This is a genomic window from Georgenia sp. EYE_87, from assembly GCF_023148685.1.
Taxonomy (GTDB): Bacteria; Actinomycetota; Actinomycetes; order Actinomycetales; family Actinomycetaceae; genus Georgenia.
Window position 1 is genome coordinate 57,672 of the sequence record NZ_JAHXNL010000009.1, and the last position, 113,851, is coordinate 171,522.

97 protein-coding genes, 2 pseudogenes and 1 riboswitch (2 of these 100 only partly in view) are annotated in these 113,851 nt (G+C 73.6%); of the genes and pseudogenes, 41 read left to right on the forward strand and 58 right to left on the reverse strand.

What is annotated here, in order from left to right; genetic code table 11:
* On the reverse strand, positions 1-1,261 hold the 5' portion of the coding sequence (locus KZX45_RS13650) for an alpha/beta hydrolase (RefSeq protein WP_248258301.1). 800 nt of this gene lie to the left of the window's left edge; the window shows 1,261 of its 2,061 coding nt (coding positions 1-1,261); its start codon is at positions 1,259-1,261; its stop codon lies beyond the left edge, outside the window.
* A 100-nt stretch (positions 1,262-1,361) separates the two neighbouring features.
* On the opposite strand from KZX45_RS13650, the gene KZX45_RS13655 reads away from it, so the two are divergent.
* A complete protein-coding gene (locus KZX45_RS13655; protein ID WP_248258302.1) occupies positions 1,362-2,447 on the forward strand; it encodes a medium chain dehydrogenase/reductase family protein in 1,086 nt (361 codons plus the stop codon).
* Here the strand turns inward: KZX45_RS13655 and KZX45_RS13660 are convergent.
* The 4 genes from KZX45_RS13660 to KZX45_RS13675 are packed head-to-tail and all read right to left on the reverse strand — an operon-like array spanning position 2,431 to position 7,611.
* Positions 2,431-3,669 carry a M28 family metallopeptidase gene (locus KZX45_RS13660; RefSeq protein ID WP_248258303.1) on the reverse strand — a complete coding sequence of 413 codons (1,239 nt, stop codon included), beginning with the start codon at positions 3,667-3,669 and terminating at the stop codon, positions 2,431-2,433. The two genes, KZX45_RS13655 and KZX45_RS13660, sit on opposite strands and share 17 nt — an antisense overlap.
* Positions 3,666-3,962, reverse strand: coding sequence for a hypothetical protein (locus KZX45_RS13665; RefSeq protein ID WP_248258304.1), 297 nt, complete (start codon positions 3,960-3,962; stop codon positions 3,666-3,668). Before KZX45_RS13665 ends, KZX45_RS13660 begins: the two co-directional genes overlap by 4 nt.
* Positions 3,959-5,218, reverse strand: a complete 1,260-nt coding sequence (locus KZX45_RS13670) for a zinc metalloprotease (protein WP_248258305.1) — start codon at positions 5,216-5,218, stop codon at positions 3,959-3,961. The genes KZX45_RS13665 and KZX45_RS13670 overlap by 4 nt, the downstream gene beginning before the upstream one ends.
* A 17-nt stretch (positions 5,219-5,235) precedes the next feature.
* Entirely contained in the window at positions 5,236-7,611 is a 2,376-nt protein-coding gene (locus tag KZX45_RS13675; RefSeq protein WP_248258306.1) for a DNA/RNA non-specific endonuclease, read from the reverse strand.
* 469 nt (positions 7,612-8,080) lie between these two features.
* Between KZX45_RS13675 and KZX45_RS13680 the strand changes: the two genes are divergently transcribed.
* The gene (locus KZX45_RS13680) at positions 8,081-8,716 is read left to right on the forward strand and encodes a hypothetical protein (RefSeq protein ID WP_248258307.1); all 636 of its coding nucleotides are present in this window, start codon (positions 8,081-8,083) and stop codon (positions 8,714-8,716) included.
* A gap of 25 nt (positions 8,717-8,741) precedes the next feature.
* Positions 8,742-11,390 carry a LuxR family transcriptional regulator gene (locus tag KZX45_RS20330; RefSeq protein WP_248258308.1) on the forward strand — a complete coding sequence of 883 codons (2,649 nt, stop codon included), beginning with the start codon at positions 8,742-8,744 and terminating at the stop codon, positions 11,388-11,390.
* A gap of 13 nt (positions 11,391-11,403) precedes the next feature.
* On the opposite strand, the gene KZX45_RS13690 is transcribed toward KZX45_RS20330, so the two are convergent.
* The 3 genes from KZX45_RS13690 to KZX45_RS13700 form a co-directional block, all read right to left on the reverse strand.
* Positions 11,404-12,189: a methyltransferase domain-containing protein gene (locus KZX45_RS13690; protein ID WP_248258309.1), complete on the reverse strand. Its 786-nt coding sequence runs from the start codon at positions 12,187-12,189 to the stop codon at positions 11,404-11,406.
* Positions 12,186-12,770 (reverse strand): OsmC family protein, encoded by a 585-nt coding sequence (locus tag KZX45_RS13695; protein WP_248258310.1) that lies wholly within the window; start codon positions 12,768-12,770, stop codon positions 12,186-12,188. Before KZX45_RS13695 ends, KZX45_RS13690 begins: the two co-directional genes overlap by 4 nt.
* A gap of 297 nt (positions 12,771-13,067) precedes the next feature.
* Positions 13,068-13,553, reverse strand: coding sequence for a TIGR03668 family PPOX class F420-dependent oxidoreductase (locus KZX45_RS13700; protein ID WP_248258311.1), 486 nt, complete (start codon positions 13,551-13,553; stop codon positions 13,068-13,070).
* Between the two features lie 169 nt (positions 13,554-13,722).
* Between KZX45_RS13700 and KZX45_RS13705 the strand changes: the two genes are divergently transcribed.
* The 5 genes from KZX45_RS13705 to KZX45_RS13725 all read left to right on the forward strand — a co-directional run bounded on the left by KZX45_RS13705 (position 13,723) and on the right by KZX45_RS13725 (position 18,171).
* Positions 13,723-15,213: an aromatic amino acid ammonia-lyase gene (locus KZX45_RS13705; protein WP_248258312.1), complete on the forward strand. Its 1,491-nt coding sequence runs from the start codon at positions 13,723-13,725 to the stop codon at positions 15,211-15,213.
* Between the two features lie 165 nt (positions 15,214-15,378).
* Complete coding sequence (locus tag KZX45_RS13710; RefSeq protein ID WP_248258313.1) at positions 15,379-16,257, forward strand: hypothetical protein; 879 nt, start codon at positions 15,379-15,381, stop codon at positions 16,255-16,257.
* A gap of 146 nt (positions 16,258-16,403) precedes the next feature.
* Positions 16,404-16,805 carry a DoxX family protein gene (locus tag KZX45_RS13715; RefSeq protein WP_248258314.1) on the forward strand — a complete coding sequence of 134 codons (402 nt, stop codon included), beginning with the start codon at positions 16,404-16,406 and terminating at the stop codon, positions 16,803-16,805.
* Between the two features lie 51 nt (positions 16,806-16,856).
* The gene (locus KZX45_RS13720) at positions 16,857-17,561 is read left to right on the forward strand and encodes a hypothetical protein (protein ID WP_248258315.1); all 705 of its coding nucleotides are present in this window, start codon (positions 16,857-16,859) and stop codon (positions 17,559-17,561) included.
* Positions 17,551-18,171 carry a maleylpyruvate isomerase family mycothiol-dependent enzyme gene (locus tag KZX45_RS13725; RefSeq protein WP_248258316.1) on the forward strand — a complete coding sequence of 207 codons (621 nt, stop codon included), beginning with the start codon at positions 17,551-17,553 and terminating at the stop codon, positions 18,169-18,171. Before KZX45_RS13720 ends, KZX45_RS13725 begins: the two co-directional genes overlap by 11 nt.
* A gap of 102 nt (positions 18,172-18,273) precedes the next feature.
* On the opposite strand, the gene KZX45_RS13730 is transcribed toward KZX45_RS13725, so the two are convergent.
* The 5 genes from KZX45_RS13730 to KZX45_RS13750 all read right to left on the reverse strand — a co-directional run bounded on the left by KZX45_RS13730 (position 18,274) and on the right by KZX45_RS13750 (position 24,592).
* A complete protein-coding gene (locus KZX45_RS13730) occupies positions 18,274-18,732 on the reverse strand; it encodes a nuclear transport factor 2 family protein (protein WP_248258317.1) in 459 nt (152 codons plus the stop codon).
* A gap of 43 nt (positions 18,733-18,775) precedes the next feature.
* On the reverse strand, positions 18,776-20,470 hold the full coding sequence (locus KZX45_RS13735; RefSeq protein ID WP_248258318.1) for an FAD-dependent oxidoreductase: 1,695 nt from the start codon (positions 20,468-20,470) through the stop codon (positions 18,776-18,778).
* A gap of 89 nt (positions 20,471-20,559) precedes the next feature.
* Positions 20,560-22,443, reverse strand: a complete 1,884-nt coding sequence (locus KZX45_RS13740; RefSeq protein WP_248258319.1) for an FAD-dependent monooxygenase — start codon at positions 22,441-22,443, stop codon at positions 20,560-20,562.
* 2 nt (positions 22,444-22,445) lie between these two features.
* Positions 22,446-23,372 carry a dioxygenase gene (locus KZX45_RS13745; protein WP_248258320.1) on the reverse strand — a complete coding sequence of 309 codons (927 nt, stop codon included), beginning with the start codon at positions 23,370-23,372 and terminating at the stop codon, positions 22,446-22,448.
* A 116-nt stretch (positions 23,373-23,488) separates the two neighbouring features.
* Positions 23,489-24,592, reverse strand: a complete 1,104-nt coding sequence (locus KZX45_RS13750) for a maleylacetate reductase (protein WP_248258321.1) — start codon at positions 24,590-24,592, stop codon at positions 23,489-23,491.
* Between the two features lie 121 nt (positions 24,593-24,713).
* Between KZX45_RS13750 and KZX45_RS13755 the strand changes: the two genes are divergently transcribed.
* Positions 24,714-25,706 carry a LysR family transcriptional regulator gene (locus KZX45_RS13755; protein ID WP_248258322.1) on the forward strand — a complete coding sequence of 331 codons (993 nt, stop codon included), beginning with the start codon at positions 24,714-24,716 and terminating at the stop codon, positions 25,704-25,706.
* A gap of 54 nt (positions 25,707-25,760) precedes the next feature.
* Here the strand turns inward: KZX45_RS13755 and KZX45_RS13760 are convergent, their stop codons facing one another.
* A complete protein-coding gene (locus tag KZX45_RS13760) occupies positions 25,761-26,561 on the reverse strand; it encodes a helix-turn-helix domain-containing protein (RefSeq protein WP_248258323.1) in 801 nt (266 codons plus the stop codon).
* 123 nt (positions 26,562-26,684) lie between these two features.
* Positions 26,685-28,016: an MFS transporter gene (locus KZX45_RS13765; RefSeq protein ID WP_248258324.1), complete on the reverse strand. Its 1,332-nt coding sequence runs from the start codon at positions 28,014-28,016 to the stop codon at positions 26,685-26,687.
* 292 nt (positions 28,017-28,308) lie between these two features.
* Here KZX45_RS13765 and KZX45_RS13770 point away from each other — a divergent pair, with 292 nt between their 5' ends.
* Positions 28,309-29,718 carry an FAD-dependent oxidoreductase gene (locus tag KZX45_RS13770; protein WP_248258325.1) on the forward strand — a complete coding sequence of 470 codons (1,410 nt, stop codon included), beginning with the start codon at positions 28,309-28,311 and terminating at the stop codon, positions 29,716-29,718.
* Complete coding sequence (locus KZX45_RS13775; RefSeq protein WP_248258326.1) at positions 29,712-30,314, forward strand: EthD family reductase; 603 nt, start codon at positions 29,712-29,714, stop codon at positions 30,312-30,314. Before KZX45_RS13770 ends, KZX45_RS13775 begins: the two co-directional genes overlap by 7 nt.
* Before the next feature lie 58 nt (positions 30,315-30,372).
* Here KZX45_RS13775 and KZX45_RS13780 read toward each other — a convergent pair whose 3' ends face one another.
* The 4 genes and pseudogenes from KZX45_RS13780 to KZX45_RS13795 all read right to left on the reverse strand — a co-directional run bounded on the left by KZX45_RS13780 (position 30,373) and on the right by KZX45_RS13795 (position 33,180).
* Entirely contained in the window at positions 30,373-31,548 is a 1,176-nt protein-coding gene (locus tag KZX45_RS13780) for an RtcB family protein (RefSeq protein ID WP_248258327.1), read from the reverse strand.
* Positions 31,549-31,924: 376 nt separating this feature from the next.
* On the reverse strand, positions 31,925-32,212 hold the full coding sequence (locus KZX45_RS13785) for a sigma factor (protein ID WP_248258431.1): 288 nt from the start codon (positions 32,210-32,212) through the stop codon (positions 31,925-31,927).
* A 139-nt stretch (positions 32,213-32,351) separates the two neighbouring features.
* Positions 32,352-32,639, reverse strand: a pseudogene (locus tag KZX45_RS13790) (DoxX family protein); the annotation flags it as partial.
* 10 nt (positions 32,640-32,649) lie between these two features.
* On the reverse strand, positions 32,650-33,180 hold the full coding sequence (locus KZX45_RS13795; RefSeq protein WP_308221746.1) for an rRNA adenine N-6-methyltransferase family protein: 531 nt from the start codon (positions 33,178-33,180) through the stop codon (positions 32,650-32,652).
* Positions 33,181-33,392: 212 nt separating this feature from the next.
* On the opposite strand from KZX45_RS13795, the gene KZX45_RS13800 reads away from it, so the two are divergent.
* Positions 33,393-34,778 carry an FAD/NAD(P)-binding protein gene (locus KZX45_RS13800; protein ID WP_248258329.1) on the forward strand — a complete coding sequence of 462 codons (1,386 nt, stop codon included), beginning with the start codon at positions 33,393-33,395 and terminating at the stop codon, positions 34,776-34,778.
* A 43-nt stretch (positions 34,779-34,821) separates the two neighbouring features.
* On the opposite strand, the gene KZX45_RS13805 is transcribed toward KZX45_RS13800, so the two are convergent.
* From KZX45_RS13805 to KZX45_RS13815, 3 genes are read right to left on the reverse strand one after another with little or no spacing between them, the layout of a single operon-like run.
* Positions 34,822-35,715: a GNAT family N-acetyltransferase gene (locus KZX45_RS13805; RefSeq protein WP_248258330.1), complete on the reverse strand. Its 894-nt coding sequence runs from the start codon at positions 35,713-35,715 to the stop codon at positions 34,822-34,824.
* Positions 35,716-35,727: 12 nt separating this feature from the next.
* A complete protein-coding gene (locus tag KZX45_RS13810; RefSeq protein ID WP_248258331.1) occupies positions 35,728-37,398 on the reverse strand; it encodes a CocE/NonD family hydrolase in 1,671 nt (556 codons plus the stop codon).
* A gap of 31 nt (positions 37,399-37,429) precedes the next feature.
* Complete coding sequence (locus tag KZX45_RS13815; protein ID WP_248258332.1) at positions 37,430-38,413, reverse strand: ThuA domain-containing protein; 984 nt, start codon at positions 38,411-38,413, stop codon at positions 37,430-37,432.
* A 319-nt stretch (positions 38,414-38,732) separates the two neighbouring features.
* Between KZX45_RS13815 and KZX45_RS13820 the strand changes: the two genes are divergently transcribed.
* The 4 genes from KZX45_RS13820 to KZX45_RS13835 are packed head-to-tail and all read left to right on the forward strand — an operon-like array spanning position 38,733 to position 41,755.
* Entirely contained in the window at positions 38,733-40,298 is a 1,566-nt protein-coding gene (locus KZX45_RS13820) for a PTS ascorbate transporter subunit IIC (protein ID WP_248258333.1), read from the forward strand.
* Positions 40,295-40,597, forward strand: a complete 303-nt coding sequence (locus tag KZX45_RS13825) for a PTS sugar transporter subunit IIB (RefSeq protein WP_248258334.1) — start codon at positions 40,295-40,297, stop codon at positions 40,595-40,597. The genes KZX45_RS13820 and KZX45_RS13825 overlap by 4 nt, the downstream gene beginning before the upstream one ends.
* Complete coding sequence (locus tag KZX45_RS13830; protein ID WP_248258335.1) at positions 40,594-41,043, forward strand: PTS sugar transporter subunit IIA; 450 nt, start codon at positions 40,594-40,596, stop codon at positions 41,041-41,043. The genes KZX45_RS13825 and KZX45_RS13830 overlap by 4 nt, the downstream gene beginning before the upstream one ends.
* Positions 41,036-41,755 (forward strand): sugar isomerase domain-containing protein, encoded by a 720-nt coding sequence (locus KZX45_RS13835; protein WP_248258336.1) that lies wholly within the window; start codon positions 41,036-41,038, stop codon positions 41,753-41,755. Before KZX45_RS13830 ends, KZX45_RS13835 begins: the two co-directional genes overlap by 8 nt.
* On the opposite strand, the gene KZX45_RS13840 is transcribed toward KZX45_RS13835, so the two are convergent.
* The 5 genes from KZX45_RS13840 to KZX45_RS13860 form a co-directional block, all read right to left on the reverse strand.
* A complete protein-coding gene (locus tag KZX45_RS13840) occupies positions 41,752-42,498 on the reverse strand; it encodes a GntR family transcriptional regulator (RefSeq protein ID WP_248258337.1) in 747 nt (248 codons plus the stop codon). The two genes, KZX45_RS13835 and KZX45_RS13840, sit on opposite strands and share 4 nt — an antisense overlap.
* Positions 42,499-42,576: 78 nt before the next feature.
* Positions 42,577-44,088, reverse strand: coding sequence for an aldehyde dehydrogenase family protein (locus KZX45_RS13845; RefSeq protein ID WP_248258338.1), 1,512 nt, complete (start codon positions 44,086-44,088; stop codon positions 42,577-42,579).
* Positions 44,085-45,011: an NAD(P)-dependent oxidoreductase gene (locus tag KZX45_RS13850; RefSeq protein ID WP_248258339.1), complete on the reverse strand. Its 927-nt coding sequence runs from the start codon at positions 45,009-45,011 to the stop codon at positions 44,085-44,087. The genes KZX45_RS13845 and KZX45_RS13850 overlap by 4 nt, the downstream gene beginning before the upstream one ends.
* Positions 45,011-45,505 (reverse strand): hypothetical protein, encoded by a 495-nt coding sequence (locus KZX45_RS13855; RefSeq protein ID WP_248258340.1) that lies wholly within the window; start codon positions 45,503-45,505, stop codon positions 45,011-45,013. Before KZX45_RS13855 ends, KZX45_RS13850 begins: the two co-directional genes overlap by 1 nt.
* On the reverse strand, positions 45,502-46,329 hold the full coding sequence (locus KZX45_RS13860) for a DUF3100 domain-containing protein (RefSeq protein WP_248258341.1): 828 nt from the start codon (positions 46,327-46,329) through the stop codon (positions 45,502-45,504). The genes KZX45_RS13855 and KZX45_RS13860 overlap by 4 nt, the downstream gene beginning before the upstream one ends.
* 154 nt (positions 46,330-46,483) lie before the next feature.
* Here KZX45_RS13860 and KZX45_RS13865 point away from each other — a divergent pair, with 154 nt between their 5' ends.
* Positions 46,484-47,695, forward strand: a complete 1,212-nt coding sequence (locus tag KZX45_RS13865) for an amidohydrolase (protein ID WP_248258342.1) — start codon at positions 46,484-46,486, stop codon at positions 47,693-47,695.
* A gap of 17 nt (positions 47,696-47,712) precedes the next feature.
* On the opposite strand, the gene KZX45_RS13870 is transcribed toward KZX45_RS13865, so the two are convergent.
* The 3 genes from KZX45_RS13870 to KZX45_RS13880 all read right to left on the reverse strand — a co-directional run bounded on the left by KZX45_RS13870 (position 47,713) and on the right by KZX45_RS13880 (position 50,347).
* Positions 47,713-48,555, reverse strand: coding sequence for a type II CAAX endopeptidase family protein (locus KZX45_RS13870; protein WP_248258343.1), 843 nt, complete (start codon positions 48,553-48,555; stop codon positions 47,713-47,715).
* A 136-nt stretch (positions 48,556-48,691) separates the two neighbouring features.
* Positions 48,692-49,465: a DUF6544 family protein gene (locus KZX45_RS13875; RefSeq protein WP_248258344.1), complete on the reverse strand. Its 774-nt coding sequence runs from the start codon at positions 49,463-49,465 to the stop codon at positions 48,692-48,694.
* Between the two features lie 195 nt (positions 49,466-49,660).
* Positions 49,661-50,347 (reverse strand): helix-turn-helix domain-containing protein, encoded by a 687-nt coding sequence (locus tag KZX45_RS13880; protein WP_248258345.1) that lies wholly within the window; start codon positions 50,345-50,347, stop codon positions 49,661-49,663.
* Between the two features lie 71 nt (positions 50,348-50,418).
* Here KZX45_RS13880 and KZX45_RS13885 point away from each other — a divergent pair, with 71 nt between their 5' ends.
* On the forward strand, positions 50,419-51,357 hold the full coding sequence (locus KZX45_RS13885) for an alpha/beta fold hydrolase (protein WP_248258346.1): 939 nt from the start codon (positions 50,419-50,421) through the stop codon (positions 51,355-51,357).
* Between the two features lie 41 nt (positions 51,358-51,398).
* Here KZX45_RS13885 and KZX45_RS20020 read toward each other — a convergent pair.
* Positions 51,399-51,716 (reverse strand): annotated as a pseudogene (locus tag KZX45_RS20020) (hypothetical protein); the annotation flags it as partial.
* Between the two features lie 170 nt (positions 51,717-51,886).
* On the opposite strand from KZX45_RS20020, the gene KZX45_RS13895 reads away from it, so the two are divergent.
* Complete coding sequence (locus KZX45_RS13895; RefSeq protein ID WP_248258347.1) at positions 51,887-54,205, forward strand: tectonin domain-containing protein; 2,319 nt, start codon at positions 51,887-51,889, stop codon at positions 54,203-54,205.
* Between the two features lie 264 nt (positions 54,206-54,469).
* Positions 54,470-54,742 carry a hypothetical protein gene (locus tag KZX45_RS13900; RefSeq protein WP_248258348.1) on the forward strand — a complete coding sequence of 91 codons (273 nt, stop codon included), beginning with the start codon at positions 54,470-54,472 and terminating at the stop codon, positions 54,740-54,742.
* A gap of 294 nt (positions 54,743-55,036) precedes the next feature.
* Here KZX45_RS13900 and KZX45_RS13905 read toward each other — a convergent pair whose 3' ends face one another.
* The gene (locus KZX45_RS13905; protein WP_248258349.1) at positions 55,037-55,930 is read right to left on the reverse strand and encodes an SDR family oxidoreductase; all 894 of its coding nucleotides are present in this window, start codon (positions 55,928-55,930) and stop codon (positions 55,037-55,039) included.
* A 4-nt stretch (positions 55,931-55,934) separates the two neighbouring features.
* Complete coding sequence (locus tag KZX45_RS13910) at positions 55,935-56,300, reverse strand: hypothetical protein (RefSeq protein ID WP_248258350.1); 366 nt, start codon at positions 56,298-56,300, stop codon at positions 55,935-55,937.
* 361 nt (positions 56,301-56,661) lie between these two features.
* Here KZX45_RS13910 and KZX45_RS13915 point away from each other — a divergent pair, with 361 nt between their 5' ends.
* From KZX45_RS13915 to KZX45_RS13925, 3 genes are all read left to right on the forward strand, one after another.
* Positions 56,662-56,973 (forward strand): DUF1905 domain-containing protein, encoded by a 312-nt coding sequence (locus KZX45_RS13915; protein ID WP_248258351.1) that lies wholly within the window; start codon positions 56,662-56,664, stop codon positions 56,971-56,973.
* Between the two features lie 12 nt (positions 56,974-56,985).
* Positions 56,986-58,035 (forward strand): LLM class flavin-dependent oxidoreductase, encoded by a 1,050-nt coding sequence (locus KZX45_RS13920; RefSeq protein WP_248258352.1) that lies wholly within the window; start codon positions 56,986-56,988, stop codon positions 58,033-58,035.
* A 123-nt stretch (positions 58,036-58,158) separates the two neighbouring features.
* Positions 58,159-58,248: riboswitch (glycine riboswitch) on the forward strand.
* 143 nt (positions 58,249-58,391) lie between these two features.
* Entirely contained in the window at positions 58,392-59,441 is a 1,050-nt protein-coding gene (locus tag KZX45_RS13925; RefSeq protein ID WP_248258353.1) for a DMT family transporter, read from the forward strand.
* Here KZX45_RS13925 and KZX45_RS13930 read toward each other — a convergent pair.
* Positions 59,380-60,042 carry a GNAT family N-acetyltransferase gene (locus KZX45_RS13930; protein ID WP_248258354.1) on the reverse strand — a complete coding sequence of 221 codons (663 nt, stop codon included), beginning with the start codon at positions 60,040-60,042 and terminating at the stop codon, positions 59,380-59,382. The two genes, KZX45_RS13925 and KZX45_RS13930, sit on opposite strands and share 62 nt — an antisense overlap.
* A gap of 326 nt (positions 60,043-60,368) precedes the next feature.
* Here KZX45_RS13930 and KZX45_RS13935 point away from each other — a divergent pair, with 326 nt between their 5' ends.
* Positions 60,369-63,887: a phosphodiester glycosidase family protein gene (locus KZX45_RS13935; RefSeq protein WP_248258355.1), complete on the forward strand. Its 3,519-nt coding sequence runs from the start codon at positions 60,369-60,371 to the stop codon at positions 63,885-63,887.
* Between the two features lie 140 nt (positions 63,888-64,027).
* On the opposite strand, the gene KZX45_RS13940 is transcribed toward KZX45_RS13935, so the two are convergent.
* From KZX45_RS13940 to KZX45_RS13965, 6 genes are all read right to left on the reverse strand, one after another.
* On the reverse strand, positions 64,028-64,888 hold the full coding sequence (locus KZX45_RS13940) for a dihydrodipicolinate synthase family protein (RefSeq protein WP_248258356.1): 861 nt from the start codon (positions 64,886-64,888) through the stop codon (positions 64,028-64,030).
* 10 nt (positions 64,889-64,898) lie between these two features.
* Positions 64,899-65,975 (reverse strand): exo-alpha-sialidase, encoded by a 1,077-nt coding sequence (locus KZX45_RS13945; RefSeq protein ID WP_248258357.1) that lies wholly within the window; start codon positions 65,973-65,975, stop codon positions 64,899-64,901.
* Positions 65,972-67,489 (reverse strand): tripartite tricarboxylate transporter permease, encoded by a 1,518-nt coding sequence (locus KZX45_RS13950; RefSeq protein ID WP_248258358.1) that lies wholly within the window; start codon positions 67,487-67,489, stop codon positions 65,972-65,974. Before KZX45_RS13950 ends, KZX45_RS13945 begins: the two co-directional genes overlap by 4 nt.
* Positions 67,486-68,103, reverse strand: a complete 618-nt coding sequence (locus KZX45_RS13955) for a tripartite tricarboxylate transporter TctB family protein (RefSeq protein WP_248258359.1) — start codon at positions 68,101-68,103, stop codon at positions 67,486-67,488. The genes KZX45_RS13950 and KZX45_RS13955 overlap by 4 nt, the downstream gene beginning before the upstream one ends.
* Positions 68,103-69,104: a tripartite tricarboxylate transporter substrate binding protein gene (locus tag KZX45_RS13960; RefSeq protein WP_248258360.1), complete on the reverse strand. Its 1,002-nt coding sequence runs from the start codon at positions 69,102-69,104 to the stop codon at positions 68,103-68,105. Before KZX45_RS13960 ends, KZX45_RS13955 begins: the two co-directional genes overlap by 1 nt.
* 68 nt (positions 69,105-69,172) lie before the next feature.
* Complete coding sequence (locus tag KZX45_RS13965; RefSeq protein WP_248258361.1) at positions 69,173-69,859, reverse strand: GntR family transcriptional regulator; 687 nt, start codon at positions 69,857-69,859, stop codon at positions 69,173-69,175.
* 166 nt (positions 69,860-70,025) lie between these two features.
* Between KZX45_RS13965 and KZX45_RS13970 the strand changes: the two genes are divergently transcribed.
* The 10 genes from KZX45_RS13970 (at position 70,026) to KZX45_RS14015 (ending at position 82,556) form a co-directional block, all read left to right on the forward strand.
* Complete coding sequence (locus tag KZX45_RS13970; protein ID WP_248258362.1) at positions 70,026-70,982, forward strand: LacI family DNA-binding transcriptional regulator; 957 nt, start codon at positions 70,026-70,028, stop codon at positions 70,980-70,982.
* A 239-nt stretch (positions 70,983-71,221) separates the two neighbouring features.
* Positions 71,222-72,700 (forward strand): FGGY-family carbohydrate kinase, encoded by a 1,479-nt coding sequence (locus KZX45_RS13975; RefSeq protein ID WP_248258363.1) that lies wholly within the window; start codon positions 71,222-71,224, stop codon positions 72,698-72,700.
* Entirely contained in the window at positions 72,697-74,334 is a 1,638-nt protein-coding gene (locus KZX45_RS13980; RefSeq protein WP_248258364.1) for a fucose isomerase, read from the forward strand. Before KZX45_RS13975 ends, KZX45_RS13980 begins: the two co-directional genes overlap by 4 nt.
* On the forward strand, positions 74,331-75,110 hold the full coding sequence (locus KZX45_RS13985; RefSeq protein WP_248258365.1) for an HpcH/HpaI aldolase/citrate lyase family protein: 780 nt from the start codon (positions 74,331-74,333) through the stop codon (positions 75,108-75,110). The genes KZX45_RS13980 and KZX45_RS13985 overlap by 4 nt, the downstream gene beginning before the upstream one ends.
* 38 nt (positions 75,111-75,148) lie before the next feature.
* On the forward strand, positions 75,149-76,897 hold the full coding sequence (locus KZX45_RS13990; protein ID WP_248258366.1) for a dihydroxyacetone kinase family protein: 1,749 nt from the start codon (positions 75,149-75,151) through the stop codon (positions 76,895-76,897).
* A 43-nt stretch (positions 76,898-76,940) separates the two neighbouring features.
* Complete coding sequence (locus KZX45_RS13995) at positions 76,941-78,011, forward strand: autoinducer 2 ABC transporter substrate-binding protein (RefSeq protein WP_248258367.1); 1,071 nt, start codon at positions 76,941-76,943, stop codon at positions 78,009-78,011.
* Positions 78,001-79,533, forward strand: coding sequence for a sugar ABC transporter ATP-binding protein (locus tag KZX45_RS14000; protein ID WP_248258368.1), 1,533 nt, complete (start codon positions 78,001-78,003; stop codon positions 79,531-79,533). The genes KZX45_RS13995 and KZX45_RS14000 overlap by 11 nt, the downstream gene beginning before the upstream one ends.
* Positions 79,530-80,531: an ABC transporter permease gene (locus tag KZX45_RS14005; protein ID WP_248258369.1), complete on the forward strand. Its 1,002-nt coding sequence runs from the start codon at positions 79,530-79,532 to the stop codon at positions 80,529-80,531. The genes KZX45_RS14000 and KZX45_RS14005 overlap by 4 nt, the downstream gene beginning before the upstream one ends.
* On the forward strand, positions 80,531-81,601 hold the full coding sequence (locus tag KZX45_RS14010) for an ABC transporter permease (RefSeq protein WP_248258370.1): 1,071 nt from the start codon (positions 80,531-80,533) through the stop codon (positions 81,599-81,601). Before KZX45_RS14005 ends, KZX45_RS14010 begins: the two co-directional genes overlap by 1 nt.
* A 67-nt stretch (positions 81,602-81,668) precedes the next feature.
* Positions 81,669-82,556: an NAD(P)-dependent oxidoreductase gene (locus tag KZX45_RS14015; RefSeq protein WP_248258371.1), complete on the forward strand. Its 888-nt coding sequence runs from the start codon at positions 81,669-81,671 to the stop codon at positions 82,554-82,556.
* A 58-nt stretch (positions 82,557-82,614) separates the two neighbouring features.
* Here KZX45_RS14015 and KZX45_RS14020 read toward each other — a convergent pair whose 3' ends face one another.
* Genes KZX45_RS14020 through KZX45_RS14045 form a run of 6 tightly spaced genes read right to left on the reverse strand, consistent with a single transcriptional unit; the run spans position 82,615 to position 89,228 of the window.
* Positions 82,615-83,436 (reverse strand): HpcH/HpaI aldolase/citrate lyase family protein, encoded by an 822-nt coding sequence (locus KZX45_RS14020; RefSeq protein ID WP_248258372.1) that lies wholly within the window; start codon positions 83,434-83,436, stop codon positions 82,615-82,617.
* Entirely contained in the window at positions 83,421-84,206 is a 786-nt protein-coding gene (gene hpaH, locus KZX45_RS14025; RefSeq protein WP_248258373.1) for a 2-oxo-hept-4-ene-1,7-dioate hydratase, read from the reverse strand. Before hpaH ends, KZX45_RS14020 begins: the two co-directional genes overlap by 16 nt.
* A 48-nt stretch (positions 84,207-84,254) precedes the next feature.
* A complete protein-coding gene (gene hpaD, locus KZX45_RS14030; RefSeq protein ID WP_248258374.1) occupies positions 84,255-85,421 on the reverse strand; it encodes a 3,4-dihydroxyphenylacetate 2,3-dioxygenase in 1,167 nt (388 codons plus the stop codon).
* 30 nt (positions 85,422-85,451) lie between these two features.
* Entirely contained in the window at positions 85,452-87,014 is a 1,563-nt protein-coding gene (hpaE, locus tag KZX45_RS14035) for a 5-carboxymethyl-2-hydroxymuconate semialdehyde dehydrogenase (RefSeq protein ID WP_248258375.1), read from the reverse strand.
* A gap of 13 nt (positions 87,015-87,027) precedes the next feature.
* On the reverse strand, positions 87,028-87,744 hold the full coding sequence (locus KZX45_RS14040; protein WP_248258376.1) for a GntR family transcriptional regulator: 717 nt from the start codon (positions 87,742-87,744) through the stop codon (positions 87,028-87,030).
* Positions 87,726-89,228, reverse strand: a complete 1,503-nt coding sequence (locus tag KZX45_RS14045) for a fumarylacetoacetate hydrolase family protein (RefSeq protein ID WP_248258377.1) — start codon at positions 89,226-89,228, stop codon at positions 87,726-87,728. Before KZX45_RS14045 ends, KZX45_RS14040 begins: the two co-directional genes overlap by 19 nt.
* A 126-nt stretch (positions 89,229-89,354) precedes the next feature.
* Here KZX45_RS14045 and KZX45_RS14050 point away from each other — a divergent pair, with 126 nt between their 5' ends.
* Positions 89,355-90,728, forward strand: coding sequence for an MFS transporter (locus tag KZX45_RS14050; protein WP_374112594.1), 1,374 nt, complete (start codon positions 89,355-89,357; stop codon positions 90,726-90,728).
* Positions 90,729-90,808: 80 nt separating this feature from the next.
* Here KZX45_RS14050 and KZX45_RS14055 read toward each other — a convergent pair whose 3' ends face one another.
* Both KZX45_RS14055 and KZX45_RS14060 read right to left on the reverse strand, forming a co-directional pair.
* A complete protein-coding gene (locus KZX45_RS14055; RefSeq protein ID WP_248258379.1) occupies positions 90,809-92,455 on the reverse strand; it encodes a thiamine pyrophosphate-binding protein in 1,647 nt (548 codons plus the stop codon).
* A 179-nt stretch (positions 92,456-92,634) separates the two neighbouring features.
* A complete protein-coding gene (locus KZX45_RS14060; RefSeq protein ID WP_248258380.1) occupies positions 92,635-93,378 on the reverse strand; it encodes an IclR family transcriptional regulator in 744 nt (247 codons plus the stop codon).
* Positions 93,379-93,490: 112 nt separating this feature from the next.
* On the opposite strand from KZX45_RS14060, the gene KZX45_RS14065 reads away from it, so the two are divergent.
* The gene (locus KZX45_RS14065; RefSeq protein ID WP_248258432.1) at positions 93,491-95,398 is read left to right on the forward strand and encodes an FAD-binding monooxygenase; all 1,908 of its coding nucleotides are present in this window, start codon (positions 93,491-93,493) and stop codon (positions 95,396-95,398) included.
* A gap of 47 nt (positions 95,399-95,445) precedes the next feature.
* Entirely contained in the window at positions 95,446-96,915 is a 1,470-nt protein-coding gene (locus KZX45_RS14070) for an NAD-dependent succinate-semialdehyde dehydrogenase (RefSeq protein WP_248258381.1), read from the forward strand.
* 80 nt (positions 96,916-96,995) lie between these two features.
* Here the strand turns inward: KZX45_RS14070 and KZX45_RS14075 are convergent, their stop codons facing one another.
* Complete coding sequence (locus KZX45_RS14075; RefSeq protein WP_248258382.1) at positions 96,996-98,276, reverse strand: glycosyltransferase; 1,281 nt, start codon at positions 98,274-98,276, stop codon at positions 96,996-96,998.
* A gap of 389 nt (positions 98,277-98,665) precedes the next feature.
* On the opposite strand from KZX45_RS14075, the gene KZX45_RS14080 reads away from it, so the two are divergent.
* Positions 98,666-99,280 (forward strand): CGNR zinc finger domain-containing protein, encoded by a 615-nt coding sequence (locus KZX45_RS14080; protein ID WP_248258383.1) that lies wholly within the window; start codon positions 98,666-98,668, stop codon positions 99,278-99,280.
* A 13-nt stretch (positions 99,281-99,293) separates the two neighbouring features.
* On the forward strand, positions 99,294-99,716 hold the full coding sequence (locus tag KZX45_RS14085) for a hotdog fold thioesterase (RefSeq protein WP_248258384.1): 423 nt from the start codon (positions 99,294-99,296) through the stop codon (positions 99,714-99,716).
* Here the strand turns inward: KZX45_RS14085 and KZX45_RS14090 are convergent.
* The 6 genes from KZX45_RS14090 to KZX45_RS14120 form a co-directional block, all read right to left on the reverse strand.
* Positions 99,713-100,570: a type II CAAX endopeptidase family protein gene (locus KZX45_RS14090; protein ID WP_248258385.1), complete on the reverse strand. Its 858-nt coding sequence runs from the start codon at positions 100,568-100,570 to the stop codon at positions 99,713-99,715. The genes KZX45_RS14085 and KZX45_RS14090 overlap by 4 nt on opposite strands.
* Positions 100,571-100,691: 121 nt before the next feature.
* A complete protein-coding gene (locus KZX45_RS20025) occupies positions 100,692-101,330 on the reverse strand; it encodes a gamma carbonic anhydrase family protein (RefSeq protein WP_282453685.1) in 639 nt (212 codons plus the stop codon).
* A 26-nt stretch (positions 101,331-101,356) separates the two neighbouring features.
* Entirely contained in the window at positions 101,357-103,048 is a 1,692-nt protein-coding gene (locus KZX45_RS14105; RefSeq protein ID WP_248258386.1) for a (2,3-dihydroxybenzoyl)adenylate synthase, read from the reverse strand.
* On the reverse strand, positions 103,048-105,114 hold the full coding sequence (locus KZX45_RS14110; RefSeq protein ID WP_248258387.1) for an acetate--CoA ligase family protein: 2,067 nt from the start codon (positions 105,112-105,114) through the stop codon (positions 103,048-103,050). The genes KZX45_RS14105 and KZX45_RS14110 overlap by 1 nt, the downstream gene beginning before the upstream one ends.
* The gene (locus tag KZX45_RS14115; RefSeq protein WP_248258388.1) at positions 105,107-106,750 is read right to left on the reverse strand and encodes an FAD-dependent monooxygenase; all 1,644 of its coding nucleotides are present in this window, start codon (positions 106,748-106,750) and stop codon (positions 105,107-105,109) included. The genes KZX45_RS14110 and KZX45_RS14115 overlap by 8 nt, the downstream gene beginning before the upstream one ends.
* 82 nt (positions 106,751-106,832) lie before the next feature.
* Positions 106,833-107,732 (reverse strand): PaaX family transcriptional regulator C-terminal domain-containing protein, encoded by a 900-nt coding sequence (locus KZX45_RS14120; RefSeq protein WP_248258389.1) that lies wholly within the window; start codon positions 107,730-107,732, stop codon positions 106,833-106,835.
* Positions 107,733-108,008: 276 nt separating this feature from the next.
* Between KZX45_RS14120 and KZX45_RS14125 the strand changes: the two genes are divergently transcribed.
* Together KZX45_RS14125 and KZX45_RS14130 are read left to right on the forward strand one after the other, a co-directional pair.
* The gene (locus tag KZX45_RS14125; protein WP_248258390.1) at positions 108,009-109,334 is read left to right on the forward strand and encodes an MFS transporter; all 1,326 of its coding nucleotides are present in this window, start codon (positions 108,009-108,011) and stop codon (positions 109,332-109,334) included.
* 255 nt (positions 109,335-109,589) lie between these two features.
* Complete coding sequence (locus tag KZX45_RS14130) at positions 109,590-110,816, forward strand: MFS transporter (RefSeq protein WP_248258391.1); 1,227 nt, start codon at positions 109,590-109,592, stop codon at positions 110,814-110,816.
* Between the two features lie 27 nt (positions 110,817-110,843).
* Here the strand turns inward: KZX45_RS14130 and KZX45_RS14135 are convergent, their stop codons facing one another.
* The 3 genes from KZX45_RS14135 to KZX45_RS14145 form a co-directional block, all read right to left on the reverse strand.
* Positions 110,844-112,931 (reverse strand): N-acetylmuramoyl-L-alanine amidase, encoded by a 2,088-nt coding sequence (locus KZX45_RS14135; protein WP_248258392.1) that lies wholly within the window; start codon positions 112,929-112,931, stop codon positions 110,844-110,846.
* A gap of 330 nt (positions 112,932-113,261) precedes the next feature.
* A complete protein-coding gene (locus tag KZX45_RS14140; RefSeq protein ID WP_248258393.1) occupies positions 113,262-113,672 on the reverse strand; it encodes a hypothetical protein in 411 nt (136 codons plus the stop codon).
* A protein-coding gene (locus KZX45_RS14145; protein ID WP_248258394.1) for a bifunctional 2-polyprenyl-6-hydroxyphenol methylase/3-demethylubiquinol 3-O-methyltransferase UbiG crosses the window boundary here: on the reverse strand, positions 113,669-113,851 show its 3' end. It continues 441 nt past the right edge of the window; 183 of the gene's 624 nt are visible here — the last part of the coding sequence; its start codon lies off the right edge, out of view; it ends in the stop codon at positions 113,669-113,671. The genes KZX45_RS14140 and KZX45_RS14145 overlap by 4 nt, the downstream gene beginning before the upstream one ends.

Consider the following 113,851-nt stretch of genomic DNA (forward strand, 5'->3'; position numbering starts at 1 on the left):
CGACCTGGGACGTGCGCAGGCGGCGGTACTGGTCGGTCTCCCGCGCGGCGGGCCACGCGTCGGCGAGCAGGCCCCCGCCCCAGCCGAACGCCGTCGCGGCCCGGCCGAGATTGGTCAGGTCCCCGACGCCGCCCGCGAAGTACCGCCGCGCCGCCTCGTCGTCGAGCGAGGCGGCCGACGCGTACTGCCCGCGCACGAAGAGCTCGGGCAGCATGACGTCGGCCAGCACCGAGGCGAACCAGAGGCCGCTGGCGTCTCCCTCGCTCGCCGAGAGCCACGCGTCGATCATCGTCGGTGCCGAGGCCACGCCGCCGGGCGCCGTCTCGAAGAGCCCGAAGAGCGAGAGGGTCCGGACGTTCGACTCCTTGACCGGCAGGAACAGCCAGCGGTCTGGAAGCTCGGCCGCCGTCCGGCGCATCGTGGCCGCGAGGTCGTCCGTGCGCGCCCGGCAGCCCTCGTCCTCCGCGCACAGGGTGGCGAAGCGGCCGATCTGGGCGTCGGTGGTCCCGGCGTCCCACAGGAACGCACCGGGCGGGTTGGCCCCGATCATCACCGACCGATGGATGCTGCCCGGCCGGCGCAGGCCGTAGATCATGGCGGTGCGGGTCCCGGCGCTCTCGCTGAGGAGGTTGACGCGGTCGTAGCCGAGGGCCACGCGAGCCGTCTCCAGGTCGTCGACCTGCTGGACCAGGCCGTAGGCGGCGACGTCGATCCCCTCCTCGGTCAGCCGGTCCGCGCAGTCGCGGTACGCCCGGCCGGCCTCGCGGAAGAACGCCTCGCCGAGGATGTCCGTGGTGCGCCGGATCGCCGAGTCGACCTCCGGGCACTCGAGCCGCACGGAGCCGTCCACCCCCCGGTAGCCGACGAGCACGACGTCGTGGTGCTCGGCGTACCGGTCCGCGAAGGGCAGGGCCAGGTTCGACTGGCCGGGGCCGCCGGTGAGGTAGAGGACCGGCTCCGCCGCGTCGTCGGAGCTCGCCCGGACGCGGACGAGCGGCAGTGCGATCATGCGTGAGGCCGGGTCCGCCGGGTGCTCCGCGACGACGAGGGTGCCGCAGTCGGCTGCCCGGACGCCGCCCTCCCCGCGGTACTCGCACGGGGCCAGGGAGAGGTCGCCGGCGGCGGCGCCCGGCGGCACCGTGAGCTGATCCGGCTGCGCCGACAGACGCAGCTGGACCAGGGCCGCCACGAGGACCGCGACGAGGACGAGCGCGACGACTCTTCCCGGCGGGAAGAGCCGCTCCACCTGCGTCCGAGCCACCTGCACCACGCGCCCCTGCGGTCGGGCTTCCAGGGTCCGTCCGCGCCCGCCGGCGCCACCAGGGCCCAAGGTCCCTGTCCCCGGTCGCACGGTGTGACGTATGCCTGAACCCATGAGGCGCGTCGTGGTCGACCGCTTCGGCGGTCCCGAGGTCCTGCGGGTGGTCGAGAGCCGGGAACCCCGGCCGGGTGCCGGCGAGGTCCTCGTCCGCGTCCTGGCCGCCGGGGTGTCCTTCACCGACGCCCTGCTGCGCGCCGGCACGTACCTGGGTGTGCCGAGACCGCCGTTCACGCCCGGCTACGAGCTCGTCGGCGTGGTCGAGGAGCTCGGGCCCGGCTGCTCGCGGCTGCGGGTCGGCGACCGGGTGGCCGCGCTGACCGCCTACGGCGCCTACGCGGAACGCGTCTGCGTGCCGGAGACGGAGGCGGTCGAGGTGCCCGGGGACCTCGACCCTGCGGAGGTGGTGAGCCTCGTCCTGACCTACACGACCGCGTACCAGCTGCTGCACCGTGCGGCCGAGGTGCGCCGGGGGGAGACGGTGCTCGTCCACGGCGCTGCCGGCCGCGTGGGTGCCGCGGTGCTCGAGCTGGGCGCCCTGGCCGGCGTGCGCGTGTACGGGACCGCGTCGGGCCACGACCGGGACGCCGTGGAGCGGCTCGGCGCCGTGGCGATCGACTACCGCAGCGAGGACTTCGTGGCCCGGGTGCACGAGCTGACCGGCGACGGCGTGGACGTCGCGCTCGACGGGTTCGGCGGCGGCATCTCGCTGCGCTCGTTCCGCGCGCTGCGGCCGGGCGGTCGGCTCGTCCTGTACGGGCACTACGCCACGATGGCGGGCGGGCGGAAGAGCTGGCGCGGGTGGTTCGTCTGGTTCGGGACGACGGCGGCCGTGGCGCTCGAGGGCCTGCTGTCGCGGGACCGGCGCGTGCTGGTGTACCGGATCCAGCGGCTGCGCGACAGTCGCCAGCTCCTCCCCGTGGCCGGACGCCGCCCGGCGCGTCTGGTCGGAGGAGGGCCCCGTCGCCCCGACTGGTTCCGCGAGGACTTCCTCGCCCTGCTGGAGCTGCTTCGCCGGGGCTCGATCCGTCCGGTCGTGGCTGAACGGTTGCCGCTGTCCGATGCGCGCCGTGCCCACGAGCTGCTGGAGAGCTCGGCGGCGAGAGGAAAGATCATCCTGGTGCCGTGAGGCGGTCGGCGAGCACCGCGAGGTTCATGCGCAGGATCTTCAGCGCGAGGGCCGGCTCCAGCGTGGCGAGCACGTCCCGCGCGGTGTGGACGTCGGCGTTGGCGCGGTCGTTGTCCTCGATCGTCAGCACGGCCGGGAGGCCTGCGTCGATGAACGGCACGTGGTCGCTGGCGAACGGGTTCAGCGACGTCGTGACGGTCAGATCCGTCCACGTCGCGGCGGCGGCGACGAGGTCGTCGAGGAGCGCCCGGGAGACCGGGGCGCCCTCGATCAGCACGCCCGGCGCGGCGGTGTTGCGCCTGGCCACCATGTCGAGGTTGATCACGGTGGTGATGCGCCGGCGCACCGGCTCCGCCAGGGCGGCCACGTGCTGGCGACTGCCGTGCAGGCCCTGCTCCTCGCCGCCGAATAGGATCAGCCGCAGGTCGTGGTGGTGGTCCAGCGCCGCGAGGGCCCGGCCGACCTCCAGCACCCCGGCGGCGCCGCTGGCGTTGTCGTCCGCGCCGGGGGCGGCGCCGTCGGGCCCGTCGGCGTGGTTGACGGAGTCCAGGTGCGCCGTGAGGACCACGAGCCGGCGGGGCGACGGCCCGGTCCCGTGCCGGTGCGCGACGACATTCTCGCTGCGCCCGACCGGGCCGACCGTGATGTCCTCGTGCGCGACGTCGTAGCCCAGCGCGGCGAGCGCGGCGCCCGCCGTGGCCGCCGTCTCGGTGAACCCGGGCCGGAGGGAGTGCCGGGTGTGCGGCGCGGTCAGCCGTTCGAGCCAGTCGGTGTAGTCCCGCTCGGAGAGCGTGTCGAGCAGCTCACCGGTGCCCGGCGCCCACCGCCGCCGTTGCGGTGCCGGCCGGTCGACGACGACGGCGCCCGGCTCGAGCGGGAGGACGCGCCAGTGCAGGCCCTCACCCTCCCCGACGCCCGGCGGCAGCTCACCCGTCCGGACCAGGAGGTGGCGTCCATGGTCGGCGAGCACGCGCACGTCGGGGTAGGCGTCCTGGAAGGACCGCCCCACCTGCTGCACCAGGCTCAGCCCGGCGGGGCCGACGGTGCCGGGCCCGGCGGTGCCGGTGCCGAGCGCCGCGGCGGTGCCGTGACCGAGCGCAGCGGCGGCGCGGGCGACGACGTCGGGCGTTCCGCCGTCGGCCGGCGAGCCGTTGCCGACCGGCCAGGGCACGGTCTCGTCGCCGATCCGCACCCCGGGCGGGCCCGCTGCCGTGGCGCTCATGCCGGCCGCCGGAGCTCGAGGCGGTCGGGGGCAGCGTGGACGACGTCGGCCACCCGGGCGTCCGCCGGGGCGCTCTCGAGCCCGGCGTCGGACCCGAGCACCCACGTGCCCCCGACCGGTTCGGGGGCGTCCGCCCGCCCGGGCGCGAGCTCGACGAACGTCCCGTCCGGCCGCACCTCGATCCACGCCCGGCCCCGGGCGGGCGGGAAGTCGAAGCCGGCCGGACGGTAGACCTCCACGCCGTCGTGGTCCTCCTCGTGGGAGCGGCCCCAGCGTCCGGCCGGCACGGTCATGGGTGGGCCTGGAGGGCCGGTGCCGTCACCGCCGGCTGGCCGGCGACCTCCTGTGCGGGGGCCTCCTGCGCGGCGACCTGCTTGCCCGGGACCTGCGCGGGGACGGCGCCGTCGGGCGTGCCGAGGCTCTCCCAGCCGGTCTGCGAGGGGTGCCAGGCCTGCCCGTCGAACCACTTGTGGTGCAGGGCGGAGTCCGGCCCGACGACGAAGACGTCGATGCGCTCCCCGGAGGCGACCACCGTCGGGGTGCCCATCGTGACGGCCTCGCCTCGCGGCGCCGGGACCGCTGGTTCGACGGTCGGCTGGGGCACCCCGTCCGGGCCGGCCGTCCCGGTCCACAGGCCGCGGCGGACCGTGTCGAGGCAGACGGCCATGCGTGTGGCCTGGCCGGTGGTGAACATGACCATCGCGGCGTCGTCGGTGTAGTCCATGTAGTCCATGAACAGGTCGCCGTTCGCGCCGTTGCCGCAGGACCGCTTCGGGAACGTGGGCACGCCGGTGTTCGGTCCGGCCTGGTTGGGGGTGTCGTCCACCTCGTCGCTCCCGTGGCAGCCGGTGCCGTCGTCGCCCCAGATGTGGAACAGGTTGAGCCAGTGGCCGACCTCGTGGGTGGCGGTGCGGCCCAGGTTGAACGGCGCCCGCGCGGTGCCGGTGGTGCCGAAGCCCGTGTAGGTGATCACGACGCCGTCGGTCGCGGCCTCGCCGCCCGGGAACTGGGCGTAGCCGAGCAGCCCGTCGCGCAGCGTGCAGACCCAGATGTTCAGGTACCTCTCGGCGGGCCAGGCGTCGGCGCCGCCGCTGTCGGTGAACTTCACGGCGTCGTCGGTGCTGAAGGACCGCACGGTCGTCATCCGGCGGGTGATGCCGGTGGTCGGCTGGCCCGCGGGGTCCGTCGTCGCGAGGTAGAACTCCACGCGGGTGTCGGCGACCAGGTCCCGGAAGGCGTCGGGCACGTCGGCGACGTCCGGGTTGGCGGCCCGGAAGTCCTGGTTGAGCACGTCGATCTGCGTGCGGATCTGCTCGTCCGAGACCTCGTCCTCGGGCGAGGACGAGACCACGTGGACGACGACGGGGATACGCGCGATCTCGCGGGCGTCGAGCACCAGGCTCGACTCCAGCTCGATGGTGAGGTTCTCGAGCTCGGACCGCGCGGCGCGGTACGCCTCGGAGGTGGTGAGCAGGCGGCGGTGGACGTCCATGGCGCCGCAGGAGCGCCGGGTGGGCGGTTGCTGGAGGGTGGGGTCGGTGGAGGACATGGGTCAGCCTCGGTCGGTCACGGCGCGGTCAGGACGAGGTCGTCGGGGCGCAGGATCTCGCGCGGGAGGGGCACGGCCTCGAGCAGGTCGAGGGGGTCCCCGGCGACGTAGGGGTCCCAGCCGAGGCCGGTCAGGGCGGCGATCCGGCGGACGGGGACCTGGAAGGTGCGGTAGGCACCGAAGGAGAAGGCCTCGGCACCCTCGGCGACCTCGTCGAGGAGCGCGGCCTGGCTCAGCAGGTAGCCGGTGGCGGAGAGCCGCCCGGCGGTGGTGACCATGGCGACGACCTTCCAGAACTGCCGCGGGAGGCGGACGCCCCGGTAGGGCGGGTCGTCGGGGTCGAGCACCGGCCCGGTGACGACGCTGACCAGCAGGTCGGCGGTGTCGGTGTTGTGCAGGATGTAGTCCTCGAGGCCGAGCCAGAGGGTCTGCCCGGCGTTGAAGTCGTGGTGCTGCGGGGTGCAGTTCGTGAAGTGGAAGGTGTCGTCGTTGGCGGCCTTCGCGACCGGCCCCCACGCCGGGTCGAGGCGCCGCACGAGGTGGCCGCGGTCCAGCGGGTTGTCCCGGTAGACCTCCTCGCCGGCCTGCTCCTCGGCCGGCAGCCGCGGGTCGAGGTACCAGCGGTCGCGCTCGCGGCTCGGCCGCTGTGCGAGCTTGCCGTCGATGTTGACCGCGGTGAAGAGCGCGAGCCTGCGCGGCCGGTGCATCACGACGCTGAAGTGGTGGTACCGCAGCTCCTGGGAGGCGACCGCGGCCAGGTCGGCGCCGACCACCGGCAGCGGCAGCTCGTGGCCCCCGCCCAGGAAGTGCGGGTCGTACCCGGCCCGAGAGGCGTAGTCCGGGTCGATGGCGATGGCCTCCGCGGACGCCGTCCCGGCGTCGCCGGTGATCGCCGGGGCGACGGCGGACGGCACGTCCGCGGGGGAGGGCGGGCCCGCCGTTGCTGCGCGGGCGGGCGTGGCGGGGGTGGGCGTGGCGGGGGCCGGCGGGGTCACGGCGGGCGCCGGGCCGAGCTCGACCGTGATGCGCAGCGGCACCTCGAACGTCACCGAGCCGGCGGCGCCGCCGGGCCCCGCGGCGGGGAGCGTGGCCGGAAGGCTCAGGGCCTGGGCCCCGGCGGCCCGCACCTGCGCCGCCACGGCGTCCGCCGAGCGGTCCGGCGGGGACTCGGCCGACCGTTCGGTCGCCTGCCCGGAGTCCGCCGTCGGGCCGTGGGTGGCGCGCGGCGTCCGCAGCGGCACCGGGCGGGGGGCGTCCGCCCTCTCGGCGTCGAGCACCGCCTGCGCCCTCGGTCGCCAGGGCGCCGGCAGGTCGGGCAGCCTGGACTCGAGGCAGCGCAGGATGCGGCTGATCCGGATGCCCTCGTTGAGGAACGTGTACGCGGGCACGTGCTGGGGCGTCCGCACGCTGGCGTGGTGGAGCGCGACGACCTCCCACTGGTCGTTGAACACCGGCGACCCGGACGAGCCGGGCTCGGTGTCGGCGGAGTAGTGCAGGACGAGCTCGGGGATGTCGATGAGCCGGTTCTCGCGCAGCACGATCTGCTTCCGGCGGCCGCCGGGGTGCTGCACGATCGTCACGGACTCGCCGATGATGACCGTGCCCTGGGCGGCGATGAGCTTGTTGTACCCGAAGCGGGCGAGCACCTCCGGCGGTGCGTCGACCGCCACGAGCGCGAAGTCGAGGTCGCGGTCGGCGAGGAAGAAGGCCTCCGGGTCGAAGGGGAGGATCTCGGTGGGCAGGGGGAGCCCGTCGACGCCGTCCTGGTAGTTGAACTCCACGACGCCGGTGCGGGCGGCGTCCGCGTCGGGCAGGACGTGGTGGTTGGTCAGCAGCAGGGCCGGGGAGACGAGGAAGCCGGTGCCGTAGCCGTGGACCACCGCGCGGGCGTCGCGCATGTGCACCCGGCCGATCGGGCGCTGCGCCTCGACGCCGGACTCGAGGTAGCGCACGCCGAGGAAGTCGGCGGTGTTGATGACCTTCTCGAGCAGCTCGGCCGTGGCCCGCTCGTCCTCCCTCACCCCGTTCGCGGTGGGCAGGGACTCCAGCGGGGACTCGGCCAGGGCGTCGGCGAGCGGGCTCTCCTCGGCGTTGGCGAAGTAGGTGCGCAGCCGGCCGAGCCGCTTCGCGATGCGATCAGGGTCGTCGGCCGCGGCCAGCCCGGCGGGGCCGCGGAGCTGCTGTTCGTGCTCGCTGCGCTCGCCGGACCGCTCCTCCATGCGCCGGACGGCGAGCTCGCGCTGGTGGTCGAGCTCCTCGGGGAAGGGGCCCTGCTCGGGTCCGCCGGCACGCCCGTCGGGGGCGGAGCCGTCGCCGGAGACCGCGCCCGAGGCGCCGGGCGGACCCTCTGCCTGGGTCCCGCGCGGATCGGTCGGAGGTGTCACGATGGCCATGACCGCACCCACTTGCGTCGACGTTGACGAGTGCTGCCTCTCAGTGTTGACGAGTGCTGCCTCTCAGTGTCGACGTCGCCGGTCCCCGGGACAAGAGGTTGCCGCGAATTGCGGACGAATCGCAATCACCGCCGCACGCGCGGCTGCTCCACCGGGTCGCCGGCGACGGCGTGAGGCGGGCCTTCCGGCGGTCGGTGGCAGGAACCTGTCGTGACCGCCACTGCTCGCGGTCGCACGACCGTTGGGCCGCCGGTCCTCCCTACGCTGGGTTCACGGCCGGACAACGACGTCCGGCCGAGCCAACGGTGGCTCGATCTTGTCGGGGGACATCATGTGCGACGGGTGCGGTGGTCAGCAGTCTCGATTCACGGGGCAGGCCGTTCCTGCGGGCCTCACGGGCCAGCCCTTCCCGGCGGGTGCTGTGAACGCGACCCGGCCGCCCGACGCTCCGGTGCAGCGGCCACCGCGGATGCCGCTGTCCATCGACGGCAGCGAGGAGGACCCGCGTTCGATCGTCGAGCTCAAGGACGTGCGCTTGCACTATGTCTTGGACGAGGACGCCGCCAGCGGCACGATGCTCAACGTCTTCACCCGCCAGGGCGACGCCGAGGAGTACTTCGCCGGGACCGTCAAGCGCGCGCTCATCCCGGAGCGCCGGCGCCGCGAGAAGCTCGCGGAGCCCGACGAGGCACCACCGGGCGTCACCACGGTCAACCCCAAGCTCTTCGCCCAGGGCGCGGCGTCGTACGCCGCGGCCGCCTCCTACCCGGGCGGCGTCCCGCCGGGCGGCGGCTACCTCGACTTCTACGAGCACATCGACTGGGGCGGCTGCTCCTGGCGGATCCTGGAGTCCGGCAAGCTCACCTGGAACCTCAGCCAGCTCATGGCCTGCGGCTTCATGTGGTGGGGGTGGATCAGCGCGGACCGGAGGATCTCCTGCGTCGACGCGCTCCTGAGCGGTGAGAAGCCGATCTACATCCTGTGCGACCAGCAGAACCTCGGCGGGAACTGGTTCTGGCTGCCCGGCCGCTCCTTCGTCCCGAGCCTCGTGCCCTACGGCTGGAACGACCGGGCCCGCTCCTCGACGGTGATGTACTTCTCCTGACCAACGCGCGACCTATCGTGGGGTCGTGGATCTCCTCGAACGGCACGAGGAGCTCGCCGCACTGACACTGGCCCGCGACGACGCGGCCGGCGGGCGCGGCTCGGTGGTCCTCGTCTCGGGGGAGCCGGGGATCGGCAAGACCGCGCTCGTCACGCGATTCGTCCGCGACGCCGCGTCGGGCGCGCGGGTGCTGTGGGGCGCCTGCGACGACCTGCGCGTGCCCCGCCCGCTGGGGCCGCTGCGAGACGTCGCCGGCGACGTCGGCGCCCCGCTGAGGGACGCGCTGTCCGGGCAGGCGACCCAGGAGATCCACTCGCTCGTGCTCGCCGAGCTGACCCGTCCACCCGGCCCCGTCGTGCTCGTGGTCGAGGACCTCCACTGGGCCGACGACGCCACGCTCGACCTCGTCGCCGTGATCGGGCGCCGGATCGCGACCCTGCCCGCCCTCCTCGTCCTCACGCTCCGCGCCGGGGAGGTCCCGCCCGGCCACCGCGTCCACGCCACGCTGGGCGCGGTCCCCGCCGGGAACCTCGTCCACCTGCGCCCCGCGCCGCTCTCGCCCGACGCCGTCGCAGCCCTGGCCGGGACCGACGCCGGCCGGGTGTACGCGCTCACCGGCGGCAACCCGTTCTTCGTCACGGAGCTGGTCACGTCCGCGGGGGAGGAGCTGCCGCCGTCGGTCTCCAACGCCGTCCTCGGCCGTGCGGCGCGGCTGACGCCGGGCGCCCGGGAGCTGGTCGAGCTCGTCTCGGTGGTCCCGACCCGGCTGGCGACCGCGGTGCTGGACGACGTGCTGCCCGGGTGGGCCACGGCGGCCGAGGAGCCGGAGCGGTCGGGGCTGCTCACGGTCTCCGAGCGGGACGTCCGGTTCCGCCACGAGCTCGCCCGCGCGGCGGTGCGCTCCGCCCTGCCGGTCGCGCGCCGTCGCCTGCTGCACGCCCGGATCCTGGCGGCGCTCCGGCGCCGCGGGGCCGACCCGGCCGAGCTGGTCCACCACGCGGAGGCGGCGGGCGACGTCGACGCCGTCGCCGAGCACGTGCTGACCGCGGCCCGCCGCGCCGCCGCCCTGGAGTCGAACCGCGAGGCGTACGCCCACTACCGCCGGGCCGCCGACTTCGCCGACCGGCTGGCGACGGCGGAGCGGGCCGCCCTGTTCGAGGAGCTGGCCGGCGCCGCCTACGTCGCCGGGCACCTCGAGGACGCCCTCCCCGCGGTCCGCCGGGCTGCGGCGCTCTACCGGGAGCTGGGCCGGACGGCGGACGTGGGGCGCTGCACGCGGCTGCTGTCGCGGTACCACTGGTACGCCGGCGACGGCGCCGCCGCCGAGGAACGGGCCCGCGAGGCGGTGGCCATCCTCGAGCCGCTCGGCGACTCGGCCGAGCTGGCCCGCGCCTGCAGCGGGCTGTCCCAGCTCGCCATGCTCGCCGACCGGGCGGAGGAGGCGCTCGACTGGGGCGGGCGGGCCCTCGACCTCGCCGCCCGCATCGGCGACGAGTCCACCCGCGCGCACGCCCTCGTCAACATCGGCTCCGTCCGGATCGAGGCGGACCCGGCCGACACCAGCACGCTGGAGGAGGCGTTCCGGGTGGCCGACGCGGCCGGCGACCGGCACGAGGCGGTGCGCGCCCTCCTCAACCTCGGCTACTCCCTGCTGTGCTGGGCACGCCCGGCGCCGGCCCTGCGCGCGACCGAGCGTGCCGTCGCGTACGCGGACGAGCACCAGGTCGACACCCTGCTCTCGTACTGCCGGGCCCTGCTGGCCTGGCTGCGGCTGAGGGCGGGGGAGTGGGACGAGGCGGAGCGGCTGGCGCGTGCCGAGCTCGCCACGGGGAGCAACGTCGCCGAGCTCCTCGCCCGCACCGTCCTGACCGAGCTGGCCGTGCGCCGGGGAGATCCGGAGGCCGCGGAGCTCCTGGCGGACCTGGCCCGGCGCACCGAGCCCACCGGCGAGCTCCAGCGCATCGAGCCGGTGCTCGAGCTCGAGGTCGAGTGGGCCCTGACCCGTGGCGGCCCGATGCCGCTGCACCGGCTGGACCGGGTGGTGGAGCTGCTCCGCGAGGCCGGGACGCCCGGGGGATGGGGCCGGGACCGGGTGGCCGCCTGGTCCGCGGTTGCCGCGGAGCCGTCGGAGATCACCGTCGCCAGGGAGCCGCCGGGGCCCGCCGCCGCCGAGGAGCCGCCCCGGCTCGCCGTCGGCGGCCAGCCGCCGGGTTCCGCCGGCGCGGGCCCGGAGCCGTTCGCGGCCATGGCGCGGGGAGACTGGGGCGCCGCCGCCGAGGCGTTCGGCGCCGTCGGGTGGCGCTACGACGAGGCCTTGATGCTGTCCCTGCTCGGGACGGAGGAGGCCCTGACCCGAGCGCTCGAGCTCGCCCGCACGCTGGGGGCCGAGCCCCTCGTGCGCCGGGTCGGCGAGCGGTTGCACGGTCTGGGCGTGCCGGTGCCCCGCGGGCCGAACGTGGCCACCCGCGCGAACCCGGCCGGGCTGACCGCACGCCAGCGCGAGATCGCCGCGCTGCTCGTCGAGGGCCTGGGCAACGCGGAGATCGCGGAGCGGCTGTTCCTGTCCCGGCGCACCGTCGAGCACCACGTGGCCGCGGTGCTGGCGAAGTTCGGGGCGCACGACCGCCGGGAGGCCGCGCGCCGCGCCCACGAGCTGCTCAGACCGGGCGGCTGACGGACGCGGCTGCTCAGGCCGGACGGCTGAGGGGCCTGCGCGCCAGCACGGTCACGCTGCGCACCCCGTACCGACTGCTCGCCCGCTGCGCCCGCGCCGACACGAACCGGTAGGGGTTGTCCCGTCGCCGCTCCACCTGCAGGCCGGCGGCCTCGATCGCCCCGAGGTACTCCTCCACCTGCGCGGCGCCGCCGATGCACGCGGCCCACAGCTCGGCGTCGGCGGTGATGGCGTCACCGAGCGCGGTCTCGCTGACGATGTCCGCCAGCACCAGCCGGCCCCCGGGCCGCAGCACCCGGGCGGCCTCGGCGAACACCCGGGCCTTGTCCGGGGAGAGGTTGACCACGCCGTTGGAGATGACGGCGTCGAAGGAGGCGTCCGGGAACGGCAGGTCCTCGATCCGACCCTCGACCAGCTCGACCGCGAGCCCCGCTCCCGCGGCCAGCGTGGCGGCCTTGGCCAGCTGCGCCGTCGTCAGGTCGACCCCGACCACCCGGCCGGTCGGCCCGACCTGGGTGGCCGCGACGAAGGAGTCGGTGCCCGACCCCGAGCCGAGGTCCAGCACCGCCTCACCGAGGCGGAGGTCCGCCAGGTCGAAGAAGTAGCCGACGCCGGCGAACGAGTCGACCGCCGCGGCCGGGAGCCGGTCCAGCGTCTCGGCCGGGTAGCCGAGCCGCTCCGCGAGGGGGCGGCCCAGCTCGAAGTGGTAGGCGGCCTCCGGGTGCGTCGCGACCGCGCTGTACATCGCCTTGACCCGGGCCTCGAGGTCGACGACGTCGACGGCGGTGCGAAGGCTCATGACCGCACCTCCGTCGTCGCCCGCCGGGCCTCCAGGGTGGTGGTGACCGGCACCGGGTTGGCGAGGATGTCGCGCACCGGCGAGGTCTCCTGGACGTACCGGCACAGCTCGGCGAGCTGGTCGTCGTCGGCGTTCGGGCTCGAGACCGTGAGGTGGGCGCGGACGGCGGAGAACCCCGCCCTCGGCCCGGCCAGGCCGAGGAACGCCCGAACGTCGATGTCGCCCTCGACCTCGTAGCGCATCGAGCTGATCTCAATGCCCCGGGCGGCGGCGTTGGCCGCGAAGCCGACGGCGTAGCAGAAGCCCAGGGCCTGCAGCACGAGCTCGACGGCGTTCGGGCCGCGGTTGGCGCCGAGCAGGACGGGTGGCTCGTCGCCGTCGAGCGTGAACGGGGCCGCCCTGCTCTCGTCCGGCGCGCCGGCGTGGACGAAGTGCCCGATCCGGCCGACGTTGTGGGTGCCGTCCACCCACGACGTCGTGGCCCGGAAGGTGAACATCGCGAGCTCCGGCTCGGCCTTGATCGCGTCGATCGTCGCCAGGAGCCGGTCGACGTCGATGCCGTTGGTGACTGTCGTGGACATCGGGTCCTCCTCTGGTGGTCCGATGCCAGCGAAGGTAGGCCGCGCCCCTGTGCGGGGACATCGGTGCCGCCCGCCCAACTCTGCCGGCGCCCTACCCAGAAATGGGGGCGCCCGTGCGCGGCCCGGAACTCACGGCCAGAGGCTCCCGGAGCTCGGCCGGGCGCCGGAGCTCGGCCGGGCGCCGGAGCTCGGCCGAGCTCCGGTGCTCAGATGGCCGCCGGCGCTCACAGCCTCGTCACAGGCCCGTCCCCGGGCCGTCAGGCTGGACGGCCGGGTGGCCGCCGTCGTCGCCTCCCGTCATGCCGGGGGCCCGGGCCGTCCTGGGACGGCGGACCAGGCCCGCCACGTGGTCACGGCGACGCGGATGAGCGGCCCGGCCGGCGGGTCGGCGTACTGCGGGTACTTCGCCGCCAGCGCGGCGAGCGCCGCGTGCACCTCGGACGTCGCGTCCGCCGGCACGACGCTCGCGGTCCCGTCGGCGCGCACCTCGCGCGAACCGTCCACCGGCACGACGCTCGCCGTCCCGTCGGCGCGCACCCACCACAGCGCCGACCAGTCCTCCTCGTAGTGGTCCACCAGGAGACTGACCGACGGGTGCGCGGCGACGTTGGCCAGCCGCTGCAGTCTGCGGGTCGACTTCGGCTTGGCGTCGACCGCCGTCCAGACGACGTCACCGACGAGGGCGAAGGCCACCGGCACGACGCGCGGGTCGCCTGCGGGGGTCACCGTCGCCAGCCGGCCGACCCGGGCCGCGGCGAAACGGGCCCGTGCGGCGTCGTCCATCGCCCCACGGTAGGCGAGGGGCGCGGACCTGCCCGCCCGAGGTTGGTCGCGCGCGGTCTCCGTAAACCTTCTCCTCGATGGCGCGACGGTGGAGACTGGCGTCTCCCGGGGACCGCTCACGCTCGCCCCGTGGGCGGGTCGGCATGCGGGCTCTACCGGAGGGACAGCGATGACCGTCGTGACGATCACGGAGTCACCGATGACGGTCGAGGAGCTGCTCGCCGTCGTCCGCGGCTCGCGGGTGGAGCTCGACGACGGCGCACGCCGACGGATCGCCGCGGGCCGGGCCGTCGTGGACCGGGTGCTGGACACCCGCGAGGCGGTCTACGGGCTGACCACCCAGGTGGGCCACGGCAAGGACACGCGGCTCACGGAGGAGGAGATCCGCGGCGAGCAGCTCTTCCTCGTCATGTCCCACAGCGGCGGGATCGGTGCGGCGCTGCCCACCGACGTCATCCGCGCGGCGCTCGCCGTGCGGCTGAACGGCATCGCGCGCGGCGGGTCGGGCGCCGGCGTTCCGGTCGCCGAGGTCCTGGTGGCGATGCTCAACGCGGGCGTCCATCCGGTGGTCCCGGAGATCTCCTCGGTCGGTGCGGGCGACCTCGGGCCGATGGCGAGCATGGCGCAGGTGGCCGTCGGCGCCGGCCGCGCCGAGTACCGCGGTGAGTTGCTGCCCGGCGGGGAGGCGCTGCGGCGGGCAGGCATCACGCCCCTCGTGCTCGGCGGCAAGGACGGTCTCGCGCTGATCTCGGCCAACGCCGTGTCCGTCGGCCAGGCAGCCCTCGTCGTCGACCGGGCCGACCGGGCCGCCGAGGCGGCGGACCTCGCCGCCGCGCTCTCGATGGAGGCGACCGGCGCCAACGTCTCGGTGCTCCACCCCGCCGTGGCCCGGGCCAAGGGGATCGCCGGGCAGACCGCCGCCGCCGACCACCTCCGCGGCGTGCTCGCGGGAAGCGCGCTGACGGGACCGGGCGGCGCCCGTTCCGTCCAGGACGCGTTGTCGTTCCGCGTCGTCCCGCAGGTCCACGGCGCGCTGCGCGAGTACGTGGCGGCGGCCCGAAGCGCGGTGACCACCGAGCTCAACGCCGCCGCCGACAACCCACTCGTGTCGGTGGACGACGGCGTGCTCATCAGCAACGGGAACTTCCATCCCATGGTGCTCGCCATCGGGTTCGACGCGGTGCGCGTCGCGCTCGCCCACGTGGGTCAGCTCAGCGAGCGTCGGATGGCCCACCTCTGGGAGGCGTTCTTCCGGCAGATGTCGGAGGGCACGCCGCGGCCGCCGTCGGAGGGCGCGCCGCCGCCGTCCCCGCCCTACGGCGTCCAGCTGCGGTACACCGCGGCGGCCCTGCTCCCCGAGCTCGTGCAGGCCGCAGCCCCCGCGACCCTGGACACCCCGCCCCTCGACCTCGGCGTCGAGGACCACGGCACCGGCGCCCCGCTCGCCGTCCGCCGCACGGACCAGGCGCTGGGCATGCTCGAGGACCTACTCGCGATCGAGCTCCTCCTCGCCCACGACGTCATCGCCGGGTCCGCCGCCGCGGTCACGGGGGCCGGGACGGCGGAGATCCTGCGGACGCTGGAGGACGCGGTCGCGGGTGCCGAGCCGTACGCCGATGCGGTGCACGCCGCGCTGCGGAGTCGATTCCCCGCCAGGTAGCCGACCGCTGATCAGCTCGGGCGTGCCCGAACGACCTCATGTCTTCTGGACGTGGCCCTTCCTCCACAGTGCAACGGGAGAGGACGGGAATCGGGTCCCGTTCGCCGGCGCGCCGGCGCTCTCAGCCGGGACCATGTGGGTTCCTCCTCCTGGGACGGAGCGGCGATGGTCACCGAAACCTTCCCGCGCACGAGGCGCGGCATGCGGACCGCCGGGGTGGTGGTCGGGGTCCTGCTTCGTGTCGCGGCGGTCCTGCTGCTGGGCGCGTCGGTCGCGCTGGGCTGGCAGGCGGCGTGGTCACGATTCGGCGTGTGCTTCGTGGGTGGGGATCCACCGCTGGCCGGGCTGCCCGAGGACAGCACCCTGGCGTGCTATGCGGTGCAGGACCACCTGTACGACTACGACGTACCCGCCGACCCCTGGGTGCCGATCGCTGACGCGGCGCAACGGGAGGGGCTCAGCCTGATGGCCCTCGGGGTCGGCGTGGGGCTGGTCGCCCTGTCCGTGGCGGGTCGCTGGTACGTCCGGCTGCTCAGCGTGGTCGGCGGTGCGAACTTCGCCGCGGCGATGGTGGGGACGGGGGTGCCGGTCCTGCGGAGCGGGCTGGCCGGCGAGCCGGTCGGGTTCGGCGACTGGCTCGCCGCGAGCTCGCTGACGTTCCTCACGCCGCTGGCCACGCCCGCCCTGGCAGTGCTGGCCACGCCCGCCCTGGCGGTCCTGGCCTGGCACCGCGGCGGCCGCGACGGCCGGATCGTAGCGGTGTTCTGGGCGGCTGTGACGGTGGCGCAACCGTTCCCGGAGTTCATCATCAGCCTCTTCCTTTGGGGATCCCACGACACCTCGCCCCTCAACGGGTTGTTGCGCTGCGTCGCGGTCGCAGTGGCGGCGGTGGCCGTCGCGGTCACCCTGGTCCCTGTCGAGAGGCGATCGCAGATCGTGCCCCGACCGCTCAGATCGATCGGGCGGGCGACGGTGAGGGCCCTGGCGGCAGTGGCGGCCAAGATCGAAGAGCTGGACGACCGGCTGTCCCCGAACAGGAGGTAGGGGACAGGGACGGGCGGCGTCGCCGTCGGGCCAGACGTCACAATCCGGCGCCCTGCCTCGTCCTAGGGGGTGACGCAAGAGCGTCCGGAGACCCCCACATCTGGGCAGCGGGACCCCGGCGCTCCCGACCCGGAGGGAGACGCGTCATGGACGTGTTTCTGTGGATCGTCGCCGGCCTGCTTGCCGCCGTGTTCCTGCTCGGCGGGGGACTGAAGGTGGTCCTGCCGAAGGAGAGGATCCGGGCCGCCGGCCGGATCCGGGGGCGTGACCTGGCGGCGTGGACCGAGGACTTCGGCCCCGGCGCGATCAAGGCCATCGGCGTGCTGGAGGTGCTCGCCGCGATCGGGCTGGTCGTGCCGCCGCTCGTCGGCGTCGCCCCGGTCCTCGCGCCGCTGGCCGCCGTCGGCCTCGTGCTGCTGATGCTCGGCGCCGCCGTCGTCCACCTGCGCCGCGGTGAGCTGCCCAACATCGCCGGCAACGTCGTCTACCTCACGCTGGCGGCGGCCGTGGTCTGGGGTCGGCTCGTCGTCGAGCCGTTCACCGCCTGATCGCGGGGCGGCGGCGGCCCGGCGGCCGGGGGCGCCCCTAGACTGCCGCGCGTGGACTTCTACGAGTTCATCGGGAACTACTGGTGGCTCGTCTTCCCGATCGGCGGGGCCCTCGGCGGCTCCGTCAGCGCGTTCATGCGCAACGCCCGCAAGTGGGACGAGCGGCGTCGCGAGGACAAGATCGAGCTGGCCCGGATCAAGTACGGCGCCCGCGCCGCCGCGGCCGAGCAGGCCCGGGTGACGCAGGGCGAGATCGAACGGACGCTCGCCCGGCACCGGGCGGTCAACAGGCGGTGGCTGGACTACGAGCTCGACGTCGCCAAGCTCATCGACTTCCCGCTGATGACCGACATGCGCGAGCCGCTCACGCTCGACTTCCACCGCGCCAAGCGGGACGCGGACGCGCTGCGCCCCGACGACGCCGCCGAGCTGGAGGATCCCGGCCGGCTCACCGAGTACCGCGACGCCGTGCGCCACTTCGAGACCACCTTCGACCTGGCCGAGCAGGAGGCGCGGCGGCGCCGCACGTCGGACTTCACCGTGGTGGAGCAGCAGGCGCTGACCCGCGCGAAGAAGTTCATCGCGCTCGCCGACGACCCGGCGGCCACCCACGCCGAGCGGCAGTCCGCCTACAAGCGGGCGATGCGGGAGCTCGAGGGGCTGGTGGTGCTGCCGACCGCCACCACCGACGCCTTCGAGCAGCGCATCGCCGGGGCGATCGACGCGCCCCCGCGGAAGGACCCCGATGGGCGCTAGCCAGATCTGGGCCGTGGTTCACGCCGAGCGCGCGGCACTGGCCGAGGACCTCCGGAGGCTCCCGGCCGAGCGGTGGGCCACGCCGTCGTTGTGCCCCGGCTGGGACGTCCACGACGTGCTCGCCCACCTGGTCGACGACGCGAGGACCACCCGGCTGAGCTTCGTCCGCGGCCTCCTCGCCGCGGGCCTCGACTTCGACCGGCTCAACGCCCGGGGCGTCGCGCGGGAGCGTACCGCGGACCCGGGCCGCACGCTCGAGGCGTTCCGGGCCGTCAGCGGGCGCACCACCAGCGCGCCGGCGCCGCCTGCCACCCGCCTGGTGGAGGCGTTCGTGCACGGGGAGGACATCCGGCGCCCGCTGGGCATCCGCCGGGCCTACCCGGCCGACCACGTCGCCGTCGCGCTCCGGCACCAGCTGCGCACCAGCGTGAAGTACGGTGGCGGCCGGGAACGTGCGCAGGGGCTGCGCCTGGCGGCCACGGACACCGACCTCGTCTTGGGCGTGGGCGAGGAGGTACGCGGAACGGCGATCGCGCTGCTGCTGGCGGTGTCCGGGCGCCGTGTGAGCTCGAAGGAATTCACCGGCCAGGGCACCCTGCTCCGGGGGTGAGCGGGCACGTCACGCTCGGGACGAACGGTGGGCGGCAGCACCCACGAGCCGTTCCGGGGGTGCTGCCGCCAGGCGTTCAGCGAGCTACCGGGCGTCCACGCCTCAGACCTCAGCGGGCAAAGTCGCTGCGAGCCAGGGGTAGCGCTCGGTGTCCCGTCCTGCGTAGTCCGGGTCGAGGTAGATGAAGACGCGCTGGACCAACCAGTCGCGGATCTCGAAGACGTCGCACCAGCGGCCGGCACCATGCTCGGGCACGCCCGCCCGCCAGGGCCCATCCTCATGCTCCCCATGGCTGGTTCCTTCCGCCACCAGCGTGTCAGAGCCGGAGAAGATCCAGTTGAAGTGCGAGTAGTGGTGGGTGATCGACTGCAGCGTGCCGCCGACGTCGCCGAACAGCTGGCCGATCTGCTCCTTGCCCGTGGCGATGCCCCACTTCGGGAAGTACACCTGGGCGTCATCGGCGAAGAGGTCGAGGATGCTGCCGCCGTCGGAGGTGACGCCCCCGTTGTCGAACGCCTTAAGGTATTCGATGGCGACGGACTTGCGCTGTTCGTCGGTCATAGTGCTTCGGGTAAGGGCCATGATTCTCTCCAGTGGTGGGGTTTCAGCGAGCTGTGACGGTGCTGGTCGCGAGGTCCCGGACAGGACGCGCGGCAGCTGCGCGGGCTGTGCGGTACGCCATCGCGATGATGGGGCCGAGGGTCGCTCCACCGGCCCAGTAGGCCCCGGCGGAGGCTGAGGCGACGCAGTTGCCCACACCGAAGAGGCCGGGGATAGGCGACCCGACGTCGTCGAGCACCTCGCCGTCCGGGCTGGTCCGCGGCCCGCCCTTCGTGTCGAGCGTTCCGCCGGTGACCATGGCGGCGTAGTAGGGGCCTGAGCCGCTGATCGGCCACATGGTGTCGTTCTTCCGGCCTGGTTCGTCCTTGACGACACCGTTGAAGACGAACTCCACCGGGGTCTCGCCGCGATGGAAGTCCTGGTCCACCCCGGCCTCGGCAAATCGGTTGAACCGCTCGATCGACGCCCGCAGGTTATCGGCGAAATCCTCGGACAGGGTCATCCCGCCGGTGACGTGGCGGTACTCGGCGAGGCGGTCGCCGATGGCCGCGGCAAGCTCGTCGAGGGTGTCGCCCTTGATGACGTGGTAGTCCGGCTCGCCGGGCGGCACGATCAACCGTCCGTACTCGTCGGAGGCCGAGTGGTCCTGGCTGCGCTGGTCCCAGATCTGGAACTGAACGAGCTTCGGATACGCCGCGTGCACCGGGTCCCACTCGTAGAAGAGCCTGCCCTGCTCGTTGTACGGCAGTTTCTCGTTTGTCGAGCGCCGGCCGGTCCGGTCCACCCATATCATCGAGTCGCCCGCCACAGAGAACATGCCGGACATGGTGGGATCGCGGCGGACGGCCTTCTCCAGCGGGATCGGGCACATCCACGCGTTCGACATGTTCCGCAGCTGGGCGCCGACCGCGGTGGAGATCTGCACGAAATCGCCCTCGTTCGTCATCGCGGCGCACCCGCCGTAGGCGGGGAACCCGAGGAAGTTGGCACGCAGGTCGCCGTCATGGGTGAACCCGCCGGAGGCGAAGACGACTGCCTTGCGCGCACCGACGCGAACGGTGGTGCCGTCGGGCGTGGTGGCCTCGACGCCGACCACCTCGGTGCCGTCGTGGATGACTCGTTGGACACGGTGCTCGAGCCGGATGTCGACGCCGTCGCGTCGCGCCGCCGCGGACATGGTGCCGATGCCGACTCTCCCGCCGTCGGACATGGACTCACGGGCGGCGCGGGGGAGCAGGATGCGGCCGGTCGGTGCGTTGTCCTCGGGCAGGTGGCTCCAGTAGTCGGGGACGTCGCCGCAGTGCCGGTACGGCAGCGCGTCACGCTCGGCGAGCAGTTCTGCGGCGTCCGAGGCGCTGTCGTAGATCGCGGCGCACATGTCGTACTCCCACTGCGTGAGCCCCATGGTCGGGCTGTCGGGGTCGTACTGATGCGGGCGGGTGAGCCGGGCGACATACCGGAGGTACCCGTCGCGGTCGTCCTGGACACCCGCTGCGCGCATTGCGGCGTTGTTGGGGATCCAGTACCAGAACGCGGCCTTGTTGGCAGTACCCCCGAGCTGCGACGCTTTCTCGAGGAGTATCACCTCGTTGCCCTGCCACCTGCTGAACAGGGCGGCCGGGAGGCCCCCTCCTCCTCCGCCGACGACGACGACATCGGCGACCGCGTCGAGGTCACCGAGCGAGGCGGGCCTTGCTGACTCGCGGGGAGCCGTCTGTGAGGTTGATGGTGCGTTCATCCGTTCCACTCCTTCGTGGCGTGTCCCCGACCGATGGCATACCGCGGGTCGGCCAGCGTCGGGGACGATCGCTGGCACGACCCCTCGCCTCACACCTCGGCGAGCTGCTCCTGCCGCTCCGAAGAACCCGCGCCGTGCGTCCGGGGACGCGCGAGGACGGTGCGGAGGACGCGCTCCAGCTCCGCGGCGGTGTCGTCGACGAGCGAGACGGACCGCCACGCGACGTGCATGTCCGGCCGGACGAGCACCACGCCGGTCTCGTCGACCTCGCTGAGCCGGGCCCAGTCGTCGTAGAGGTCGGTGTGCTCCTGGCCGGGGCCGACGACGTACGCGGCGATGTCGAGGCCCAGGTCGGCGCCGACGGTCCGGGCGGCGTCCGCCCAGGCCTCGCCGCCGATGCCGGTGAGCACCGTGAACCGCCCCTTGCCGGCCAGGTCGTGCGTCGAGACCTTGTGGCCGTCCCGACCGAGCCAGGCGTGCGGGAGCCGCGCGCCGGGCCAGGTGGTGGGGTGGTAGTAGAGCTCGGGATCCCGCGTGTACTCCGGCTCCGCGGTGCCGTCGGGGACGACGGCGGAGGAGTCGTATCGCTGGCCGAGCTCGACGCCGTGGGCGTTGAACTCGTAGTTCTTCAGCTCCATCGCCTCGCGCAGCAGCTCGCGCTTGCGGGCCCCCTCGGACGTGCGGTCCTTGCGGGAGTCGATGGCGGCCTGCATCTGCTCGGCGTCCTGCGACTCGTCCACGCCCAGAGCCTGGAGGAAGGAGCCGAACTCCTCGATCGACTGGTTGGCGCGCAGGACGATCTGCCTGCCCACCGGCGCCCGCTCCGCGTGGTAGCTGTCGAGCAGCTCCTCGCCGGCGAGCCCCTTGAGGACGTGGGCGATCTTCCAGGCCAGGTTGTAGGAGTCGCCGATGGAGGTGTTGGAGCCCAGCCCGTTCGACGGCGGGTGCCGGTGGGCGGCGTCGCCGGCGATGAAGACGCGGCCCCGGGAGTACTGCGTGGCGTACATCTTGTTGTTGCCCCACAGCGACAGCGACCGGATCGTGACCGGGACGGTGTCGTCGCCGATGAGTCCGTGGACAATGTCGACGGCCATCTGCTCGTCGAGCTCGGGCGGCGGCTGGTTGATGTCGTAGCCCCAGGTGATGAGCCACTCGTTCCACGGCCGGACCATTCGCACGAGGCCGAGGCCGATGCCGCCGATGGTGGCGCCGGGCTGGAGGACCCAGTAGAGCACCGAGGGGCGGTGGGCCACGTACTCGGACAGGTCCACGTGGCAGACGATGTTCATCGAGCCGGCGACGTCCATCTGTCCCTCGAAGGGCAGCTCGAGGTCCTTGGCCACCTGGGACCGGCCGCCGTCGGCGGCGATGACGTAGCGGGCGCGGATGTTGTACTCGTGGCCGGAGATCCGGTCACGGACCCGGACGGTGACCCCGGTGTCGTCCTGGGTGAGCGAGAGGTACTCGGTGTCGAACCGGAACCGGCTCCCGCGCGAGGCGGCGTTGCCCACCAGGATCGGCTCGAACAGCGTCTGCGGCAGGTCGCAGTTCAGCGACGGACTCGCCTCGACGTAGTCCGCCTCGCGGCGCGGGTGGGTGCCCCAGGTCCGGATGCGGCCGATCTCGTCGCCGACGAGGGAGGAGCAGAAGACCGTGTCGCCCATCAGGTGGTGCGGCGTTGCCTGGGCCTGGAGCTGGTCCTCGATGCCCATGTCCCGCATGATCTCGACCGTGCGCTGGTTGGTGATGTGCGCCCGCGGGGTGTTCGCCGTCCAGCGGTACTTGGTGATCGCGATGTGGTCGACGCCGTAGGTCGAGAGGAACAGCGCCGCGGAGGCCCCGGCCGGTCCCGAGCCGATGATCAGGACGTCGGTGTGCAGGTCCTCCGGCTGCTCGTCGTGGATCTCCTGCTGGGCGCCGGCGCTGAGGGCGATGGTCTCCTCCTCGAGCGGGCGGGGATCGGTGCTGGTCATGCTCACGCCTCCGTGGTGGTGGTGGTGGCGTCCTCGCGGGGGAGGACGATGTCGAAGGTGGTCTGGCTCCACGTGCCCTCGACCCGGCGCCCGTCCGGGGTCGGGGTGCCGGGCCCGTGCTGGGTGAAGGTCTTCACCAGGGAGTCCTTGACGCCGAAGACGGCGTCGCTGGCGAGGAGCGGGTCGCCCTCGACGAAGATGTGGGTGACCAGGCGCCGGTAGCCGGGGGCGGTGACCATGAAGTGCAGGTGCGCCGCCCGCATGGGGGAGCGGCCGGTGGCCTCGAGCATCTTCCCGACCGGGCCGTCGTGCGGGATGGGGTAGGGCGTCGGGGTCACGCCCCAGAACCGGTAGGACCCGTCCTCGCCGGTGAACAGGTGCGCCCGGCCGGCGGTGCGGCCGTCGGTGTACTGGACGTCGTAGAAGCCGTCGTCGTCGGCCTCCCACACCTCGATCCGGGCGCCGGGGATCGGGCTGCCCTCGGTGTCGCGCACCGTACCGCTGACCCAGCAGGGCTCCCCGGCCGCACCCTGGGCGATGTCGCCGCCCAGCTCGACCCGTGGGGCGTCGTCGACGAAGAACGGCCCGAAGACGGTTGCCTCCGTCACGTCCCCCTCGGCCGGCTGGTTGACGCAGATCGTCTCCATGGAGATGCCCAGGACGTCGGAGAGCAGGATGAACTCCTGCCGGGTGTCGGTGGTGATGTCCCCGCACGCGCGCAGGAACTCGATCGCCGCCTCCCACTCCGCCTCGGTCAGCCGCACCTCGCGGATCAGCTCGTGGGCGTGGCGGGCCACCGCCTGGAGCACCTCCTTGAGCCGCTGGTCCGGGGAGCTCTCGAAGCTCGCCTCCACCTGCTCGGTGACGAGGCGCTCGCGGGCCTCCTGCTCGGACCCCCTCGGCGGGGCCGGCACGATCGTGATGGTCACGGGTTCTCCTTTCGTGGCGACGTCGGCGTCGCCATCTCTCCCCGGCCCCGGTCCTGGGTGGTTGGTGGTTGCCGCGGGGTCAGGGGTGGGTGGTGCGGGTCAGGGGTGGTGCCGGGTCAGGACAGCGGGACCTCCACCGCGTCGGCACCGGCCTGGGCCCGGCCGATGAGCTCGGCCAGCTGGGTCTCGGTGACGGGCCGCGGGTTGGACGGCGGGACCTTCTCCAGCGTCCGGCGCGCGGCCTCGTTCACCTGGTCGGCGCGCAGGCCGAGCTCACCCAGGCTGCGCGGAGCGCCCAGGGTGGCGTAGAGCGCGAGGAGCGCGGCCAGCGCATCCCCGCCGTCGCCGAAGCCTGCCCCGGCCAGCGCACCGGCGACGCGGTCCGCGGCCTCCGGGGCGGCCGGGGCGTTGAACCCGAGCACGTGGGGCAGGACGACGGCGTGCATGGCCGCGTGCTCGAGGTTGTACGCCCCGCCCAGGACGTGGCAGATCTTGTGGTGGATGCCCGAGCCGGCGGCGGCGAACGCGGCCGCGGCGAGATAGGTGCCGGACTGGCAGCGTTCCCGCGCCGTCAGGTCGGCCCCGTCGGCGAGCACCGCGGTCAGCCCCTGCGCGAGCAGCCGGAGGCCCTCGACGGCGAAGGCCGTCGAGGCCGGGCTGGCGGACGGTCCCCACAGCGAGTCCACGCAGTGCGCCACCGCGTTCAGCCCGGAGCTCACGGTGAGGTGCGGAGGAAGGGAGGTGGTCAGCTCGGGGTCGTAGAGCACCACGCGGGGCAGCACGACGGCGTCCGCACCGTTGGTCTTGCGCCCGGCCTCCGTCAGCCCCCAGACGTCGGTGGCCTCCGAGCCTGCGTAGGTCGTCGGGACGGCAACGATCGGCAGGCCCTGCGTGAGGGCGACGGCCTTGGCGGTGCCGGTGGTCGACCCGCCGCCGACGCTCACCAGCACCTCCGCGCCGGACGACCGTGCCAGCTCGCGGGCGGCCTCGGCCGCCTCCACCGGCACGTGCGGACGCACCCCACTGAACGTCGCGACCACGTCGAGCTTCTCGGTCAACAGCTCGGCGACGGCGAGCTCGGCCTCGCCCGCGACGAGCATGACGCGCGAGACTCCGAGCCCGGTCAGCTCCTCGGGCAGCGCGCGGGCGGCGCCGCGCCCGCTCACGACCCGCTGCGGACGGGTCTCGTACACCGTCACGTCCGTCGATGTCTCGATCACGTCAGCTCCTTCGCCGTGCGCCGGGTCCACGTCGACCGCCGCCCTGTCTGCCCCGCCAGCCTGGCCCGCGCCGAGACATACGTCCAGTTCCCACTTCATTGCCCTGCCATATGCTCCGCGTATGGAACTACGGCAGCTCCAGTACTTCGTCACCGTCGTCGACGAACGGTCGGTGTCCCAGGCCGCCGTTCGGCTGCACATGACGCAGCCGCCGCTCTCGACCTCGATGCGCCAGCTCGAGAAGGAGATCGGCGTGCCCCTGCTCCGGCGGCACGCGCGCGGCGTGGAACCCACGGACGCCGGCCTGTTCCTCGCGGAGGAGGCGCGGCGGCTCCTCAGGCACCTCGACGACGTCCAGGTGCGGGCCCGCGCGGTGGGTGCCGGCCGGCTCGGCCGCCTCGGGATCGCCACGGTCACCGCCGGCTCGTGGCACCTGCTGCCCTCGATCCTCAGGGCCTTCCACCGCCGCGCGCCGGACGTCGACCTCGACGTCGAGGACGTGCTCCCCGACGAGGTCGTCGAGCGGGTGCGCGACCGGCGCGCGGGCGTGGGGCTGGTGTACTGCGCCGACACGCAGACGCTGGCCCGGTCGGCGGCCGCCGGCCTGGAGACCGCCGTCGCCCGGCGAGAGCCGTTGGTCGCCGTCGTGCCGCGGGACCACCCCGCCGCCAGCGCGAGCGTCATCGACCTGCGCGACCTCGCCGACGAGCCCTGGATCGTCCCCTCGGCCCGTGCCTCGTTCGCGGGGCTGCCGGAGATCCTCCGCCGGGCATGGCAGGAGGCCGGGGTTGCCCCGCGTCACCAACGCTCCAGCGCCACCCCGACGACGGCGCTCGCCCTCGTCGTCGGCGGTCAGGGCGTGACCGTCCTGCCGAGCTCGGTCAACGCGGTCGCCGGGCCCGAGGTGCGCGTGGCCCCGCTGCAGCAGCCGGTCCCGCCGCTCGAGGCGGCGGTCGTCTGGCCGGCGGGGGCGCCGTCGCCGGTGCTCTCCGCGTTCCTCGCCGCCGCACTGGCGACGCCGGAGCCGGACCAGCTCGGTCAGGGCCTGGTGCGACGCCGGGCCGGCCTCGACGACGAGCCCGGTCCCGACGTGCCGCCCTGGCGGACGGGGTGAGGGACGGGAGCAACCACGGAGCGGGTGTCCCCGATCCGTCAGCCGCCGCTGTTCTCAGACCTCCAGCCCGGCCGCACTGATCTCGAGGTCCATGTCCGCCTGAGCCTCCCTGGCCATGGCGAGCGTCGTCGGGTCGTCGAGCACCGCGGACCGCGAGGACGGCACGAGCACGGCGAAGGCGGCCAGGGGGCCGCCTCCGGCGTCGTGGAGCGCCATGCCGAGCACGTGCACGCCGGGCTCGGTCTCCTCGTGGTTGAGGGCGTACCCCCGCTGGCGCGTCTCCTCCAGCGTGCGCGTCAGCCGCCCGAACTCGGCATCGCCGAGGTACGTGCCGGCGAACCGCGCCGACTGGCTGCGGAAGAGCCGTTCGAGGAACGCGGGGTCGAGATCGGCGAGGATCGCCTTGCCGCCCGCGGCGAGCCGGGCGTCCTGCACCAGGCCCGTCCGGTCGCCGACCCGCAGCAGCTGGCCGCCCTCCACGGTCATCAGCACCCGGACCCGCGTGCCGGTGCGGAACATCAGGCTGACCGTCTCGTCCAGCCTGGCGGCCAGCAGGTCGAGGTGCGGGCCGAGCAGCTGCTTGAGGCGCCGCGTCCACGGGAAGGGGGAGGGGGCCGCGCCCATCGACGGGCCGGGGACGTACGCGCGGGACTCGTCCTGGATGGCGAAGTCCCGGTACACCAGCATGGCCAGCAGCCGGTGCGCCGTCGAGGGTGAGACGTCCAGCTCGCGGGCGATGTCCGACAGCCGCGCCCCGCCGGTGTCCCGGAGGATCTGGATGATCCGCAGCGCGTGGTCGACGGAGCTCAGCGCGTACCGCGGCCGCTCGTAGACCTGCTTCTTCTCGGTGGGCACGGACACAGGGAACCGCCTTCCTGTCCGCGGGGCCAAGTCGGCCCCGTGGTGGTCATGTCCTGGCAGCCGTGCGAGGCCCCCGCGCACGGGTGTGCGTGGAGGCCTCGCAGGCGGGGCGGACGGTCAGCCGATCTCGTTCAGCTCGGCCCGGTGGTTCTCGCGGACCCACCGGACGAACACCAGCGAGAGGAGCAGGACGCCGACGTTGACGGCGGCGATCGCCCAGAAGTTGCCGGTGCTGGCGAGCGCGGCGGCGATCATCGGCGCCGGCGCGGAGAACAGGAGCTGGGAGAAGGACAGCGAGAGCGCCGACCCCGAGAAGCGCATGTTCGTCGGGAACTCCTCCGCGTACAACGCGGGCTGCGAGCCGAACTCGAACTGCACGCCGCTGATGGCGACCGCCACGGTGGCGGTGACGAGGAGGACGTTGCCGGTGGCCGCCGCCGGGAAGAAGCAGACCACGGCGAGAATCTGGGCGAAGATCGCGGTCACGAGCACCGGCCGGCGGCCGATGCGGTCGCTCACGCGACCGCCGAGCAGACCGAAGAGCACCGAGACGCCGTTGGCGACCAGCACGATGACGAAAGCCTGCGACTGGGCGAAGCCGGCGCTGGTGGTGAGGTAGTTCAGGCCGTAGACGGCCATCGTGTAGAACGTGACGTTCGAGCCGGCGCGCACCAGCATGAGCTTGGCGATGGTCCCCGGCCGGGACCTGAGCACCTGGAGACCGCTGACGGACTTCGTCGAGACTGCCTTGTGCTCGACGAAGACCGGGGTCTCCTCGAGCCGGAGCCGGATGAAGATTCCGACGAGGACGAGGAGGATGCTCATCAGGAAGGGCACCCGCCAGCCCCAGGACATGAAGGCCGTCTCGCTCAGCGAGCTGCTCAGGACGACCAGCGTGACGTTGGCGAGGACCTGGCTCAGCGGCGAGCCGATGTTGATGAACGCCCCGAGGAACCCGCGCTGGTTGGCGTTGGCGTGCTCCAGGATCATCAGCTGGGCGCCGGTGGCCTCGCCCCCGAGCGAGAACCCCTGCAGGAACCGCAGCGCGACCAGCACGGCGGCGATCGTGACGCCCTGGTTGGCCGGCAGCGCGCCGATCGCCAGCGAGCTGACGCCCATGAGGATGAACGTGCCGAGCAGCACGGGCCGACGGCCGTACTTGTCGCCGAGGTGACCGCAGACGACGGCGCCGAGGGGGCGTGCGAAGAACCCGACGCCGAAGGTGGCGAAGGAGGCGATGAGCCCGCCGGCGGCCCCGAGGTCGGAGAAGAAGAGCGCGGGGAAGATCGTTGCCGACAGTGCGCCGTACACGGCGAAGTCGAACCATTCGAGCGCCGAGCCGATGGCGCCGCTGACCACGGCGGTCCTCTTCTGCGTGCTCCGGCCGGGCGTCCTCGCGTCGTTGCGGTCCTGCGGCGGAGCGGCGACTGCCAGTGTCTCCTGCGTCATGTTCCGGGCCTTCCGTGTTGTGGGCCGCGGCGGGCCCAATCTCGCCTTCGAGCGGGGCCGAACGTAACCGGGACCAAGGTCCTCGTCAACGCGGTGTTCTGCTATCTGGAAACGACGAACCACTTCGTTCGTGAGATGGCCCCGTATCTTGAGGGGGCCCTCGGTTCCGTACTCAGGTCTGGGACACTCCGCTTTCTGTCATGTGGAAAGCCGTGTGCGCCTCGGCGCGCTGCCCGCTTATGTTGTGGCGCCGCAGGGATGCGGAGCCGCAGACACAGCGAGGAGGCGTGGGATGGCTCTGGTGGATGATTCGTCGTGGGACGTGGTCGTGCTGGGCGGTGGCCTGGCGGGACTGCGCGCGGCGTCCGTCGCCGCCGCGGCCGGCGCGAGCGTCCTGCTGCTGGAGAAGCTGGACCGGCTCGGCGGGTCGTCGGCGCTCTCGGCAGGCATGTTCTGGACCGCACCGGACCTGGCCGCCTACCGGCAGCGCGTCCCGCACGGCGACGTCGAGCTCGCCGCCCGGCTGATCGCGCAGTACGAGGGCGACCTGGCCGCGATCCGCGAGAGCGGGGTCCACGTCGACGCAGAGCCGACGCTCGGCGTGATGGGCGACTTCGGCCGCGGCTACTCCTTCGACGTCCGGTCCTATCTCGACGTCCTGACGGCACGGCTGTACGCGTGCGGCGGCACGGTGCGCACCGGCGTCAGCACGCTCGAGATCGAGCGCACAGGCGGGCACCGGTTCCTGGTCCGGACCGAGACGGCGGCCGGCCCGGCGGAGATCCGCGCATCCGCCGTCGTCCTCGCCACGGGTGGCTTCCAGGCCTCGCCGGAGCTCCGCGCCGCACACATGCCGGCGGTCGGCGCGGACATCGCCCTGCGCTCGAACCGCGGCAGCGAGGGCGACGGGCTGAGGCTCGCGTCGTCCCTGGGCGCCGGGCTGGCCGGGGACCTCGGCACGTTCTACGGGCACCTCGTCCCGCACCCCGTCGCGGGCTTCACCCCCGAGAAGTACATGGTGTTCTCGCAGTACTACTCCAGCCACGGCATCCTCGTCGCGGCCGACGGCCGACGTTTCGCCGACGAGTCACGCGGCGACGAGATCCTCAACCAGGACCTCGCCGAGGTCGACGGCATGACCGCGTTCCTCCTCTTCGACGAGGAGGTGCGCTCGACCTACGGCGTCGCGGAGCCCTTCGCCAACTTCGGGCGGGTCGACCGGTTCGAGTTCGCGGTGGCCGGGGGAGCCCGGCACGCGACGGCGGACACCCTCGACGAGCTCGTGCGGCGGCTCGGCGCTCTGGGCGTCGACGCGGACCAGCTGACGCGGACGCTCGCGGGCGACGTCGAGCCCTCGCACCTGGCCCGGCGGGTCTCCCGTGCCGCCCCTCCCACCACGCGGCAGCTGGCGAAGCTGCGGCGGGGCCCGTTCCACGCGCTCGAGGTCCAGCCCGCGATCACCTTCACCCTCGGCGGCATCGCCGTCGACGCCGACCTCTCGGTGCGGGGTCAGGCGGGGGAGCGGATCGACGGGCTCTACGCCGTCGGGGCCGACATCGGTGGGTTCAACAACTACGGCTACGCCGGCGGCCTCGCGCCCGCCCACCTCACCGGCAGCATCGCCGGCCGGGCGGCGGCGCGGCGGACCCTCGGCGCGCCAGCGGTCGCCCTGGCCGGGGCCCGCGAGGGGGAAGCATGCTGAGAAAACGCGTCGCGCTCCTGCAACGCCGGTCCGACCTGTCCTTCGCCGAGTTCGACGAGCACTGGGCGGTCCCGCACGCGGCGATCATCGCCGACCTGCCGGGTCTCGACGAGTACGTGCAGAACTCGGTCCGGTCGTTCTGGACGAACGGCGAGCCGGAGCGGACCGTCGACGGCATCGTCGAGGTGTGGTTCGACGACGGGGTCGTCGCGTCGCCGCAGGCGCACACGTCGGCGGCCCAGCAGGACGACGAGGTCCGGTTCATCCGCACCCTCACCGCGTTCACGGTCACGAACCGGCAGAGCTACGACGCCGAGGCCAAGGTCTGGGTGCTCTCGCCCGAGCCGTTCGACCTGGCGTCGCTCGCCGGGAGCGTCGCGGTGGAGCCGATGGTCGCCCAGCCCGACGCCGACGCCGTGCTCATGGAGCGGCCGCGGCTCCGCCGGGAGGCCGCTGCGCCGGCGTGCATCGCCGTGTTCCCCACGGGCGAGGACGGCGCGGAGGACCTGTTCGAGGCCGTCGTCGACGGCTTCGCCGTCGGGCCGGCCCCGAGCGGGGTGAGGGTGGTGCGGACGGCGTCGCGGCGCGTCCGCTGAGCTGCTCCTCGTCCGCAGCACAGCACACGTCCGCCGCCCGCGACGTGGAGGCGTGTGCTCACTGGCCCTTGACGTTAAGGAGCTGGTGGAGGGTGTGGTCGACGGAGACCAGGTCCGCGGCGTCGGCCATGACGGCGTCGATGTCCTTGTAGGCGTCGGGGATCTCGTCGACGAAGTCCGGCAGGTCGCGGTACTCGATCCCGCTCATGCGCCGTCGCAGGTCGTCCTGCGTGAAGGTCCTGCGAGCTTTCGTGCGTGAGTAGGCCCGGCCCGCGCCGTGCGGGGCCGAGCGCAGCGCCATCTCGTTGCCCTTGCCGGTGACCACGTAGGAGGCGGTGCCCATCGAGCCGGGGATGAGGCCCGGCACGCCCTCGTGGGCGTCGATGGCGCCCTTGCGGGAAAGGAGCACCTGCTTGCCGAAGTGCTCCTCGCGGGCGGTGTAGTTGTGGTGAGCGTTGACCTCCTCGACACGTTCGACCTCCGCGCCCATGAAGCGACCCAGCTGGTCGATCACCCATTCCTTCATCACCTCGCGGTTGAGACGGGCGAACTCCTGCGCCCAGTGCAGGTGCGCCAGGTAGTCGTGAAAGGCGGCGTCGTCGTCGGTGAGGTAGGCGAGGTCCCGGTGAGGCAGGGCGATCGGGCGAGCCGACGTCCGACGCTTCGCCGTCTCGATGAAGTGGCGGGCGATCCTGTTGCCCACCCCGCGACTGCCGGAGTGCAGAAACACCCACACGTCGCCCTGCTCGTCGGCGCTGATCTCGATGAAGTGGTTGCCCCCGCCGAGGGAGCCGAGCTGGCGCCGCCAGTGCTTGGCGAACGCGGCGGGACGGACGCCGTCGTCCTCGGCCAGCGCCTCGAGGCGGGCGACGGCTGCCGCTGCGGCGCCCGAGACCATCCGGTTGTGCTGGCCCGGGCTGAGGGGGACCGCTCGCTCGATCTGCTCGCGCAGCTGCGCCAGCCGGCGGCCGGAGCCGCGCAGCCGCTCCTCGCTGAACTGCGTGCGCACCGCCACCATGCCGCAGCCGATGTCCACGCCGACGGTGGCCGGCATCACGGCGCCCACGGTCGGGATCACCGAGCCGACCGTCGCACCGATGCCCTGGTGCGCGTCGGGCATCAGCGCCACGTGCGGGTCGACGAACGGCATAGCGGCGCTGCGCCTGGCCTGCTCCAGCGTCTCCTCGTCCACGAGCGAGGCCCAGGAGTAGAGCTTGTCGGTGATCTGCTCCATGACGGACAGCGTCCCAGCCGTCCTTGCCGCGGGCACGCCGCCGGTTCCGGTCGTCGGGACCCGCCGGGCGCCCTTCTTCAGCTCTCCAGCGGCGTGATCTCGAGGCGGCTCAGCCGTTCCGGGGCCGCGATGACGTCGATGGCGGTGATGCGCTCGCCGTCGATCGCGAAGGCGAGCACCACGGACGGCTGGCCCACCGCTGCCATGACGATCCCGACCGAGCCGTCCACCAGGGCGAGCTCGGAGACCAGCGCGCGGACGGCCGCGGCGGCCGCGCTCTGGGCCACCACCTCGGCGCCGCGCAGCACCACCGGCCGGCCGCCGGGCACGGCCTGACCGTCCGCCCGAAGGACGACGTCGGGGTCGAGGATGCGGATCAGCGCCACGAGGTCACCGGTCCAGGCCGCAGCGAGGAATGCCTCGACGAGCCGGCGCCGCCGGGCCGGGTCGCCCTCCGGCGGCTGCGAGCCGCGGACCCGTCGGCGGGGCCGGCTGGCGAGCTGCCGGGCCGCCGCCGGCGTCCGCGGAGCATGTTCAGGCACACCCGCGCCACGACCGTCGTCAGCCAGGCGCGCAGGTCCTCGACGTCCTCGGTGCCCGCCCGGCTGACCCGCAGCCAGGCGTCCTGGACGGCGTCGTCGGCCTCGCTCGCCGAGCCGAGCATCCGGTAGGCCACCGCCCGCAGGTGCGGGCGGTGCTCCTCGAAACGCTCGGACGACGCGTCGTCCGTCCGCCCACGCTCTCAGGACACCGCCCCGACCGCCAAGGAACCGACGACCGGCGCCAGGTACAGCAGGCGGGTACGGGACGTGGGTGTACGCGCGGGCGCGCAGCACGGTGACGACGGCGCCGGTGAAGTACAGGATCAGGCCGATCCCGGCGGCGACCCCGACGGCCGGCACGATCAGGCCGGCAAGCAGGCCGAGCGCGCCGGCGGCCTTGGCGACGCCCAGCCACGGCCACCAGCCGCGTGGCACGCCGTACTGCGTCAGCGAGTCGGTCACCCAGGTCGCAGCTCTGAGGAGGGAGACGGCGGAGAAGCCGACCCACAGGGCGGCGAAGACGGTGACGACGACGTACGCGGTCGACATCGCGCACGCGTCAGCGCCTCGGGCGGCCCTGGCGCCGCAGCACGAGCACCGCGCTGTCGTCGCGCGGCGCGGGAACGAACGCGCCGGCGGGCACGTGCCGACCCACCTCGGCGTGGAACCCGCGGGGCGGGCGGGCCGCATAGCGACGGGCCATCCATCGGGGGACCACGAGGTCGGCGCGCACCATCGAGGAGCGGCGGTCGGTCAGGCGTCGTACCAGCTCCGCGCAGATCGCGTACGGCGGATTCGCGACCACGCGGAACGGTCTGCGCGGCAGCGGGACGTCGAGAACGTCGTCGACGACCACGGTGACGGCGGGGTACCGGCGCACCGCCTCACCCAGGCGCGCCGCGCGGCCCGGGTGCAGCTCCACCGCGATCACCCGCGCCCCACGCGCGGCGAGGGGGCGGGTCAGGGCGCCGGTCCCGGAGCCCAGGTCGAGCACGAGGTCGGTTCTGGCGACCCCGGCTCCGGCGACGATCCTGTCAGCCCAGGGCCCCGTGAGCCGGTGCCACCCCCAGCGTGGCCCGGGCCCGGCCACGACGCACCGCCCAGAAGACGCTCATGGGACCGACGGTAGGCGGGTGCCCCGGGCCCGGCCCAGCTCTTATCTCGCTCGCCGGCGGCCCGGGACACCGCCGCCCTGGCGGGATGGCCTCACCGACCTGGCGTGCACGGCGGCCACCGGCTCGTCTCGTCGTGGATCTCGTCGCACCCTGGACACCCGGTCGGCGCGGTGCTTCGCTTGACGGCGTGGCCCGAGCCGTGAAGGCCGACTACCTCGTCGTGGGGGCGGGGGCCAGCGGCATGGCCTTCACCGACGCGCTGACCGACCACGCCGACGTGCGGGTCGCCGTCGTCGACCGCCGCTTCGGCGTCGGCGGGCACTGGCTCGACGACTATCCCTTCGTCCGCCTGCACCAGGCCTCGGCGTTCTACGGGGTCGCCTCCACCCTGCTCGGCGGCGGACGGGTCCAGGACCACGGGCCCGAGACCGGCCTGCAGGAGCGGGCCACCGAGCCAGAGATCTGCGCCTACTTCGCCCGCGTCGCCGACCGGCTGCTCGAGACGGGCAAGGTCGACCTCTTCCCGAACTGCGAGTACCTGGGCGAGCGCCAGTTCGTCTCGTGCGTCTCCGGCGAGCGGTTCGAGGTGGGGCCGGGGTGCCGGGTGGTCGACGCGCGGTACCTCGCCCCGGACATCCCCGCCACCACGCCCGCGCCGTTCGAGGTCGCGGACGGGGCCCGGGTGCTGCCGGTGAACGACCTCGCCCGCCTGACGGACGCGCCCAGCCAGTACGTGATCGTCGGCTCCGGCAAGACGGCCACGGACGCCTGCGTCTGGCTCCTCGCGCGCGGCGTGGACTCCGGGGCGATCGTGTGGGTCCGGCCCCGCGACCCGTGGATGTTCAACCGGGCGGTGGTCCAGCCCGACCCGGCGGTCTTCATCGGCATGGTGGCCGACGTGATGGCGGCAGCCGAGACGGCCACCTCGCCCGAGGACCTGTTCCTCCGGCTGGAGGACGCCGGCATCATGCTGCGCATCGACCCCTCGGTGACCCCGACGATGGCGAAGACCCCGACCCTGGCCACGTGGGAGCTCGACAAGCTCCGCACCATCGAGCACGTCGTCCGGCTGGGCCACGTCCGGCGCGTGGAGCCGGGCCGCGTCGTCCTGGACCGGGGCGAGGTGACGACGGCGAGGGACGCCCTCGTCGTGCACTGCGCGGCCTCCGGCCTGAAGTACTCCCCGCTCGTGCCGATCTGGGCGCCGGCGGCGATCACGCTGCAGCCGATCCGCACCGGCTTCCCGTGCTTCGGCGCGGCCCTGGCTGGGTACGTCGAGGCCACCCGGGAGGACGACGCCGAGAAGAACCGGCTGTGCCCGCCCACGCCGTACTCGAACACGCTCACCGAGTGGGCCTGGATGAACGTCCTGGGCGCCCGGGCGGCGGCGTCGTTCAACTCCGCGCCGGACGTCAAGGCATGGGCCAACGGCGTCACGCTCAACCCGGCGCGCATCCCGCCCCGGTACGACCGCCCCGCCGCGCTGGACGACGCGCTCGGCCGGCTGCACGCGCACGCGGCCGGCGGGATCGCGAAGCTCGAGCAGCTGGGTGGGATGCCCGCCGCCGCGTGAGCTCCGCGGCCGAGGGCCGCCACCGGTGGGTCGCTGCGCCCCGTCAGAGGTCGACGGCCCGGTTCAGCCAGACCTGGGTGACCTCCATCCCGACCTTCTCGTACAGGGCGAGCGCCCCGGTCCGGGAGTCGGTGGACAGCTCGGCCCGGCCGGCGCCGTGCGCCCGCGAGTGGGAGAAGGCGTCCACGAGGAGCGCCCGGGCGAGGCCCCGTCCGCGCTGGTCGGCCCGGACCGCGAGCTTGTCGACGTAGCCGACGTCCCCGGCGCGGACGACGAACGCGGCGCCCACGACCTGCCGGTCGGGGGCGACGGCGACCCGCAGGTTCCACGGCTCGAAGCCCGGCCGGTCCATCACCCGGGCGGCGAAGTCCTCGTACGACGACCGCGCTCGGTCGGACCACTCCAGGAACGCGTCCTCGACCGTCGTCCACACCGCCCGGTGGTCCGCCGGTGTCGCCTCGCGGACGGTGTACCCCGCGGGCACGGGCTGCGGGACGATCTCGCGGCCGGCCGGCAGGGCGAGCACCCAGGACGTCCAGCGCACCCGGTAGCCCAGCGACCCGAGCAGCCGGTCCCCGGGGGAGCCCGCGAACACCGGCATGCCGACCGTGCGCGCGCCCGCGGCGCGCGCCCGGTCCCGGATCCAGCCGGCGAGCGCGGTGCCGATGCCGCGGCCGTGGTGGTCCGGGTGCACGGCGGCGTCGCTGCGGTCCTCCCCGGAGTACTCGGCGAAGGCGACGAGCCGGTCGCCGTCGAGCACGCCGAGGGTGCCCGAGGCGACGTCGAAGCTCGGCCGCTGCCAGTCGGCGACGACGTCCGCCACCTCGATCGCGACCTCGCCCGTGCTGCGCAGCTCCTCGGCCGCGACGACGTCGACCACCGCGGCGGCGTCGGCGAGGGAGAGCGGGCGGGTCGTGAACCCGGGAAGGTCGATCACCGGAGCCTCACCTCAGGCCGCCGGCAGGTGGAGCCGGGAACCGGTCACCTCGACGGTGTGGCGCGCCGGGACAACCCGGGTGCCCGTGGCGTGGTCGGGGGTGCCGAGGTTGCGGTTGCGCCAGGGGAAGGAGCCCCCGGCGACGAGCAGGCGGATGCGGTGCCCGGCGGCGAAGCGGTGCGCGACCGCATCCAGCTCGACCCGGACGATCCGCGGGGTCGGCGACGCGCCCTGGAGGCGGAGGAAGCCGTCCGAGACGTTGCGGGAGCGGCCACGAGCGTCGACGTCGCTGATCCTGAGGAACAGGTCGGCGTGCGGGTTGTCGCTGGCGTGGCTCAGCTCGACCGTCGGGACGCCGACCACCTCCAGGGCGGCGTCGAGGACGGGCCCGGTGAACGCCAGGACGTCCGATCGCCTCGCGAGGGCGTCGTCCCGGCGGTAGCCCGCCTTGCTGCCGGTGAGCATCCGCCCTCCGAGGGACGGCGTGGGCTCCGCGGGGTCGTAGGTGAAGGATGCTGCGGGCAGGCCGGTGGCGGCCGGCCGCGGGCCGAGCCTGCCGTGGGGCAGCAGGTGGAGGACGGTGTCGCGGGCCGGGGGCGGCCAGGAGGCCAGGGAGCGCCACTGGCCGGAACCGGCGCCGGCGCCGGTGACGTGGATCCGGACCGGGGCCGGTCGCTCGCTGTGTCGCGTGCCGGCCAGATGCTCGTCCAGCCACTCCAGCGTCTCGCGGTAGATCGTCGACCTGCCGGCGACGTCGAAGGAGGAGTGGGTCCACGGCCCGACCGTCAGCGCGACGTCCACGCCGCGGCGGTGCAGCTGCCGGTACTGCTCGAGAGTCTGCGTGAGGAGGAGGTCCTGCCACCCGGTCTGCAGCAGGACCGGCACCTCGGCGCGCTCGAGCGCCGCCCCCAGCTGGGCACGGGACCAGAACGGGTCGTCCGGGTCGTCGTGGGTCGCGTACTCGCGGAACCAGGGCGCCCGGTCGCCGACGAGTCGCTCCGCGGCCTCGGCCACCGGCAGATGTGCCAGGGCGCCCCGCTGCCGCCGGACGGCCGTGAGCTCGCGCCAGTACATCGCGCCGACCGAGGGGTTCTCGGCGACGAGCTCGGCGAACGTCAGCCAGGCCTCGAGGGCGATGGCTCCCTCGGGGTGGAACGCCCGGCTGAAGTCGTGCAGGCTCACCTGGACCACGGCGGCGGCGAGCTCCGGCGGCGGGTCCGTCAGCAGCGCCCACTGGGTGAAGGAGAGGTAGGAACCGCCGTAGGTGGCGAAGCGGCCAGCGAACCACGGCTGCACACGGAGCCAGCGCACGGTGTCCGCGGCGTCGTCGACCTCGGTCATGAAGGGCTCGAACGTCCCGCCGGAGCCGAACCGGCCCCGGCACTGGACCAGGACCACGTGGTACCCCCGCGGCGCGAACGGCGCCACGAGAAGGGCCCGGCTGACCAGGTCCGCGCCGTAGGGCGTGCGGACGAGAACCGTGCCGACGGCCGGGCCGGTCGGGGCGAAGTGGTCGGCGAGCAGGTGGACGCCGTCGCGCATCGGCACCCGGAGCCGCTGCGTCACCGTGTAGTCGGTCCTCGGGCGCGGCAGGTCGAAGAGGCGCGTCGTCGCGGCGTCGATGGCACGTTCCAGCCGCGAGCGTCTGCGCGGGCCCGGGGGAGCCTGCGTCGTTGCCGGCACGGGGCGGTCCTCCTGTGCGGAGCTAGGCCGGTCAGCGGCAGAAGGGTTCCACGCCGGCCGCCGAGAGGACGCCGCCGACGACGTGCTCGCGGAAGTTCTCCTCGCCGGGCATCTCGTCGGCGGTGAAGTTGGCGTCGTCGTGCCCGAGCGAGGTGATCCAGGCACGGCCGCCGTCGTAGTACTGGCACCACGAGACCGGGTGGTTCTCGGGGTGGCCTGGGTGCCCGTAGAAGCCGGTGTTGTCCTCGGACGATCCGGGCTCGAGGACGGCGAGCTGGCGCACCTGCGTGGGGAACGGCACGAGGTTGTAGAACTCGTCGCGGTAGTCCCAGGTGCGCGGAACGTCCTCGGTGGATGCGTCCCTCCGGCTGACCGTGCGGACCGTGCCGTCACGGTTGGGCCCGTGGTCGTAGAAGTTGGCCCCGCCGAGCAGGCCCTGGAAGTAGTCCCAGTTGTACTCCGCGCCGAGCGTGTTGTGGATGCTCACGAACCCGCCGCCGGAGCGGAGGTACTGCATGAGCGAGGTCTGGGCGGCGTCGTCGAGGATGTCGCGCGAGGTGCTGAAGAAGATCACGGCGTCGTAGCCCATGAGATCGGCGGGCGAGGCCAGCTCGGCGACGTCCTCGGTCCAGTCGACCTCCAGGCCCGCCCCCCGCAGCCAGTCGACGAGCGCGCGCTGACCGACGTTCTCCTCGCCCAGCTCCGGGTTCATCCCCGGCCCGAGGACCGGGCCCAGGTAGGAGTGGCGGGAGACACCCGTGCGGCTGTAGACCAGCACGCGGTTCCTGCCGTCCGTCCGGTGCTCGGACTCCCAGGCGTTGTAGCAGTCCGGGTCGGTGCCACGGCACACGCCGTAGTCCGCGACGCGGTCGTCGTACCGGGCGACGGAGCTGGGCCGATCGGCCTGGGTCGTCGTGGTCGAGACCAGGACGGCGGTACCCGCCAGTGCCGCACCGGCGGCGCCGACGAGGGCGGTGCGGAGGATGGTCCGGCGCGGGCGGTCGTGGTGCTCCATCGTCGTGCTCCCATGGCTGTCGGCCCGGGCGGCCACGTGGCGTCGTCGCCTCGGGCACCCCGCCGAGGCGGGGCCTCGACGAGCATCCGCCACGCTGCCCCGGACGGGCAAGAGGACGACGGTCGGCGAGCAGTGCCAGGCTCGGCTCTTGACCCCTCATCGATCGGGCAACTACCTTCTCCCGCAGTGGCATATACCACTCCCGTTGTCCGAGGTTGCTATGGCCTGCACGGGACCACGGACGGCGACGCAGGCGCAGAATGCTGTCACCGCATCGGGGGAGAGGTGGAGCACCAGGACTCGGCCAAGGGGGGCCACCGTGGAACTCTTGCAGGACATCCTCACCGGCATCGCCAACAACATCTTCAACCAGGTCCCGATCCTCATCGGGCTCATCGCTCTCGCCGGCCTGCTCCTGCAGCGCAAGCCGGTCGAGGCCGTCGTCGGCGGCACGATCCGGGCCGTCGTCGGCGTCGTCATCCTCATGCTCGGCGTGGAGATCTTCGTCGGCGGACTGGTCGCCTTCCAGGCCATCGTCGCCAGCGCCGTCGGGCTGGACCCGCCCGCGGCGAGCAGCACCCTCAACGACTTCCTCGGCGGGCAGGGTTCGGCGGTCCCGCTCATCATCGCGGTCGGCTTCGCGGTCCATCTGCTGCTCGTGCGCGTTTTCCGAGCAGCCCGGTACGTGTACCTCACCGGTCACCTGATGTTCTGGATGAGCATCGTGATCGCCGCTTCGCTGGTCGAGGTCTTCACCGACATCCCGCAGACCACGCTGGTGGTGGCCGGCGCGGTCATCATCGCGTGCTACTGGACGTTGCAGCCGCTGTGGGTGGCGCCGCTCATGAAGCGGCTCATGGGGCACGACCAGTTCGGCCTCGGTCACACCACGTCCACGGTCGCCCTCATCGCCGGGTACGGCTCGAAGGCGCTGCGGCTGGGTGACGCCGAGCGTCACGACTCGGAGAAGCTCAAGCTGCCCCGGCAGGTCTCCTTCTTCAAGGACATCAACGTCTCGACGGCGTTGATCATCGCCGTGATCATGCTCGTGGCCATCGCCTTCGCCGACTCCGCTGTCGTCCAGGAGCAGATGGCGGGCTCCGAGCTGCTGCCCTGGGCGTGGGGGCTGACGCAGGCGCTGCGCTTCGCCGCCGGTATCGCGATCCTGCTCTTCGGCGTGCGCATGTTCCTCGCCGAGATCGTCCCCGCCTTCAAGGGCATCTCGGACAAGGTCCTGCCCGGCACCCGGCCGGCGCTCGACATCCCCGTCGTCTTCCCCAAGGCCCCGACCGCGGTGATGATCGGCTTCCTCTCGTCCACCGTGGTCTTTCTCGTCCTCATGGGCATCTTCGCCGCCGCCGGCTGGTTCGTGCTCGTGCCGCCGATGATCATGCTGTTCTTCGGCGGGGGCTCCGGCGGCGTGTTCGGCAACGCCGTCGCCGGCTGGCGCGGCGCCGTCTTCGGCGGTCTGGTCAACGGCATCCTGCTCGCCTTCGGCCAGTGGATCGGCTGGGGTCTGTACGACAACACCGCCCCCGAGCTCGCCACCCTCGCCGACCCCGACTGGTACGCCGTCGGCTGGCTCCTCATCGGCGCCGCGAACCTGCTCGAGCCGCTCGGCACGGCGGCCGTCTGGGTCGTCGCGGCGGCGGTGCTGCTCGCGACCGTCGCGATCCTCATGATGCTCTCGCGGCGGAGGACGACGGCGGACGTCGCGCCGACGGCGACCGCGACCTCCACCCCGGCGGCCGGTTCCGCCGACGCCACCACCGCTGGCGCAGGTGCGGGCCCCGCCTCGGCCGGCACCACGAGCACCAAGTCCGGCACCTCCGCCGGTTCCGGACCGTCCACCCGTCAGCAGCGCAACGTCGAGGAGACACGATGACCGAACGTCCCGACCCGATGAAGGTGCTCGCCGTGTGCGGGCTCGGCATGGGGACCAGCCTCATCCTCCGCATGACCACGGAGACGGTGTTCCAGCGCCTCGGCATCCGTGCCGACGTGGAGAACACCGACATCTCCGCGGCCCGCAGCACCCCGGCCGACGTCATCATCGGGCAGGGCATGCACACCAGCGAGCTCGAAGGCGCCGCACCGGTGACCGTGACCGTCGACGACTTCGTCGACGACGCCGCGCTGGAGTCCCGGCTCCGGCCGGCCCTGCAGGAGGTGGGCTGGCTGTGACGGAGGAGGGTGCCGGGATCCCGGTGCGTGCCGCCTTCCTGGACGGCGCGGACGACTGGCGCGACGGCGTGCGCGCCGCCGCCGGCCTGCTCGTGGAGCTGGGCACCGCGGACCAGCGGTACGTGGACGCCTGCGTGTCCAGCGTCGAGGAGCACGGCCCGTACATCGTCCTCACCCCGGGCGTCGCCCTGGCGCACGCCCAGGCCGAGACCGGGACGACGACGGAGGGGCTCGCCGCGCTCCGGCTCACCCGGCCGGTCACGTTCGGGCATCCCACGAACGACCCGGTCGACGTCGTCCTCGCGTTCTCCTCCGGCGGCTCTCACATGGAGATGATCAAGGCGATGGGGAAGGCCCTCACCGGCGGGCTCGCCGACCGGCTGCGCGGCGCCGACGACGTCGACGAGGCCGAGCAGCTTCTCGCCGAGGCGGTCGGCCATGGCTGACGAGACGGTTCTCGAGCGGTTCGGCCGCGCGACGACCGACCACCTCGCCGCGGTCCTAGAGGCCAACGCCGAGTCGCTCGAGCGGGCGGCGGAGATCATCACGACGTCCTGGCGGACCGAGCGCCTCGTCTACGCCGCAGGGTCCGGGCACTCCCTGGCGAGTGTCCTGGAGACGTTCTACCGCGCCGGCGGGCTGCCCTTCGTCAGGCCGCTGTGGGACCCGAACCTGCTGCCGCTCAACGGTTCGGACCTCTCCACCGCGGCCGAACGCCGGCCTGGTCTGGGACGCCGGATCGTCGACGAGGCCGGCGTGGGCAAGGGGGACGTCGTCGTCGTCTTCTCGAACTCCGGCATCAACCACGTGCCGCTCGAGATCGCCGGGTCGGCGCGTGCGGCCGGCGCGGCGGTCATCGCGGTGACGTCGGTTGCCGCCTCGGACGCGGCACCGCTGCGCGCGGGACGCCGGCTCCACGAGGTGGCCGACGTCGTCGTCGACACCCGGGTGCCCCCCGGGGACGCGAGCTGGCCGCCCGAGTCCCCGCGGACGGCGCCGCTGTCGTCGCTGTCCAACGCGATCGTGTGGAACGCGATCCTCGTGCTCTGCGCGGAGACCGAGCCGGGGACGCCGTTCTGGCGCAGCGCGAACACCACCGGGCCGACCAACGACGAGCTGGCCGACCGGTACCGGGCCGTCGTCCCGGAGCTGCGCTAGATCGCGGTCGAGAGCTCGTACCGGTCGCCGCGGTAGGAGGAGACCGTGTACTCCACGGGCCTGCCGCGCCAGGTGGAGGTACGGGTGAGGTGCAGCACCGCCGCGTGCGCCGGCACGTGGAGCAGACGCGCCTCCTCGGCCGTGGCGTTGCGGGCTCGGACGGTCTCCTCCCCACCGTCGAAGACGATGCCGCGCTCGCCCAGCAGCGTGTACAGCGACCCGTCCTCCAGGTCTGCGGCGCTGAGGTCGGGTGCCAGCGCCGCGGTGAGGGTGACCGTCTCGATGGCCATGGGCACGCCGTCGGCGGTGCGCAGCCGGCGGATCACGTGAGCCCGTTCGCCCGGACCGAGGTCGAGCACGGCGGACGCCTCTCCCTCCGGCGGCGTGGTGGTGAACGAGAGGGTGTGCGCACCCGGAGTGAACCCCCGCACGCGCATGTCCTCCGTGAAGGACGACAGGCGGATCGGCATCCGGATCCGCGGGGCGGAGACGAAGGTGCCACGACCGACGGTCCGCTCCACCCGGCCCTCGTCCATCAGGGCGGCGAGCGCACGTCGGGCGGTCATGCGAGAGACGTCCAGGGAGTCGGCGAGCTCACGCTCGGAGGGGACGGGGTCCCCGACGCGGAGGTTGGCGTCGATATGGTCCAGCAGGACCCGCCTGAGCCACAGGTACTTGGGCTCGTCGGCAGGACGGTCGCGTGCGGCGGCCAGCGGTGGCACGCCCGAGTCGCCCCCAGTCACGTCCGGAGCATAACCGGCCGCCGTCCAGCGGCGGGCCGGTGCGCCGCTGACGCCATCGGGCTCGGCGGCTGCCCCGGCTCAGTACCCGAACGCGAGCGTGGGGTCCGCCGCCGTCTCCACCCACACCGAGCGGGGCTGGCTGTACTCCAAGAGGCCGTCGAGCCCGCTCGAGCGCCCGTACCCGGAGTTCTTGAACCCGCCGAACGGGGACATGACGTTGATGGTCTTGTAGGAGTTGACCCAGACGGTGCCGGCCTCGAGGCGGCCGGCCACGCGGTGCGCGCGGGCCACGTCCGAGGTCCACACCGCGCCGGCGAGGCCGAACGCCGAGTCGTTGGCCAGCGCGACGGCCTCGTCCTCGTCGTCGAACGGGATGGCCGCCACGACGGGGCCGAAGACCTCCTGCTGGGCGATCGCGTCCGAGTTCGCCACGTCGCGCAGCACGGTGGGCCGGTAGAAGAACCCACCCTCCGCCGCGCCCTCCGCGCCGCGCCCGCCGGTGGTCAGGGTCGCCCCGGCGCCGACGGCGGCGGTCACCATCTGGTCGATGCGCTCGAGCTGCGGCCGGTTCTGGACCGGCCCGATCTGCGTGCGCTCGTCCAGCGGGTCGCCCACGCGCAGGCCGGCGGCGAAGGCGGAGAAGGACTCCAGCAGCTCGTCGTACGCGCGGCGCTGGACGAGCAGGCGCGAGCCGGCCACGCAGCTCTGCCCGGCGCCCGAGAAGATCGCGGCGGCCGCGCCGCCGACCGCCCGGCGCAGGTCGGCGTCGGAGAAGACGATGTTCGCGGACTTCCCGCCCAGCTCGAGCACGCACGGCTTGAGGTTCTCGGCGGCGGCCACGGAGATGAGCCGGCCGGTGGCGGGGGAGCCCACGAACACCACCTTGCGGACCTGCTCGTCCCGCACGAGCGCGTCGCCGGTGGTCCGGCCGAGCCCCGCGACCACGTTGAACGCGCCCGGCGGCAGCCCCGCGTCGACGGCGAGCAGCGCGAGCATCGCGGACGTGATCGGCGTCAGCTCGGACGGCTTGAGGACGATCGCGTTGCCCGCCGCGAGCGCCGGCGCCACCTGCCAGCCGCCGGTGAAGGCCGGCGCGTTCCACGGCGTGATCGCCAGGACGACGCCGTAGGGCACCCGCTGCGTGTAGTTCAGGTGGCTGGTGGGCACGGGGATGACCTCGCCGTGCTGCTTGTCCGCCCACCCGGCGTAGTACTCGAACATCTCCGCCACCTTGGTCACCTCGGCGGTGGCGTCGCGCAGCGGCTTGCCGGCGCTCGCGGCCTCGACGAGCGCCAGGTCGTCCAGGGAGGCGCGCACGGCGGCGCCGACGGCGGTGAGGACGCGCCCGCGCCCCGAGGCGGTCAGGGCCTGCCAAGCGCGGGCGCCCTCGGCCGCGGACGTCGTCGCCTCGGCGGCCACCTCCGCGCCGGCGTCGCGGTAGGTCAGCAGCACGGAGCCGTCGGCCGGGTTCTCCAGCAGGACCTCCGGGCCGGTGCCCTGGCGCAGCCGCCCGTGCACGACGTTGACGGCCGGGACCTCCCCGAGCCGGGCACGGATGACGGAGATGACGGCGTCGTGGGAGGTGCTCACTTCGAGGTGCCTGCTTCCTGCTCTCGGTCGGTGACTCGCTCTCGGTCGGCCGCGCGTCCGCGTTCGGCGACGCGGTCCCGGTCGGCCATGCGGTTGAAGTCGGCGGCGGCGTCCTCGTCCCGGAGCTCGCGCCACGCCGCGGCGGACCCGGCGGCCAGCGGCAGGTCGACGCCGAGCCCCGCGGCGGTGCTGACCGCCAGCTCGACGTCGCGGGTCATCAGGCCGACGGGGAAGCCGCTGTCGAAGCTGCCGGAGAGCACCCACCGCGGCAGGTTGACCTCCGTGACCGCGCTGCGCCCGGACGCCCCGTTGACCGCCTCCAGCAGGCGGGCGGGGTCGAGGCCCGCGGCGCGGCCCAGGTCGAGGGCCTCGCCCGCGGCCTGCAGGTGGACGGCGCACAGCATGTTGTTGACCAGCTTGGCGACGTTCCCGGCCCCGGGCCCGCCGACGTGCGTGACCCGGCCGGCGAGGACCTGGAGGACCGGAGCCGCCTCGGCGACGGCGTCGTCCTCGCCGCCGAGGAAGACGGTCAGGGTGCCGGACTCGGCGCCCGCGGGACCGCCGCTCACCGGGGCGTCGACGAGGGCGTGGCCCGCGGCCGCCGTCGCCGCCGCGAGCCGGCGGGTGGCGAGCGGGTCGGAGGTGGAGGTGTCGACCACGAGCCGGTGGTCGACGCCCGGACCCAGCAGCCCGGCCTCGCCGAGCACCTGCTCGACGACGGCGGAGCCGGGGAGCGAGAGGACGAGGGTCCCGGCCCGGCGGACGGCCTCCGCCAGCGCGACCACCTCGAGCCCGCCGTCGAACCGCTCCGCGACCCCCGGCACGGGGTCGACCCCGAGCGTGGGGACGCCGGCGCGCAGCAGCGTCCGCGCCATCCCGCCGCCCATGTTGCCCAGCCCGACGACGGCGACCGTGCCGACCATCAGCCACCGATCCGGAGGGTGAAGTGGGCGATCACGGCGGAGGCGAGGAACGTGCCGATGAGGACGAACACGCCGACGATGAGCAGCTTCCACCCGGAGTGCCGGGCGATGGCGATCTCCCGCTGCGAGATGGCCAGGCCGGCGAACGCCAGGCACGGCACGCTCAGCGCCAGGAAGTCGATGTCCCCGACCAGGCCCACGACGAACTCGCCCCACGGCAGGGCCGGGATGGAGGCGACGATGCCCACGATCGACACCCACGCGACGCTGGGCAGCCGCAGGAACGCGGTGGCGCGGGTGATGAGGATGCCGATCACCGCGATGACGCCGAGGGCGATCATCCCCGTCGCGGCGTCGCCGGCGGTGAGGTCGGTGGCGATGAGCTGGGCGATCCAGCCGATCGGCAGGACCACGAGCAGGGCCACCAGCTCCACGCCCAGCGGCAGCTTCTCGACCTCCTCGTCGCGGATGTCGGCGGTCTCGGCGGTGCTCATCGCTTCCCTCCGGTCGTCGGGGCGGTCTCGTCGCGGTGCGCCCGGCGGTACATCCACTCCACCAGCGGCAGCGCCACGAACAGCGAGACGTACATGCCGGTGGCGTACGTGAGCAGGTTGCTCGAGCCGGCGAACGCCAGGATGGTGTCCTCCATCTCGGGCCTCGCGGCGGCGAGCGCGCCGCTGCACGCGGCCATCATCGAGCCGCTGCCCACCCCGCAGGCCATGGCCATCGCCCGCACGTCGAGGATGTCGAGCGAGGCGAGGAAGGAGACCATCACCGAGTACAGGATGGTGCCGAACAGCGTGCCGACGACGTAGACGGCGAGCACCCCGGTGCCCTCCGGCCCCTTGAGGCCGTACCGCTCGGCCACGATGGCGATGCTCGGCTCGCGGGCGACGGAGAACGTCGCGCCGACGGCCTCCCGGCCCATCTTCAGCACCCACACCGCGATGGGGAACGCGAGCGCGATGGTGCCGAGGTTGCCGATCTCCTGCAGGATCAGCGCCGGTCCCGCCGCGATGATCTCCTCGATGTCCGGGCCGATCGTCGTCCCGAACTTGGCGATGAACGGCATGATCGCGACGACGATCATGGGGGAGGCGACCCGCACGTCGTGCGCACGGAGCACCTTCCCGACGCGGCCGGTCACGTTGGGGTTGAGCAGGAGCCCGAACACGAAGGCGTACAGCAGCGGCAGGAAGAGGATCGTCCCCACCCCGACGTCGATCTGCCGGATGCCTATGAGCTGGGCGCCCACCACGATGAGCAGGGCGACGACGTAGAGCCGCCACGCTCCCATCACGTCGCTGACGGTCTGCATCTGGGCCTCCACGGTCTGTCGGACTCGTCCGTCGCAGGGGTGTGGCCGGTGTGAGGGCGGCCACTCCTCGGGCTTGGCGGGGAACGTACCATCAGTGCCGGGCCTCGCCGACAGGGTGTCCGGCCCGGAACCCGCCGACCGGATCGGAGCCGCCATGGACCTCGCCCGACTTGCCGCGGACACCACCGGCGTGCGCTCGCGGATCGCCGCGGCCGTGGCGGCGCGGGCGGACGACGTCGTCGCGCTGGGCCGGGCCGTCCACGCCGACCCCGAGCTCTCCTTCGCCGAGCACCGGGCCGCGCGCGCCGTCGCGGAGCTGCTGCGCGCTGACGGCTTCGCCGTCGAGGCCGGGGTCGGCGGGCTCGAGACCGCGTTCACCGCGACGGCGGGCACCGGCCCGCTGACCGTCGCGCTGTGCGTCGAGTACGACGCGCTGCCGGACGTCGGCCACGCGTGCGGGCACAACCTCATCGCCGGGGCGGGAGTGGCCGCCGCGGTGGGGCTGCGCCCCCTGGTCGACGAGCTCGGCCTCACCCTCAAGGTGATCGGCACGCCGGCCGAGGAGCACGGCGGCGGCAAGACGGTGCTGCTCGACCGGGGCGTGTTCGACGACGTCGCGATGGCGCTGATGGTCCATCCGCTCCAGGAGGGGCTGAGCTACGACCCCGTGGGGACCACGTCGCAGGCGGTGGGCCGGTACCGCGCGACCTTCCGGGGACGGGCGGCGCACGCCGCGGCCGCGCCCCACCTGGCCGTCAACGCGGCGGACGCCGCCGTCGTCGCCCAGGTCGCCGTGGGGCTGCTGCGCCAGCAGCTGCCGTCCGACCACCGGGTCGCGCTCTTCGTCTCCGAGGCCGGGCACGCGACGAACATCATCCCGGACCGCGCCGTCGTCGACTTCGAGTGCCGCGCCTTCACCCTGCCGGAGTACGAGGCGCTGCTCGTGCGGGTCCGCCGGTGCTTCGAGGCCGGAGCCCTCGCCACCGGTGCCGAGCTCGAGATCACCGCGACCGAGCCGCTGTACGAGCCGCTCGAGCACGACCCTGGCCTGTGCGCCCGCTGGAGCGACGCCATCTCCTTCTTCGGTCACGACGTCGAGCCCGGCGCCGGGCTGGCGGGCGGGTCGACGGACATGGGCAACGTCTCCCGCCGGATCCCGAGCATCCACCCCTGGATCGGGGTGCCGGGCTGCGCCGCGCCCATCCACTCGCACGACTTCGCGGCGGTCGCCGACTCGCCCGCCGCGTACGACCTGATGCTCGAGGCCGGGGTGGCCATGGCATGGACGGTCGCCGCGGTGAGCGCCGACGAGGACGAGGTCCGGCGGCTGCTCGACGCCGCCGCGTCCCGCCGCGTGCGCGCCTGAGTCGAGAGGCCGCCGGTTCAAGGGGTGCCGAGGACCGCCGTCGCCGCCGTCCCACGGTCGAGGAGGGCCTTGCGGTTGACGACGGCGACCACGACCGCCGTCGCGACGAAGAGCCACATGTCCCACGGCTGGGCGTCGGGCCAGGTCGGGTTGTTCATCTGGGCGTGGAAGAGGAAGGCGACGAGCAGCGAGCCGCGGGCGGCGTTGAACATCGGGGTGAGGATCACGCTGATCGCGATGACGCCGAAGAAGAACGGCCAGAAGTCCCAGGCCGACTGCTTGGTGCCGCTGAGCAGGAACGACGGCGTGTGCCACAGCGCGATGACGACGCCGAGCACGAGGCTCGCCCACAGCGGGGCGAGGCGCCGCTGGAGGAGCGGCAGCGCGACCCCGCGCCAGCCGAGCTCCTCGATGGGGCCGATGAGGAACATCGGCAGCAGGGCTGGCAGAACCGTGTACCAGGGCGAGAACGGGAACGGGTCGCCCAGGTTCCCGGTGATCGCGGCGCCGGCGTAGAACACCGCGGGCATGCCCACGAGGAGCACGAGCCACCAGGCGAGCGACATCCGCCGGAGCGCGAACCGACGGAAGAACGCCCCGAGCCCGGCCGGCCCGTGGTGACGGGCCACCAGGAGCACGCCGACGATGCCGGGCGTGTAGACCATGAAGATGAAGACCGGGTTCGTGTAGCCCATCGGCCCGAGGACGGTGTCGAGCCGCTCCTGGAAGAACACATAGAGGATGCCCGCGCCCCAGGAGAGACCGAAGGTGGCGAGGAAGAAGGTGCGGAGCGAGCGGACGGTGAGTCCCGTCGTCGCCGGCTCGGTGCTCGGGCGGCGCGTGGGTGTGCGGGCGGACATGGTGACCCCTCTGGATCGAATCGGACGTGGGCGGCCGGAAGGCCGTTGAAACCGTCTCAGCACGGGCCGGCGCGGCGGTATCGGGGTCTGCCCTGGTCCGACCCTGGCCCGCCCCTGACCTCCGGCCGTCATGGAATCAGCGGTGCACGACGTCGTCGACGGCCAGGCGGATGAACGCTCCCTGGCCCGCGTAGTCGTCTCCGTACCCGGCGACCACCCGGGTCGGGACGGTGAAACCGCCGAAGGTGCCCTCCGCGAGCGTGCGCGCGCCGAACGTGTGCCACTGCCACGGTCCGCCGTCGAGCCGGGCCCAGCGGCGCGTGGTGCAGCTGCGAAGGACGCCGCCGTCGTCGATCCGCAGCGTGCACTCCCGGACCTCGCCGGCGACCGGCACGAGCGCCACCACCTCGGTGTCCGAGACGTCGCGCCAGCGGACCGACGGGTCCAGCGCCGTCGCGGGGGACCAGCAGATCTCGCTCGCCGCGCGGGCGCCGGCGCTGCGCGCGAGGTCCGCGCCGGACGCCCGCACCACGGGGACCAGCCCGAGCAGGCGGTGCGTCATCTCCGCGCGCTCGCCGTGGAGGCGGTCGACGCCCACCAGCGGCACGCCGAGCAGGCTGGTCCGCACCGGCCACACGTAGCCCCGCAGCGGGTCCAGGGCCTGGCGGGACCGGATCGGCCACCACCTGCCGCCCAGCCGGATCTGTCCGTGCTGGCGCATCTCGACCCGACGGCGCAGCGGCGTCCCGGGGGCGACGGCGTGGTCGAGCCAGCGGCGGGCCGGGGCCGGCAGGCCCAGGGCCATGGCGGGGTCGTACGGCTCCGGGTCGGGCGTGGGGGTGAGGAGGTCGTCCCAGTCGGACCGGGCGGCGCGCGGCACGGCCGGGAGAGACCTGGTCGCCGTCGTCATCGCGCGTTCGCACCTCCGTCGTCTCCCACTGTCCTCGGACGGCGACCGGGCGCCACGGACGAACGTCCCCGGCGTGGGCGTCCGGCCCGAGCGGTCTGCGGCCAGGAGCGTCCAGCCCCGGGGCGGGACCGGGCCGCCTCCATGCGGCGAGCCCATCGGCGAGACCGCGGGCGCATCACCGTTCCGGCGGCGGGGTCAACGCCGCAGGTCGGCGCCCGCCGGAGCGGACCCGTGCGGGGCGAACCAGGACGGCAGCAGGCGGCGAAGGTCCGCGACACCGGCCGTGGTGAGCGACCCGTCCGCGAGCGCGTCCGGCCAGTCCTGCCGCCCGCGCGCCAGCGCCAGCAGCGTCGCGAGGGAGCACCGCAGGTAGACGTACCGGCCGGCGTCCAGCAACGGATCGGTCAGGCACGCGTACGGCGGAACACCCTCCTGCAGCACCAGCCAGTAACGCCGATCGTGCTCGAGCGGCCAGAGCTCCAGCACCACGGGTTCGGCGGGCAGGTGCCCCGTGCGCACCCGCTGGGCCAGCCATCCGAGCACGACGTCGGGGTCGCGCTCCACCATGGCGGGGTCGTCGGGTAGCCAGGTCTCGGCCCAGTCGCGCAGGGCGAAGAGCACGGGCATCAGCCCGCCACCGACATCGGTCAGGCGATAGCCGGCGGCCCCGTCCCGCGAGACGAGCCCCAGCGTCTCGAGCCGCCGGAGCCGCTCGGCGAGCACCGAGCGGGAGATGTGGCCCGGCAGGGAACGGATCAGCTCGTTGAAGCCCAGGGGCCCGAACACCCCGAGCTGGCGCACGACGAGGAGGCTCCAACGGTCACCGAGGTGGTCGATGGCCTTGGTGAAGGAGCAGTAGCCGGGTAGCTCCCGCGCGCCCACCGTCCCAGTCTCCCACCGGCGGTTCGAAACGCGAACTATGCGCACCCTGCCGCCGGACCGATGGTGGGTGCATGGACGTGCTCCACCACCGCGCGGCGGCGTCGCGGCACACCCCCGCGACGGAGGAGGTCTACCGCCGGATGCTGGACGCTGCCGGCGTGGACGGGCGGTTCGTCGCACGTCCGTCGGGGCGCCTCGTGCACGTGGTGGCGGCCGGCGACGGACCTCCGGTGGTGCATCTGCACGGCACCAACACCTCGTCGCTCTCCCACCTGATGCTCGTGGGCCGGATGCCCGCCCTGCGCTCCTACCTCGTCGACCGGCCCGGGTGCGGCCTCAGCGATGCGGACCCGTTCCGGCCGGGGCGCTTTCGTGAGTACGGCGTCGGCTTCGTCGGCGACGTGATGGACGCCCTGGACCTCGACGCCGCGGTCCTCGTGGGCGCCTCGGGCGGGGGCATCTGGGCCACCTGGTACGCCCTTGCCCACCCGGAGCGGGTCCGCGGAATGGTCATGCTGGGCTCCGTGCCGACCCTGCCCGGTGGCCGGCCGCCCCGCACGATGCGGCTGGCCGCGACCCCGGGCATCGGCGACCTCATGGTCCGAGCGGTGCGGCCCGGCCGTCGGACGATGCTGCAGATCATGACCTCGATGGGCGAGGCCGAGACCATCGGGCGGCACCCCGACCTGTTCGACTCCCTCGTCGCCGGCGCCCGCGACCCCGTCGCGACCCGGGCCAACCTGGCTGAGCTGCGGGCGCTGATCTCCCCGCGCGGCATCCTGCCCAGCATGCGGTTCACCCGCGAGGACCTCCGGCGGCTGGCCGTGCCGACCCTCATGATCTGGGGTGATCGCGATCCGGTTGTGCCGCTCGCGCGGGCGCGCGCGGCCGCCACCGAGATCCCCGACGCCCGCCTCGAGGTGCTGCCGGCCGGGCACGTGCCCCAGCTGGGCAACCCGGACCGGGTGGCCGCGCTGCTGGAGGAGTTCGCAATGACGGCATGGGAGTGACCTGCGCGCAGCACCAGGACCACCAGCCTGTCGTCCTCGATCTCGTAGCTGACGCGGTAGTCGCCGGTCCGCGCCCGCCACTCACCCGCCCCGCCGGCGAGCCGGATGGCCGCGGGGGGACGTCTGCCTTGACCTCGTCCCACGGGACGGGCGCCTCCGCCGTCGTGCGCATCTCCTCGCGGGCGGCCTCGGCCGCGAGGATGTCCTCCATGCCCTCCGCCAGCTCGGTGAGGCGGTCCAGCTCCTCGGCGTCGACGTCGCCGCGACACGCTTCCCGCGACGCATGACGTAGACGGGGCGATGGCTGCTCGTCGCGTGCTCGAGGACGCCGGCAAGGCGCTCCCGTGCCTGGGAGACACTCAGCTCCTCCGGCTCTTTCATGTACGTCTCGTAGGCGTCGTGGAAGTACAGCAGCGTCGCGGCCTGCGACCTCGCACCGGCTTCCTCCGGGACCGTTGACGCGCCTCGAAGCCGTGAGGAGACTGATTGCCGTCCCGGGGTTCGCCCATCGAGCGCTAGGGGGCACGCCGTGTCTCGGGAGATGCTGGTCTACGCACGCGACACCGCCGCCGCGAGGACGGAGGTCGCCGAGGCGGGCGGGCGCACGTTGCTGGAGGCAGCGCCGCACCTGCTGGTCATCTCGGTGCCGGACGAGGTGAGCGTCGGCTCGATCGCCGCCGTCACGGAGGACCTCTCTGGGCTGGACGAGGACGAGCAGCTGGTCGCCGACGCGTGGCACACCCGGTTCGGCGCCGTGTCCCGCCCGGAGGAACGGCAGGCCCGCGCGGCCCGGCAACGGGTGGTCCCCTGGGACGCGCCGGGCCGCACCCCGCCGCAGCACCTCCAGGAGGAGGCGGCACAAGAACGCTCGGTCACTCTGCCGCCGTCGACCGCGGAGAGCCGCGGCGACACTGCTCGCTCCACCGACACCCCTACCAGCGTGGTGCTCACCGGTTCGGTGGCCGTGGGCCTCGTGGTGGTCTCCGGGCCGGCCACGCCGCCCTACTGGCTCCCGCTGCACGGGGCGCTCAAGCATGTCTCCGTCAGCGCCTCCGGCGAGGTCTGGGGCGTCAACGCGAACGACCAGATCTACCGCCTGAACGCGTCCAGCCTCACGTGGGAGCAGATGCCGGGAGCACTGGCACAGGTCTCGTCCGGTTCCGAGGTCTGGGGGGTCAACGCCGAGGACGAGATCTACCGGTGGAACGGCAGCTCCTGGACGCAGGTCTCCGGTGCGCTCAAGCACGTCTCGGTGGGCGACGACGGCACTGTCTGGGGCGTCAACGCCGAGGACGAGATCTACCGGTGGAACGGCAGCTCCTGGACGCAGGTCTCCGGTGCGCTCAAGCAGATCTCGGTCGCCGACACCAGCACGGTGTGGGGCGTCAACGCCGAGGATGAGATCTACCGGTGGAACGGCAGCTCCTGGACGCAGGTCTCAGGTGCGCTCAAGCACGTCTCGGTCGCCGCGGACGGGTCGGTCGTCGGTGTGAACGCCGACGACAAGATCTACCGCTACCTCGGCGACAGCCAGTGGGAGCAGCTCCCCGGCAGCCTCAAGCAGGTCTCGGCCAGCTCCGCGGCCGTGCAGTGGGGCGTCAACCACGAGGACGAGATCTTCAGGCACGACCCGTCGCTGAGCCTCACGTTCAGCAGCAGCGAGCGGTCACTCGTCGTGTCGGAGGTACTCGAGGCCCTGACGTACCTGGCTACGGAGGGCGCGAGCCAGAACGTCACCTTCACCCTGGACTGGCACTTCCCCACCGTCGACGTCGCCACCGGGAACGGACACGACTACGAGCCGATGGAGGCGCCCTGGCGGGACGCCGCGCTGCAGCAGCTCGGCTTCCCCGGCTCGCGTGCCGGGTCTCGGCAGTTCGTGCAGTCTCTGCGGTCCGGGCTCGGCACCGACTGGGCCTACGCGGCGTACTTCACCAGGTACCCCCTGCACCACTTCGCCTACGCCGGCCAGGAGCGGCTGGTGATGGAGTACCTGAACGACGGGTGGGGACCCAACGAGATCAACAAGGTGTTCGCGCACGAGACCGGCCACATCTTCGGCGCCGCCGACGAGTACGGCACCTGCGGCTGCGGTGCCTCCGGGCACAATCAGATCCCCAACAACAACTGCAAGAACTGCACGTCCAACCAGGTCGCGTGCCTGATGAACGCCAATACGCTCACCCTGTGCCCATGGACCCGAGGCCAGCTGGGCTGGCCCCTGTGGGACTCGGTCGCGGGCGCCCTCAAGCACGTCTCCGTCGGCGCGGACGGGACGGTGTGGGGCGTGAACGCCAGCGACAAGATCTACCGCCGCGACGGCAACGCCTGGACGCAGGTCTCCGGCGCCCTGAAGCAGATCTCGGTCGGCAACGCGGCGAACGTCTGGGGCGTCAACAAGGACGACAAGATCTACCGGCGCACCGGTGACACCTGGACCCGGGTGCCCGGAGCGCTCAAGCACGTCTCCGTCGCCGCGGACGGGACCGTCTGGGGCGTGAACGCCAGCGACAACATCTACCGCCGCGACGGCAACGCATGGACGCAGGTGCCCGGGGCGCTGCGACAGATCTCGTCGGGGAATGCGGCCGCAGTGTGGGGCGTGAACGCCGGAGGGAACATCTACCGGCGCACCGGAAGTTCGTGGACGCAGGTTCCCGGATCGCTCAAGCACGTCTCGGTGGCAGCCGACGGCACGATCTGGGGCGTGAACTCCGCGGACAGGATCTACCGGTGGACGGGCGCCGCGTGGGAGCAGTTCCCCGGTGCACTGAAGCAGGTGTCGGTGGGGGCGTGGGGGCTCGTCTGGGGCGTGAACGCCTCCGACAAGATCTACCGGCTCATCTAGTGCGGCCGCCGCGTCGTCGCTGTGCTGGCGTGGCTGCGGGGACAGCGCGGCGCCCGGGCTGCGTGGACCGGTGCCCCGCCGCAGCGGTCACGCCCGGGACGGAGCGTCCCGGCCGCAGGCGCCGGTACCCGCCGCCGGGCGGCACCCTCCCGGCGCCGGAAGTGTGACGCATCTCCGGCCCGGGCGGTGCCGGGCGGGCGCGCTCCCGCCGTCGTTTTCCGATATACCGGTAGAAGACTCCCACCGCCGTCGAAGGACCAGACGATGACCGACCCCACCGCGACCATGCACGTGCACACCACACCCGACGGTCACCACTACCTCGTCGAGGGGCCCGAGGAGACGTGCCCCGCGGCCGAGCACGTCCGGGTCGGCGCCGACACGTCGACGCGGGACGGGCGGCGCACGGGGACGGACCGCGGCCGACGGCGCACCCCCGCCGTCGTGCAGATCGCCACGATCGCGCTGGTCACCTACGCCGTCGCGCTCGGGCTCGTCCGCGTCGGTACGGCAGTGCTCGGCGGCAAGAACCGCTGACGACCGCCAGCCGGCAGCACGCCTCCGCCGAGCAGCACGCGTCGCCGAGTTCGAGCGGCTCAACCGCCGTGCGGGTCAGCGCGCACACCGAGACGAACGAGATCGAGGGTTTGGCTCGAAATCGTCGATGCACGAACCAGAACCTCGATCTCGTGGCGGTTCGGTCCTCCGCAGGCGTGAGGCTGCCACTGTTCGCCAGCCCGCGCGCGTGAGGCTGCCCGTCGGTGCGCGCTGAGGCTGCCGCGCCCCGCCCGTCGGCGCAGTGGGCCGCTCGCTCGCGGTCCGGCCGGGCGCTCAGCGCCGCAGGCGCGCCACCGCCGACCAGAACACCATCTTGGCCACTGCCGCCGGGCTGTAGCGGACCCCGTTCTCGTATGGCCCCTCGCCGCGGAGGACCGCGTCGGCGCCGCCGTCGACGAAGAGCACCTGCCCCGTCATGAAGGCGTTCTCCTCCGCCAGCGTCCAGGCGATCGCGCTCGCGACCGCTCGGACGGGTCCGGGAATACCTAGCGGCTGGGGCAGCGCCTCGGCGAGGACTCGCGCCTGTGCGGCGTTGCCGAGCACCGTGCGCCGGGCGGTCTGGGTGTCGACGACGCCCGGTGCCACCGCGTTCAGCGTGATCCCCGCGCCGGCCCACCGTGCATCCGCGGCCTGACGGCGGACCCAGCGGTTCAGCGCGATCTTCGTCGAACGGTAGATGACCCCGCCGCGCCCCTGCCCGGCCGCACCCCCGGCGGCCGCCCGCGCCACGGCCTCATCCCCGGCCAGGCAGGCCTCGACGATGCTGAGGTCGCCGGCCGAGAGCGCCGAGGCGGAGGTGACCACGGTCGCGCGGGGGGCGGGCCGGCGGGCCAGCAGGGGACGGAGCCCCTCGAGGACCGCGGTCGTGCCGAAGTAGTTCACCGAGACGGTGGCCGGACCTCGGTCGTCGATCCCGGCGACCAGGGCGACGCCGTCGACCCCGCCGGGAGCCAGCCGCTCCACCGCCGCCACGAGCGCGGTGCGTCCGCTCCTCGTGACCAGGTCGGCGCGCACGTCGACCGCGTCCCCGAGCCCGCAGGTGATCACCCGGTCACCGGCGGCCCGCAGCAGGCCGACCAGCTCGGCGCCGATGCCGGAGTCGGCGCCGGTGACGACGTGCGTGCGCCGGGTCGGGGTGGGGGTCTGCGGGACGGCGTCCTGGGTCACGGGCTCACCCTTCCAGAGTCCGGCGGGAGGTCACCACCAGCAGACCGTCCTCGGTGCGCACCGCGGTCCGCAGGCCGGGGACGTCGAGGGAGCGGGCCACGCGGTCGGCCACGCCGTCGTGCGGCCGCCCGTGCGGCAGCTCGTGGACGAGGCAGAGGCGCCCGCCCGGCCGTAGGTGGAAGGCGAGCGCGGCGGCCTCGCGCACCGCGAGCCGGGTCCAGAAGACGTTGACGTTGACGGCCAGCGCGAGGTCGAAGACGGCGGCCGCGCCGAGGGCGGCCGTCAGGTCGGCGACGTCCCCCTCCACGACGGTCAGCCGCCCCGCCTCGACGAACCGGGCGTTGCGCCGGTCGGGTCCGGTCGACCGCACGGGCGGACCGGTCGACGGCGGTGCAGACCAAGTGTGTAGGTGCCGAGGAGCAATTCGATCGCCGCCCCGGTGCCGCTGCCGATCTCGAGGACCCGCTCGTCGCCGGCGGGGGCGAGGTGCCGGACCGCGGCGCGGATCCGGGTCGGCACGCGAGCCACGGCACCACCTTCTCGTCGTCCGGGCCGGCGAGCCGGCGTCTCGCGCGACCGCCGGATCGGTCGGTACGCAGAGAGCGTGCCCCTCCCGGCCGGGCGGGGGCACGGCATTTTCGAGCGACGGCGTGCGGCCGGCGTCTCGCGCGTCCGTCGTGGCCGGCGCCAGACCGGTTGACCCGCGGGCCGGGCGCCAGGAGCATGCCGCCGTGACCTACGAGTTCGACGCCGAGCTGTGGCTGTGGGACGCCCGGCAGATGGACACCTGGACGTTCGTCTCGCTGCCCGCGGAGATGGCGGACGAGATCCTCGAGCTGTCCGCCCCGTACGAGCGCGGGTTCGGCTCGGTGCGGGTGGAGGTCGCCGTCGGGAGGACGGTGTGGCGGACGTCGGTCTTCCCCGACAGCGGCCGGCGCACGTACGTGCTTCCGATCAAGAAGGCGGTGCGGAAGGCGGAGGGGCTCGAGGCGGGGGACACGGCGCGGGTCCGGCTGACGCTGCTCGACGTCGGAGCCGGCTGAGAGGATGCGGCCATGACGACGGACGGCGGGACCCACCGCAAGCGCATCGGCTTCCTCTCGTTCGGGCACTGGCAGCCGGTGCCCGGCTCCCAGACCCGCACGGCCGCCGACGCCCTGCTGCAGACCATCGAGCTCGCCGTCGCCGCGGAGGAGCTGGGCATCGACGGCGCGTACGTGCGCGTCCACCACTTCGCCCGCCAGCTCGCCTCGCCCTTCCCGCTGCTCTCCGCCGTCGCCGCACGCACCTCCCGCATCGAGATCGGCACCGGCGTGATCGACATGCGCTACGAGCACCCGCTCTACATGGCCGAGGAGGCGGCGGCCGCCGACCTCATCAGCGGCGGGCGCCTCCAGCTCGGCGTCAGTCGCGGCTCGCCCGAGACGGCGCTGCGCGGGTACGAGTCCTTCGGGTACGTCCCGGCGGAGGGCCAGAGCGACGCCGACATGGCCCGCGCGCACACCGAGCTCTTCCGCGCCGCGATCGACGGCGCGGCGGTGGCGCGCGCGAACCCGCGGATGACGGGGAGCGAGGCGCCGCTCGCGATTCAGCCGCTCTCGCCGGGCCTGCCCGACCGGATCTGGTGGGGCTCGGGGACCCGGGCCACCGCCCGGTGGACGGCGGAGCAGGGGATGAACCTGATGAGCTCGACGCTGCTGAGCGAGGACACCGGCGTGCCGTTCGACGAGCTGCAGGCGGAGCAGATCGAGCACTACCGCCAGGCCTGGCGCGAGGCGGGGTGGGAGCGCGAGCCGCGCGTCTCGGTCAGCCGCAGCGTCATCCCGCTCGTCACCGACCTGGACCGGGCCTACTTCGGCGGCCGGGAGGACGAGCGGCACGACCAGGTCGGCATGCTCGAGGGCGTGCGGGCACGGTTCGGCAAGAGCTACACCGGCGAGCCGGACGTCATCGCGGAGGAGCTGAGCAATGACGCGGCCGTGGCGGCGGCGGACACGGTGCTGCTCACGGTGCCGAACCAGCTGGGGGTGGACTACAACGCCCAGCTGTTGGAGAACATCGCCCGGCACGTGGCGCCGGCGTTCGGGTGGTCGCCGGCCGGGTGAGCCCGCCGCGGGGGACCGGGGGCGCCGCGGCTGGGTGACCCGGGTGGCCAGCCTCACGCGTGCGCTCCGCGTCCGACGCCGTCCGATGGGAGATACTTGAGTCTCGACAACTGAACATGCCACCGAACCGCGGCGGGAGAGTCCCGCTGTTGCGGGCGCCGAAGGAGCAACCTCCCCGGGAATCTCTCAGGCCCCCAAGACCGCCGCCGGCGAGGCTCCTCTGGAAAGCAACCCCCGCGGGGGTTCACCGACGGTGTAACCGGGCCACGGCCCGCGAAAGCTCTCAGGTCCGATGACAGAGCGGGGAACGACCCACCCGCCGCGCGCCTCCGCGCGCACCTGTCCTGAGGAGTTCTGTGGCACTGTCGGCCGACGCGCCCGCGCGCGTCCACGAGATCACCCGTCCCGGCGCCGCGCCGGCTCACCCCACAGCCGCGCAGCCCGTACCGGCTCACGCCGCAGCCGGGCCCACCCGCCCGGCCCCGGCCGGCGACCCGGCCCGCAACCGCCGTCTCGGCGTCGTCGCGATCGTCGTCTCCGCCACCGCCATGGGCACCGCCGGCGTGTTCGGCCGCCTGGCCACCCCGTCCGGCGCGCTGATCGGCGAGGCGCTGACGATGGGCCGCATGCTGGTCGGCGCCGTCGGGATGCTGGTCATCCTCGCCGTCGGCCGCCGCCTCGGCGTCCTGCGCCGCACGCGCCTGTCCTGGTCCGTCGCGCTCGGCGGCGTCTTCCTCGGGCTGTCGCTGGCGACGCTGCTCTCCGCGACGGTGCTCATCGACCTCGCCCTCGCCGTGGCGCTGCACTACCTCGGGCCGGTCCTCTCCGCGTCCCTGGCCTGGGTGCTGCTCAAGGAGTCGATGACCCGCGTCGAGGTCGTCTCCCTCGTCATCAGCTTCGCGGGGATGACCCTGGCGGCCGGTCTCGTCGGCGGCGACCCGGCCGTGGCGTCCGGCCAGGAGGCCCTGGGTCTGGGGCTGGGCGTGGCCTCCGGGATCTTCTACGGGGCGGCGCTGCTGTGCTACCGGTACCGCACGGACATGCCGGCGGACGTGCGCAGCTTCTGGAACTTCGCCTTCGGCGCCCTGGGGACCGCGGCCCTGGTGGCCGTGGTGCGGCCCGACCTGTCCGGGATGACGGCGACCCACTGGGCGTGGGCCGCCGCGTTCTTCCTCGTCTGCGGGCTCCTCGCCCTGGGCCTGCTGGTCGTGGCCGGCAAGCACCTGCGCGCCGCCGAGCTCTCCGGCCTGTCCTACTGGGAGGTCGTGGTGGCGCTGCTGCTCGGTGCCGCCCTGTTCGGCGAGGGCGTCTCGGCGCTCGCCGCCGCCGGGGCCGGGCTCATCGTCATCGCGGGCGTCGTCCCGCTCCTTGGTCCTGCACGAGCCTCATCGACACGAGCTCGGTGAATCCGGCGCGCCGGGCGAAGCGCACCTTCCGGCGCTTGTGCACCGTGAAGCCGAGCCTGGCGTAGAGCCCGAGGGCGGGGGCGTTGGTGTCCTTGATGTCCTCGAGCACGTACTCGCGGTAGCCGGGCAGCGCCACCAGGTGACGCAGCAACGCGGTGGCGACCCCGCGACCCTGGTGGGCCGGCTCGGTGGCGACGAACCCGATCTCGGCGAGCCCCGGCCGGGCGCCGGCGGACGCGCGCATGAACCAGCCCCGGATCACGACGTAGGCGAGCAGCCCCCGTGCGAGCCCGAGGTGACGCCGGATCTCCCGCCATCGCGGCGCGAACAGCGACTGGCCGCCCTCGGTGAGCGAGGCGAGGCCGGCGGGCTCGCCGTCCACGAGGGCGACGTAGAACCGGTCGAGCAGCAGCATGTGCTCGAAGGCGTCGGCCAGCCGGCCGGTGTCGCGCGAGAACGCGACGAAGTCCTCCGCGAAGCTGCGCACGTAGACCTCGGTGATGCGGCGCCGGTATCCCTCGCCGAGCTCGTCCCCCCGCTCGACGACGACCATCGTCCCGTCCACCTCGTCCACCTCGTCCACCTCGTCCACCTCGTCCACCCGTCCATCCCGCCGTCGCGCGGACCTCACGGGCTTGGATCCGACCGGCTCCGCTCCTGCGAGATGCCCTGCGTGGGCACCACCGAACGCGTCGCGCTCGGACCCATCTGAGTACGGGACCGGCAGGACCGCCAACCTTTTTCGGCCGGTCCTCGGATGCGAGCGCGCGTCGCCGGCGTCGCCCGCACCGTGGCAGGTACCGGCCGTGGCCACAACCGCTCACCCCCCGTTCATCACCGAGCCATATCCCCTCGCTACGGTCGGAAACCGCGGCCGGACGACGACGTCCGGGCCGCGCCAACCAGAACCGATCACCCGGGGGAACCGTGCACCTGCCCGCCCGAAGACTGACCGCCGCGCTCGCCGGCGCCGGCCTCTGCCTCACCGCCGTCGGCGCGCTGCCGGCGCTGGCCGGCACCGAGCCGGAGGCCGAGACCCTCGCCGAGCTCGTGACCGTCGGCGACGCCGGCGGCCTCGACCTCGACGCCGACGGCTCCGTGCTCCACGAGGTCTCCACCCAGGCGGTCGCGCCGGGGCTGGACCTGACCAGCTTCCAGCGCCTGGAGGAGAAGGGCTGGACGTCGGGCAACATCCTCAAGGCCGACCTCACCGAGCCGACCCTGAGCATGAAGGTCCTCGACTCCGGCGCCACCACCGCGCCGGCCACCGTGCTCGATCAGGTCCGGGGCACCGGGGCGGTCGCCGCCGTCAACGGCAACCACTTCGACATGAACTTCACCAACGCCCCGATCTTCACCACGATCAGCGACGGCGAGATCATCAACGGCTACAGCCAGGCCTACCCGGCGTTCACCCTCACCGACGGCGTCGCCGCCATCGAGTACCTCTCCGCCTCCGGCACCCTCACCGCCGGCGACGCCACCCACGAGCTCGCCGGCCTGAACCGCGCGACCGTTCCGGCCAACTCGATCGGCGTCTACAACGAGCGGTGGGGGAGCGCCTCCCTCGACCGCCCCGCCGGCGTGCCCGGCGAGACCGACGTCGCGACCGCCGTCGTCTCCGGCGGCACCGTCACCGCTGTGTCTGCCGGGGCCGGCGTGCCCGCGTTCCCCACAGGCGGTCAGGTCCTGCTGGGCCGCGGGACCGGTGCGGCCGCCCTGCGCGCCCTCGAGGTCGGCCAGGCCGTGGAGGTCACGGTCTCCCCGAGCTCCGACGTCGACCTGGGCATCGGCGGCAACGTCCCGCTGGTCCTGGACGGCGCGCTCGCGGACTTCCCGGACGAGCCCGTCGCCGCCCGCACCGTCCTCGGACTGACCGAGGACGGCTCCGAGCTGCTCGTCGCCACGGTCGACGGGCGCAGCGCCACCGCCCGCGGCCTGACCCGCGTGGAGATGGCCGAGCTGATGATCGACCTCGGCGCCCACAACGCCGTCAACATCGACGGCGGCGGCTCCACCACCATGGTCGCCCGCCCCGCAGGCGGCACCGAGCCCGAGCTGGTCAACGTCCCCTCCGACGGCTCCCAGCGCGTGGTGGCCAACTCCCTGGCGTTCTTCTCCTCCGCCGACACCGAGGAGCTGACCGACGTCGCCGTGCGCCCCGTGCTGGACGGCGAGGACGCCCACCACGTCATCCCCGGCCTGCACCGCACCGTCGAGGGCGTCGGTCTGTCCGACCAGCTCGCCGGCACCGACGCCGAGGGCCGGTTCACCGTCACCTCGCCGGGCTCGCTGCCGAACGGCGCCGACGCCAACGCGGTCATCACCGGGCAGACGAAGACCGGTGCCGTCCTCGAGGGCGTCACGCCCGGCCCGGCCACCGTCACCTACAAGGCGTCCGGCCTGACCGGCGCCACGAACCTCACCGTGCTCGGGCCCCTCGACCACGTCACCGCCTCGACGTCGCAGATCGCCATGGAGGGCGAGGGCGACACCGCCACCATCTCCCTCACCGGTCACGACGCCGACGGCTTCTCCGCGCCGATCGAGGTCTCCGACGTCGAGGCCTCCGTCGCCGAGGGCTTCACCATCGAGCCGGCCGGCCCGGGCGCCTTCACCATCACCGCGACCACGGGCTCCGGCTCCGCGCTCGCCCAGCTCGAGGTGGCCGGGACCGTGGTCCAGGTCCCCGTGACCGTGGGCCTGACCACCAGGCCCGTCACCGACCTGGCCGACGGCGCCGCCTGGCGCTTCGAGCAGGCGCGAGCCACCGGCACGCTCACCGTGGCGGAGGGCCCGGCGGGCCAGCCGGCGCTGCGGCTGACGCACGACTTCACGACGTCGACGGCGACGCGCGGCTCCTACGCCGTCGCGCCCGCGCCCATCCCCGTGCCCGGGCAGCCGCAGGCGATCACGATGCTGATCGACGGCGACGCCACCGGCGCCTGGCCGCGCCTGCAGGTGCGCGACGGCGACGGGGTGGTCAAGCAGCTCGACGGCCCGATGGTCACGTGGGAGGGCTGGAAGGAGACCACCTTCCCCGTCCCGGCGGGGACCGCGTTCCCCCTCACGCTCGAGCGCGTGCGGATCATGGAGACCCGGTCCACCGCGAGCTACCGGGGCGACGTCGCGTTCACGGACATCGCCGCGGTCGTCGCTCCCGACGTCGAGCAGCCGGTGGTCGCGCCCGTGCACGACCCGGTGATCGTCACCGACGGGACCGTGGACGGGTACGCCCAGCGGATCGCGGTGATGTCCGACGCGCAGTTCGTCGGGCGGGCGCCCGACTCCGACACCGTCGCGGCCGCCCGTCGCACGCTGCGGGAGATCGTCGCCGAGGACCCGGACCTGCTCGTCGTCAACGGCGACCTGGTCGACGAGGGCGCCCCCGTCGACCTCGACCTCGCCCGGCGGGTGCTCGAGGAGGAGGTCGGCGACGCCGTCCCGTACCTGTACGTGCCCGGCAACCACGAGATCATGGGCGGCTCGATCGGGGCCTTCGAGGCGGCCTTCGGGCCGGCGCAGAACGTGGTGGACGTGGCCGGCACGCGGGTCATCACGCTCGACACCTCCGCCGGGTCCCTCCGGGCCGGCGGGCTGGACCAGATCCGGCTGCTGGAGGACTCCCTCGCCTCGGCGGCCACCGACCCCGCGGTCACCGGCGTGGTGGTGTTCTTCCACCACCCGACCGAGGACCCGCTGCCCGACGACGCCTCGCAGCTCTCCGACCGGTACGAGGCCGCGGCGGTCGACACCCTGCTCGGCGGCTTCCGGGCGTCGGCCGGGAAGTCCGTCGCCGCGGTCAACGCCCACGTCGGCGCTTTCCACGCCCGCAGCTTCGACGGCGTCTCCAACGTCATCAACGGCAACTCGGGCAAGTCCCCGGCCTCCACGCCCGAGAACGGCGGGTTCACCGGGTGGACGCTGCTCGGCATCGACCCGGCCGACGGCGTGGTCGGCGAGAACCCGGCACCCGTGGCCGACCGGCTGGACTGGATGCGGGCGGAGGTCCGCGCCCGGGTGGACGCGCTCGCGCTCGACGTGCCGGTCGAGCTCACGCTCGGGGAGACCGCCGTCGTCCGCGGGACGGTCACGCAGGACGGCACTCGCGCGGTGCCGGTGGCCTGGCCGATGAGCGCCGACTGGGCGGGGGAGGGCGTGACCGTCGCCGCCGCGTCCGGTGCCGAGCTCGAGGGCGAGGCGGCGGTGCTGCGCCTCAACCCGGCCACCGGTGAGCTGACCGCCGTCGGGTCGGGCACCGCCACGGTGCGGCTGACCGTCAACGGGGTCACCGAGGAGGTCACCGTCACCGTGCCCGCGGTGGAGGCGCCCGCGTGCGAGACGCCCGGCTCGGCCCCGACCGGGGCGCCCGGCGGCGCGGGCGAGAACACCCAGGCGCTCGAGCGTGGCCTGGGCAAGCCGCCGTGGGGCCGCTGCGGGGAGTGATCCCGCCCGGCCCAGCGGCCGGGTGATCGAGAAGCGGGGCCGTCCTCCCGGGGGAGAGGACGGCCCCGATTCTCATGGTCAGCCCGGCGGAGGCCCCGCTTCTCGTCAGCCGGGCGGAGGGTAGCCTCGCCGCCCGGCGCCTACCCGTGCTGCGACACCGCCGCCTCGATCCGGCCCCTCAGCTCCGCGTCCACGGCGGGCAGGGCCATCCGGCTGGCCCACGCGGCGCCGGTGCGGGCGGCCATCGCGGTCTTGAGGCGGGGGATGGTCGGGCCCGTCAGGCCGACCACCTCCTTGACGCTGGCCTGGGCACGCTCCGCGGCCTCGCCGTCGCCGGCGTCCAGCGCGCGGGCGAGCGTGGAGAACGTCTCCGGGAAGGCCGAGGAGACGCCGGAGACGACGCCGGTCCCGCCCTGCTCGAGCACCCACGGCAGGGTGGCGTCGTCACCGGAGTAGAGCTCCTGGCCGTCCTGGAGCGCGGCGGCGTACTCGGTGAGCCGCGCCGCGGCCCCGCCGGACAGCTTCACGCCCACCATGCCCGGCAGCGCCAGGACGCGGCGCAGCACCTCCACCGGGACGTCCATGCCGGTGCGCTCGGGGAAGAGGTAGGCGTACACGTCGGCCTGGGGGAACGCCTCGGTCAGCGCCCGGAAGAACGCCACCACGCCGTCGTCGTCGGTGGGCAGGTAGTACGGCGAGAGCAGCGCGAACCGGCTGATGCCGAGGTCCGCCGTCGCCGCGGCGAGGCGGAGCACCTGGCGGGTGCTGCCGTGGCCGAGGTGGGCCACCACCCGCGCGGCGCCGAGCACCTCGGCGGCCACGCGGAAGAGCTCGACCCGCTCGTCGTCGTCCAGCGCGGGGAACTCCCCGGTGGTGCCGGCGACGAGCACGCCGTCGACGTGCGGGTCGATCGTGCGCAGGACGCTCTCGAACTCGGTGAGGTCGAGCGACCCGTCCTCGGTGAAGGGCACGGGGACGGCGCTGATGATCTGGGCGGGCATGGGCTTCCTTTCAGTGGAGCAGGCTGAGGGGGACGCGCGCCTCGACGATGCCGCGGCGCTGCCAGGTGTAGGTGATGACGAGGTCGGCGCCGGCGACGACGGCGGCCGGGTAGGAGTACTCGCCGACGCCGCTCGTCTCCACGCCGGCGTCGGCGGGGGAGAAGGACCACGGCGGCGGCAGGGCGGGGCGGCGGCCGGGGTCGTCGTCGACCGGGGTGAGCCCGTCCTCGACGACGACGGCGGCCTCGCGCCAGGTGTCGCCGTCGTCCGGGGAGACGGAGACGACCAGGGGGCAGCGGGCGCCCCAGTCCTGCGCCACCGGGTTGTGCACGCAGGCGACGGTGCCGTCGTCGAGAGCGACGGCCGCCAGCCCCGAGTTGCTGTTGGCCAGCGCCGTCGGCTCGGCGGGTGACCAGGTGCGCCCGGCGTCGTCCGAGCGGGAGCGGTACGCCGAGCCCTCCGTGCTGCGCAGGAGGGCGTGGACGGTCGGGCCGCTGCGCCAGAGCGCGGGCTGGATGACGCCGGCGCCGCGCAGGCCCCGGTGGTCCAGCGGCACGGGGGCCGGGGTCCAGGTGCGGCCGCCGTCGGCGGACCGGTCGACGAACGCGTCCCAGGACGCGTCGCCGTCCCACCGCTCGTGGGAGCCGGGGGCGAGCCAGGCCCCGTCCGGCAGCAGCAGGGGCGGGTTCCGCACCGGCCCCCGGCCTCCGGCGTCGCCCGGCACGAGCTCGGCCGGCTCCGTCCACGTCGCGCCGCCGTCGCCGGACCGGCGGAACCACGTGGCCCACCGGGAGATCAGCGGGCCGCGCTTGTAGAAGAGCCACACCGCGCCGTCCGGGCCGTGCGCCAGGACGGGGTTCCAGTGCGCCTCGCCCCCTTCCGCGACGACGGACGGCTCGCCCCAGGCGGCGGAGCCGGCGGGGCGGCGCGCGAGCCAGATGCGGTTGTCCGGCGTGCCCTCGCGGGTGCCGCCGAACCACGCAGCCACCAGGGCGCCGTCGACCGCGAGCACGCTCGAGGCGTGCGCCTGGCGCCAGCCAGGGTGGTCGACGGCGACCCAGCGCCGCGTCACGGACGGATGGATCATCGGGTCAGGGCCGGCTCGTCGGTGCTCGCGCCGGCGTCCCGCCCGCGGCGGGCCTTGCGGGCCCGTCCGATCAGGGGCAGCGCGAGGCTGAGCGCGGCGAGGGCGAGCAGCGCCGCGGAGATGGGCTGGGTGACCAGGATCGAGGGGCCGTCGATGATCAGGGCCCGGCGCAGGTTGGACTCCGCCAGGGGCCCGAGCAGCAGGCCCAGGACCACCGGACCCGGCGGGAAGCCGGTGCGCTTCATGACGAGCCCGGCCACGCCGGACGCGAGCATGACCCAGACCGTGTAGAGGTTGTTGGTGGTGGTGTAGGTGCCCACGACGCAGAAGATGAGGATGCCCACCCACAGGTAGTGGTTCGGCAGGTCCAGCAGCTTCACCATGCCGCGCATGCGCACGAGGCTGATGACCAGGGACAGCAGGGTCGCGACGATCATGATGCCGGCGATGCTGATCATCAGGTCCGGGCTGTTGGTGAACAGCGACGGGCCGGGCTGCAGGCCCCAGATGATCATCGAGCCGAGCATGACGGCCATGACCGAGTCGCCGGGGATGCCCAGCGCCATGGTCGTCGTCAGCGAGCCGCCGAGAGTGGCGCTGGAGGCGGTGTCCGCCGCCGTGAGGCCCTCGAGGGAGCCCTTGCCGAACTTCTCCGGGTGCTTGGACATGCGCTTGGCGCGGTCCCACCCGATGAGGCCGGCGATGTCGCCGCCGGCGGCCGGGACCACACCGACGACCATGCCGATGACGCTGCTGACCCCGAACGGCCTGGCCATCTGCCGGTACTCGGACCGGGTCGGCCACCACCGTCCGAGGCTGGAGATCGGCTTGACGTGATGCGCGCGGTGGGTGAGGAGCTGGTCGAAGAGCTCGGCGATGCCGAACAGGCCGATGATCACCGCGATGAACGGCAGGCCCGAGTTGAGGTCGTTGACGCCGAAGACGAACCGCGAGTCCCCGGTGATGGGGTCGCGCCCGACGGTGGCGATGGCCAGGCCGGCGATGCCCGCGAGCACGCCCTTGACCACCGACTTCGAGGAGATCGAGATCATGATGGTCAGGCCGAAGACCACCAGGGCGAACATCTCAGCCGGGCCGAACTCGAGGGCGATGCTGGCCACCGGCCGCGCCGCCACGAGGAACAGCGCCATCGAGAGCAGGATGCCGCCGGTCGTCACCATGGACGAGCTCACCAGGGCGAGGCCGGCCTTGCCCTGCTTCGCGAGCGGATAGCCGTCCAGGGTGGTCGCGATGGCGGCCGGTGTCCCCGGCGTGTTGACCAGGATGGACGGGATCCGGTCGCCGTAGTTGGCGCCCACGTAGATGGTGAGGAGGACCGCGAGCCCCTGCACGGGCTCCAGCGTGAGCGTGAAGCCGGAGGCGAGCGCCACGGCCATCGACCCGGTCACGCCGGGGAACGCGCCGACCAGCGTCCCCACCATGAGGCCGATGAGCAGGCAGACGGCGACGGTCGGGTCGAGCAGGGCGCCCAGGCCCTCGGCGACGGCGTTCACAGCGGCACCTTCAGGAGTGTGTGGAAGAGCAGGTAGATGAACCCCGTCATGACCACGGGGAAGAGGATGAGCGTCTTCCAGCCGCGGCCACCGAAGAGGTAGGTCGCGGCGACGAGGAAGATCGGCGTCACGACCAGGAAGCCGAGCGCGGGCCAGAGCAGCACGAAGACGACGGAGAGCACGACGGCGAGCCCGACACGGACCCAGCCCTGCCGCGTGGCCGCCTCGAGGTCGTCACGGTCGAACGGCGGACGGACGACGGCGACCACGAGCAGGAGCACCCCCAGGGCGAGGCCCGCGAGGCCGAGCAGCTCGGGCCACCAGCGCGGGTCGATGCCGTCCGTCTCGGTGCGGACCTTGATGGCGCGGGCCAGCACGACGAGGGCGCCGGACCCGACGACCGCGATGGCCGCGCAGACGATCTCCAGGCGGCGGGACGGCCGGGCGAGCGGGGCGTGGTCCGCCTCGCCGGCCGCCTCGACGGCGTCGGCGGCGTCGTGCGCGAGCAGCTCCTCGGCCGGCGGCACGCGATCGACGTGCGGGCCGGGCACCGGGGCTGCCCCGTCCGGCTGAGCGGACGGGGCAGCCGGCGTGCCCTTGCGGGAACGGATCATCAGCGGGCTCCGAGGATCTCTCCGAAGCGCTCGTACTCGGAGTTCACGAAGTCGGTGAACTCGGCCGAGTCGCGGTAGACGGGCAGGTTGCCGGCCGTGGTGATGGTCTCGATGAAGCCGTCCGAGTTGGCGGCCTCCTCGATGGCGGACTCGAGGGTCGAACGGACGTCGTCCGGCAGACCGGCCGGCGCGTAGATGCCGCCCCAGCCGCCGAACTCGAGGTCGTAGCCGGCCTCGGCAGCCGTCGGCACGTCGGGCATGTCGGGGTGGCGCTCGTCGTGGAAGATGGCGAGCGGGCGCACCTGGCCCTCCTTGTAGGCCGTGAGCGTCTCGCCGGCCCCGCCGACGGCGGCGTCCACCTGGCCGCCGATGGCCGCCGCGAGGGCGGGGGCCCCGCCGTCGAAGGGGACGGAGGCGAGCTGGGCGCCCGTCTCGTCCGCGAGCCCGAACGCCGCAGCCTCCCAGATGGAGCCCGCGCCGGAGTTGGCGACGGCGAGCTCCTCGGACTGGGCGGCCTCGACGAAGTCCTCGAGCGTCTGGTGGGGGCTGTCGGCGGGCACGGACAGGATGCCCGGAGCGAGCATGATCTGGCCGAGGAAGTCGTAGTTCGCCGGGTCGACGTCGAAGTCCTGGTGGCCCAGCATCGAGATCTCCACCGGGACGAAGCCGATGGTGTAGCCGTCCGGGTCCTGCTCGGCCACGTACTGCATGGCCGTGGAGCCGGACGCGCCGGGACGGTTCTCGACGATGATCGAGGTGTCCAGGATGGGCTCGAGCTCGGCGACGAGCGCGCGGGAGCTGAGGTCCGAGCCACCGCCGGCGGCGGCCTGGACGATGAAGTTGATGTCCTGCTCGGGGTAGCCCGAGGCCTCGCCGCCGTCGGTGGCGGCTCCGCCGTCGGCACCGTCGGCGGCACCGTCGTCGGCGCCGCCGGAGCAGGCGGCGAGGACGAGCGCGAGGGCGGACAGGGCGACTGCCGAGGTGAGTCGGGTGCGCATCATGGTTGTACAACTCCTTCGTCGGTACAGCGGGGGAGGGGTTCGCTCCGCCGGATCGGCGGAGGAGGGCGTTACGGGGTGGCGATGAAGCGGGCGTAGGCGGTGAGCATGCGGGTGCGCGAGCCGTCGATGTGCTCGCGCAGGACCGGGGCGACGGCCGCGTGGTCGCCGGCCCCGATGAGATCGAGCAGCTCGACGTGGTCGCGGTGTATCGGGGCGAGGTCCCGGTCCTCGGCGTTGGTGACCGAGAGCATCCCGGCGAAGGTCGGGCGGTACTGCTGCCAGATGCTGCCGAGCCTGCGGTGGCCGGAGTGGGCGTAGAACGCCGTGTGGAAGTCGAGGTCCGCCTCGGCGAACCCGACGGGGTTGGCCCGTTCGGCCGCGGCCCCCATGCGATCGAGCGCCGAGCGGGCCTCGGTGAGGTCGGAGCCTGCCTCCATGCACAGCCGGACGGCCTCGGCCTCGAGGACCTGGCGCAGGAGGTAGAGCTCCTCGATGTCCTCGCTGCGCAGCCCGATGACGAAGACGCCGCGGCGGCGGGACTCGACGAGTCCCTCGGTCTCGAGCTGGCGCAGGGCGTCCCGAACGGGCCCGCGGCTGACGTTGAAGCTCTCCGAGAGCTGGCTCTCGACGAGGTGGGTCCCGGCCTGCAGGTCGCCGGTGATGATCAGCCGCCGCAGGTGGTCCACCACGTGCTGGCCGAGCGCCGGAGCGGGCGGGATGGTGACGGCGTTGCGCAGAGCGCTGTTGACAGCCATCCAGGCCTCCTCGTCGAGGTGCGAAATCGATTACTCGGTTAACCGTTGACGGTGAACATAGAGCGTCGGACGTGCTGTGCGCAACCCCTGGGCCCGGAACTTGGGCTGCGTGCCGGTGGCCGGGCCGGCCACGGACCTAGAGTGACGACGACGGAAGGGGTGGCGGATGGCCACGATCGTGGAGGTCGCGGCGCTGGCGGGCGTGTCGACGGCGACCGTCTCTCGGGTGCTGAACGGGAAGAAGGTGCGACCTGACCTCGCCGAGGCGGTGCACCGCGCGGCCGCCGAGCTCGGCTACACCCCCGACCGGACCGCGCGCTCCCTGCGGCGCCGCCACAGCGACGTGATCGCCCTGGTGCTCCCGGACATCGAGAACCCTTTCTTCACGTCCCTCGCCCGCGGCGTGGAGGACGTCGCGCAGGAGGCCGGGCTGTCGGTGGTGCTCTGCAACACCGACGAGGACCCCGCGAAGGAGGAGAGGTACCTCGCGATCGCCGACAGCGAGAACATGGCCGGCGTGCTCCTCGCGCCGGCCACGGCCTCCCCGAACCTGCGGCCGCTGCTCGACCGCGGGCGGGCCGTCGTCGTGCTCGACCGTGCCGTGGCCGCACCCGTGGACCAGGTGCTGTTCGACAACGCCGAGCTCGGGCGGCGGGTCACCCGCGAGCTCGTCGGGCGGGGCCACCGCCGCGTCGGCTGCATCAGCGGCCCGGCCGGCACCAGCACGGCCGACGACCGTGCCGACGGCTGGCGCCAGGCGCTCGCAGAGGCGGGGCTGGACGTCGACGAGCGGCTGCTCGTCCGCTCGAGCTTCCGCGTCGAGGGCGGGCGTCGCGCGATGCTCGAGCTGCTCGCGCTCGACCGGCCGCCGGAGGCGGTGGTCGCCACCAACAACCTCGTCGGGGTGGGGGCCCTCCAGGTCCTGGCCGCCCGCGGGGAGTCCGCTCCCGAGGTCGGCGTCATCGGTGACCTGCCCTTCGTCACCTCCCGGACGGACGACCTCGTCGTCCTCCCGCTCGGGCCGAGGACGATGGGGGTCACCGCCGCCCGGCTGCTGATCGAGCGGGTCAACGGGCTCACCGAGCCGCCGCGCACGGTCGTGTCCGCCGTGGCGGCGTCCTAGGATCCGGAGGGTTCGCCCGCGCCGCCGCTGCCGAGGCCCCGGCGGGTCCGCCCTGCCGCGGGTGTCGAGGCCGCGGCCTCCCCTGGCGCGGGTGCCGAGGCCGGAGCATCCTCCGTGAGGACCGCCTTCCGCGCTCGCGACGGCGGTCCGGGGACAGGTCCTGAGCAGGAACGTCGGCGCTCGGCGCGTCGGGCGGGGGCCGGTTGCGCCGGTAATCGATTTCTGGCAGCGTCTCCGGCATGCGGCGGAGCGCGTACCTCGGTGTCGACATCGGCACCTCCAGCAGCAAGGGCGTGCTCGTCCTCCCCGACGGGGACATCCTCCGCACGGCGTCCCGCGCGCACACGGTCAGCCGGCCCGCGCCCGGCCACGTGGAGATGGATCCCGAGGTCTGGTGGGAGGAGTTCGTCGCCCTCGCCGGCGAGCTGACCGCCCCCGGAGACGTGGAGGTCGCGGCCGTCGGGGTCAGCGGCATGGGGCCGTGCGTCGTGCTCACCGACGACCGGGGGACGGTGCTGCGCCCGGCCATCCTCTACGGGGTGGACACGCGCGCGACGGCGCAGATCGAGCGGCTCGACGCCGAGCTGGGCCGGGAGGCGATCCTCGACCGGGCGGGCTCGGTGCTGTCGAGCCAGGCGGTCGGCCCGAAGATCGCCTGGGTGCGCGAGCACGAACCAGACGTCTACGCCCGCGCCCGCCGCCTCTTCATGCCCGCGTCGTGGCTCGCCCACCGGCTCACGGGCGAGTACGTGCTCGACCACCACTCGGCGAGCCAGTGCACGCCCCTCTACGACACCCGCGCCCTGGACTGGTACGCCCCCTGGGCCGAGCACGTCGCGCCGGGGCTGGACCTGCCCGCGCTGCGCTGGCCCGGCGAGCGGGCCGGCGTGACCCGCCGTGAGGTGGCCGGGATCCCGGCCGGGGTCCCGGTCATCACCGGCACGATCGACGCCTGGTCCGAGGCGGTCAGCGTCGACGCCCAGAACCCCGGCGACCTCATGCTCATGTACGGCACGACCATGTTCCTCATCGCCACGGTGCCCGAGCGCGTCACGTCCGAGCTGATGTGGGGCACCGTCGGGGCGTTCGAGGGCACGCGCAACCTCGCCGGCGGCATGGCGACGTCCGGGGCGATCACCTCCTGGCTGCGGGACCTGACCGGCGGCACCGACTACCCGACGCTGCTCGCCGAGGCCGCCGCCTCCGGCCCGGGCGCCCGCGGGCTGCTGGCCCTGCCGTACTTCGCGGGGGAGCGCACCCCGATCTTCGACCCCGACGCCCGTGGCGTGATCGTGGGGCTGACGCTTTCCCACACCCGGGGCGACCTCTACCGGGCGGTCCTGGAGGCGACGGCGTTCGGGGTCCGCCACAACGTCGACGCCCTCCGGGCGGCGGGCGCGCGGATCGACCGGGTGGTCGCCGTCGGCGGCGGCACCCAGGGCGAGCTGTGGACCCAGATCGTCTCCGACGTCACCGGCCTGCCCCAGACCATCCCCACCCGGACCATCGGCGCCAGCTACGGGGCCGCGTACCTCGCGGCCCGCCTGGTCGAGGACGTCTCGATGGCGAGCTGGAACCCCGCCGCCGAGGTCCGCGAGCCCGACCCGCGCGCCACCGCGCTCTACGACGACCTCTACCGCCACTACCTCGACCTCTACCCCGCCACCCGTGACGTCGTGCACGCGCTGGCGCGCCTCCAGCACGAAGGAGCCTCATGACCTACACCCTGCCTGCCCCGACGACCCCGGCGACCGCGCCGGAGCGCACCGCGTACCTCGTCCCCAGCGGCGACCTGCGCGAGTCGGCCAACGTCGCCGGCTGGCCCACCCAGGTCGAGCTCGAGAGGGTCGTCGCGGACGCCCTCGCCGCCAACGGCTGGGCCGTCGAACGGGCGCTCGGCGTCGACCCGGACACCGGGCACGGCTTCATCTCCAGCCAGCGGATGGGCCTGAAGGTCTTTCGCTCGATCCCACGCGACGCGCCGCTGATCGTTGCCACGGCCATCTGGCAGTACAGCCACCACGTCCTCGCCGGGCTGCGCAGCCACCGCGGGCCGATCCTCACCGTCGCGAACTTCGCGGGCGACTGGCCCGGGCTGGTCGGGCTCCTCGGCCTCAACGCCGGGCTGACCAAGATGGGCCGGCCGTACTCGACGATCTGGACCGTCGACGGCTCCGACGCGTGGTTCCGGGACGGCATCCGGTCGTGGCTGGAGACCGGCACCGTCACCCACGACGACAGCCACGTCCGCGACCTGCCGCCGCTCGGCCCCAGCCCGGAGCGGGAGCTGGGCGAGGCGCTGGCCGACCAGCTCCTGGACGAGAAGGCGATCATCGGCGTCTTCGACGAGGGCTGCATGGGCATGTACAACGCCATCATCGACGACGAGCTGCTCAACCCGCTGGGCATCTACAAGGAGCGGCTCTCCCAGTCGGCCCTGTGGGCCGAGATGCAGACCGTCACCGACGAGGAGGCCGACGCCGTCGGCCGCTGGCTCACCGAGGCCGGGATGACGTTCCGCACCGGCACCGTCGAGGCCACCGAGCTCACCGAGACCCAGCTGCGCTGGCAGCACAAGATGTACGTCGCCGCCCTGCGCCTCTCCGACGACTTCGGCCTCGACGCCGTCGGCATCCAGTACCAGCAGGGGCTGAAGAACCTCGCGCCGGCCTCGGACCTGGTCGAGGGGCTGCTGAACAACGTCGCCCGCCCGCCGGTGACCAGCCGGGACGGCTCCCGCGTGCTGTACGAGGGCAAGGCGCTGCCGCACTTCAACGAGGTGGACGAGGGGGTCGCCGTCGACGCGCTGATCACCAACCGCATCTGGACCGCGATGGGGCTGGACCCGGCCAACACGCTGCACGACGTGCGCTGGGGCGAGGAGTACGACGGGCAGTTCGTCTGGGTCTTCGAGATCTCCGGCTCGGTCCCGCCGTCGCACTTCGCGGGCGGCTACGCCGACGCCGAGGGCTGGCGCCAGGACCCGGTGTTCTTCCCCGCCGGCGGGGCGACGATCAACGGCGTGTCGAAGCCCGGCGAGATCGTCTGGTCGCGCGTCTACATCGCCGACGCCGGCCTGCACGTCGACCTCGGCCGGGCCAGCGTCGTCGAGCTGCCACCGGAGGAGACGGAGCGGCGCAAGCAGGCCACGAACCCCGAGTGGCCCATCGCCCACGTCGTCCTCCACGGCATCACCCGCGACCAGTTCATGGCCCGGCACAAGGCCAACCACGCCCAGGTCGTCTACGCCCCCGACGCCGCCACCGCCGACAAGGCCCTGACCGCCAAGGCCGCGATGTTCGCCCGCCTCGGCGTCGCGGTGCACCTCTGCGGCGACGTCACGCCGGTATGAGCCTGAAGCAGGCGTGGGCCGACGGCCGGGTCACCTTCGGCGTGTGGAGCGCCCTGGACGACCCGGTCGCCGCCGAGATCGTCGGCCGCGCCGGGTTCGACCTGGTGTGCGTCGACCTCCAGCACGGCTTCGCCGACCCCGGCTCGGCGACGGCGATCCTCGCCGCGCTGCACCGCACGCCGGCCGCGAGCGTCGTCCGGGTGGCGTGGAACGCGCCGGAGCAGATCATGCGCGCGCTCGACCTCGGTGCCGAGGGCGTGATCGTGCCGATGGTCGACGACGCCGAGCAGGCGCGCCGCGCCGTGGCCGCCTGCCGCTACGCCCCCGCCGGGCGCCGCAGCTGGGGACCGCTGTGGGGCGACGCGCGGCGCGGCGCCCCCGAGCCGGACGAAGGGGACCGCCTCGCCACCTGCATCCTCATGATCGAGACGGCCGACGGCCTGGCCAACGTCGAGGAGATCGTGCGGGTGCCCGGGGTGGACGCCGTCTACGTCGGTCCCAACGACCTGGCGCTCTCCCTCGGGCTCGGCCGCCGGCCGGAGGCGCCCGAGCTGGAGGAGGCGGTCCTGCGGGTCGTCGATGCGGCCCGGGGCGCGGGCGTGGCGGTCGGGATCGACCGGGCGGACCCGGCGGGCGCCCGCCGCTGGGCGGAGCGGGGGATGGACCTGGTCATCGCCGCCCGCGACTCGGTGCTGCTGCGCGAGGCCGCCGACCGTGCTGCCCGCGAGCTGCGGCGAACGGACGTACCGAGCGACGGCCACCCGTCCGGCGCCTAGTGTTCTCATCAACTCAGGATCGCAAGGGAGCTGGTCCCGTGAAGAAGATCATCAACGACCCCGCCGACTTCGTGGACGAGATGGTCGACGGCCTGCTGCTCGCCCACGGTGACGAGCTGCGGGCGGCGTCGGAGGACCGCCGTGCCCTCGTCCGCACGGACGCGGGCACCGGCGGAAAGGTGGGCATCGTGACCGGGGGCGGCTCCGGGCACCTGCCGTTCTTCCTCGGCTACGTCGGCCGCGGGCTGGCCTCCGGCGTCGCGGTCGGGAACGTCTTCTCCTCGCCGTCGCCCGAGCAGATCTATGCCGCCACGGTGGCCAGCGACGACGGTGCCGGCGTGCTCTACCTGTACGGGAACTACGGCGGCGACGTGTACAACTTCGACATCGCCGCGGATCTCGCCGCCGGGGACGGCATCCGCACCACCACAGTCCTCGGCACGGACGACATCCTCTCCGCGCCGGCCGACCGGGCGGACACCCGGCGCGGCGTCGCGGGCCTGATCCTCGCGTACAAGGCGGCCGGGGCGGCCGCCGACCGCGGCGACGACCTCGACGCCGTCACCGAGATCGCGCGCCGCGCCGTCGCACGCACGCGCACCATGGGCGTCGGGCTGTCCCCGACCATCCTCCCGGCCGCCGGCGAGCCGACGTTCACCCTCGACGAGGGCGAGATGGAGATCGGCATCGGCATCCACGGCGAGCCGGGGCAGCACCGCGGCCCGCTCGAGACGGCTGACGAGATCACCGACCGGTTCCTGGCCGAGCTGCTCGGCGAGCTGGAGCTGAGCGACGGCGACCGCGTCGCCGTCCTCGTCAACGGGCTGGGGGCCACGCCGCTGGAGGAGCTGTACCTGATCTACCGGCGCACCCACCGCACGCTCGCGGACCGGGGCGTCACCATCCACCGCCGGTACGTCGGCGAGTACGCCACCAGCCTGGAGATGGCCGGCGCCTCGCTCTCGATCCTCCACCTCGACGACGAGCTCGCCGAGCTGATCGACGCGCCCGCCCGCTCGCCCTTCTTCACCCAGGGGGCGGTGGCGCCGGCCGCGCCGGGGACGACGGCGCAGGGGACGGCGACGCAGGGGGCGACGGCGCAGCCGGCGACCACCAGGCCGCTCGCGAGCGGCCGGTCAGCCGCCGCCACGGGCGAGGTCCGCCGGACCGCCGAGCCCGGGCGCCTGCGCGAGGTCGTGGTCGCGGTGACCGGCCGGCTGCCCCGCTACAGCGACGAGCTGCGCGAGCTGGACGCCGCGCTCGGGGACGGCGACCTCGGCATCACCGTGGGCGCCGGCGCGAGGGCGGTCCACGACGCCGTCGCGGCCCTCCCCGACGACGCCCACCCCAGCGAGGTGCTCCGCGCCGCCGGCGTGGCGTTCTCCGGCGCGAACCCCTCCACCTACGCGGCGCTGGTGGGCGGCGGGCTGGTCGCCGCCTCCCAGGCGCTCACCGACGTCGACACGCTGGACGCCGCGGCGCTGACCCGCGCGACCCGGTCGCTCCTGGAGCGGATCCAGGAGCGTGGTGGCGCCGAGGTGGGCGACAAGACCGTCGTCGACGTCATCGCCCCCGTCCTCGCCGAGCTCGAGAGGTCCGACGGCCGGACCCCGGCCGAGGTGGCCCGGGCGAGCGTGGACGCCGCCGCCTCCGCCGTCGACGAGGGCGCCGGACGCACCTCGCGGCGCGGCCGCGCCAGCTGGGTGGGGGAGCGCAGCGCCGGGCACCGAGACCCGGGCTCCGTGGCCTTCCTCCACCTGCTCGAGGAGATCGCCGACGAGCTCTGACCGCCAGACCCCGCACGCGTCAACGAAGAACCGAGGAGACATCATGACCAGGATCCCCACGTCCCGCCGGCTGGCCGCCGTCGCCGTCGCCGCGCTCGCCCTCCCGCTCGCCGTCACCGCCTGCGGCAGCCTCGAGGAGGACGGCGACGGCGCGGCGCCCGGCGCCGGCGGCGGCACCTCCGCGCCGCCCGCCGGCGGCGGGGACGGTCCCACGATCGTCACCGTGCCCAAGCTGACGGGCATCTCGTGGTTCACCCGCATGGGCGAGGGCACCGACCGCTACGCCCAGGAGACCGGCGTCGACGCCTACATGCAGGGCTCCGGCCAGGCGGACGCCAACGCCCAGGTGCGCGTGATCGAGGACCTCCTCGCCGGCGGCGTCGACGCGCTCGCCGTCGTCCCCTTCCAGCCCGACGCCGTCGAGCAGGTCCTCGCCCAGGCGATGGAGGAGGACGTCATCGTCATCACGCACGAGGCGCCCGGGATCCAGAACGCCGACTGGGACCTCGAGGCGTTCCGCAACGAGGACTACGGCGTCAACCTCATGGACGAGCTCGCCTCCCGCATGGGCGAGGAGGGCGAGTACGCCGCCATGGTCGGCTCGCTGAGCTCCGCGACGCACATGGCCTGGGTCGAGGCGGCCATCGCCCACCAGGAGGAGACCTACCCGAACATGACGCACGTCGGGGACATCGTCGAGACCTCCGACGACTCCCAGATCGCCTACGAGCGCATGCAGGAGCTCCTCTCCGCGTACCCCGACCTCAAGGGCGTGCAGGGCTCGGCCTCCACCGACGTCGTCGGCGTCGGGCAGGCGGTCGACGAGGCCGGGCTGCAGGACACGATCGCCGTGGTGGGCACCAGCACCGCCAACGACGCGCGCGCCGGGCTGGAGTCCGGCGCGATCGACCTGATCGCGTTCTGGGACCCCGCCGACGCCGCCTACGCGATGAACGTGATCGCCAAGAAGATGCTCGACGGCGAGGAGATCACCGACGGCATGGACCTCGGCGTCGCCGGGTACGAGAAGATCACCCTCGACGGCAAGGTCATCTACGGCGACGAGGCGTGGATCACGGTGACCACCGACAACGCCGACGAGTATGACTTCTGAGGTCCTCCAGGACGGGGCGCCGCTCCCCGAGAGCGGCGCCCCGGTCGCCGTCGCCGTCCGCGGCATCACCAAGACCTACGGGACGGTCCGGGCGCTCGACGGTGTGGACCTGACGCTGCGGCGGGGGACCGTCCACGGTCTCGTCGGCGAGAACGGGTCCGGGAAGTCGACGCTGACCAAGATCATCGCCGGCGTCGTCACCCCGGACTCCGGCTCGATCGAGATCGACGGCGACCCGGTCGAGCACGTGGACCCGCGCACCAGCATCGCGCACGGCGTCCGCGTGATCTTCCAGGACCTCGCCCTCTTCCCCAACATGACCGTCGCCGAGAACCTCGTCTTCGAGGGCGAGGCGCCGATGCTGCGCCGGGTGAGCGGACGGGCCGCGCGCGAGCACGCGCGCCGGGCGCTGGACGCGCTCGGCCTCGACATCGACCCCGCGGCGCTGCTCGGGGACCTCTCGACGGCGGAGCGCCAGCTCGTCGCCATCGCCCGGACGGTCTCCTCCGACGGGCGCATCATCCTCATGGACGAGCCGACGGCGGCGCTCACCCACGACGAGATCGAGCAGCTGCTCGGCACCGTCCGCTCGCTCAGCGAGCAGGGGCTCTCCTTCATCTTCATCTCCCACAAGCTGCGGGAGGTCGTGTCGATCGCCGACGACGTCACGGTCATCCGCGACGGCCGGGTGGTGGCGTCCGGGGCCGCGGCCGACTACGACACCGACCGCATCACCTCGCTCATGACGGGCGGGGTCGTCGAGAACGTCCGCCGCGCCACGCCGGTCTCCTCCGAGGAGACGCCGGTGATGCAGGTCAGGAACCTGACGCTGCGGTCCAGCTTCCACGACATCGACCTCGACCTCTACCGCGGGCGGGTGCTCGGGCTCGCCGGACTGGTGGGCTCGGGCCGCATCGAGATCGGCCTCGCCCTCGCCGGCCTGGTCGGGCCCGAGCGCGGCGAGATCCGCCTGGGGGGGAAGGTGGCCCGGGACCTGCGGGGGGACCGCCGCCTGCAGTACGTCCCCGACGACCGGCTGACCGAGGGCCTGTTCCTCGGCTGGTCGATCGCCGACAACATCGTCACGAACAACCTCGACGAGGCGGTGGGCAGCGGCCGGACGCTGTCGACGGGGAAGATCAAGGAGCTGGCCGACCGCTGGCGCGGCCGGCTCGCGATCAAGACGCCCGACGTCACGAACCCGGCGCTGTCGCTCTCGGGCGGGAACCAGCAGCGCGTGCTGCTGGCCCGCGCCCTCGCGCCCCGCCCCGAGGTCATCATCCTGAACAACCCGACCGTCGGCGTCGACATCGGGTCCCGCGCGGACATCCACAACCTCGTCCGCGGGATCGCCGACGAGGGGACCGCTGTGCTCGTCATCTCGGACGAGCCGGCGGAGCTGCTGAGCGTGTGCGACGACATCGTGTTCGTCCACCGCGGGCGCATCATCGACGAGCGCCGTGCCGACTCGCTCGACGAGGAGGAGCTGTTGGACATCATCAGCAAGGGAGGCGCGTCATGATCCGCCGCGTCCTTGCCAGCCGCGAGGCCCTGCTCCTGGCGGTCATCGTGGTGCTGGCTCTCGTCTTCGGTCTCCTGGCACCCCAGTTCTTCTCGCTCGCGCACCTCTTCGGCATCGCCCGCAGCTCGGTCGTCATCGGCATCATGGCGCTCGGCCTGCTGGTCGTGCTGATCACCGGCGGCATCGACGTCTCCGTCTCCGCGACGGCCGTGGCGTCCATGTACATCACGGCGGTCCTCCTCACGGACCTGGACTACCAGGGTCCCTTCGTGGTGGCGGCGGTGCTGGCCTGCGTCGTCGGGGCGGTGTTCGGCCTCGTCAACGCCACCCTGGTCTCGCTGCTGAAGCTGCCGTCCCTGATCGTCACCCTCGGCACGCTGACCCTGTTCCGCGGGGGCCTCCTGGCGTTCGTCGGCACCGAGCGGCTGCGCGTGCTCCCGGCCCGGATGACCGAGTTCTCCAGCACCCAGCTCTTCACCGTCACCTCGGCCGGCCGGCAGGCGTCCCTGCACCTCGCGGTGCTCATCCTGGCGGTGCTCGCCGTCGCCCTCGCCCTGGCCCTGCGCCGGACCAACTGGGGCCGGAACCTCTACGCCGTCGGCGGCAACGAGGAGGCCGCCACCCGGCTCGGCGTCGCCGTGACCCGGGTCCGCTTCAGCGCGTTCGTGCTCGCCGGCACCCTGGCCGGCCTCGCGGGCCTGATGAGCGGCTCTCTCAACCGGGCCGCCGACCCGTTCACGATCGTGGGCACCGAGATGGACGTCCTCGCCGCCGTCGTGCTCGGCGGCGCCTCCGTCACCGGCGGACGGGGCACCGTCTTCGGCACGATGCTGGGCGTCCTGCTCATCACGATGGTCGGGGCCAGCCTCGTCCTCGTCGGCATCCCGTCGGCCTGGCGCCAGGCCTTCGTCGGGCTGTTCCTCATCCTCGGTGTCGGCGTGCCGGCCCTGAGACAACGGCGGGTCGAGCGTGCCCGCGGAGTGGTGGTGTCGGCCTGATGGACGCACGACTCGGCAGCAAGCTGCACATCGTCTCCCTCCTCGGGCTCGTGGTCCTGCTCTTCGTCGTCCTGAGCATCCTCGCGCCCAGCTCCTACCCGACCGTCCGCAACATCGTCTCGATGGCCAGCCAGATGGCCCCGATCGGCATCCTCGCCCTGTGCGTCGCGCTCACCTTCCTCATCGGCGGCATCGACCTCTCGATCGTGGCGGTGGCCAACGCCGCGGCCATCGCGGCGGCGAGGACCATCGCGGCCCTGGAGCCACGGACCGGAGTGGCGCCGGCCGTCCTGGTCGGCGTCGTCGCGGCGCTCGCCGTCGGCGTCCTCGCCGGGATCATCAACGGCACGCTGATCTCCTACCTGCGGGTGCACCCGATCCCGATCACCCTCGGCACGCTGGGGCTGTTCGCCGGCGTCTCCACCGGCCTCACCGGCGGCAGCACGGTCTACGGCACCGGGAGCCTGCGGTTCCTGGGGCGCGGGACCCTCGCCGGCATCCCGGTCTCCTTCCTCATCTTCGCGCTCCTGGTGGCCGCGCTGGCCTTCCTGACCACCAGGACGCGGTTCGGGTTCCGGATGTACGCGATCGGGGCGTCGGAGAAGGTCAGCAGGTTCGCCCGCATGGACGTCGAGCGCGCCCAGGTCGTCACCTACATCGTCAGCGGGCTGCTCGCCTCGACCGCCGGGCTGGTCATGTTCGCGGGCACCAACGCCGCGAACGTCTCCTTCGGCTCCTCGTTCCTCATCCAGGCGATCCTCGTGGCCGTCCTCAGCGGCGTGGACACCTACGGAGGACGGGGGCGCATCGCGCTCGTCATCCTCGCCGTGGCCGCCATGCAGCAGGTCCAGACCGGGATCAACATGGCGCTCGGGCGGTGGTCGGGGGCCAACTTCGCCGCCGAGTTCGGCTGGGGCGTCCTGCTGATCGCGGTGCTCGGCCTCAGCCAGCGGCTGGGCGACGGGACCCGCAGACCGGGCTGGCGGTTCTGGAGCCGGGACCGGGGCGGCGCCGAGCCGCCGGGCGGCGGGTCCGGCGTCCGGCCCGAGCAGTCGGTCGACGCGGTGTGACAGCCCCGAACCACGCACGGGTCCTCCGACCCGCGCACTCCACCCCTTCAGCAAGGAGCATCTCGATATGGCTCGCGTGACATTTCTCGGTCTGGGCACGATGGGGCGCGGCATGGTGAAGAACCTGCTGCGCGCCGGACACGCCGTGACGGTCCACAACCGCAGCGAGGGACCGCTCGCCGAGGTGGTGGCCCAGGGCGCGCAGGCGGCGCCGTCGGTCGCCGAGGCGGTCCGGGGGGCGGAGTACGTCATGTACTGCCTCGCGGACGACCAGGCCATCGAGGACGTGGTCCTCGGCGAGGGCGGCCTCGCGGGGCTGGTCCCCACGGACGCCCTGGTGATCGACCTCTCCACCGTCTCGCCCTCGGTCGGGCTCCGCGAGCACGAGGCGTACGCCGCCCGCGGCGTGCGCTTCCTGGACGCCCCGGTGTTCGGCTCGCGCGGCGAGACCGAGGCCGGCGGGCTGTGGGTGGTGGTCGGGGGACGCGAGGAGGACTTCGAGGCGGCCCGCCCCGTGCTCGAGCCCATCGCGGAGACCCTGCACCACATGGGTCCGGCGGGCAGCGGGCACCGGATGAAGCTGGTGGGCAACCTGCTCGTCGCCTCCCAGCTCCAGGCGCTCGGCGACGCGCTGGTGCTCGCCAAGAAGGCCGACCTGGACCTCGAGGCGGTGCTCGGGGTCCTCGACGTCACCGACTTCCGCACCCCGATCTACTCGGGGGTCGGCCGGCGCGTCCTGAGGGGCGACCACTCGCCTGACTTCGCGCTCAAGCTGCTCGTGAAGGACCTGCACCTCATCCGGCAGTTCGCCCGCGAGCTGGACGTGTCGCTGCCGTCGACCGAGGCCACCACGCGCGTGGCGGAGAAGGCGCTCGCGGAGGGCCTCGGCGAGGAGAACGCCTCCGCGATCATCAAGGTGGTCGCCGAGGAGGCGGGCGTCGGGCTCGCCCGCTGACAGACCCCGGCGCGCCCGCTCGGCAGCGGGCGCGCCGGTCGGCAGCGGCCGCGCCCGCTCAGTAGCTGGCGCGCCCGCCGTCGTCGGTCGCCGGCACGAACGCCGCCGCGAGCGCCTCGGAGGCGCGGGCGAGCAGCGCCACGTCCGCGCCGACGAGCACGTATGACGCACCCGCTTCCAGGTAGGCGCGCGCGACCGCCTGGTCGAACGCGTTGACCCCGACCGGCTTGCCCGCCGCGCGTACGGCCTCGAAGGCGCGGTGCACGGCGGCGACGACGTCCGGGTGGCTCTGCTGACCGAGCAGCCCCATCGAGGCGGAGAGGTCGGACGGGCCGACGAACACCCCGTCCACGCCGTCGACGGCCGCGATCTCGGCGGCGGCGTCGACCCCCTCCGCGGTCTCGATCTGCACGAACAGCGACACGTGCTCGTCGGCGTCCGCGAGGTACCGGTCGACCCGGTTCCACCGGGCGGAGCGGGCCAGGGCGGACCCGACGCCGCGCCGCCCGCGCGGCGGGTACCGCACGGCCTCGACGGCGGCCAGCGCCTCCTCGGCGGAGGAGATCATCGGCACCAGCAGGTTCTGCGCCCCGAGGTCGAGCACCTGCTTGATGGTCACGACGTCGCCGATCGGCACGCGCACCACCGGGGTGACCGGGTAGGCGGCGACCGCCTGGAGCTGCCCGAGCACGGACTCCAGGCCGTTGGGGGAGTGCTCCATGTCGATGAGCATCCAGTCCAGGCCCGCGCCCGCGCAGATCTCGGCGACGAGCGGGCTGCCCGAGCACACCCAGATGCCGGCGAGCGCGCGGGCGTCCGCGCCCCGGTCCTGCTGCTCCGCCAGGGCGTGGCGGAAGGTCGGTGTCAGGCGAAGCGGCATGAGATCGTCCCCAGCTCTCTGAAGTCGGCGAGCACGGTGTCGCCCGGGTGCACCCACATGGGGCGGGTGAAGGAGCCGGCGAGCACGAGCTCGCCCGCCTCGAGGCGGTCGCCGTGCTGGGCGAGCTTGTTCGCCAGCCAGGCGACGCCCATGGCCGGGTGGTTCAGCACCGCGGCCGCCACGCCGGTCTCCTCGATGGTCTCGTTGCGGTACAGGAGTGCCGAGACCCAGCGCAGGTCGGCCTCGCCGGGCCGGACCGGGTTCCCGCCGTAGACCATCCCGCCCATCGCCGCGTTGTCGCTGATGGTGTCGACGATCGTGCGGCCCTCGAGCTCGATGCGGGAGGAGAGGATCTCTAGCGCCGGGACCACGTACTCGGTGGCCCGCAGCACGTCGAAGACCGTGGCGTCCGGGCCGTCGACCGGCTCGGCCAGCATGAAGGCCAGCTCGACCTCGATGCGCACGTTCGAGAAGCGGGCGTGCTCGATGACGGAGCCGTTCTCGAACACCATGTCGGCGAAGATCGCCCCGTAGTCGGGCTCGTCGATGCCGGTGGCCGCCTGCATGACCTTCGACGTCAGGCCGATCTTGCGGCCGACCGGCCGTCGCCCGGCAGCGATGGCACGGCGCCGCCACTCGTTCTGCACGGCGTAGGAGTCCTCGACGGTCATCCCGGGGTTCCGGGCGGTCAGCAGCGGCACCATGGTGCGGTCGCGCTCGGCGGCGGCGAGCTCGTCCGCGATCGCGGTGACGGTCTCAGGCGAGAGCATCCGATCCTCCTGGTCGTGCCCCGCGGTCGGGACCGGTGAGGTGGGCGGTCACAGCTGGTGGCCGAGCTTGTACTCGCCCTGCTTCCAGCTCGGCATCGACTCCTCGCCCTCCTCGCGGCGGGTGTAGGAGAAGCCGTCTGCCCCGATGGTCACCGCCATCTCGCTGGAGTCGGTGCGCTCGACGACGGGCCTCGGGTTGCCGTCGAGGTCCAGGACGAGGGACGCCTCGGTGTACCAGGACGGCACGACCGGGTTGCCCCACCAGTCGCGGCGCTGGTTGTCGTGGACGTCCCAGGTGACGACCGGGTTGTCGGGGTCGCCCGTGTAGTAGTCCTGCGTGTAGATCTCCACGCGGTGGCCGTCCGGGTCGCGCAGGTAGAGGTAGAACGCGTTGGACACCCCGTGCCGGCCGGGCCCGCGCTCGATGCGGTCCGACATGCGCAGGGCACCGAGCTTGTCGCAGATCGCGAGGATGTTGTGCTTCTCGTGGGTGGCGAAGGCGACGTGGTGCATGCGGGGCCCGTCGCCGCCGGTCATGGCGGTGTCGTGGACAGTCGGCTTGCGCCGCATCCACGCGGCGTACACCGTCCCGTCCTCGTCCTGGATGTCCTCGGTGACGCGGAAGCCGAGGTCCTGCATGAACTTCGTCGCGCGCGGCACGTCCGGGGTGACCTGGTTGAAGTGGTCGAGGCGCACGAGCGCGCCCGGGGTGTAGAGGTCGTAGCGCCACGCGAGCCGCTCGACGTGCTCGACGTCGTGGAAGAACTCGTACGGGAAGCCCAGGGGGTCCTCCACGCGCACCGAGTCGCCGATGCCCCGGGTGAAGCCCTCCGCACGGCGCTCCACGCGGCAGCCCAGCTCGGTGTAGAACGCGACCGCCCTGTCGAGGTCCTCCGGCGTGCGCACCCGGTAGGAGAACGCGGCGACGGCGGCGACCGGGCCCTGGCGGAGCACGAGGTTGTGGTGGATGAACTCCTCGATGCTGCGCAGGTAGACGGCGCCCTCGTCCTCGGCGGTCACCGTCAGGCCGAGCACGTCGACGTAGAAGTCGCGCGAGCGCCGCAGGTCGGTCACGACGAGCTCCATGTACGCGCAGCGCAGGATGTCCGGCGGCGGCGAGCTCGGTGTGGGGACCGGGTTGTCGGTGTGGATGGGTGCCTCCTGCGACACGAAGAAGCCGGAGGTGGTCTGGGTCATCTGGTCACGCGTGGTCACGTCAGCGTCCTTGCCTCTCGTTCGGGGGTGTCAGCGCGGGTCCGGGTCGTCCAGGTCGGTCGCGGCGTGCGGGTCGACCTTGCCGAAGGTGGGGTTGTGCACCTTGCCGAGCGTGATGTGCACGGCCTGCTGGTCGGTGTAGAAGTCGATCGAGCGGTAACCGCCCTCGTGGCCGAGGCCCGAGGCCTTCACGCCGCCGAAGGGGGTGCGCAGGTCACGGACGTTGTTGCTGTTGAGCCAGACCATTCCCGCCTCGACGGACTGGGCGAAGTTGTGCGCCCGCTTGAGGTCGTTGGTCCAGACGTAGGCGGCCAGCCCGTACCGCACACCGTTGGCGAGCTCAAGGGCCTCCTCCTCCGTGTCGAACGGGGTGATGGCGACGACGGGGCCGAAGATCTCCTCCTGGAAGATCCGGGCGTCCGCGGCGACGTCGGCGAAGACGGTCGGGGCCACGTAGTTGCCCGTGTCGAAACCCTCTGGCCGCCCGCCGCCGGCGACGAGACGCCCCTCGGTCTTCCCGATCTCGATGTAGCTCATGACCTTGTCGTAGTGCTCGGGGTGCACGAGCGCCCCGACCTCGGTCCTCGGGTCGTGCGGGGGCCCGACGACGACGCGCTTCGCCTGCGCGGCGTAGCGCTCGACGAACTCGTCGTACACCGCGCGCTGGACGAGGATGCGGCTGCCCGCCGTGCACCGCTCGCCGTTGAGGGAGAACACCCCGAAGATCGTCGCGTCGATCGCGGCGTCGAGGTCGGCGTCGGCGAAGACGACGGCGGGGGACTTGCCGCCGAGCTCCATCGACAGGCCCTTCAGGAACGGTGCCGCGTTGGCGAAGATGATCTGGCCGGTGCGGCTCTCGCCGGTGAAGGAGATGAGCGGCACGTCCGGGTGCTTGACCAGCGCGTCGCCCGCGTCCTCGCCGAGCCCGTTGACGAGGTTGAACACGCCCCGGGGCAGGCCGGCCTCCTCGAAGATGCCCGCCCACAGGGACGCCGACAGCGGCGTGAACTCGGCCGGCTTGAGCACGACCGTGTTGCCGGTCGCCAGCGCCGGGCCGAGCTTCCAGGACTCGAGCATGAAGGGCGTGTTCCACGGCGTGATGAGCCCGGCGACGCCGATCGGCTTGCGGTTGACGTAGTTGATCTGCCGGCCGGGCACCTTGTAGGTGTCGTCGGCCTGGGCGACGATCAGGTCCGCGAAGAACCGGAAGTTCTCGGCGGCGCGGCGGGCCTGGCCGAGCGCCTGGGTGATCGGCAGGCCGGAGTCGAAGCTCTCGAGCTCGGCGAGGCGGGCGTCGCGCGACTCGACGATGTCGGCGATGCGGTGCAGGACGCGGGAGCGCTCGCGGGGCAGCATCCTCGGCCACGGACCCTCGGCGAACGCGCGCCGGGCCGCCGCGACGGCGCGGTCGACGTCGGCCTTCTTCCCGGCCGCGGCGCGCAGGTAGGTCTCGTTAGTGACCGGGTCGAGCACGTCGAACGTGTCGCCGTCGGCGGAGTCGACGAACTCGCCGTCGATGTAGTGCTGGATGCGGTCGGGCAGGTCCGCGGGCAGGTAGCGGGCGGCCGTCGCGGTCGTGTCGGTGCTGCTCATGGGATGCCTCCGGTCAGTGGGCGGTGAGGACGTCGGCCGGGCCGGCGTCCTCGGGGTGCTCGTGGGTCAGGTAGGCGGCGAGCGTGGCCGAGCGGTGGCGGCGGGCCGCCCGCTCGACGTCCGCCAGGGGGGCGCCGGCCTCGATGAGGTGGACGATGTGCTCGTGCTCGCGCACGGACTCCTGCGCGCGGCCCGGCACGAAGCTGAACGTGGAGTCGCGCAGCTGGCCCAGCCGGCCCCACTCCGCGGTGACGAGGTCGAGCATGCGCGGGTTCGGGCACGGCGCGTAGAGGATCGAGTGGAACTTCTGGTTCAGCGCCGTGAAGGAACGGGGGTCGAAGTGGTCGAGGGTCTCGACCATGAGGCCGTTGATCTCCCGCGCGCGGCGCAGGTCCTCGGCCGTCAGGTGCGGTGCCGACAGCGCCGTGGCGGCCCCCTCGAGGATCGCCAGGGCCTCCATGCTGTGCCGGTACTGGGAGTCGTCGATCATCGACACGTGCGCGCCGACGTTGCGCTCGAAGGTCACCAACCCCTCGGCCTCGAGCTGGCGGATCGCCTCGCGCACCGGCACGACGCTCATGTCGAGCTCCGCCGCGATGGAGGCGAGCACCAGGCGGTAGCCGGGCGTGAACTCCTGGTTCGCGATGCGCTCCTTGAGCCAGTGGTAGGCCCGCTGCGACTTGCTCGGGGCGGGCGCCGACGGCGTCTCCGTCACCTGCTCGCGCGCCATGCGTCGTACCTCGCTCTCCACTCGGCGTTCATCGGGAACAGGCCGTCGACCGGGTGTCCGGCCGCGACCTGCTCGGCGATCCACGCGTCCTCGTCCTCCTGGGCGAGGGCCGCGTCGGCGACCTCCTCGGCGAGGGCCGGGGGGATGACGACGACGCCGTCCCGGTCCCCGACGACGACGTCGCCGGGCTGTACGGTCGTCCCGCCGCACGCGATCGTGACGTCCGCGTCCCACGGCACGTGGCGGCGGCCCAGGACGGCCGGGTGCGCGCCCTTCGTGTACACCGGGATGCCGACGGCGGCCACGGCGTCGTGGTCGCGCACGCCGCCGTCGGTGACGATGCCCGCGGCGCCGCGGGCGTGGGCGCGCAGGGCGAGGATGTCGCCGAGCGTGCCCGACCCCTCCTCGCCGCGGGCCTCGATGACGACGACCTCGCCCTCGCCGACGGTGTCGAACGCGCGCTTCTGCGCGTTGTAGCCCCCGCCGTGGCCGGCGAACAGGTCCTCGCGGTTCGGCACGAACCGCAGGGTGCGGGCGGTGCCGACGAGCTTGGCCCCCGGGTGCATCGGCCGGACGCCGTCGACGGTGACGTTGTTCAGGCCACGCCGGCGCAGCTGCGCGCTGAGCCCGGCCACCGGCGCCTTCGCGAGCTTCTCCCGCAGCTCCGGGGTCAGGCGGAACGGCTCGGGCTCCGGCTCGAGGCCGGCGGCGGCGCGCGACCCCCACGCCTCGGCCCGCTGGACGTCGTCGACGGCCGGCAGCGAGCCCAGGGCGCCGTCGAACCCGTGCTCGCCCTGCGTGACGGTCGTGACGAGCCGGCCCGAGCCGGGCGCGCCGGGCGCCTCGGGGGCGTCGACCTCGACCTCGACGACGTCGCCGGGGACGACGACGGAGGAGCCGGCAGGGGTGCCGGTGAGGATGAGGTCTCCCGGCTCGAGCGTGAAGTGCTGGGAGAGGTCGGCGACGAGCTGGGGGAGCGGGAAGAGGAGGCCGGCGGTCGTGTCGTCCTGGCGCAGCTCGCCGTTGACCCACGTGCGGAGCCGGAGCGCGGCCGGGTCGACCGTGCGCGCGTCGACGAGGACGGGGCCGACCGGGGTGTACCCGTCGCCGCCCTTGGAGCGCACGTTGGAGCCCTTGTCGTTCGCGCGCAGGTCGTAGAGCCCGAAGTCGTTCGCCGCCGTCACCCACCCGACGTGGTCCCACGCGTCGGCGAGGCCGACCCGGCGGGCCGCCGTGCCGATGACGAGCGCGATCTCGCCCTCGAAGGCCAGCAGCTCGGTGCCCGCCGGTCGCTCGATGGTGGCGCCGGACGGCGCGACCGAGCTCGACGGCTTGAAGAAGTAGGAGGGACGGGCGGGGCGGCGGCCGCGCTGGTCCGCGCGCGACGCGTAGCTGAGATGGATCGCGATGATCTTGCCCGGACGCCCATGCAGGGCGGAGAACCGCTCGTCCGTGCGTGCGCCGATCGTGGTGTCTTCAGTCATGAGCTCCCTCGCCCCTTGCTTTGTATCCGAAATCGTATATCATCGTCCATCACGAGGCAAGCCGAAGTGCTCGGCGGCCCACTGACAGCGACGTCGCAACGACACAGGAGTCAACCTATGAGCACCATGAAAGCCAGTCAGGGTGTGACGCCCGCCGCGCACGCGCCCGACCTCGCGGACCGCCGGCGCGTCGTCTTCGCGACCGTCATCGGCACGACGGTCGAGTGGTACGACTTCTTCATCTACGCCTTCGCCGCCGGACTGGTCTTCGGGGAGATCTTCTTCGCCGGCCTGGGCGAGAACAGGCTCCTGCTCTCGTTCGCGACCGTCGGCGTGAGCTTCCTCTTCCGCCCGCTCGGCGCGTTCCTCGCCGGCCACCTCGGCGACAGGTACGGCCGCAAGGTCATCCTCATGGTGACCCTGATCCTCATGGGGCTCGCGACCTCGCTCATCGGCCTCCTGCCGACCTACGCGACGATCGGGGTCGCCGCGCCGATCCTCCTCGTGCTCCTGCGCATCATCCAGGGCATCTCGGCCGGCGGCGAGTGGGGCGGCGCGGTCCTCATGGCGGTCGAGCACGCTCCTGGCAAGCGGCGCGGCCTGTTCGGCGCGGGCCCCCAGACCGGTGTCCCGCTGGGGCTGCTGCTCGCCTCCGGCGTCATGGCGCTCATGGCGATGATCGCCCCCGGCGACGCGTTCCTCCAGTGGGGATGGCGCATCCCGTTCCTGCTCAGCGTCGTCCTCATCCTGGTCGGCTACTACGTGCGCCGGAAGGTCGAGGAGAGCCCGGTCTTCGCCGAGCTGTCCGAGCGCAAGCAGGAGGCGCAGATGCCGATCCTGCGGCTCTTCCGCAAGCACACCGTGCTCGTGGTCGTCGCCGCGCTCGTCTTCGCCGGCAACAACGCGGTCGGCTACATGACGACCGGCGGGTACATCCAGAACTATGCGACGAACCCGGAGGGCCCGCTCGGGCTCGACCGCGGCCCGGTGCTGTGGGCCGTGACCGGCTCCGCCGTCACGTGGCTGGTCTCGACGATCATCGCGGGCGCGGTGTCCGACCGGCTGGGCCGGCGCACGACGTACATCCTCGGCTGGATCCTGCAGCTGGTCGGCGTGATCGCCCTCTTCCCGCTGGTGAACACCGGCGACGTCGGGCTGCTGTTCGCGGGGCTCGCGCTCCTCACGCTCGGCCTCGGTTTCACGTACGGCCCGCAGGCGGCGCTGTACGCGGAGCTCTTCCCGGCCTCGATCCGGTTCTCGGGCGTGTCGATCTCCTACGCCATCGGTGCCATCGCCGGCGGTGCCTTCGCCCCGATGATCGCCGCCGCACTCGTCCAGGCGACGGGCTCCACCACGGCGGTCACCTGGTACCTCGCCGGGATGACCCTGATCGGCCTCGTCGCGACGCTGCTGCTGCGTGACCGTTCGGGCATCCCCCTCGGGCCCGACCACGAGGCGGAGCAGCAGGTGAGCCCGATCCGCGGCCTCTCGAAGGTCTGACCCCTCCCGCCACGCGACCCGCAACCGCGACCCGGCGCCAAGTACGGTGCCGGGTCGCGGCCGCGCGAACCAGGCCCGGGTCAGCTGTTCGCGCGCAGGATCTCGTCCTGGTAGGGCGCGACGACGGCGCGGGAGACCCGCACGTCGAGGAGCAGGAACGGGCGCTCCGCCGCGGGGCGGGCCGCCCACGCCGCCAGCGCCTCCAGGTCCTCGAGCGAGCGCACGACGCGCCCCTCGGCGCCGACGGCGGCGGCGAGCGCCGCGAAGTCGACGTCGGGGATGAGCATCGGCTCCCGCGTCAGGCCCTTGCGCCCGTAGACGTGCACCTCGGCCCCGTAGGCGGCGTCGTTCCACACGACCGCGAGGCCGCGGCCGCCGGCGACCCGCACGGCCGACTCCAGGTCGGCCAGCGCCATCAGCCCGCCGCCGTCGCCGGTCGTGAGCACGACGGTCGACCCGGGGCGGGCGAGCGTCGCCCCGAGCACGCTGGGGAGGCCGAGCCCGATCGCCTGGAACGCGGTGCCGACCATGATCATGCGGTCCGGCGAGGCCACCGGCCAGTACATGTTGGCCCAGCCGATGAAGTGGCCGCCGTCGGAGACGACGACGCGGTCCTCGGGCAGCAGCTCGGCGATGCGGGCCGCCGCGGAACGCGGGTCGAGCCGCCCGTCGGGGGCGGTCCCGTCGCCGGGCTCGTACCGGCGCGCGGCGACGACGTCGACCGTCCCGCGCCACCCGCTCGGGGTGGCGCCGGCGAGCTCGGCGACGATCGCCGCCGCCACCTCCGCGGCGTCCCCGCGCACGTACCCGCCGACGTGCGGGTGTGTGGCCGCGGCGGCGACGTCGACCTGGAAGACGCGGGTGCCCGGGGCGAAGAGCTCGCCGAAGCGCATCGTGAACTGGTTGAGGGACGCCCCGACGACGACGGCGACGTCGGCCTCCCGCACCAGCGCCATCGCCCCCGCGGCGCCGAACCCGCCCGCGACGCCGAGATCGAACTCCGGGCGGGGGAAGACCCCGCGCCCGAGCGCGGTGGTCGCGGTCAGCGCACCGGTGGCGTCGGCGAGCGCGCCGAGCGCCTTGCCGGCGCCCGCCACCCAGGCCCCCCGGCCGGCGAGGAGCAGGGGCCGGCGGGCCGAGGCGAGGGCCGCGGCGATCTCGCGCACCATCCCCGCGGCGAACGCCCCGCGCGGCAGCAGCGGCCCGGGGAGGCGCGGGGCCGGCAACTCGGGAACCGGTCCGGCGTCCAGCGCGGCGACGTCGTAGGGGATCGCCAGCACCGTGGGGACCCGGTAGGTCAGCGCGTGCTCGACGGCGATGACCGTGGTGGCGGCGGCGTCCGTGCGCCCCGCCGTGTACGTGCGGGCCCCGACGGCCGAGGCCATCGCGATCTGGTCGACGTCCCACGGGCGCGGCCCTGACGTCGGCTCGTCGCCGACGACGAGCACGAGCGGCACGTGCGCCTGCACGGCCTCGGCCAGCGCGGTGAGGGTGTTGGTGAAGCCGGCCCCGTACGTCGTCGTGGCCGCGGCGAGCCGGCCGGACGCCCGGTGAAAGGCGTCGGCGGCGACGACGCCGCCCGCCTCGTGCCGCACCGCGGTGAACTGCGCGCCGGTCTGGCGCTCGAGTGCGTCGAGGAAGTAGGCGTTCCCGTTGCCCATGACCCCGAAGACGTGGTCCACGTGGGCGGCGAGGGTGACGGCGACGTGGGCGGAAACCGTGGGCATGGCGAAGGCGTCTCCGGGCTGGTCGGTGAGAATCCGTGCGGGTCCCTCGGACAGGCGCCTGGCGGCTGTGCCGGGCCCGGGCGCCGTGGGACGTCGCACCGGGGACTCATGCTAGCGGTGCCGGCGTTACCTGCGGTGCCGGCGGTGCCCGGACCCGCGGTGCCCGTGCCCCCCCGGCGTCAGCCGCCCAGCGCGTCGCGGATCGAGGCCGCGCTCGCCGCCAGTCGTGCCGCGATCGCGGGCGCCTCGTGGTCGCTCGCGACGTAGACGACGGCGATGGCGGCCGGGTCGCGCCCGCGCAGGCGCAGCGGCACCGCGACCGACCGCACGCTCGGGATGACCTCGTCGTGGCTCTGGACGTAGCCGCGGACCGCGGTCGCCATCGCCTCCTCCGCCAGTCGCGCGGGGACGCCCGACGGCCACTCGTGCCGGGGGAGTGCCGAGAGGATGGCCTTGCCCGGCGCGCCGACGGTCACCGGGTGCCGCATGCCCGGCCGCTGCGCCACCGGGGCGGCCGCGTGCCGGGGCTCGACGCTGGTCAGCGTGACGCACTCGTCGTGGTCGAGCACGGCGAGGAAGCAGGTCATGCCGAGCTCGTTGGCGACGGCGGTGAGCTCGGGCAGCGCCTCGGCCTGGAGGTCGTGCGCGACGGCCGCGGCGAGCGCGGCCATCCGCGCGCCGAGGGCGACCCGCCCGGTCGAGTCGCGGCCCACGAGGCCGTGGTGCTCGAGCGTGCGCAGCAGCCGGTAGGCGATGGAGCGGTGGACGGCGAGGCGGTCGGCGATCTCGTCGATCGTCAGCGGCTCGCGCGCGTCGGCCAGGAGCTCGAGGATCTGAATGCCGCGGCTCAGCGTCTGCGACGCCGGGACGCCCGCCGACGTCGGTGGCCGGGGCGTCACCGTCGACCGCCGGGGGTGTTGCATGCGCCACAAACCATCGTATACGATCCGTTCAATAGTAGAACTGCGTGTTCGAAAGTAGAACACGTGGCCCCCGTCGACAAGAACCTCGACACCGATGTCCGAGGAGGCAAACATGCAGTTCCACCACCACGGGTACGTCTCGGGCGACCCCCGCGTCCTGCCGGCGGCCGGGGTCGGTATCGATCGCCCCGAAGAGCTTCCCGACGAGGTCGACGTCCTCATCGTCGGCTCGGGGCCCGCGGGGATGATCGCGGCGGCCCAGCTCTCGCAGTTCCCGGACGTCACGACGCGCATCGTCGAGCGCCGGGACGCGCGGCTCGAGATCGGCCAGGCCGACGGCATCCAGGCGCGCAGCGTCGAGACCTTCCAGGCCTTCGGCTTCGCCGGGCGCATCATCGACGAGGCGTACCGGATCACCGAGATGAGCTTCTGGCGGCCGGACCCGGACGACCCGTCGCGGATCGTCCGCGGGGAGCGCCCGCAGGACGACCCCGCCGGCATCAGCGAGTTCCCGCACCTCATCGTCAACCAGGCACGCGTGCTCGACTACTTCGCCGAGTACATGGCCATCTCCCCGACCCGGATGAAGCCGGACTACGGCTACGAGTTCCGGGGCCTGGAGGTCTCCGGCGAGGGAGACCACCCGGTCACCGTGACCCTCGTCCGCACCGCGGGGGAGGGCGCGGGGCAGGAGAAGGTGGTCCGGGCGAAGTACGTGCTCGGCGCCGACGGCGCCCACAGCGGCGTGCGCCAGTCCATCGGCTGCACGATGAAGGGCGACCAGGCCTTCCACGCCTGGGGCGTCATGGACGTCCTGGCGGTCACCGACTTCCCCGACATCCGCACCAAGTGCGCCATCCAGTCCGGGTCGGGCGGCAACATCCTCCACATCCCGCGCGAGGGCGGCTTCCTGTTCCGCATGTACGTCGACCTCGGCGAGGTGAACCCGAACGACCGGGGGGCCGTGCGCCGGACGACGGTCGAGCAGATCATTGCGAGGGCGAACGAGATCCTGCACCCCTACACGCTCGACGTGCGCGACGTCGCCTGGCACAGCGTCTACGAGGTGGCCCACCGCGTCACCGACAGGTTCGACGACGTGCCCCTCGAGGAGATCGGCACCCGCAACCCGCGCGTCTTCATCGCCGGCGACGCCTGCCACACCCACAGCGCCAAGGCGGGCCAGGGCATGAACGTCTCGATGCAGGACGGCTTCAACCTGGGCTGGAAGCTCGGCTACGTCCTCTCCGGACGCAGCCCGGAGAGCCTGCTGGGCACGTACTCCGCCGAGCGGCAGGTCATCGCCCAGCAGCTGATCGACTTCGACAAGGAGTGGTCGACGCTCATGGCGAAGCGGCCGGAGGAGTTCGCCAACCCCGCGGAGCTCGCCGACTTCTACGTCCGCACCGCCGAGTTCCCGGCCGGCTTCATGACGCAGTACCCGCCGTCGATGCTCGTGGCGGAGCCGACCCACCAGGAGCTCGCCACCGGGTTCCCCCTCGGGAAGCGCTTCCGGTCCGCACGCGTCGTTCGCGTCGCCGACGCCAACCCCCTCCACCTCGGCCACCAGCACCGGGCGGACGGCAGGTGGCGCGTGTACGCCTTCGCCGACGCCGCCGCCCCCGGCGAGCCGTCGGCGCTGACGGACTGGGCCGAGTGGATGGCCGGCTCGCCGGACTCCCCGGTCCTCGCCCACACCCCCGAGGGGGCCGACCTCGACAGCGTCCTGGAGGTCAAGGTCGTCTTCCAGCAGAAGCACGCCGACGTCGACATCTCCCGGGTGCCCGAGCTGTTCCTGCCCCGCAGCGGGCCGTTCCAGCTGATCGACTACGAGAAGGTCTTCGCGACGCACCCGGAGGAGGACATCTTCGACCTGCGCGGCGTCGACCGCGCCGGGTGCGTGGTCGTGGTCCGGCCCGACCAGTACGTCGCCGCCGTCCTCCCGCTGGGCGCCACGGACGAGCTCGCCGCGTTCTTCCGGCAGCATCTGCTGGTGAAGAACCGACAGCCCGTGGGGTAGACCTGGAAGCACGAGGACCACGGCATCCGAGACGACGAAGGAGTCCCATGAGTGACAACCGCGAGACCGCGCTGCTGGCGAGCGTGCCGGACCGCCTCTTCATCGGCGGGCGCTGGCGCGAGGCCGAGGAGGGGAGGACCCTCAGCGTCTACGACCCCGCCACCGGCGAACGGGTCAGGACGATCGCCGACGCCTCGCCGGCCGACGGCCTCGCGGCGCTGGACGCGGCCTCGGAGGCGTTCCCCGCCTGGGCGGCCACGCCGGCGCGCGAGCGTGGGGAGATCCTGCGCCGCGCCTTCGACCTGCTCCAGGAGCGCAAGGAGGACTTCGCCCTGCTCATGACGATCGAGATGGGCAAGCCGCTCGCCGAGGCGCGCGGCGAGGTCGCGTACGGCGGCGAGTTCGTCCGGTGGTTCAGCGAGGAGGCCTCGCGGATCCAGGGCCGCTACGGTCCGAACCCCGAGGGCACCGGCCGGATGGTCGTGTCCCAGCACCCGGTCGGCCCGTGCTTCCTCATCACGCCGTGGAACTTCCCGCTCGCGATGGCGACACGCAAGATCGCCCCCGCCCTCGCCGCCGGCTGCACGGTCGTGATCAAGCCCGCCGAGCTGACCCCCCTGACGACGCTGTACTTCGCGAAGCTCCTCGAGGACGCCGGGCTCCCCGCCGGCGTCGTCAACGTCCTCACCACCTCCACCTCGGGGGCTGTGTCCGAGCCGATCATCCGCGACCCGCGCCTGCGGAAGCTCTCCTTCACCGGCTCCACGCCGGTGGGCCAGCGCCTCCTCGAGCAGGCCGCGCAGGGCGTGCTGCGCACCTCGATGGAGCTGGGCGGCAACGCGCCGTTCGTAGTCTTCGACGACGCCGACCTCGACAAGGCGGTCGACGGGGCCATCGCGGCGAAGTTCCGCAACGTCGGGCAGGCGTGCACGGCCGCGAACCGCTTCATCGTCCACCGCGACGTCGCCGACGAGTTCGCGCGCCGAGTCACCGAGCGGGTCGAGGGCTTCACGGTCGGCCGGGGGACCGAGGAAGGCGTGACGATCGGTCCGCTGATCAACGCCGACGCGGTCGAGAAGGCGGCGGCCCTCGTGGGCGACGCGGTGCAGCGCGGCGCGAGCCTGCGCACCGGCGGCAGCGCCGTCGACGGTCCGGGGGCGTTCTACGCGCCGACCGTCGTCACGGACGTGCGCCCCGGCAGCGACATCCTGCGCGAGGAGATCTTCGGGCCGGTGCTCGCCGTCGTCCCGTTCGACACCGAGGACGAGGCGGTGCGCATCGCCAACGACACCGAGTACGGGCTGGTCTCCTACGTCTACACCGAGAACCTCGCCCGCGGGCAGCGCATGATCGAGCGGCTCGAGACGGGGATGATGGGCCTGAACGTCGGCGTCGTGTCCAACGCCGCGGCGCCGTTCGGCGGGTGGAAGATGTCCGGCCTGGGACGCGAGGGAGGCTTCGAGGGCATCCACGAGTACCTCCAGACCAAGTACACGCTCACGCCGAACCCGTTCTGACCCGACCGGGGTAGGGAGCGAGCGCGCGGCAGGACCGGGGCGGGTCCGCGTGGGGCGGGGCTCTGCGGCACGCCCGGGGCTCAGCCGTCGAGGTGCGCCTCGAGCAGGTCCGCCGCGGCGCGGGTCCCGCCGAGGGCGCGCAGCTCGGCGCCGAGCCGGGCGGCCACGGCGCGGTAGCCCGGGTCCGTCGTCACGCGGCGGTAGGCGTCGGCGATTGCGCCCGGGCGCGGCGAGCCCGTGCGCAGGTCGATCCCGGCGCCCAGCCAGCCGATCCGGGCGGCGACCTCCGGCTTGTCCAGGTCGCCGCCGGCGACGACCAGCGGGATGTCGTGGCGCAGCGCCTGGAGCACCCCGCCGTAGCCGCCGTTGGTGACGACCACCGAGGTGCGCGGGAGCAGATGGGGGTACGGCACCATCGCCGCGACGCGCGCGTTCGCGGGCACCGGGCCCGGCAGCGGACCCGTGCGATGGCCCAGCCCAGCCACGACGAGCACGTCCTGGTCGGCGAGTGCCTCGAGCGTCGGCAGGATCAGGTCGTGCGGGTCCACGTTCGCCGTCCCCTGCGTCACGTGCACCACCGGGACCTTCGCCTTCACGACGTCGTCCCACCAGTCCGGCAGCGCCGGAGCGTCGGCGGCAGGGGCGCCGTCGTCGGTGAGGTCGCCGACGAAGCGGATGTGGCGGGGCAGGTCCGTGCGGGGGTAGTCCAGGCCGGGGGCGCCCGCCGCCACGACCAGCTCAGGGGAGTACCACATGGTCGCGAAGGTCTCCCGGTCGGGCGTGAGCCCGGCCGCGCGGCGCGTGCGCCGGTACCGCCGCGTCAGGGCCGCCGTCCCGGCGCCGGAGACGGCGCCGAGCACCGCGTCCCGCGCCCTCCCGCGCACGCCCCGGGCGGGGAGGAGCCCCAGGCCCGTCGGGGGGATGCCCCTGCCGGGCAGCCACAGCGCGATCGGGGAGACGCTGGCCCACCGGGAGCCCAGGCGTTCCGCCGCGAACCGGGTGCCGAGCGACATGGGGTCACCGGCGAGCAGCTCCCACGGCTGGTGGTCGTGGGCAGCCAGCAGGTCGGTGCACTGCGCCGGTGCGGTGCCGAGGAAGAGGTCCTCGAGGTTGACCAGGACCTGCCGGAAGCCCTTCCTGTCCCGCATCCGGGGAAACGTGGCGGCGTAGTTGCGCTCGTCGAAGTCGGGCGCCGCCTGCCAGGGGACGGCCCGCGCGCCGACCTCCTCGAACAGGTGGGTGTAGGACCTGCCGGTGTAGACGCGAACGTCGTGCCCGCGGCGGACGAGCTCGGCGGCCACCGCCCGGATCGGGCGGGCGTGCCCGGCGAACGGCATCGCGGTCATCATGATCGAGGCCACGCGTCGAGTCTTGCAGGAGGAGCAGGCCGAGGGCCGGGAAAGCCAAGCCGGCCCGTGAGGCACGCGGGAGGAGCCGGCCCGTGGGGCACGCGGGAGGAGCCGGCCCGTGGGGCGGCGGAGCCACCGCCGCCCCGTGTCCGGTCGGCCGAGGGCGTGCGGAGCGGGGCGGACCCCGCACCGGCGGGTGACCGCTCGTCGCTCGAGCTGAGTCCATCGTGTCCCGTTCGTCCGGTGGTGCCGTGCGGGCGTCATCGTCACGGTAGACCTGCCTGAGTAACCGGACAAGGGTAAAAAGGGGTTAGTCCGGGCGCACTGGTCAGTAACCCGATATGCCGTATGAATGGTTAGGATGGAGTCCTCGACGGACGACTGCGGAGGGGAGGTGCTCGATGGCTGCGAGGACGGTTGCCGGCCTGACGCTCCCCGTGCCGGTGGCGGGCCACCCCGCCCTCGAGCTGTGCAACACCCGGGCGAACTGGACCTCTCCCGACTACCGCGAGTACCTGGTGAGCCTCGACCACGCCGTCATCCTCGCCGTCGACCGGGAGCTTCTGGACGGGGCGGCCGCCCGGGAGGTGGCCGCCCGGGCGGCGGCCGACTCGCGTGCGGCGGAGCTAGCCCTCGGCCGGCTGCTCACGCTCCGGCGCGACCTCTACGCGGTCCTCACCGCGCCTGAGCCCGCCTCCGCGGTCCGGCGCCTGGACCGGGCGATGCTGGCGGCCCGCCGCCGTCGTCACTTCGTGGGGCTGGACGAGGCGGGAGCGCCGGCCTGGAGCCGGGTGGTCGACCTCGACACCCCGCTGGACGCGTTCGCGGCGGCGGCCGAGGATCTGCTCACGACGGCGGCCGGGGAGCACGTGCGGGCCTGCGCCGGCACCGGGTGCGGGTGGCTCTTCACCGACCCCTCCCACCGTCGCCGCTGGTGCAGCATGCAGTGGTGCGGCAACCGGGAGAAGGCCCGCCGCCACGCGGCCCGGGCCGCGCACGGCCGGACGGTGACCTGACAGGCTGGTCCCCATGACGCAGAACACCACCACTGCCATCCAGAAGCCCCCGGTCGGCGGGGCCCTGAGCGGACGGCTGGGCATCACCTTCAGCGAGCTCGGTGCCGAGCGCGCCGTGGCGACGATGCCCGTGGAGGGCAACACGCAGAGCCACGGAATCCTGCACGGCGGCGCCTCCGCGGCCCTGGCCGAGACCGTCGCGTCGGTGGCTGCCAACCTGCACGCGGGTGAGGGGCAGGTGGCGTTCGGGGTCGAGCTCAACGCCAGCCACCACCGCAGCGCCGCGGCCGGCACGGTGACCGCCGTCGCGACCGCCCTGCACCTGGGCCGAACCCTGGCCAGCTACGAGGTCGTGGTCTCCGACGACCGGGGCCGGCGCCTATGCACGGCGCGGCTGACCTGCGCGGTCGTCGAGGACCGACGCCCCGGGTCCTAGCGTGCCGACCTGCGCCCCGGTCCGCCCGAGGCGTCGCTCGCGGCGGACCCCGGCAGGCCGGCGACCGGCCGGAGCGTGACCCGCCGGCCGTTGCGGGCGAGGTGCTCCGGGCCGCACACGGCGACGACGACGATCGCCGCCGCCGTCGTGAGGACGGCGACGAGCCACGGCGCGCTCCCGAAGAGCCCCACCACGTTGGTGACCCCGTGGAGCAGGACCACGACGAGCAGGCTGCCGCTGGTGCTGTTGTAGAGCCAGGTGTACAGCACCGCCTCGGCGACGACCCAGACGACGTACGGAACCAGGGGATAGGTGGACATCGTGGGGTCTCCGCCCAGGAGCAGCGGCAGGTGCCACAGCGCCCAGAGCAGCCCGACGACGAGGCTCGACGTCAGCGCGCTGTGCCGCACCTGCAGGGCCGGCAGGGCGAACCCGCGCCAGCCCGCCTCCTCCGGCACGGCGGCGATCACGTAGCGCAGCAGCGCCATGACGACCACCGGCACGGACCCGAGCGCTGCCAGCTCAGCCGTGAGCGACCCGCTCAGCACGGCGGCGAGGATCCAGATCGCGGGGAAGAGACAGGCTGCCACCACGAACCATCGGACGCTCACCCGCCACCGCAGCAGCGGACGGAGCAGCGTCTCCGCCGCGTCCGCGCGACTCACGGCACGCATGACCGCCCAGGCCGCGATGCCGGGCCCCAGACCGCCGAGAACGAACAAGCCTGGGACGTCGACGGCGATCAGCCCCCGGTTGTGCGCCGCCATGGGCCACCAACTGAGCCACGTGATGGTGAACGCGAGAACGTAGAACGCCAGCACCGGCCGGGTCCGGACCCAGCTCTTCAGGGCCACCGTGCCACCCCTTCGTCAGCACGTCGTCAGTCGCGCCCCGCCGAAGGGAAGCCGGCGCTCCCCGCGCGCCCCTACCGTCCCACCTGCGAGCACGAAGGTGCCAGGTGCCTTGGTCCCTCCGTCAGCCGGCGGGCGGGACCACCGGCTGACGGGCTCGGTCCCGAGCCTCGCGAACGGGCACCGCGTCCTCTGGACCGAACGGCAGCACAGGGCGGTCCGGCTCGCGTTCCGGGAGCGGCGTGACCTCTCTGAGCTGGTCGCGGGAGAGCGCGGCGAGGTCGTGGTACATCCGGGTGCCGTGCGCCTTCCACTCGAGCTCGGTGGGGGAGAGCTCGCGGACCACCCGCGCCGGCGAGCCCAGCACGAGGTGTCCGGCCGGCACGTCCATCTCCGCCAGCACGAGCGAGCCCGCACCGACGAAGGCCCGCTCGCCGATCCGCGCACCGTCCAGCAGGACGGCTCCGATCCCGATGAGCGCCCCGGCACCGACCGTGCACCCGTGCAGCACGGCGGCGTGGCCGACGTGCCCGTCCTCAGCGATCTCGGTGGTGCGGCCAGGGAAGGTGTGCACGACGCATGCGTCCTGCACGTTCGATCCCGGCCCCAGGACGATGCCGCCGTGGTCGCCGCGCAGGGACGCGTGCGGCCCCACGTAGCAGCGCGGCCCGACCACGACGTCGCCGATCAGCACCGCGCTGGGGTGCACGTACGCCGTCGGGTCGACGACCGGGACCACCCCGGCGAACGCGTACGCCGTCATCGGAGGTAGAGGTGACGGGGCATCGCTCAGACCCCGGCCCGGACGCCGAGCCCGGTGGCCAGCCGCTCGGCGATGTCGCTGCGGAGCGCCTTCTTGTTGATCTTGCCGACCTTCGTGGTGGGCAGCTCGTCGACGACCTCGACGTGCTCGGGCCACTTGTAGCGGGCCACCCCGGCGTCCTCCATGGCGGCCTGGATCTGCGGCAGGGTGACGCTCGCGCCGTCGTGCGGGACGACGTAGAGGCACACCCGCTCGCCGAGTGCGTCGTCCGGCATGGCGACCGCGGCGACGAGCCGCACCGCGGGCAGCTGGTAGACGAGGTTCTCGACCTCCTCCGCGGAGACCTTCTCCCCGCCGCGGTTGATCATGTCCTTGTCGCGACCCTCGACGATGAGGTTGCCCATCTCGTCCGTGCGGCAGATGTCGCCGGAGCGGTACCAGCCGTCGGCGGTGAAGGCGCGGGCGTTCTGCTCCTCGGCGCGGTAGTAGCCGCGCAGCGTGTACGGGCCCTGGGTGATGAGCGACCCGGGCATGCCCTGCGGGACGGGGTTGTCGTGCTCGTCGACGAGAAGGACTTGGTCTGCGGTCGACATCGGCCGACCCTGGGTGGTGAAGATGACCTCCTCGGGGTCGTCGAGGCGGGTGTAGTTCAGCAGTCCCTCAGCCATGCCGAACACCTGCTGGAGCGTGCAGCCGAGCGTGCCGGGGACGCGTCGGGCGACCTCGTCGGCCAGCCGGGAGCCGCCGACCTGCAGCACCTTGAGGGAGGCGAGCTGGTCGGTCGGGTGGGCCGCCTGCTCGTCGAGCCACCGCTTGGCGACGGCGGGGACCACGGCGGTGTGGGTGACGCCCTCCCGTTCGATGGTGGCGAACGCCCGCGCCGGAGAGGGGCTGGGCAGCATGACGACCGTGCCGCCGACGAGCAGGGTGCCGAGCACTCCCGGGCAGGCGAGCGGGAAGTTGTGAGTCACCGGGATGCTCACGAGGTAGACGGTGTCGGCGTCGAAGCCGCAGACCTTCGTGGACTCCTTGGCGTTGAAGGCGTAGTCGTCGTGCGAGCGGGGGATGAGCTTCGGGATGCCGGTGGTGCCCCCGGAGAGCAGGAAGAGGGCGACGTCGGAGCTCGCCGGCTCCTCCGCGTCCCACCGGGCGCGGTGGCCGGCGGTCTCCGCGTCGTCGGCCGGCGCGGCGCAGAGCGCGCGCAGGTCGACCGACCCCTCGGCGACCTGCTCACCGGCGACCAGCAGATGGCGCAGACCGGGGTTCTCGGCGGCGAGCTCGCGGGCGAGACGCTGGTGGTCGAAGTCCTTCACGACGTCCGGCACCGCGACGGCGACGGCCTCGGCGTGGGCGACGAAGTAGGACATCTCGTGGCGCCGGTGCCCGGGCAGGGCCATCACCGGGACGATGCCGGCTCGGAAGCAGGCCAGGGTGAGCACGACGAACTCCCAGCCGTTGGGCAGCTGGACCACGATCCGGTCACCCGCCGCGACGCCGAGGTCGCGCAGCCGGGAGGCGGCGGCGTCGGCCCGGGCGACCAGCTCGGCGTAGCTCAGGCGCACCTTTCCGTCGACCACGGCGACGTCGTCCGCGTGGGCGTCGGCGGCGCTCCAGAGGTGGTGCCCCAGGCTCTTGCCCTCCCAGTACCCGGCGGCGGTGAACCGTTCGACCAGCTCGGCGGGCCAGGGGACGATTCCTTCGGAGATGGGGCGAACCATCACGACTCCTTCGTGGTGACGACAGCGTCGAGGGCGACGAGCCCGTCCGCGGTGACCCGCAGCGGGTTGATCTCGACGTCCGCCAGGTGCGGGGCGTCGAGGAGGAGGGTGCCGAGCGCGCTGACGAGGTCGGCGAGCTCGGACTGGTCGAGTGCGGGCGAGCCGCGGAAGCCTTCCAGGAGGGCGCGCCCGGCCAGGTCGTCGGGCATGGTGGCGGCCTCCGCCGGGGAGAGCGGCGCGACGCGGAGGCTGACGTCGGCCAGTGCCTCCGCCACGGTGCCACCGAGCCCGAGCAGGACGACCGGGCCGAAGACCGGGTCCCGGCGCGCGCCGAGGATGAGGTCGACGCCGGCCGGGGCCATGGCCTCGACGAGGAACCGTTCCGCGCCCGCGGCCCGCAGGGCGGCGAGGGCCTCGTCCAGCTCCTCGTGGGTGCGCACGCCCAGGCGGACGCCGCCGACCTCGGTCTTGTGGAGCACGGCCGCGTCGAGAAGCTTGACGGCGACCGGGCCGCCGATCTCGTCCAGGGCGCCGTGCGCCTCGGCGTCCGAGCCGCAGGCGCGGCGCGGCATGGTGCGCACGCCGAGCTGCGCGACCAGGCTCTTGGCCTGGTCCTCGTCCCACGAGGTCCGCTCCGCCGCGGCCCGGAGCCCGCCGACGGTGGCACCTGCCGGTCGGGCGCTCGCGGCGCCGCGTGCCAGACCGTGCTGGCGGCGGGCGTCCTCGACCAGCGCGGCGACGCCGGTGGCCAGCGCCGTCGGGGCGCCGTACGCGGCGACTCCGGCGGTGTGGAGACGGCGACGGATCGCGCGGACCTCGTCCGGCGCACCGCCGACGCCCACGAGCGTGGGCACGGCCGAGCCGGCGGAGGCGGCCGGGACCGTGGCGGCCAGGTCGATGCTGTCCGGCTCGGTGAGGGCATAGGTGGCGACGGCGTCCACGCCCGGGTCGGCGGCGACGGTCCCGAGGACGGCGCCGAACGTCTCGGCCGGGCGGCCGGTGTCCACGGGATTGCGCTGATAGGTCAGCGGGGGCAGGAGCTCGCCGAGCCGCGCGACGGTCGCGTCGACCAGCGCGGGCACGGCGACCCCGTGCCCGCGGAGGCTGTCCATGAGCAGCAGGCCCGGACCGGCCTGCGCCGTCACGATGCCCACGCCCGGGTCGGCCGCGGGAGCGAGGCGGGTGTGGGAGAGCGCGGCGACGGCGTCGACGAGCTGCTGCTCGTCGTCCACCAGGACCGCGCCGGCCTGGCGCAGCGCCGCGCGCGTGGTCCGCCACGACGTGGCGAGGGCGCCGGTGTGGGACTGGGCGAACTCGGCGACGTCGTTGCGGCCCACCACGAGCGCGACCACGGGCACCCGCTCGGTCAGCGCCCGGACGGACTCCACGAGGCGCCGCCCGTCCGCGACCGACTCCACGTGCAGCGCCACCACGCGGGTGGCGGCGTCGTCGCGGAGATGGTCGAGGACGTCGGGGGCGGTGACGTCCGTGGCGTTGCCCAGCCCGACGGCGAGGCTCACGCCCAGGCCGGCCTCGGCGAGGAGGAAGGACAGGGCGTGGTTGATCCCGCCGGAGGCCGCGACGACGGCGACCCCGCCGGCCGGCACGTCCGCGGCCGCCGGGACGAAGCTCGCGGTGAGCCTCTGGGCGGGGGAGAAGAACCCGGAGGTGTTCGGCCCGAGGAGTCGCACGCCGGTGCGGCGGGCGGCCTCGAGCAGGGCCGCCTGGTGGACGGCGCCCTGCTCGCCGGACTCGGCGAACCCGCCGGCGCAGACGAGGGCGGCCTTCGTGCCCGCCGCCGCGGCGTCCTCGACGGCGGAGGCGCAGGCCGCGGCGGGCACGCACAAGACCGCGAGGTCCAGCGGCGCGCCGAGGGCCCGCGAGGCCGCCGCGACGGAGGCGTGCAGCCCGGCGGCGGGGTCGGGGTTGCGCGAGTTGACGAGCCCGAGGGCGCCGTCGAAGCTGCGCAGGGAGCGGGCCATGACGGCGCCGAGCTTCGCGCCGGAGCGCGAGGCGCCGACGACGGCGACGCCGCGCGGGGAGAAGAGGGGCCGCAGGTCAGACACCGGTGCCTCCCGCGGTCGCGACGAGGTCGGCCCGGCCGGAGAGGACCAGGGTGGCGGCGCGGTCCTCGTCGGCCTGCTCCTCCACCAGGGCGACCGGCAGGCCGGCGGCGAGACGGGCCTCCTCGGCGAGCAGGACCCGGGTGAGCGGCGTCCCGCCGTGCACCGCGACGAGCGCGGGCCGCTCGGTGCGGCAGGCCGCCACGGCGGCCGCGGCGCCGGCCACGCCGTCCTCCGTCTCCGGGGCCGTGAGCCACAGCGCCCACGGCTCGTCCTTGCCGAGCGCGCTGCCGCCCGCGACGGCGTGCCCGCCGTCCAGGGTGCTGCCGCCGTCCAGGGCGGTGGGGCACTCGGCGAGCGGGACGACGGCGCCGCCGTCATCGGTCACGAACCGCCGCCCGTCGCGCTCGACGATCCGCGCGGTGCGGCCCGGGAAGGTCACCTCGCCCAGGTCGAGCGGAGTGCTGAGCGGGTCGCTGCCATGCCGCGCGCGCCAGGCGGCGTCGACGGCGGCGATGAAGTCGGGGTCGCGGCGGGCGATCTTGGCGCGGCCGATGGACCGGCTCATGAAGTGGAAGGCGAACTGCGTGGGGTCGAACGCGGCGTGGTAGCGGCCGAAGTGCTCCCACCAGGACAGGCTGGGGCGGGCCGAGCCCTGGATCTTCTCCACGGAGGGGCGGGCCGCCGCCTCGTACGCGGCCAGGGCCCGCTCGACGTCGTCGTGCTCGGCCACGGCGCGGGCGAGCTCGATCGCGTCCTCCATCGCCATCTTGGTGCCGGAGCCGACCGAGAAGTGCGCGGTGTGCGCGGAGTCGCCGAGGAGGGCCAGCCTGCCGGCGTGCCAGGACGCGGCCCGGCGGGTGCGGAAGTTCCCCCAGCGGGAGTTGTTGACCAGCAGCGGCTGCCCGTCGATCTCGTCGGCGAAGAGCTCCTCGAGGTACTTGCGGCTCTTCTCGTCGCTCGGCCCGGGGGGCTGGGTGACGTCGAACTCGTCGAGGCCGGCGCGGCGCCAGGTCTCCTCGTCGGTCTCGACGATGAAGGTGCCGACGTCCTCCGAGATGGGGTAGCCGTGGACGGCGAAGACGCCGTGCGGGGCCTCCTTGTGGACGAACGTCAGTCCGTCGAACATGTAGGAGGTGCCGAACCAGATGAACTTCGCGCTCGCCTGGACGGCGGAGGGGCCGAACTGGTCGGCGAAGCGCTCGCGGGCGCGGGAGTTCGCGCCGTCGGAGGCGACGACGAGGTCGTGGGTGTCGAGCACCTCCTCGACGTCGACCTCTGTCTCGAAGCGCAGGTCCACGCCCTCGGCGCGGGCGCGGTCCTGCAGGAGCAGCAGCAGCGTCTTGCGGGAGATGGCGGCCATCCCGTTGCCGCCCACGGTGATCCGCTCGCCCTTGAGCCGGACCTCGATGTCCTCCCAGTGCGTGCCGTGCTCGCGCAGCGCGTCGATGAGCACCGGGTCGGCGGCGTTGATCTTCTCCAGGGTCGCGTCCGAGAAGACGACGCCGAAGCCGTAGGTGTCGTCGGCGCGGTTGCGCTCGTAGACGGTCACCCGGGCGTCAGGCCGGCGCTGCTTGATGAGCGTGGCGGCGAACAGACCGCCTGGGCCACCGCCGATGCAGGCTACTGAGAGCGACATGGGATCTCCTACGGTTCACGTCGTCGTGTGGTCACCAGGAGTGGCCTGGTTCAACGAGTGTGTAACACCTGCACGACGGCCGTCAAGCGAGTGACGCAGAAATGTCGGGTGCGCGATCCCTCGACGCGCGCGTCGTCCGGGTCGGCGGCTCGGCCGGCCCGGACGTGGCGTCCTCCCGGCGCGTCCCGGTCGCCTCGTCGATGGCGCGCTCCGCCGCGGGCTGCAGCAGGTCGGAGACCTCGGTGAAGAGCTGGTAGGCGTCGTGGCCGAGCCAACGGGCGGGTAGCAGCTCGAGCGGCAGGGCCGGGTCCCGGAAGGGGAACTTCCGCCACTCGCGGAAGAGCTCGATGCGTTCCACGAGCGCCTCGTCCGGGCTCACCCGGCCGGCGCGGTACCGGGGCAGCTCCGCGCGGTAGCGCTCGAGGAACGTCAGGTAGTCGGCGTTCAGCGCGCCGAGGTCCCAGCAGCGCTCGGCCATGTCGCGGTCGGCCGGCAGCCCCTTGGACCTGGCGCGCAGCAGGTCGAGCCGGACGTCGGGCTCGTGCGCGAACTTCTCCTCCACACGCGTGAGCCGGTCGTGGGGCGAGATCCACGTCGACGCCGCCAGCGGGCCGAAGCCGAGCCACGCGAGCTCCTTGCGCAGCTCCTCGCGTGCGGACCTGGCGGTCTCCGGGACGTAGTAGATGACCATGTGCCACCACCCGTCCCAGCTGGACCGTGGGTCGCTGAAGATGCGTTCGCGTCCCTCGTCGAGCACCTGCCAGCTGTGCTCGTTGAGGGCGTAGACGACCTCGCGGCCGTCCGTGCCGGGCCGGGTGTCGAGCCATCCCTCCTTCTTCAGGCGGGACATCGTCACCCGGGCGGTCGAGGCGCCCACGTCGAACTTCGCCAGGAGCGCGACGAGGTCGCGCAGCGGCGCGGCGCCGCCCCGGTAGCGCAGGTAGCCGCCGAACAGGTCGACGACGATGGACCGCGGCTTCATGGTGCTCCTTCTTGGCAGGCGCCTCGGGCGATGTCAACAGCGGGCGGGGCCGGCGGTACGGCGGAGAGGCCCCTCCTGGTGGCGACTCCGCACAATCTGATTCGAATGCTTGACGGCCGTCGATGAGATGCCGTACACATTACCCGGTGTGAGGTGGTGCACACCACCGCCTCGCGCCGCAGGGGCGCGGCAGTCGCCCGCACCACGAGCGAGCTCCGCACCGCACGACCGCCCGCCGGGCGGCGATCCCGAACCACCTCACCGCAGGAGACAACGATGTCAGCACCCTCCGCCGCGTTCGCGGGCGGGTCCCGCAAGGGGCTCGTCGTCGTAGCGCTCGCCTTCGCAGCCATCGTGCTCGACGGGTACGACCTCATGATCTACGGGGCCATGGTCCCCGCGCTGCTGGAGCACCCGACCTGGGACCTGACGCCGGCCGACGTCGGCCTGATCGGCAGCTACGCCACCTTCGGCATGCTCGTGGGCGCGCTCGGCGTCGGTGCCCTGACCGACATTCTCGGTCGACGGCGCATCATCATCGCCAGCATCATCTGGTTCAGCGTCGCCACCGCTGCCACCGCGATGGCGCCGACACCCGAGGTCTTCGGCCTCTTCCGCCTGATCGCGGGCATCGGCCTCGGCGGCGTCATGCCCACCGCGATCGCCCTCACCGTGGAGTACGCCCCGCGCGGGAAGCAGCAGTTCTACAACGCGATGATGTTCGTCGGCTACTCCTTCGGCGGCGTCTTCGCCGCCCTGGCGGCGATGGCGCTGCTGGCCGACCACGGCTTCCGCGTGCTGCTCTGGCTCGGCGCCGCGCCCGCCCTGATCCTCGTGCCGCTCGTCCACCGCTACCTGCCGGAGTCGATGAGCTACCTCGCGGGAAGGGGCCGCACCGCCGAGGCCCACGCGCTCGCCCGCGAGTACGGCGTCGACCTCGAGGTCCGCTCGTCGGGCGGCGCGAAGAAGGCGCCCGGCGCCCTGCGGTTCCTCGTCTCGGGCGGCAACCTCGGCCCGCTCGCCCTGTTCTCGGTGGCCTCCTTCTCCGGGCTGCTGCTCGTGTACGGGCTGAACACCTGGCTGCCGCAGATCATGCGGAGCGCCGGCTACCCGCTCGGGTCCTCCATCAGCTTCCTGCTGGTGCTCAACCTCGGCGCGATCGTCGGCAGCGTCGCCGCGGCCGCGCTCGCGGACAGGATGGGGTCGAAGTTCGCCGTAGGCCTGGCCTTCGCGGCGGCGGCGCTCACGCTCGTCGCGCTGAGCCTGCAGCCGCCGGCCGCGCTGCTGTACGTCTTCGTGGCGGTGGCCGGACTCGGCTCGATCGGGACGCAGATCCTGGTCAACGGCTACGCCGCGGCGTTCTTCCCCGCCTGGGCCCGCGGCAGCGCGGTCGGCGTCACCCTCGGGATCGGCCGTATCGGGGCCGTCGTCGCCCCGATCATGGTGGGACTGATCATGGAGTCCGACCTGGGCTTCCGGTGGAACTTCTACTCCTTCATCATCCCAGCGGTTCTCGGTCTCGCCGTCATCCTCGCGATCCCGCGGCGCACCGCGGCCGCCCGGGCGTCCGCGGCCCTCGAGGAGGAGAAGGTCGCCGCCTGAGGACCGATTCTCCGTGCGGAGTGTCGCGCACGAGCCGAGGGGTCTGTACCGGCAGCGGTACAGACCCTTCAGCATGGAGCGAGAGGCTGGGGCGGGTGCTGACCGCGGCGCGGACGACGGCTTCCGTGCGGCCCGGCCTCCTCTAGGCTGCCGGTGCGCCGAGCGGCGACGGCGCCCCGCGGTCCTCCCGGCCCGACCGAGCCGACACTGAGGTCCCGGGCCGAGGACACACGTCCCGAGCTGAGGAGGCTCCCGGTGGTCGGTGCGAGCACGTCCACCCGCGTTCCGGCCGGCGGCCTCGGCGCGGGCACCGGCGCCGCGCTGCTGGTGATCCTCGCGGGGATGGCGGGCGCCCTGCACGTGTGGAAGCTCGCCCCGGCCCTTCCCGCGCTCTCGGCCGACCTCGGGCTGAGCCTGGTGCAGGGCGGCCTCCTGCTGTCGGTCGTCCAGGTGGCCGGGATGCTCCTCGGTGTGCCGGTCGGGCTGGCGGGGGACCGGATCGGCCTGCGCCGTGGACTCCTGCTCGGGCTGACGCTGCTCACCGCGGGCTCCGCCGTCGGCCTCGGCTCCGTGGGCTACCTGCCGCTGCTCGGCTCCCGGGTGCTGGAGGGCGTGGGCTTCATGCTCGTCTCGATCTGCGCGCCCGCGCTGATCCGCCGGACGGCGCCGCCGGGGCGGGTGTCGCTGCTCACCGGCGTCTGGGGCTGCCACATCCCGCTGGCCGCGGCCCTCTCGCTGCTGCTCGGCGGCCAGCTCGAGTGGCGGACCTGGTGGGGCGCCGCCGCGGTCTGCTCCGGCGTCATGGCGGTGGCGGCCGCAGCACTGCTCGCCGCAGACCCGCCCGGCGTCCGCTCGAGGGGCGCCACGGACCGGTTGCGGGCGACGCTGCAGGCGCGCGGCCCCCTCCTCGTGGCCCTGCTGTTCCTGCTGTACACGGCGCAGTGGAACGGGGTGGTCCAGTTCCTGCCCACGATGTACGCCGACGGCGGCGTCGACCCCTCGGGCGCTGCGGCGCTCGGCGCCCTGGTGGCGGGGGTCAACGCCGTCGGCAACCTCGGGGCGGGGGCAGCGCTGCACCACGGCGCGCGCCCGCCGGTGCTGTGGTGCACGAGCTTCGCCGTGATGGGGCTCAGCGCTGCCGTGGCGTTCGGCGTCGCGCCGCACCTCGGCCCGGACCTCGAGTTCGGGGTGCGCTACGGCGCGGTGCTGGTCTTCTCCGCCGTCGGCGGCATGGTGCCGACGACGGTGGTCGCGGGCCTCCTGCGCACCGCGCCGGGCCCGGCGACGATCGCCACCTCCCTCGGGCTGGGGCAGCAGCTCAACGCCCTGGGCCAGTTCGCCGGCCCGCCGGCGGTGGCCGCCGTCGCCCAGGCGACGGGCACGTGGGACCACACGTGGGCGGTCACCGTCGCTCTCGCGGTCTGCGGGATCGCCCTGGCGACCCGCGTCGCCCGCAGCGCGCCGTCGATCCTGCGCGGGTAGAGCCGAGCACTGCCCCGAGCGGTGGCGTCAGCGGAAGATGCCGAACGTGTCCTTCCGGTCCCCGTTCCAGTCGCCGACGAGCATGCGGTCGGTGGTCCGCCCGTAGGTGAAGGTCTTGTCGGCGACACCCGAGGTGAGGCTGTTCCTGATCATGAGCTGGTCGCCACGGCGCACGGCGATGGTGTCCTCGCCGTCGCCGTCCCAGTCCCCGACGAGCATCGTGTCGCCGGGGCGGCCGTAGGCGATGACCCGGTCGGCGACGCCGGTGGACATGGTGTTCTTGATGTACAGCGTGCGCTCGCGCCGCACCGCGAACGTGTCGGTGCCGTTGCCGTCCCAGTCCCCGACGAGGATCTCGTCATCGGGCTTGCCGTAGTAGACGATCTTGTCGGCCGGTCCCGAGGTGACGGTGTTCTTGATGTGGTACTCCCGGCCGCGGCGCACCGCGAGGGTGTCGACCCTGTCCCCGTTCCAGTCCCCGACCAGGACGACGTCGCCGGGACGGCCGTAGGCGAAGGTCTTGTCGGCCGGACCGGAGGTGTTGGAGTTCCGGACCGCGAAGATCTGGTGCGTGCGTGCGGCCGGGGTGTCGGTGCCGTTGCCGTCCCAGTCGCCCACGATGATCGTCGAGCTCGTCGGGCCGTACGAGAAGACGACGTCGGACGAGGCGGTCAGGGCGTTGTTGAGGTAGATGGGGTGCAGCCCCGTCGTCGGGCTCGAGGTCGCGGGCGTCGGCGCAGGCGTCGGCGCGGGGGCCGGGGCGGGTGCCGGCGCCGGCGGGTCGGTCTTGCTCGCCACCGCGGTGCGCATGGCGGCGAGGCGGCCGTAGATGTCCTTGCCCGGGCAGGCGGTGGCGGAGACGTCCATGTGCCCGAAGATGCGGGGCAGGTTCACGCCCTTGACCAGGGCTGGGGTGCCGGGCGAGTAGATGCCGCTCCTGGTGCTGGCGTCGATGCCGGCTCGCCCGAACTGCCAGGCCAGCACGTCGGTCATGGCGTCGATGGTGGCGGTCGGAGCGGCGATCTTGGTGTAGTCGCCCATGGCGGAGATGCCGACGGTTCCGTTGTTCACCGGCGCGGCGTGCGCACCCTGGGGCATCATCCCGGCGGGCGCGGCCAGCGAGCCGGTGCGGCCCTCGTAGACCCGGCCCCACTTGTCGACGAGAAAGTTGTACCCGATGTCGCCCCAGCCGCGCGTGACCGCGTGGTACTGGTAGATGCCGCGCACCACCGAGGCGGCCTGGGTCTGGGTGTAGCTGTTCGTCCCGGCCGTGTGGTGCACGACCGCAGCGCGCAGCGCCCGGTAGGTCGGCTGCCAGGTCATCTTGTCCTCGTCCGCGCCCCACCCGGCGCGGGAGATGATCGAGGGCCGCGGCGGGAGCACCGCGGTCGAGACCGGGGAGGCCGCGACGCTGGCGCCGACGAGCCCGGCGGGAATCACCGAGCTCGAGCCCGGGGCGGCCGGGGCGACGGTGGGGACCGGGATCGGGGTGCTCTCGGCGCCCGCTGCGGCCGGTTCCGAGGCGGGGGTCTGCAGGTCCTCGGAGGACAGGACGGTGATGGCGAGGTTGTCCGGCAGGGCGGACGCCGAGCCGGTGATGCGCACCTGGATCGTCTGCGCGCCGCCGGTGACGAACGGGTCGGTGCCGGCGGCAGCCTCGGCCCCGCTCATGCCCTCCTCGTGGGAGGTCTCGTCCCACTCCGACCAGACGCCGTCCTCCTCCACCCGGACGAAGATCTGGGCGTCCGCGGCGAGCTCCTGCCCGGCCTCCCAGGTCAGCCCGGCGACGAGGAACTCCTCGGTGGGGATCGGCTGCGTCAGCACGGCGTCGGTGCCGACGACGGCGGTCTCGGAGGAGGCCGAGAACTGGCCGGCCGGGACCGGGGCCTCGAGACCGGCGGTGGCCACCCGGGTGCGGGCGCCGTCGTCGTCGGTGAGCGCGATGACCATCGGCTCCACGGCGGGCGCCTCGGCGACGGCGGACGCCTCGGTGCCAGCGGGGGTCTCGGAGCCCTCCGGTGCCGCACCCGCCGTGGCGGAGGTGGTGGAGGCGACGACGAGAGACGTGCTGAGCAGGATCCCGGCTGCGACGAGCCGGACGGGGCGAGCGTGCATGCGAGGACTTCCTGGTCGGGCACATGGCGTGCGGATCTGCCGGCGGCCTGAGGCGGGGCCCGGAGGTCCCGTCGGTGCTGCGTCACTCGGTGCCCTACGCACCATCTGTCACACCAGCACCACCATGGTGGGGCACGGGGAGGCCGTTCGTACCCCAAAAGCGCGGACTAATTTTGACCGGTGTCCGTATCCGACCCCGCGGCGACCGCGTGACGCGGCCGAGATCGGCGGGGATCCGCCGTTTCTGCGCGCCGTCCGGCGCCCCCGTCCGCCTGTGAGACCGCCCACACCAGGCACCGCGCCACCTCCGGCCCCGCGCCGACGGGTTGCTCAGGCCTGTCGGTCCAGCGGCTTGCAGTCGCCGTCGCACCCGGTGGGTGAGGGCTCGGACGAGCCGGTGGCCGGCCGGTGGAGCACCGCGTGGCCCGGACGGACCGTCAGGGCCGTCGGGGCGTCGGGAGCGGCCCGACCGGTGCCGCCGCCCGGGACCGAGGCGTCGCCGTCGACGATGAGGGAGTACCCGCCCGCCCGCCGGGGCGGGAAGACGAGGGTCACCGCCGGGTGCTCGGCCGCCAGGGCCGCCGCGGACCGGCCGGGGGAGTCGATCACCAGGGCGCCGTCGACGAGGCGCGGGACCACGGCGAGGACGTGCGGGCGTTCGCGACCCGGGCTGAGCAGGTACGCGAAGTCGTGCTCCGCCATGGCGGCACCCAGCTCGCCGAGGTCGACCTTGATGCTCATGCGCTGTCCCTTCCGTGCCGCTCGTCCGCATCATGCTCTCGCGGGACGCGGCGCCGTGAGCCGGGTCCAGGTCCGGTGCGCCGCAGCACGATCGTCGCCCGGCCGTCTCCCTCGACGTCGCGGAGCACGCGGTGCCCGGAGGTCCGGGCCAGCGCGCTCAGCTCGCCGGCACCCGCCGC

Coding starts and splice junctions, on each gene's coding strand:
- KZX45_RS14045 (WP_248258377.1), bottom strand. CDS start 89,228: ATGACTGAAGACACCACGATCGGCGCACGCACGGACGAGCGGTTCTCC.
- KZX45_RS14040 (WP_248258376.1), bottom strand. CDS start 87,744: ATGGCGCGCGAGCAGGTGACGGAGACGCCGTCGGCGCCCGCCCCGAGC.
- KZX45_RS13970 (WP_248258362.1), top strand. CDS start 70,026: ATGGCCACGATCGTGGAGGTCGCGGCGCTGGCGGGCGTGTCGACGGCG.
- KZX45_RS14115 (WP_248258388.1), bottom strand. CDS start 106,750: ATGTCGCTCTCAGTAGCCTGCATCGGCGGTGGCCCAGGCGGTCTGTTC.
- KZX45_RS14105 (WP_248258386.1), bottom strand. CDS start 103,048: ATGGTTCGCCCCATCTCCGAAGGAATCGTCCCCTGGCCCGCCGAGCTG.
- KZX45_RS13770 (WP_248258325.1), top strand. CDS start 28,309: ATGGCTCTGGTGGATGATTCGTCGTGGGACGTGGTCGTGCTGGGCGGT.
- KZX45_RS13985 (WP_248258365.1), top strand. CDS start 74,331: ATGAGCCTGAAGCAGGCGTGGGCCGACGGCCGGGTCACCTTCGGCGTG.
- KZX45_RS13700 (WP_248258311.1), bottom strand. CDS start 13,553: ATGGACGACGCCGCACGGGCCCGTTTCGCCGCGGCCCGGGTCGGCCGG.
- KZX45_RS14020 (WP_248258372.1), bottom strand. CDS start 83,436: ATGCCGCTTCGCCTGACACCGACCTTCCGCCACGCCCTGGCGGAGCAG.
- KZX45_RS13900 (WP_248258348.1), top strand. CDS start 54,470: ATGACCGACCCCACCGCGACCATGCACGTGCACACCACACCCGACGGT.
- KZX45_RS13945 (WP_248258357.1), bottom strand. CDS start 65,975: ATGATCCATCCGTCCGTGACGCGGCGCTGGGTCGCCGTCGACCACCCT.
- KZX45_RS13740 (WP_248258319.1), bottom strand. CDS start 22,443: ATGACCAGCACCGATCCCCGCCCGCTCGAGGAGGAGACCATCGCCCTC.
- KZX45_RS13765 (WP_248258324.1), bottom strand. CDS start 28,016: ATGACGCAGGAGACACTGGCAGTCGCCGCTCCGCCGCAGGACCGCAAC.
- KZX45_RS13675 (WP_248258306.1), bottom strand. CDS start 7,611: ATGGCCATCGTGACACCTCCGACCGATCCGCGCGGGACCCAGGCAGAG.
- hpaE (WP_248258375.1), bottom strand. CDS start 87,014: ATGAGCAGCACCGACACGACCGCGACGGCCGCCCGCTACCTGCCCGCG.
- KZX45_RS13705 (WP_248258312.1), top strand. CDS start 13,723: ATGACCGTCGTGACGATCACGGAGTCACCGATGACGGTCGAGGAGCTG.
- KZX45_RS13850 (WP_248258339.1), bottom strand. CDS start 45,011: ATGGTCGGCACGGTCGCCGTCGTCGGGCTGGGCAACATGGGCGGCGGG.
- KZX45_RS13825 (WP_248258334.1), top strand. CDS start 40,295: ATGACCGAACGTCCCGACCCGATGAAGGTGCTCGCCGTGTGCGGGCTC.
- KZX45_RS13715 (WP_248258314.1), top strand. CDS start 16,404: ATGGACGTGTTTCTGTGGATCGTCGCCGGCCTGCTTGCCGCCGTGTTC.
- KZX45_RS13855 (WP_248258340.1), bottom strand. CDS start 45,505: ATGAGCACCGCCGAGACCGCCGACATCCGCGACGAGGAGGTCGAGAAG.
- KZX45_RS13965 (WP_248258361.1), bottom strand. CDS start 69,859: ATGGCTGTCAACAGCGCTCTGCGCAACGCCGTCACCATCCCGCCCGCT.
- KZX45_RS13735 (WP_248258318.1), bottom strand. CDS start 20,470: ATGAACGCACCATCAACCTCACAGACGGCTCCCCGCGAGTCAGCAAGG.
- KZX45_RS14065 (WP_248258432.1), top strand. CDS start 93,491: ATGCAGTTCCACCACCACGGGTACGTCTCGGGCGACCCCCGCGTCCTG.
- KZX45_RS13875 (WP_248258344.1), bottom strand. CDS start 49,465: ATGACGACGGCGACCAGGTCTCTCCCGGCCGTGCCGCGCGCCGCCCGG.
- KZX45_RS13975 (WP_248258363.1), top strand. CDS start 71,222: ATGCGGCGGAGCGCGTACCTCGGTGTCGACATCGGCACCTCCAGCAGC.
- KZX45_RS13710 (WP_248258313.1), top strand. CDS start 15,379: ATGGTCACCGAAACCTTCCCGCGCACGAGGCGCGGCATGCGGACCGCC.
- KZX45_RS14050 (WP_374112594.1), top strand. CDS start 89,355: ATGAAAGCCAGTCAGGGTGTGACGCCCGCCGCGCACGCGCCCGACCTC.
- hpaH (WP_248258373.1), bottom strand. CDS start 84,206: ATGCTCTCGCCTGAGACCGTCACCGCGATCGCGGACGAGCTCGCCGCC.
- KZX45_RS13995 (WP_248258367.1), top strand. CDS start 76,941: ATGACCAGGATCCCCACGTCCCGCCGGCTGGCCGCCGTCGCCGTCGCC.
- KZX45_RS14085 (WP_248258384.1), top strand. CDS start 99,294: ATGACGCAGAACACCACCACTGCCATCCAGAAGCCCCCGGTCGGCGGG.
- KZX45_RS14000 (WP_248258368.1), top strand. CDS start 78,001: ATGACTTCTGAGGTCCTCCAGGACGGGGCGCCGCTCCCCGAGAGCGGC.
- KZX45_RS13670 (WP_248258305.1), bottom strand. CDS start 5,218: ATGTCCTCCACCGACCCCACCCTCCAGCAACCGCCCACCCGGCGCTCC.
- KZX45_RS13980 (WP_248258364.1), top strand. CDS start 72,697: ATGACCTACACCCTGCCTGCCCCGACGACCCCGGCGACCGCGCCGGAG.
- KZX45_RS13835 (WP_248258336.1), top strand. CDS start 41,036: ATGGCTGACGAGACGGTTCTCGAGCGGTTCGGCCGCGCGACGACCGAC.
- KZX45_RS13775 (WP_248258326.1), top strand. CDS start 29,712: ATGCTGAGAAAACGCGTCGCGCTCCTGCAACGCCGGTCCGACCTGTCC.
- KZX45_RS14135 (WP_248258392.1), bottom strand. CDS start 112,931: ATGCACGCTCGCCCCGTCCGGCTCGTCGCAGCCGGGATCCTGCTCAGC.
- KZX45_RS13955 (WP_248258359.1), bottom strand. CDS start 68,103: ATGATCCGTTCCCGCAAGGGCACGCCGGCTGCCCCGTCCGCTCAGCCG.
- KZX45_RS13665 (WP_248258304.1), bottom strand. CDS start 3,962: ATGACCGTGCCGGCCGGACGCTGGGGCCGCTCCCACGAGGAGGACCAC.
- KZX45_RS14005 (WP_248258369.1), top strand. CDS start 79,530: ATGATCCGCCGCGTCCTTGCCAGCCGCGAGGCCCTGCTCCTGGCGGTC.
- KZX45_RS13660 (WP_248258303.1), bottom strand. CDS start 3,669: ATGAGCGCCACGGCAGCGGGCCCGCCCGGGGTGCGGATCGGCGACGAG.
- KZX45_RS14140 (WP_248258393.1), bottom strand. CDS start 113,672: ATGAGCATCAAGGTCGACCTCGGCGAGCTGGGTGCCGCCATGGCGGAG.
- KZX45_RS14010 (WP_248258370.1), top strand. CDS start 80,531: ATGGACGCACGACTCGGCAGCAAGCTGCACATCGTCTCCCTCCTCGGG.
- KZX45_RS13655 (WP_248258302.1), top strand. CDS start 1,362: ATGCCTGAACCCATGAGGCGCGTCGTGGTCGACCGCTTCGGCGGTCCC.
- KZX45_RS14055 (WP_248258379.1), bottom strand. CDS start 92,455: ATGCCCACGGTTTCCGCCCACGTCGCCGTCACCCTCGCCGCCCACGTG.
- KZX45_RS13755 (WP_248258322.1), top strand. CDS start 24,714: ATGGAACTACGGCAGCTCCAGTACTTCGTCACCGTCGTCGACGAACGG.
- KZX45_RS13690 (WP_248258309.1), bottom strand. CDS start 12,189: ATGAGCCTTCGCACCGCCGTCGACGTCGTCGACCTCGAGGCCCGGGTC.
- KZX45_RS13860 (WP_248258341.1), bottom strand. CDS start 46,329: ATGCAGACCGTCAGCGACGTGATGGGAGCGTGGCGGCTCTACGTCGTC.
- KZX45_RS13940 (WP_248258356.1), bottom strand. CDS start 64,888: ATGCCCGCCCAGATCATCAGCGCCGTCCCCGTGCCCTTCACCGAGGAC.
- KZX45_RS14120 (WP_248258389.1), bottom strand. CDS start 107,732: ATGAAGCCGCGGTCCATCGTCGTCGACCTGTTCGGCGGCTACCTGCGC.
- KZX45_RS13885 (WP_248258346.1), top strand. CDS start 50,419: ATGGACGTGCTCCACCACCGCGCGGCGGCGTCGCGGCACACCCCCGCG.
- KZX45_RS13960 (WP_248258360.1), bottom strand. CDS start 69,104: ATGATGCGCACCCGACTCACCTCGGCAGTCGCCCTGTCCGCCCTCGCG.
- KZX45_RS13920 (WP_248258352.1), top strand. CDS start 56,986: ATGACGACGGACGGCGGGACCCACCGCAAGCGCATCGGCTTCCTCTCG.
- KZX45_RS13865 (WP_248258342.1), top strand. CDS start 46,484: ATGGACCTCGCCCGACTTGCCGCGGACACCACCGGCGTGCGCTCGCGG.
- KZX45_RS13785 (WP_248258431.1), bottom strand. CDS start 32,212: ATGCTCGGCTCGGCGAGCGAGGCCGACGACGCCGTCCAGGACGCCTGG.
- KZX45_RS13680 (WP_248258307.1), top strand. CDS start 8,081: ATGCCGCTGTCCATCGACGGCAGCGAGGAGGACCCGCGTTCGATCGTC.
- KZX45_RS13815 (WP_248258332.1), bottom strand. CDS start 38,413: ATGGAGCACCACGACCGCCCGCGCCGGACCATCCTCCGCACCGCCCTC.
- KZX45_RS13870 (WP_248258343.1), bottom strand. CDS start 48,555: ATGTCCGCCCGCACACCCACGCGCCGCCCGAGCACCGAGCCGGCGACG.
- KZX45_RS14070 (WP_248258381.1), top strand. CDS start 95,446: ATGAGTGACAACCGCGAGACCGCGCTGCTGGCGAGCGTGCCGGACCGC.
- KZX45_RS14125 (WP_248258390.1), top strand. CDS start 108,009: ATGTCAGCACCCTCCGCCGCGTTCGCGGGCGGGTCCCGCAAGGGGCTC.
- KZX45_RS13730 (WP_248258317.1), bottom strand. CDS start 18,732: ATGACCGACGAACAGCGCAAGTCCGTCGCCATCGAATACCTTAAGGCG.
- KZX45_RS14080 (WP_248258383.1), top strand. CDS start 98,666: ATGGCTGCGAGGACGGTTGCCGGCCTGACGCTCCCCGTGCCGGTGGCG.
- KZX45_RS13725 (WP_248258316.1), top strand. CDS start 17,551: ATGGGCGCTAGCCAGATCTGGGCCGTGGTTCACGCCGAGCGCGCGGCA.
- KZX45_RS14015 (WP_248258371.1), top strand. CDS start 81,669: ATGGCTCGCGTGACATTTCTCGGTCTGGGCACGATGGGGCGCGGCATG.
- KZX45_RS13780 (WP_248258327.1), bottom strand. CDS start 31,548: ATGGAGCAGATCACCGACAAGCTCTACTCCTGGGCCTCGCTCGTGGAC.
- KZX45_RS14060 (WP_248258380.1), bottom strand. CDS start 93,378: ATGCAACACCCCCGGCGGTCGACGGTGACGCCCCGGCCACCGACGTCG.
- KZX45_RS13695 (WP_248258310.1), bottom strand. CDS start 12,770: ATGTCCACGACAGTCACCAACGGCATCGACGTCGACCGGCTCCTGGCG.
- KZX45_RS20025 (WP_282453685.1), bottom strand. CDS start 101,330: ATGACGGCGTACGCGTTCGCCGGGGTGGTCCCGGTCGTCGACCCGACG.